This is a genomic window from Cellulosimicrobium sp. NPDC030954 (assembly GCF_055571305.1).
In genome coordinates this window covers 1-115,343 of record NZ_JBVIFN010000001.1, presented here as the reverse complement: position 1 = coordinate 115,343, position 115,343 = coordinate 1, and the positions used below count along the sequence as shown (strand labels likewise).

The 115,343-nt window shown below is 75.0% G+C and carries 97 protein-coding genes (1 of these 97 running past the window's edge); 45 read left to right on the top strand and 52 right to left on the bottom strand.

Features of this window, described 5'->3' with window-relative positions; genetic code table 11:
- Together ACZ402_RS00485 and ACZ402_RS00480 are read right to left on the bottom strand one after the other, a co-directional pair.
- Nucleotides 1–574: the 5' end (the start) of an elongation factor G gene (locus ACZ402_RS00485; protein WP_375823856.1), read on the bottom strand. It extends 1,532 nt beyond the left edge of the window; 574 of the gene's 2,106 nt are visible here — the first part of the coding sequence; its start codon is at nt 572–574; its stop codon lies beyond the left edge, outside the window.
- Nucleotides 575–678: 104 nt separating this feature from the next.
- A complete protein-coding gene (locus ACZ402_RS00480) occupies nt 679–1,503 on the bottom strand; it encodes a MerR family transcriptional regulator (RefSeq protein ID WP_375823857.1) in 825 nt (274 codons plus the stop codon).
- Between the two features lie 194 nt (nt 1,504–1,697).
- On the opposite strand from ACZ402_RS00480, the gene ACZ402_RS00475 reads away from it, so the two are divergent.
- Nucleotides 1,698–2,483, top strand: a complete 786-nt coding sequence (locus ACZ402_RS00475) for an SAM-dependent methyltransferase (protein WP_375823858.1) — start codon at nt 1,698–1,700, stop codon at nt 2,481–2,483.
- A 63-nt stretch (nt 2,484–2,546) separates the two neighbouring features.
- Here the strand turns inward: ACZ402_RS00475 and ACZ402_RS00470 are convergent, their stop codons facing one another.
- The 5 genes from ACZ402_RS00470 to ACZ402_RS00450 form a co-directional block, all read right to left on the bottom strand.
- Nucleotides 2,547–3,224 (bottom strand): HAD hydrolase-like protein, encoded by a 678-nt coding sequence (locus ACZ402_RS00470; RefSeq protein WP_375823859.1) that lies wholly within the window; start codon nt 3,222–3,224, stop codon nt 2,547–2,549.
- The gene (locus ACZ402_RS00465) at nt 3,221–3,637 is read right to left on the bottom strand and encodes a hypothetical protein (protein ID WP_375823860.1); all 417 of its coding nucleotides are present in this window, start codon (nt 3,635–3,637) and stop codon (nt 3,221–3,223) included. The genes ACZ402_RS00470 and ACZ402_RS00465 overlap by 4 nt, the downstream gene beginning before the upstream one ends.
- A gap of 119 nt (nt 3,638–3,756) precedes the next feature.
- Nucleotides 3,757–4,287: a DinB family protein gene (locus tag ACZ402_RS00460; protein ID WP_375823861.1), complete on the bottom strand. Its 531-nt coding sequence runs from the start codon at nt 4,285–4,287 to the stop codon at nt 3,757–3,759.
- A gap of 58 nt (nt 4,288–4,345) precedes the next feature.
- A complete protein-coding gene (locus ACZ402_RS00455; RefSeq protein ID WP_375823862.1) occupies nt 4,346–4,714 on the bottom strand; it encodes a nucleoside triphosphate pyrophosphohydrolase family protein in 369 nt (122 codons plus the stop codon).
- A 101-nt stretch (nt 4,715–4,815) separates the two neighbouring features.
- Nucleotides 4,816–5,589, bottom strand: a complete 774-nt coding sequence (locus tag ACZ402_RS00450) for a YwiC-like family protein (RefSeq protein ID WP_375823863.1) — start codon at nt 5,587–5,589, stop codon at nt 4,816–4,818.
- Between the two features lie 261 nt (nt 5,590–5,850).
- Here ACZ402_RS00450 and nrdD point away from each other — a divergent pair, with 261 nt between their 5' ends.
- Nucleotides 5,851–8,109, top strand: coding sequence for an anaerobic ribonucleoside-triphosphate reductase (nrdD, locus tag ACZ402_RS00445; RefSeq protein ID WP_375823864.1), 2,259 nt, complete (start codon nt 5,851–5,853; stop codon nt 8,107–8,109).
- Between the two features lie 8 nt (nt 8,110–8,117).
- Entirely contained in the window at nt 8,118–8,711 is a 594-nt protein-coding gene (nrdG, locus tag ACZ402_RS00440) for an anaerobic ribonucleoside-triphosphate reductase activating protein (RefSeq protein WP_375823865.1), read from the top strand.
- 256 nt (nt 8,712–8,967) lie between these two features.
- Here nrdG and ACZ402_RS00435 read toward each other — a convergent pair whose 3' ends face one another.
- The 3 genes from ACZ402_RS00435 to ACZ402_RS00425 form a co-directional block, all read right to left on the bottom strand.
- The gene (locus ACZ402_RS00435) at nt 8,968–10,137 is read right to left on the bottom strand and encodes a cytochrome P450 (protein WP_375823866.1); all 1,170 of its coding nucleotides are present in this window, start codon (nt 10,135–10,137) and stop codon (nt 8,968–8,970) included.
- 215 nt (nt 10,138–10,352) lie between these two features.
- Nucleotides 10,353–11,213, bottom strand: a complete 861-nt coding sequence (locus ACZ402_RS00430; RefSeq protein ID WP_375823867.1) for an ABC transporter permease — start codon at nt 11,211–11,213, stop codon at nt 10,353–10,355.
- Nucleotides 11,210–12,232 carry an ABC transporter ATP-binding protein gene (locus ACZ402_RS00425; RefSeq protein WP_375823869.1) on the bottom strand — a complete coding sequence of 341 codons (1,023 nt, stop codon included), beginning with the start codon at nt 12,230–12,232 and terminating at the stop codon, nt 11,210–11,212. Before ACZ402_RS00425 ends, ACZ402_RS00430 begins: the two co-directional genes overlap by 4 nt.
- A gap of 132 nt (nt 12,233–12,364) precedes the next feature.
- Between ACZ402_RS00425 and ACZ402_RS00420 the strand changes: the two genes are divergently transcribed.
- Both ACZ402_RS00420 and pgm read left to right on the top strand, forming a co-directional pair.
- Entirely contained in the window at nt 12,365–13,294 is a 930-nt protein-coding gene (locus ACZ402_RS00420; protein WP_168732147.1) for a TetR/AcrR family transcriptional regulator, read from the top strand.
- A gap of 61 nt (nt 13,295–13,355) precedes the next feature.
- Complete coding sequence (gene pgm / locus ACZ402_RS00415; protein WP_375823870.1) at nt 13,356–15,050, top strand: phosphoglucomutase (alpha-D-glucose-1,6-bisphosphate-dependent); 1,695 nt, start codon at nt 13,356–13,358, stop codon at nt 15,048–15,050.
- A gap of 117 nt (nt 15,051–15,167) precedes the next feature.
- On the opposite strand, the gene ACZ402_RS00410 is transcribed toward pgm, so the two are convergent.
- Entirely contained in the window at nt 15,168–16,583 is a 1,416-nt protein-coding gene (locus ACZ402_RS00410) for an MFS transporter (protein ID WP_375823871.1), read from the bottom strand.
- Between the two features lie 116 nt (nt 16,584–16,699).
- On the opposite strand from ACZ402_RS00410, the gene soxR (ACZ402_RS00405) reads away from it, so the two are divergent.
- Nucleotides 16,700–17,140 (top strand): redox-sensitive transcriptional activator SoxR, encoded by a 441-nt coding sequence (gene soxR, locus ACZ402_RS00405; protein WP_024839797.1) that lies wholly within the window; start codon nt 16,700–16,702, stop codon nt 17,138–17,140.
- A gap of 80 nt (nt 17,141–17,220) precedes the next feature.
- Here soxR (ACZ402_RS00405) and ACZ402_RS00400 read toward each other — a convergent pair whose 3' ends face one another.
- The 3 genes from ACZ402_RS00400 to ACZ402_RS00390 form a co-directional block, all read right to left on the bottom strand.
- Nucleotides 17,221–17,985: an alpha/beta fold hydrolase gene (locus tag ACZ402_RS00400; protein ID WP_253691297.1), complete on the bottom strand. Its 765-nt coding sequence runs from the start codon at nt 17,983–17,985 to the stop codon at nt 17,221–17,223.
- Nucleotides 17,986–18,065: 80 nt separating this feature from the next.
- Complete coding sequence (locus ACZ402_RS00395) at nt 18,066–18,890, bottom strand: 2Fe-2S iron-sulfur cluster-binding protein (RefSeq protein WP_375823872.1); 825 nt, start codon at nt 18,888–18,890, stop codon at nt 18,066–18,068.
- Nucleotides 18,887–20,764, bottom strand: a complete 1,878-nt coding sequence (locus ACZ402_RS00390) for an FAD-binding protein (protein WP_375823873.1) — start codon at nt 20,762–20,764, stop codon at nt 18,887–18,889. The genes ACZ402_RS00395 and ACZ402_RS00390 overlap by 4 nt, the downstream gene beginning before the upstream one ends.
- Before the next feature lie 237 nt (nt 20,765–21,001).
- Between ACZ402_RS00390 and ACZ402_RS00385 the strand changes: the two genes are divergently transcribed.
- Complete coding sequence (locus ACZ402_RS00385) at nt 21,002–21,730, top strand: hypothetical protein (RefSeq protein WP_375823874.1); 729 nt, start codon at nt 21,002–21,004, stop codon at nt 21,728–21,730.
- Nucleotides 21,731–21,839: 109 nt separating this feature from the next.
- Here ACZ402_RS00385 and ACZ402_RS00380 read toward each other — a convergent pair whose 3' ends face one another.
- Nucleotides 21,840–22,145: a GNAT family N-acetyltransferase gene (locus ACZ402_RS00380; protein WP_375823875.1), complete on the bottom strand. Its 306-nt coding sequence runs from the start codon at nt 22,143–22,145 to the stop codon at nt 21,840–21,842.
- A 300-nt stretch (nt 22,146–22,445) separates the two neighbouring features.
- Here ACZ402_RS00380 and ACZ402_RS00375 point away from each other — a divergent pair, with 300 nt between their 5' ends.
- On the top strand, nt 22,446–23,639 hold the full coding sequence (locus ACZ402_RS00375) for an MFS transporter (RefSeq protein WP_375824129.1): 1,194 nt from the start codon (nt 22,446–22,448) through the stop codon (nt 23,637–23,639).
- Nucleotides 23,640–23,743: 104 nt separating this feature from the next.
- Here the strand turns inward: ACZ402_RS00375 and ACZ402_RS00370 are convergent, their stop codons facing one another.
- Nucleotides 23,744–24,319 (bottom strand): helix-turn-helix domain-containing protein, encoded by a 576-nt coding sequence (locus tag ACZ402_RS00370; protein WP_375823876.1) that lies wholly within the window; start codon nt 24,317–24,319, stop codon nt 23,744–23,746.
- A 47-nt stretch (nt 24,320–24,366) separates the two neighbouring features.
- Between ACZ402_RS00370 and ACZ402_RS00365 the strand changes: the two genes are divergently transcribed.
- The 7 genes from ACZ402_RS00365 (at nt 24,367) to ACZ402_RS00335 (ending at nt 33,349) form a co-directional block, all read left to right on the top strand.
- Nucleotides 24,367–25,257: a class I SAM-dependent methyltransferase gene (locus tag ACZ402_RS00365; protein ID WP_375823877.1), complete on the top strand. Its 891-nt coding sequence runs from the start codon at nt 24,367–24,369 to the stop codon at nt 25,255–25,257.
- Between the two features lie 87 nt (nt 25,258–25,344).
- Nucleotides 25,345–26,319, top strand: a complete 975-nt coding sequence (locus ACZ402_RS00360) for an NAD(P)/FAD-dependent oxidoreductase (protein ID WP_375823878.1) — start codon at nt 25,345–25,347, stop codon at nt 26,317–26,319.
- Nucleotides 26,320–26,520: 201 nt separating this feature from the next.
- Nucleotides 26,521–28,317 carry a pyruvate dehydrogenase gene (locus ACZ402_RS00355; RefSeq protein WP_375823879.1) on the top strand — a complete coding sequence of 599 codons (1,797 nt, stop codon included), beginning with the start codon at nt 26,521–26,523 and terminating at the stop codon, nt 28,315–28,317.
- Nucleotides 28,314–29,942 (top strand): RecQ family ATP-dependent DNA helicase, encoded by a 1,629-nt coding sequence (locus tag ACZ402_RS00350; protein ID WP_375823881.1) that lies wholly within the window; start codon nt 28,314–28,316, stop codon nt 29,940–29,942. The genes ACZ402_RS00355 and ACZ402_RS00350 overlap by 4 nt, the downstream gene beginning before the upstream one ends.
- A 40-nt stretch (nt 29,943–29,982) precedes the next feature.
- Nucleotides 29,983–31,038 carry a phosphotransferase family protein gene (locus ACZ402_RS00345; RefSeq protein WP_375823883.1) on the top strand — a complete coding sequence of 352 codons (1,056 nt, stop codon included), beginning with the start codon at nt 29,983–29,985 and terminating at the stop codon, nt 31,036–31,038.
- Between the two features lie 204 nt (nt 31,039–31,242).
- Nucleotides 31,243–31,713: an NfeD family protein gene (locus tag ACZ402_RS00340; RefSeq protein WP_375823884.1), complete on the top strand. Its 471-nt coding sequence runs from the start codon at nt 31,243–31,245 to the stop codon at nt 31,711–31,713.
- Between the two features lie 166 nt (nt 31,714–31,879).
- On the top strand, nt 31,880–33,349 hold the full coding sequence (locus ACZ402_RS00335) for a flotillin family protein (RefSeq protein ID WP_375823885.1): 1,470 nt from the start codon (nt 31,880–31,882) through the stop codon (nt 33,347–33,349).
- Between the two features lie 93 nt (nt 33,350–33,442).
- Here the strand turns inward: ACZ402_RS00335 and ACZ402_RS00330 are convergent, their stop codons facing one another.
- Nucleotides 33,443–34,333 (bottom strand): GAP family protein, encoded by an 891-nt coding sequence (locus ACZ402_RS00330; protein ID WP_375823886.1) that lies wholly within the window; start codon nt 34,331–34,333, stop codon nt 33,443–33,445.
- Nucleotides 34,334–34,483: 150 nt separating this feature from the next.
- Here ACZ402_RS00330 and ACZ402_RS00325 point away from each other — a divergent pair, with 150 nt between their 5' ends.
- Both ACZ402_RS00325 and ACZ402_RS00320 read left to right on the top strand, forming a co-directional pair.
- Nucleotides 34,484–35,866: a sensor histidine kinase gene (locus ACZ402_RS00325; protein ID WP_375823887.1), complete on the top strand. Its 1,383-nt coding sequence runs from the start codon at nt 34,484–34,486 to the stop codon at nt 35,864–35,866.
- Entirely contained in the window at nt 35,863–36,642 is a 780-nt protein-coding gene (locus tag ACZ402_RS00320; RefSeq protein WP_375823888.1) for a response regulator, read from the top strand. The genes ACZ402_RS00325 and ACZ402_RS00320 overlap by 4 nt, the downstream gene beginning before the upstream one ends.
- 119 nt (nt 36,643–36,761) lie before the next feature.
- Here the strand turns inward: ACZ402_RS00320 and ACZ402_RS00315 are convergent, their stop codons facing one another.
- From ACZ402_RS00315 to ACZ402_RS00300, 4 genes are all read right to left on the bottom strand, one after another.
- Nucleotides 36,762–37,658, bottom strand: coding sequence for a carbohydrate kinase family protein (locus tag ACZ402_RS00315; RefSeq protein WP_375823890.1), 897 nt, complete (start codon nt 37,656–37,658; stop codon nt 36,762–36,764).
- 20 nt (nt 37,659–37,678) lie between these two features.
- Nucleotides 37,679–38,344: a pentapeptide repeat-containing protein gene (locus ACZ402_RS00310; RefSeq protein ID WP_375823891.1), complete on the bottom strand. Its 666-nt coding sequence runs from the start codon at nt 38,342–38,344 to the stop codon at nt 37,679–37,681.
- A gap of 63 nt (nt 38,345–38,407) precedes the next feature.
- Nucleotides 38,408–39,727 carry an MFS transporter gene (locus ACZ402_RS00305; RefSeq protein WP_375823893.1) on the bottom strand — a complete coding sequence of 440 codons (1,320 nt, stop codon included), beginning with the start codon at nt 39,725–39,727 and terminating at the stop codon, nt 38,408–38,410.
- A gap of 99 nt (nt 39,728–39,826) precedes the next feature.
- Nucleotides 39,827–40,777, bottom strand: coding sequence for a sugar phosphate isomerase/epimerase family protein (locus tag ACZ402_RS00300; RefSeq protein ID WP_375823895.1), 951 nt, complete (start codon nt 40,775–40,777; stop codon nt 39,827–39,829).
- 87 nt (nt 40,778–40,864) lie between these two features.
- On the opposite strand from ACZ402_RS00300, the gene ACZ402_RS00295 reads away from it, so the two are divergent.
- From ACZ402_RS00295 to ACZ402_RS00285, 3 genes are all read left to right on the top strand, one after another.
- Nucleotides 40,865–41,863, top strand: a complete 999-nt coding sequence (locus ACZ402_RS00295) for a pyruvate, water dikinase regulatory protein (protein ID WP_375823896.1) — start codon at nt 40,865–40,867, stop codon at nt 41,861–41,863.
- The gene (gene ppdK / locus ACZ402_RS00290) at nt 41,860–44,601 is read left to right on the top strand and encodes a pyruvate, phosphate dikinase (RefSeq protein WP_375823897.1); all 2,742 of its coding nucleotides are present in this window, start codon (nt 41,860–41,862) and stop codon (nt 44,599–44,601) included. The genes ACZ402_RS00295 and ppdK overlap by 4 nt, the downstream gene beginning before the upstream one ends.
- A gap of 128 nt (nt 44,602–44,729) precedes the next feature.
- Entirely contained in the window at nt 44,730–44,999 is a 270-nt protein-coding gene (locus ACZ402_RS00285) for an HPr family phosphocarrier protein (RefSeq protein WP_375823898.1), read from the top strand.
- A gap of 141 nt (nt 45,000–45,140) precedes the next feature.
- On the opposite strand, the gene ptsP is transcribed toward ACZ402_RS00285, so the two are convergent.
- Entirely contained in the window at nt 45,141–46,820 is a 1,680-nt protein-coding gene (ptsP, locus tag ACZ402_RS00280) for a phosphoenolpyruvate--protein phosphotransferase (protein ID WP_465272295.1), read from the bottom strand.
- A 50-nt stretch (nt 46,821–46,870) separates the two neighbouring features.
- Nucleotides 46,871–48,268 carry a PTS transporter subunit EIIC gene (locus ACZ402_RS00275; RefSeq protein WP_375823901.1) on the bottom strand — a complete coding sequence of 466 codons (1,398 nt, stop codon included), beginning with the start codon at nt 48,266–48,268 and terminating at the stop codon, nt 46,871–46,873.
- A gap of 376 nt (nt 48,269–48,644) precedes the next feature.
- On the opposite strand from ACZ402_RS00275, the gene ACZ402_RS00270 reads away from it, so the two are divergent.
- From ACZ402_RS00270 to ACZ402_RS00255, 4 genes are all read left to right on the top strand, one after another.
- Nucleotides 48,645–49,517 carry a GntR family transcriptional regulator gene (locus tag ACZ402_RS00270; RefSeq protein WP_375823902.1) on the top strand — a complete coding sequence of 291 codons (873 nt, stop codon included), beginning with the start codon at nt 48,645–48,647 and terminating at the stop codon, nt 49,515–49,517.
- Nucleotides 49,514–49,759 carry a PTS sugar transporter subunit IIB gene (locus ACZ402_RS00265; RefSeq protein WP_024839826.1) on the top strand — a complete coding sequence of 82 codons (246 nt, stop codon included), beginning with the start codon at nt 49,514–49,516 and terminating at the stop codon, nt 49,757–49,759. Before ACZ402_RS00270 ends, ACZ402_RS00265 begins: the two co-directional genes overlap by 4 nt.
- A gap of 148 nt (nt 49,760–49,907) precedes the next feature.
- Nucleotides 49,908–50,138, top strand: coding sequence for a PTS sugar transporter subunit IIB (locus tag ACZ402_RS00260; RefSeq protein WP_053369276.1), 231 nt, complete (start codon nt 49,908–49,910; stop codon nt 50,136–50,138).
- The gene (locus ACZ402_RS00255) at nt 50,138–50,602 is read left to right on the top strand and encodes a PTS sugar transporter subunit IIA (RefSeq protein WP_375823903.1); all 465 of its coding nucleotides are present in this window, start codon (nt 50,138–50,140) and stop codon (nt 50,600–50,602) included. The genes ACZ402_RS00260 and ACZ402_RS00255 overlap by 1 nt, the downstream gene beginning before the upstream one ends.
- Before the next feature lie 45 nt (nt 50,603–50,647).
- Here ACZ402_RS00255 and ACZ402_RS00250 read toward each other — a convergent pair whose 3' ends face one another.
- Complete coding sequence (locus ACZ402_RS00250) at nt 50,648–53,224, bottom strand: DUF6493 family protein (RefSeq protein ID WP_375823905.1); 2,577 nt, start codon at nt 53,222–53,224, stop codon at nt 50,648–50,650.
- A complete protein-coding gene (locus tag ACZ402_RS00245; RefSeq protein WP_375823907.1) occupies nt 53,221–54,609 on the bottom strand; it encodes an SWIM zinc finger family protein in 1,389 nt (462 codons plus the stop codon). The genes ACZ402_RS00250 and ACZ402_RS00245 overlap by 4 nt, the downstream gene beginning before the upstream one ends.
- A 100-nt stretch (nt 54,610–54,709) precedes the next feature.
- Here ACZ402_RS00245 and ACZ402_RS00240 point away from each other — a divergent pair, with 100 nt between their 5' ends.
- Nucleotides 54,710–57,322 carry a DUF6493 family protein gene (locus ACZ402_RS00240; RefSeq protein WP_375823909.1) on the top strand — a complete coding sequence of 871 codons (2,613 nt, stop codon included), beginning with the start codon at nt 54,710–54,712 and terminating at the stop codon, nt 57,320–57,322.
- Here the strand turns inward: ACZ402_RS00240 and ACZ402_RS00235 are convergent.
- The 3 genes from ACZ402_RS00235 to ACZ402_RS00225 all read right to left on the bottom strand — a co-directional run bounded on the left by ACZ402_RS00235 (nt 57,300) and on the right by ACZ402_RS00225 (nt 61,406).
- Complete coding sequence (locus ACZ402_RS00235) at nt 57,300–59,327, bottom strand: NHL domain-containing thioredoxin family protein (protein WP_375823910.1); 2,028 nt, start codon at nt 59,325–59,327, stop codon at nt 57,300–57,302. The genes ACZ402_RS00240 and ACZ402_RS00235 overlap by 23 nt on opposite strands.
- A 184-nt stretch (nt 59,328–59,511) precedes the next feature.
- On the bottom strand, nt 59,512–61,239 hold the full coding sequence (locus ACZ402_RS00230) for a recombinase family protein (protein WP_375823912.1): 1,728 nt from the start codon (nt 61,237–61,239) through the stop codon (nt 59,512–59,514).
- A gap of 32 nt (nt 61,240–61,271) precedes the next feature.
- A complete protein-coding gene (locus ACZ402_RS00225) occupies nt 61,272–61,406 on the bottom strand; it encodes a thioredoxin domain-containing protein (RefSeq protein ID WP_375824135.1) in 135 nt (44 codons plus the stop codon).
- Nucleotides 61,407–61,512: 106 nt separating this feature from the next.
- On the opposite strand from ACZ402_RS00225, the gene ACZ402_RS00220 reads away from it, so the two are divergent.
- Genes ACZ402_RS00220 through ACZ402_RS00210 form a run of 3 tightly spaced genes read left to right on the top strand, consistent with a single transcriptional unit; the run spans nt 61,513 to nt 65,064 of the window.
- Nucleotides 61,513–61,731, top strand: coding sequence for a heavy-metal-associated domain-containing protein (locus ACZ402_RS00220; RefSeq protein WP_375823913.1), 219 nt, complete (start codon nt 61,513–61,515; stop codon nt 61,729–61,731).
- Nucleotides 61,728–62,696, top strand: coding sequence for a heavy-metal-associated domain-containing protein (locus ACZ402_RS00215; protein ID WP_375823915.1), 969 nt, complete (start codon nt 61,728–61,730; stop codon nt 62,694–62,696). The genes ACZ402_RS00220 and ACZ402_RS00215 overlap by 4 nt, the downstream gene beginning before the upstream one ends.
- A 49-nt stretch (nt 62,697–62,745) precedes the next feature.
- Nucleotides 62,746–65,064, top strand: coding sequence for a heavy metal translocating P-type ATPase (locus tag ACZ402_RS00210; RefSeq protein WP_375823916.1), 2,319 nt, complete (start codon nt 62,746–62,748; stop codon nt 65,062–65,064).
- 76 nt (nt 65,065–65,140) lie between these two features.
- Here ACZ402_RS00210 and ACZ402_RS00205 read toward each other — a convergent pair whose 3' ends face one another.
- From ACZ402_RS00205 to ACZ402_RS00190, 4 genes are all read right to left on the bottom strand, one after another.
- A complete protein-coding gene (locus tag ACZ402_RS00205; protein WP_375823917.1) occupies nt 65,141–65,401 on the bottom strand; it encodes a hypothetical protein in 261 nt (86 codons plus the stop codon).
- 76 nt (nt 65,402–65,477) lie between these two features.
- Nucleotides 65,478–66,566 carry a hypothetical protein gene (locus ACZ402_RS00200; RefSeq protein ID WP_375823919.1) on the bottom strand — a complete coding sequence of 363 codons (1,089 nt, stop codon included), beginning with the start codon at nt 66,564–66,566 and terminating at the stop codon, nt 65,478–65,480.
- Between the two features lie 106 nt (nt 66,567–66,672).
- A complete protein-coding gene (locus ACZ402_RS00195) occupies nt 66,673–68,997 on the bottom strand; it encodes a hypothetical protein (RefSeq protein ID WP_375823920.1) in 2,325 nt (774 codons plus the stop codon).
- On the bottom strand, nt 68,994–71,981 hold the full coding sequence (locus ACZ402_RS00190; RefSeq protein WP_375823922.1) for an MMPL family transporter: 2,988 nt from the start codon (nt 71,979–71,981) through the stop codon (nt 68,994–68,996). The genes ACZ402_RS00195 and ACZ402_RS00190 overlap by 4 nt, the downstream gene beginning before the upstream one ends.
- A gap of 128 nt (nt 71,982–72,109) precedes the next feature.
- Here ACZ402_RS00190 and ACZ402_RS00185 point away from each other — a divergent pair, with 128 nt between their 5' ends.
- Both ACZ402_RS00185 and ACZ402_RS00180 read left to right on the top strand, forming a co-directional pair.
- Complete coding sequence (locus ACZ402_RS00185; RefSeq protein ID WP_375823923.1) at nt 72,110–72,814, top strand: TetR/AcrR family transcriptional regulator; 705 nt, start codon at nt 72,110–72,112, stop codon at nt 72,812–72,814.
- A 55-nt stretch (nt 72,815–72,869) separates the two neighbouring features.
- Nucleotides 72,870–73,235, top strand: a complete 366-nt coding sequence (locus ACZ402_RS00180; RefSeq protein ID WP_375823924.1) for a VOC family protein — start codon at nt 72,870–72,872, stop codon at nt 73,233–73,235.
- A 16-nt stretch (nt 73,236–73,251) separates the two neighbouring features.
- Here ACZ402_RS00180 and ACZ402_RS00175 read toward each other — a convergent pair whose 3' ends face one another.
- The 4 genes from ACZ402_RS00175 to ACZ402_RS00160 form a co-directional block, all read right to left on the bottom strand.
- Entirely contained in the window at nt 73,252–74,136 is an 885-nt protein-coding gene (locus ACZ402_RS00175; RefSeq protein WP_375823926.1) for a helix-turn-helix transcriptional regulator, read from the bottom strand.
- A gap of 111 nt (nt 74,137–74,247) precedes the next feature.
- Nucleotides 74,248–75,693 carry an MATE family efflux transporter gene (locus tag ACZ402_RS00170; protein WP_375823927.1) on the bottom strand — a complete coding sequence of 482 codons (1,446 nt, stop codon included), beginning with the start codon at nt 75,691–75,693 and terminating at the stop codon, nt 74,248–74,250.
- The gene (locus ACZ402_RS00165) at nt 75,690–76,337 is read right to left on the bottom strand and encodes an acyltransferase (protein WP_375823928.1); all 648 of its coding nucleotides are present in this window, start codon (nt 76,335–76,337) and stop codon (nt 75,690–75,692) included. Before ACZ402_RS00165 ends, ACZ402_RS00170 begins: the two co-directional genes overlap by 4 nt.
- The gene (locus tag ACZ402_RS00160; RefSeq protein WP_375823929.1) at nt 76,337–77,272 is read right to left on the bottom strand and encodes a glycosyltransferase; all 936 of its coding nucleotides are present in this window, start codon (nt 77,270–77,272) and stop codon (nt 76,337–76,339) included. The genes ACZ402_RS00165 and ACZ402_RS00160 overlap by 1 nt, the downstream gene beginning before the upstream one ends.
- 439 nt (nt 77,273–77,711) lie before the next feature.
- On the opposite strand from ACZ402_RS00160, the gene ACZ402_RS00155 reads away from it, so the two are divergent.
- From ACZ402_RS00155 to ACZ402_RS00140, 4 genes are all read left to right on the top strand, one after another.
- The gene (locus ACZ402_RS00155) at nt 77,712–78,449 is read left to right on the top strand and encodes an alpha/beta fold hydrolase (RefSeq protein ID WP_375823930.1); all 738 of its coding nucleotides are present in this window, start codon (nt 77,712–77,714) and stop codon (nt 78,447–78,449) included.
- Between the two features lie 204 nt (nt 78,450–78,653).
- The gene (locus ACZ402_RS00150; RefSeq protein WP_375823931.1) at nt 78,654–78,860 is read left to right on the top strand and encodes a hypothetical protein; all 207 of its coding nucleotides are present in this window, start codon (nt 78,654–78,656) and stop codon (nt 78,858–78,860) included.
- A gap of 86 nt (nt 78,861–78,946) precedes the next feature.
- Nucleotides 78,947–79,135, top strand: a complete 189-nt coding sequence (locus ACZ402_RS00145; RefSeq protein ID WP_375823932.1) for a hypothetical protein — start codon at nt 78,947–78,949, stop codon at nt 79,133–79,135.
- A 159-nt stretch (nt 79,136–79,294) separates the two neighbouring features.
- Nucleotides 79,295–79,843, top strand: coding sequence for an RNA polymerase sigma factor (locus ACZ402_RS00140; protein WP_375823933.1), 549 nt, complete (start codon nt 79,295–79,297; stop codon nt 79,841–79,843).
- A gap of 313 nt (nt 79,844–80,156) precedes the next feature.
- On the opposite strand, the gene ACZ402_RS00135 is transcribed toward ACZ402_RS00140, so the two are convergent.
- Nucleotides 80,157–82,466 (bottom strand): S9 family peptidase, encoded by a 2,310-nt coding sequence (locus ACZ402_RS00135; RefSeq protein WP_375823934.1) that lies wholly within the window; start codon nt 82,464–82,466, stop codon nt 80,157–80,159.
- Between the two features lie 275 nt (nt 82,467–82,741).
- Here ACZ402_RS00135 and ACZ402_RS00130 point away from each other — a divergent pair, with 275 nt between their 5' ends.
- The gene (locus ACZ402_RS00130) at nt 82,742–83,737 is read left to right on the top strand and encodes a hypothetical protein (protein WP_375823935.1); all 996 of its coding nucleotides are present in this window, start codon (nt 82,742–82,744) and stop codon (nt 83,735–83,737) included.
- Between the two features lie 53 nt (nt 83,738–83,790).
- Here ACZ402_RS00130 and ACZ402_RS00125 read toward each other — a convergent pair whose 3' ends face one another.
- A complete protein-coding gene (locus ACZ402_RS00125) occupies nt 83,791–85,938 on the bottom strand; it encodes a bifunctional copper resistance protein CopD/cytochrome c oxidase assembly protein (protein WP_375823936.1) in 2,148 nt (715 codons plus the stop codon).
- 88 nt (nt 85,939–86,026) lie between these two features.
- Nucleotides 86,027–86,524 carry a PPOX class F420-dependent oxidoreductase gene (locus ACZ402_RS00120; RefSeq protein ID WP_375823937.1) on the bottom strand — a complete coding sequence of 166 codons (498 nt, stop codon included), beginning with the start codon at nt 86,522–86,524 and terminating at the stop codon, nt 86,027–86,029.
- A 247-nt stretch (nt 86,525–86,771) separates the two neighbouring features.
- Here ACZ402_RS00120 and ACZ402_RS00115 point away from each other — a divergent pair, with 247 nt between their 5' ends.
- From ACZ402_RS00115 to ACZ402_RS00080, 8 genes are all read left to right on the top strand, one after another.
- Nucleotides 86,772–87,770 (top strand): AAA family ATPase, encoded by a 999-nt coding sequence (locus ACZ402_RS00115; protein ID WP_253052144.1) that lies wholly within the window; start codon nt 86,772–86,774, stop codon nt 87,768–87,770.
- Between the two features lie 31 nt (nt 87,771–87,801).
- A complete protein-coding gene (locus tag ACZ402_RS00110) occupies nt 87,802–88,704 on the top strand; it encodes a DUF58 domain-containing protein (protein WP_375823939.1) in 903 nt (300 codons plus the stop codon).
- Nucleotides 88,691–89,194 carry a hypothetical protein gene (locus ACZ402_RS00105; RefSeq protein WP_375823940.1) on the top strand — a complete coding sequence of 168 codons (504 nt, stop codon included), beginning with the start codon at nt 88,691–88,693 and terminating at the stop codon, nt 89,192–89,194. The genes ACZ402_RS00110 and ACZ402_RS00105 overlap by 14 nt, the downstream gene beginning before the upstream one ends.
- Nucleotides 89,188–90,282, top strand: coding sequence for a vWA domain-containing protein (locus ACZ402_RS00100; RefSeq protein WP_375823941.1), 1,095 nt, complete (start codon nt 89,188–89,190; stop codon nt 90,280–90,282). Before ACZ402_RS00105 ends, ACZ402_RS00100 begins: the two co-directional genes overlap by 7 nt.
- 4 nt (nt 90,283–90,286) lie before the next feature.
- A complete protein-coding gene (locus ACZ402_RS00095; RefSeq protein WP_375823942.1) occupies nt 90,287–91,480 on the top strand; it encodes a vWA domain-containing protein in 1,194 nt (397 codons plus the stop codon).
- Nucleotides 91,477–92,520 carry a hypothetical protein gene (locus ACZ402_RS00090; protein ID WP_375823943.1) on the top strand — a complete coding sequence of 348 codons (1,044 nt, stop codon included), beginning with the start codon at nt 91,477–91,479 and terminating at the stop codon, nt 92,518–92,520. The genes ACZ402_RS00095 and ACZ402_RS00090 overlap by 4 nt, the downstream gene beginning before the upstream one ends.
- A gap of 156 nt (nt 92,521–92,676) precedes the next feature.
- Entirely contained in the window at nt 92,677–93,312 is a 636-nt protein-coding gene (locus ACZ402_RS00085) for a nitroreductase family protein (protein ID WP_375823944.1), read from the top strand.
- Nucleotides 93,313–93,422: 110 nt separating this feature from the next.
- Nucleotides 93,423–94,148: a GNAT family N-acetyltransferase gene (locus ACZ402_RS00080; protein ID WP_375823945.1), complete on the top strand. Its 726-nt coding sequence runs from the start codon at nt 93,423–93,425 to the stop codon at nt 94,146–94,148.
- A gap of 4 nt (nt 94,149–94,152) precedes the next feature.
- Here ACZ402_RS00080 and soxR (ACZ402_RS00075) read toward each other — a convergent pair whose 3' ends face one another.
- On the bottom strand, nt 94,153–94,623 hold the full coding sequence (soxR, locus tag ACZ402_RS00075) for a redox-sensitive transcriptional activator SoxR (protein ID WP_253052128.1): 471 nt from the start codon (nt 94,621–94,623) through the stop codon (nt 94,153–94,155).
- Between the two features lie 149 nt (nt 94,624–94,772).
- Here soxR (ACZ402_RS00075) and ACZ402_RS00070 point away from each other — a divergent pair, with 149 nt between their 5' ends.
- Together ACZ402_RS00070 and ACZ402_RS00065 are read left to right on the top strand one after the other, a co-directional pair.
- Nucleotides 94,773–95,813 (top strand): alcohol dehydrogenase catalytic domain-containing protein, encoded by a 1,041-nt coding sequence (locus ACZ402_RS00070; RefSeq protein WP_375823946.1) that lies wholly within the window; start codon nt 94,773–94,775, stop codon nt 95,811–95,813.
- A complete protein-coding gene (locus tag ACZ402_RS00065; RefSeq protein ID WP_375823947.1) occupies nt 95,810–97,315 on the top strand; it encodes an MFS transporter in 1,506 nt (501 codons plus the stop codon). Before ACZ402_RS00070 ends, ACZ402_RS00065 begins: the two co-directional genes overlap by 4 nt.
- Nucleotides 97,316–97,452: 137 nt before the next feature.
- On the opposite strand, the gene ACZ402_RS00060 is transcribed toward ACZ402_RS00065, so the two are convergent.
- The 12 genes from ACZ402_RS00060 to pdhA form a co-directional block, all read right to left on the bottom strand.
- Complete coding sequence (locus ACZ402_RS00060; protein WP_375823948.1) at nt 97,453–98,319, bottom strand: sirohydrochlorin chelatase; 867 nt, start codon at nt 98,317–98,319, stop codon at nt 97,453–97,455.
- The gene (locus tag ACZ402_RS00055) at nt 98,316–99,407 is read right to left on the bottom strand and encodes a uroporphyrinogen-III synthase (RefSeq protein WP_375824130.1); all 1,092 of its coding nucleotides are present in this window, start codon (nt 99,405–99,407) and stop codon (nt 98,316–98,318) included. Before ACZ402_RS00055 ends, ACZ402_RS00060 begins: the two co-directional genes overlap by 4 nt.
- A 125-nt stretch (nt 99,408–99,532) precedes the next feature.
- Nucleotides 99,533–100,915 (bottom strand): uroporphyrinogen-III C-methyltransferase, encoded by a 1,383-nt coding sequence (cobA, locus tag ACZ402_RS00050; protein ID WP_375823949.1) that lies wholly within the window; start codon nt 100,913–100,915, stop codon nt 99,533–99,535.
- Entirely contained in the window at nt 100,912–101,367 is a 456-nt protein-coding gene (nirD, locus tag ACZ402_RS00045; RefSeq protein ID WP_375823950.1) for a nitrite reductase small subunit NirD, read from the bottom strand. Before nirD ends, cobA begins: the two co-directional genes overlap by 4 nt.
- Nucleotides 101,364–104,096, bottom strand: a complete 2,733-nt coding sequence (nirB, locus tag ACZ402_RS00040; RefSeq protein WP_375823951.1) for a nitrite reductase large subunit NirB — start codon at nt 104,094–104,096, stop codon at nt 101,364–101,366. The genes nirD and nirB overlap by 4 nt, the downstream gene beginning before the upstream one ends.
- Before the next feature lie 247 nt (nt 104,097–104,343).
- The gene (locus ACZ402_RS00035; protein WP_375823952.1) at nt 104,344–106,179 is read right to left on the bottom strand and encodes an FAD-dependent oxidoreductase; all 1,836 of its coding nucleotides are present in this window, start codon (nt 106,177–106,179) and stop codon (nt 104,344–104,346) included.
- Complete coding sequence (locus tag ACZ402_RS00030; RefSeq protein ID WP_375824131.1) at nt 106,176–108,389, bottom strand: molybdopterin oxidoreductase family protein; 2,214 nt, start codon at nt 108,387–108,389, stop codon at nt 106,176–106,178. Before ACZ402_RS00030 ends, ACZ402_RS00035 begins: the two co-directional genes overlap by 4 nt.
- A gap of 130 nt (nt 108,390–108,519) precedes the next feature.
- Nucleotides 108,520–110,028 (bottom strand): MFS transporter, encoded by a 1,509-nt coding sequence (locus ACZ402_RS00025; RefSeq protein WP_375823953.1) that lies wholly within the window; start codon nt 110,026–110,028, stop codon nt 108,520–108,522.
- Nucleotides 110,029–110,218: 190 nt separating this feature from the next.
- Entirely contained in the window at nt 110,219–110,836 is a 618-nt protein-coding gene (locus ACZ402_RS00020) for a DUF6766 family protein (RefSeq protein WP_375824132.1), read from the bottom strand.
- Between the two features lie 473 nt (nt 110,837–111,309).
- On the bottom strand, nt 111,310–112,776 hold the full coding sequence (locus tag ACZ402_RS00015; protein WP_375823954.1) for a dihydrolipoamide acetyltransferase family protein: 1,467 nt from the start codon (nt 112,774–112,776) through the stop codon (nt 111,310–111,312).
- A gap of 56 nt (nt 112,777–112,832) precedes the next feature.
- Complete coding sequence (locus ACZ402_RS00010) at nt 112,833–113,825, bottom strand: alpha-ketoacid dehydrogenase subunit beta (RefSeq protein ID WP_375823955.1); 993 nt, start codon at nt 113,823–113,825, stop codon at nt 112,833–112,835.
- Nucleotides 113,822–115,027 carry a pyruvate dehydrogenase (acetyl-transferring) E1 component subunit alpha gene (gene pdhA, locus ACZ402_RS00005; RefSeq protein ID WP_375823956.1) on the bottom strand — a complete coding sequence of 402 codons (1,206 nt, stop codon included), beginning with the start codon at nt 115,025–115,027 and terminating at the stop codon, nt 113,822–113,824. Before pdhA ends, ACZ402_RS00010 begins: the two co-directional genes overlap by 4 nt.
- Nucleotides 115,028–115,343 lie beyond the last annotated feature (316 nt).

Sequence of the window (115,343 nt, the reverse complement as noted above, 5' to 3'; positions counted from 1 at the left end):
GGGCGCGCTCGGTGAGGACGTCGGCCACGCCGTGCAGCGACTGCTCCTCGCCGAGCGGGAGCTCGAGCGGCACGAACGGCGCGTCGAGCGCGCCGCGCAGCGCGCCGAGGACGGTGCGGAAGCTCGCCCGCGCGCGGTCCTCCTGGGAGACGACGACGAGGCGGGGGATCCCCGCCTCGTCGCAGCGCCGCCAGACCTCCTCCGTGCCCGACTGGACCCCGTCGACGGCGCTCACCACCACGACCGCGAGGTCGGCCACCGCGAGCGCCGCGTCCACGGAGCCCGCGAAGTCCGGGGATCCCGGGGTGTCGAGCAGGGTGACCTGGTGCGTGACGCCGTCGGGCGCCCGCCAGTCGAGGTGCGCGACGCCGAGGCTCACCGAGATGCCGCGCGCGACCTCCTCGGGCTCGTGGTCGCAGACGGTCGTGCCCTCCGCGACGGACCCCGCCCGCGGGATCGCGCCCGCGCGATGGAGGAACGCCTCCGCGAGCGTGGTCTTGCCGGACCCGCTGTGCCCCACGAGAGCGACGTTGCGGGTCGTGGCCGGGCCGGTGGACGTCGACGTCGTGGCCATGGCTGCCTCCTGGCGGCGGCGGGGCGCCGTGTCCCGCCACGTTCCAGGCTAGTGACGTCGAGCGGTTCGTGCCCGGGCCGGAGGTCCCGGCCCGGGCACGGGCCCTACAGGTGCAGGTCCGCGTAGACGCGCAGGGCGTCGCGCACGAACGTCGCGCCCTCGACCCCGCCGTAGTTCTTCGCGAACCGCTCGTCCGCCACGTACATCTCACCGAGGCCGACGACGTACTCCTTGACCGGTGCCGCACCGGCGCCCGGCGTGCCGGGGATCGCGCCGAGCCACTCGACGTGGCGGCGCGCCAGCGCCTGCGCCTCCTCGGACGCCGGGTCGACGCCCCGCGCGGCCGCCGCGGCCCAGTCCGCGCCGAGCTCGCGGGTGCGGGCCTGCCACGCGGCCCGCTCGTCGTCGGACATCCCGCGCCACCAGGCGTCGCCGCGCGCGTACGCGTCCTTGCCCCAGCGGTCCTCGACCTCGTCCTTGTACTGCGTGTGGTCGAACCCGTCGAACATGTCGTCCGCCATGAGCTCGCCACCTCCTTCCATCGTGGTGATCGTCCGTTCGACCGACGCGATCTGTCGCGCCAGCCGCTGCCGCTCCGCCTGCAGCCCCTCGAGGTGGCCGCGCAGGGCCCGCACCTGGGCGTCCCTGCCCGACGGCGGCCGGTCGCCCCGCGCGCCCGGGTCGCCGTCGAGCGCCTCCTGGATCGCGGGGAGCCCGAGGCCGAGGTCGCGCAGGAGCAGGATCCGCTGGAGCCGCACGAGCGCGTCGGCGTCGTAGTGGCGGTAGCCGTTGGACGCGACCCGGCTCGGGCGCAGCAGACCGACCGCGTCGTAGTGGCGCAGGGTCCGGCTCGTCGTGCCGGCGAGGCGCGCGACCTCCTGGATGGACCAGTCGGCCGTCCGCTCGCTCGTCGTTCCGGCGGGGTGCATCTCCTGTCTCCTCTCACGGTCTCGGTGGCTCGGCGGTCGCCTCGTGCGGCAACGAGAACCACGCTAGAAGTTGACGCTACGTCAAGGTCAACAGGTTGCCTCGGACAGGGCTTCCGGCACGGCAGGGCAGGGTCGACGGGCGTACGGTCGAGGAAGAGCGCCCGCGGGTGGGCGCGACGAGCACGGAGGCCGCCATGGCCACGACGCAGCAGGTACGGCAGCACTACGCCGGCAAGGATCTCGCGGCCCGCCTCCTCGCCGCAGCAGGAGCCGGCGACGGGCCCGTGACGGTCGACGCGCTCGCCCCGTACGACGAGCTCCACGCCGGGGGCGCGTCGTCGACCACCGCCCTCCTCGACCTCCTCGGGCTCGCGCCGGGCACCACGCTGCTCGACGTCGGCAGCGGGCTCGGGGGGCCGGCGCGGCTCGCCGCGCACCGGCACGGCTGCCAGGTCACGGGCGTGGACCTCAGCCCGGACTTCGTCGACGCCGCGCGCGAGCTCACCGCGCGGACGGGGCTCGCCGACCTCGTGACGTTCGCGCTGGGCGACGGCGACCGGCTGCCGTGCGCGGACGCCTCGCACGACCGCGCGATGCTCGTCCACGTCGGCATGAACGTGCCGGACAAGGCGGCGCTCTTCACGGAGGTCCACCGCGTGGTGCGCCCCGGGAGCCCGTTCGGGCTGTTCGAGCAGATGCGGGTCGGGCCGGGCGACCTGCCCTTCCCCATGCCGTGGGCGGTCGACGCCGGGTCGTCGTTCGTCGAGACCCCGGACGACTACAGCCGCGCGCTGACGGCCGCCGGGTTCGACGTCCTGCGCGTCGAGGACCGGCGTGCGGCGCTCGCCGCCGGGGGCGGGCCCCGGCAGGACGGCCTCGTGGTCGTGTTCGGTGCGGAGTTCGTCACGCGGATCAGCAACAACGTCGCCGCGACGAGGGCGGGGCTGCTCGCGCCCGTCCTCGTCGTCGCCCGCGCCTGAGCGGCGACCCACGGTCCGCTCCGGCACGATCGGCCCGCGTCGCCGACGGCCGGCGGTGTCCGGTCAGGCCGCGAGCGGCTCCCGGCGGAGCAGGACGGCCGCGAGCTCGGCGGGCGTCCCGACGACCGCCGTCGCGCCCGCCGCGGCCAGCTCGCCGGGGCGCGCGTAGCCCCACGCGACCCCCACGCACGGGACCCCGTGGGCGGCGGCGCCGAGGACGTCGTGCTCGCGGTCGCCGACCATGACCACGCGCCGCACGGCGTCGAGCGACGCGAGCGCGTGCGCGACGACGTCGGCCTTGGTGCTGCGGGAACCGTCGAGCGTGGCGCCGAACACGTCGTCGAGGCCGCGGTCGAGGTGCGCGTCGAGCCCGAAGTGCTCGACGATCCGCCGCGCCATCGGCTCCGGCTTCGACGTCGCCACGGCGAGGCGCAGCCCGGCGCCGCGCAGCGCCGTCAGGCACGCGGGGATTCCCGGGTAGACCGCGTTGTCGAGGAGGTTCCCGGCCGCGTACACGTCGCGGTAGGCGGCGACGGCGTCGGCCACGCGGTCGCGCGTGACGCCGTGCGCGGCGAACGAGTCCCCGAGCGGCGGGCCGACGAAGCCGCGGAGCACCGCCTCGGTGGGGACCGGGAGCCGCAGGACGGCGTACGCGTGCCGCACCGACGCGAGGATGCCGGGGGCCGAGTCGGTGACCGTGCCGTCGAGGTCGAGCAGGACGAGGTCGTCGCGCGCGCTCATCCGGCGGGCGCCTCGTCGACGCCGGGACCCGAGGTCCCGCCCGAGCCCGCAGCACCGCCGGGACCTGAGGTGACGCCGGGGCCCGAGGTGCCCGGGCCGGTCGTCCCGGAGCCCACCACCGCGGCCGGGCCGCCACGGCGGCCCAGGACGAACCCGACCGCGCCCCCGACGAGCAGCGCGCCCGCGCCGGCGAGGAGCGCCGCGGTCCCCAGCGGGTACGCCCCGCGGAGGACGAACGTGGTGCCGGACAGCGGCGCGTACGCGAACCATCCGGACGACGTCGGGCGGCTCGCGACCCAGGCCGCGGCGGCCAGGAGCGCGACGCCGACCAGGACGAGCGCCGCGAGGACCACGGTCGCGACGCTCGGACGGCGCGCGGGAGGGACGGACGAGGGCTGCTCAGGAGCGGTCACGTCGGCCATGGTCCCGGGCGACGCCGCTCGCGGCAACCGTCGCCCGCACGGCGCCGAGCGCACGAGACGGACGCGGCGACCGCGACTGTCTCCTGCCCTCGACCGGTCGTCGCCGGGCGCTACTCGCCGACGGTTCCGTCGATCGCCTCGCGGAGCAGGTCGGCGTGGCCGTTGTGCCGGGCGTACTCCTCGATCATGTGGACGAGGATCCAGCGCAGGTTCCAGCGCTCGCCCGTGTGGCGGTCCGCTCGCACGCTCAGCCGGTCGAGGCCGCCGTCGGCGAGCGCGTCGTCGAGGATCGCGTCGGACGCCGCGACGGCACGGTCGAAGAGCATGCGCAGCTCCGCCGGGGAGTCGCCCGCCGCCGTCGTCCAGTCCCAGTCGCGGTCCTCGGCCCAGTCGGCGGTGTCGAACGGCGCCATGAGCGGCTCCCCGAGCAGCACCTCGGAGAACCAGTTCGACTCGACGAACGCGAGGTGCTTCAGCAGGCCGCCGAGCGTCATCGACGAGGGACGGAGCCGGTGGGAGAGCTCGGCCGCGTCGAGGCCCGACGTCTTCCAGCGCAGCGTGTCGCGGTGGAAGTCGAGGAAGCCGCGCAGCGTGTCGACCTCGTCGGCGCTGACGGGCGGGTCGGTGCGGTGGTCGGTCACGGCGCCACCCTAGCGGCGCCGGTGCGGCGCGGCCGCGTGCCGCCCGGGCCGTGCCGGGTCACGGCAGCTCCGCCTCCCACGCGAGCCACTTGCGCCGCACGGCCGCGTCGACGTCGACGCCCTGGGAGCGCGCGAGCAGGAGCAGGTGCGCGAGGACGTCGGCGACCTCGTCCGCGAGGGGCGAGGCCCCGCCGTCGTCCCCGGTGGCCCCGTCAGGGGCGGCTCCGGACCGTGGTGCGTCCCCGCGCGGGCGGGTGCGCCCCGTCGCGACGAGGAACGCCTGCGTGAGCTCCCCGACCTCCTCGGCCAGCTTGAGCATGAACCAGTCGGCGTCGCGCTCGACGCCGAACTTCCGCGCGTAGAGCGCCGAGACGGCCTCGACGCGCTCGCCGAGGCCGGAGACCGTCAGGGGCGCGTCGTCGTCCATCGGGCCAGTGAACCACCGCACGCCGTCGACCGTTCGGCACCCGCCGTCGGCGTTCGGCAGCACGAGGTGCCGATCCGCGCGTGACGTGCCGAACCGCGGCCCTACCGCACGACGAGCGCGACGACGAGCAGCAGCACCGTCGCGACGATCTCCCCGATCCCGACGGCCCGCGGGCTCAGGGGCCGGCCCGGCAGCACGGCCGCGCGCACCGTCGCCGCGGCGAGGAACGCCGTCGCCCACCACCACGAGGGGTCGTGCACGACGGCGACGGCGCCCGCCGCGACGGTGACCGCCGCGTGGTACGCGACCGAGGCGACGACGTACGACCGCACGCCGCGCTCGCGGATCATCGTCTTGACGTAGAGCACGGTCCCGAACAGGTAGGCGAGCAGGAGCGCGGCGACGAGCCACACCACCGCGGGGACCGCCAGCACGGACCCGCCCGGGGGCCGGCACGCGGCGTACGCGACGACCGTCATGAGCGACGCCGCGACGGTCATCGCGCCGCCCGCGGCGACGGACCGCTCGGTGCGCTGGGCGGAGGCCCACAGCCCGAGCGCGAGGAACGGGACGAACGTGGGCGCCCAGAGCGCGAGCGCCGGGTCGAGCACGAGCACGAGCAGCCCGAGCGCCGCGGCGGTCGCGCCGTACGTGAGCAGCGGACGCCGGTAGCGAGGCTTGCGGCGCGACTTCAGCCATAGCCCCGCGGCCGAGTAGGCGAGGAAGCCGACGAGCCAGAGGGCCCCGAGCGCGAGGGTCACGGGCCGGAAGCCGGCGTCGTGGACCCCCCGGACCGTCCCGACGACGAACGGCAGGAGCAGCATCGGCCACGCGCCGTGCTGGTTCGGCACCCAGCCGGGAGGACGTCGGGACACGACCCGAGGCTAGCCCCGCGGCGCGCGGTCCCGACCGCGAGAGGTCCCGGCCGCGGCGGGCCGCAGGGCCTGTGTCTGCGGGACCAAGGTCCCGACCTGTCCCGCGCTCCGCGCCACGCCGGGAATCGGCGTCGCACGCGCTCCCCGGACTAGATATGGTGGCGCAGCCGTGATCCAGACCCCACATGTTGGGGTGCGGTCCGTCTCGCAACCCCTGCGGGACGGAGACGAGAACTCGGTGGGCAGAGGGGAACGGGAACGATGAGCACCATCGAGCTCGACCAGGCAGCACCGACCGTCAGCACCACCACGTTGGAGGTCCTCAAGCGCGACGGCCGGCGTCGGCCGTTCGACGACGGCCGCATCCGCGCCGCCGTGACCAAGGCCTTCGCGGAGGTGCACGGCGACCTCACGGCCGCGCACCGGAGCCGCGTCGACGAGGTCGTGGACCGCGTCGACGCGGAGATCGCCGCGCGGTTCGTCGGGGCGGTCAAGATCTACGAGATCCAGGGCGTCGTCGAGCACGTGCTGCTCGGGTCGCACGAGTACGACGTCGCCCGCGCCTACATCGACTACCGCGTGCAGCGGGACTTCGCGCGCAGCCGGGCGACGGACCTCAACCACTCGATCGTGCGGCTGCTGGACAAGGACTCCACGGTCGTCAACGAGAACGCGAACAAGGACAGCGAGGTCTTCAACACTCAGCGCGACCTCACGGCCGGGACGGTGGGCAAGGCGATCGGGCTGCGGATGCTGCCGCCGCACGTCGCGAACGCCCACCAGAAGGGCGACCTCCACTACCACGACCTCGACTACCACCCCTATGCGCCCATGACGAACTGCTGCCTCATCGACTTCCGGTCGATGCTGTCGAGCGGCTTCCGGATCGGGAACGCGCAGGTGGAGCCGCCCCGCTCGATCCAGACCGCGACGGCGCAGATCAGCCAGATCATCGCGAACGTGTCCTCCAGCCAGTACGGCGGGTGCTCGGTCAACCGCATCGACGAGCTCCTCGCTCCCTATGCCGAGCGCAACCTGGAGAAGCACCTCGCGGACGCGCGCCGCTGGATCGCCGACGAGGCCGCGCACGAGGAGTACGCGCGCGAGAAGACGCGCAAGGACATCTACGACGCGATGCAGTCGCTGGAGTACGAGATCAACACCCTGTTCACGTCGAACGGGCAGACGCCGTTCACGTCGGTCGGGTTCGGGCTCGGCACGGGCTGGCTGGAACGCGAGATCCAGCGCGCGATCCTCCAGATCCGCATCCGCGGGCTCGGCAGCGAGGGCCGCACCGCGATCTTCCCCAAGCTCATCTTCACGCTGCGGCGCGGCGTGAACCTCGAGCCCGACGACCCCAACCACGACCTCAAGCAGCTCGCGGTCGAGTGCGCGACGAAGCGGATGTACCCCGACGTGCTGTCGTACGACAAGATCGTCGAGCTCACCGGGTCGTTCAAGGTGCCGATGGGCTGCCGGTCGTTCCTCCAGGGCTGGCAGGACGAGGACGGTCAGGACGTCTCCGAGGGGCGCATGAACCTGGGCGTCGTGACGCTCAACCTCCCGCGCATCGCGCTCGAGGCGGACGGCGACCTCGACACGTTCTGGCGCCTGCTCGACGAGCGCCTGGAGACCGTGCACGACGCGCTCGTCTTCCGCATCGAGCGCTGCAAGGAGGCGACGCCGGGCAACGCGCCGATCCTCTACGTGCACGGCGCGTTCGGGCAGCGCCTCGCCCCGGACGACGACGTCGACCGCCTCTTCCGCGACGGCCGCGCCACGGTCTCGCTCGGGTACATCGGGCTGTACGAGGTCGCCGCCGCGTTCTACGGCGGCGCGTGGGAGCACGACCCGCAGGCCAAGGAGCTCACGCTCGACGTGCTGCGCACCCTGCACGCGCACGCCGCGGGGTGGACGGCGCGGACCGGGTACCGGATCAGCGTCTACGCGACGCCGAGCGAGAGCCTCACCGACCGGTTCTGCCGCCTGGACCGGGAGCGGTTCGGCGCGGTGCCCGACATCACCGACAAGGACTACTACACGAACAGCTTCCACTACGACGTCCGCAAGAGCCCGACGCCGTTCGAGAAGCTCGACTTCGAGGCCGAGTACGCGCGGTACACGTCGGGCGGGTTCATCCACTACTGCGAGTATCCCGTGCTCCAGCAGAACCCCAAGGCCCTGGAGGCGGTCTGGGACTACGCCTACGACCGCGTGGGCTACCTCGGCACCAACACGCCCATCGACCGCTGCTACGCGTGCGGGTTCACGGGCGACTTCGACCCGACGGCGCGCGGCTTCGCGTGCCCGTCGTGCGGCAACGCCGACCCGCGCACGTGCGACGTCGTCAAGCGCACGTGCGGGTACCTCGGCAACCCGCAGCAGCGCCCCATGGTGCACGGCCGCCACGCGGAGATCTCCGCGCGGGTCAAGCACCTTGCGGGACCGACGTCGTCCACCACGGACGACGGCGCGCCGACCACCCCGGGGGGCGGGGCTGCGCCGTCGGACACCGCGTAGGAGGGACGGTGGCACGCACCCCGGACCCCGGCTGGCGCTCGGACCGCGTCAGCCGGGGGTACGTCGCAGACTACAAGCCGTTCGTCATGGTCGACGGCGAGGGCGTGCGCTGCTCGCTGTACGTGAGCGGCTGCCTGTTCGCGTGCGAGGGCTGCTTCAACGAGGCGGCGTGGAGCTTTCGCTACGGACGCCCCTACGACGACGCGCTGGAGGCGCGGGTCCTCGCCGACCTCGCGCACCCCGCCGTGCAGGGCCTGTCCCTGCTCGGCGGGGAGCCGTTCCTCAACACGGAGGTGTGCCTGCGGCTCGTGCGCCGGCTGCGCGCGGAGCACGGCGACCGCAAGGACGTGTGGTGCTGGACGGGCTACACGTTCGAGGAGCTGCGCACCGGCTCCCCCGACAAGCGCGCGCTGCTCGCCGAGGTCGACGTGCTCGTCGACGGCCGGTTCGAGCTCGCGCGCCGCGACCTCACCCTCGCGTTCCGCGGCAGCACCAACCAGCGCGTCCTCGACGCGCGCGCGTCCCTCGCGGCGGGCGGCGCCGTCCCGTGGCCGCGCGTGCCCGACGCCGGGCGCGTCGCGGGAGCGGACCTCGCCTCGTAGCGACCGACGAGACGGGAGAAGTGGGGCCGCCCGGCCCGGTGGGTGGGGGGCCCAAAGACCGCGAGGCGCGGTTGGGGGCCGGCCCGGGGCCGCGCGGGACGGGGGGGGGGCGCACCCGCCCGCCGCGGGGCGCGGGCGGCGCCCCCCCCCCCCCCGGCCCCCACCCCCGCCCGGGCTTCCGGGCCCCCCCCGGGGGGGGGGGGCGCCCCCACTTCTCCCGTCTCGGCGGGTTCGGGCGCCGTCGGGGCTCCGAGGGTCAGGGGGCGGCGACGACGCGCACCGGGACGGTGCGGAAGCCCGCGACGGGCGCGGTCTCGCGCTCGGCCGGCCGCGCGGCGTCGTGCACGACCGTGCCCGCGCGCAGGAGTCGGCGGACGAGGACGCGCAGCTCGAGCGTCGCGAGCGGGCGCCCCGGGCACACGTGCGGTCCCGTCCCGTAGACGAGGTTGCGGTCGGCGTGGCCCTCCGGGTCGTACGCGCCGGGGTCGTCGAACGCCTCCGGGTCGCGGTTGGCCTCCCGCCAGTCGAGCACGACCTGCTCGCCCGCGGCGACGGGGCACCCGGCCACGACGGTGTCGCACGTCGCGACGCGCCGGTTGGAGACGAACGGGTCGTCGAGGCGCAGGATCTCGTCGACCGCCGCGTCGAGCGCGGGGTCCGGGGCGTCGCGCAGGTGGTGCTGGTGGCCGGGGTGCTCGGCCAGCCAGTGCACGACGACGCCCGCGCACAGGGCGAGCGAGGACAGGTCTCCCCCGGTCCAGTTGCGCAGGATCGAGACGAGCTCCTCGTCCGTCCAGGCCGGGCGGCCGTCGTCGTGCTGGGCGAGAAGCCGGGCGGTGACGTCGGGACCGGAGCCGCCGTCGGAGCCGGCCGCCGCGGGTCCGGGCACGGCGCCGACCGTCGAGCCGGCCTCCGGTGCGCCCGGTACCGGGCCGGCCGTCGCGCCGCCGCGGCGCGCGTCGAGCAGGTCGCGGACGATGCGGTCGAACCGTGCGGCGACGCGGCCCGTCCAGGCACGGTCGCCGGAGCGGGTCGCGGCACGGTTCTCCGCGACCCAGTCGAGCAGCTCGGGCTCGAGGTCGGCGGGCCAGCCGAGCCACGCCGACTGGGCGCGCACGGCGTACCGCGCGCCGAGCTCGACGGCGTCGAACGGGCCGCCCGCGACGTCGTCGACCAGCCCGGCGGCGAGGTCGTCGAGCACCGGGGCGAGCCACGCGAGCTCGTCCGGGGCGAAGAACGGGTCGAGGAGCCGGCGCGCCCGCGCGTGCTCCGCGCCGTCGAGCCCGTTGGGCACCTGCAGGTGGGCCGACGCCGCGCTGGAGAAGAGGGCGGGGTCCTGCGCGGCCGCGACCACCTCGGCGTGCCGCCGCACGACCACCCGCCCCGCGCGGTCCCGCGTCCCCTGCACCGTCTCGGTCTCGCTCACCCTCGCCCCTCCCGTCCCGTCGTCCGCCCGGCTCACCGGGCCGATGCGAGCGTACGACCACCCCCGGCCCACTCCGGGACGAACGCTGCCGGACGGGCCCGACGTCCACCCGACCCGGGACAAACGTCCCACCCCCCGCTGTGGGCATGAATTGGGCCGGGTTCTGCGGCGAGAACCGGGCCCAATTCATGCCCACAGCGGGGGCGGGTGTCCGGTCAGACGGTCTTGCGGGTGCGGCGGATGCCGATCCAGAGGCCGACGACGCACGTCACCGCCGCGGCGACGAAGCCCCACAGCACGTCGGGGTCCGCGAACCTCCCGGCGAGCAGCGCACGCTCCGCGTCGACGATGTAGGTCAGCGGGTTGAACAGCGCCGCCGTGCGCATCCACGCCGGGCCGGCTTCGAGCGGCAGCATCATGCCGGACAGGATGAGCAGCGGGAAGAGCAGCGACTGCTGCACGCCCCAGAACAGCCACTCGCGGTTCTTCGCGGCGAGCGCGAGCGCGATCGACAGCGCGCCCACGCCGATGCCGAACAGGCCGAGCAGCAGCAGCCCGACGAGCAGGTGCAGCGGGTAGAGCGTGAACCCGAACGGGACGCAGACGAGCGCGATGAGCAGGCCCTGCACGACGAGCGGGGCGAACTCCTTGAGCGAGCGGCCCACGAGGATCGCGGACCGGTCGAGCGGGGTGGCGAGGACGCGCTCGTAGGAGCCGGTCATCATCTCGTAGAGCAGGTTCGACCCGCTCATCGAGGTACCGAAGAGCGAGATCATGACGATCACGCCGGGCACGAACCACTGCAGCGTCTCCGCGGTCGACCCGCCGCCGCCGGGCGCACCGCCCCCGAACCCGCCGACCGCGCCCGTGAGCAGCGGGCCGAACAGCCCGAGGAAGATCAGCGGCTGCAGCAGCGAGAAGATCAGCGTGAACGGGTCGCGCAGGACGAGCAGGATCTCGCGCGTGAAGACGGCCCAGGTGTCGGCGAGGAACTTCGCGACCCCGGTCCGCAGGAACGCGTCGGTGCCGGGCGTCGTCCGGCTGGCCGGGGACGAGAGGTCGGTGCGCGTGCTCATGCGGCCTCCTCTCGCAGGCTGCGCCCGGTGAGGTTGAGGAACACGTCGTCGAGGCTCGCCTGCTGGAGCTCGGCCGAGCGGACGGCGAGGCCGCCGACGCGCAGCGCCTCGATGGCCTCGGGCAGCCGGTCGGCGCCGTGGGTCGTGGAGATCCGGACGGACACGACGCCGTCGGCGCCGCTCGTGGTCTCGACCTGCCCCACGTCCTCGGCGAGCGACGCGCGGACGCGGCCGACGACGTCGGGCACCGCGCCCGACCCCTCGCCCGGGGCTCCGCCCGAGAGGCTGCCACCGCCCGCCGCGGGGACCACCGCGAGCGTGATGACGTCGTCGGCGTGGCTGTGCTTGAGCGCGTCCGGCGTGGCGTCGGCGATGATCTCGCCGTGGTCGATGACGACGACGCGCTCGGCCATGCTGTCGGCCTCGTCGAGGTAGTGCGTGGTGAGCACGATCGTCATGCCGTACCGCTCGCGCATCGCGGCGATGTGCTCCCACAGGTTGGCGCGGGCGTGGGGGTCGAGGCCGGTCGTCGGCTCGTCGAGGAACAGCAGCGGCGGGTGGTTCATGAGCCCGAGCGCGACGTCGAGCCGACGCCGCTGCCCGCCCGAGAGCGACTGGACCGTGCGCTTCTCGAGCCCGCCGAGGTCGAGCGCGGCGAGCAGGTCGGCGGCGCGCCGCGCGTACTCGGCGGGCGGCAGGCCGTAGAAGCGGCCCTGGTTGTGCAGCTCGTCGAGCACGCGGTAGGAGTACCCGCCCCCGTTGCCCTGGCCGATGAAGCCGATGCGGGAGCGGACCCGGGCCGGGTCGCGGGAGACGTCGTAGCCAGCGACCTCGGCGGTCCCGGCGGTCGGTTCGAGGAGGCTCGTCAGCATCCTCAGGGTCGTGGACTTGCCGGCCCCGTTGGGACCGAGGAAGGCGACGAGCTCGCCCTCCCGGACGTCGACGTCGATTCCCTTGACGGCCTCGACGGTCTCTTTCTTGCGGTGGAAGGTCTTGGTCAGGCCACGGGCTCGGATCACCGGAGCCACCCTTTCGTACGCCGTACCGAAATTGACGATCTACGTTAGCATACGGTGTACGGGAACAGGCAAGCCTTGGCCCCGCCAGGCTCCTCCGGGCGGGACGCGACCGAAGTCGGGGAGGATACGCACGTGACGACCGACCGCACCGACGAGCGCGACGGCGACCTCGCGCCGTCGGGCACCCCGCAGACCTCGCCCGCACCCCCGGAGCCGGAGGAGCCGGAGCGACCGCGCGGCGTCGTCGCGGCCGCGGACGCCGGGGTCGCCTCCGCCGTGCAGGCCGCGGAGCACGCACGGGCCCAGTTCACCGAGGTCGTCCGCACGCCCGAGATCACGCGCCGCCTCGCGCTCCTGTGGGACCCGCCCGCGCCCGCGACGCGCGGGCGCAAGCCGCGCCTCACGCTCGACGACGTCGTCAAGGCCGGGACCGCCGTCGCGCAGGAGGGCGGGCTCGACGCGCTGTCCATGCGCCGCGTCGCGACCGAGCTCGGTGTCGGCGCGATGTCGCTCTACACCTACGTGCCCGGTCGCACCGAGCTCGTCGACCTCATGATCGACCGCGCGTACGCCGAGCTCGACCTGCCCGCGGCGGGCGCGCCGTGGCGGGCCGCGCTCGCGCAGTACGCGCACGAGCTGTGGAACCTCTACCTGCGCCACCCGTGGATCCTGCAGACCAACATGTGGCGCGCCCCGCTCGCGCCCCACGTGCTCGACGCCCAGGAGGCGGGGCTGCGCACGATCGTCGACACCGGCCTCTCCGAGCTCCAGGTCGTCGACACGCTCGGCCTCGTCGACAACTACGTCCAGGGCCTCGCGCGCGCCACCGTCGCCGAGCGGACCGAGCGGGACGCGACCGGCGTCGGCAACGACGAGTACTGGACGACGCTCGGCAGCTTCTGGGAGGACTGGTTCGACGTCGAGCGCTACCCCGTCATGACCCGCGTCTACGTCGCGGGCGGGTTCGACGCGCCGCAGGGCCCGTTCGACGCGAGCCTCGACCGCCTGCTCGACGCCGTCGAGATGGCGATCGACCGCGCGAACACCCCCGGGCCGAGGTAGAGCCCTGGTCGGACGGCGGTAGCGGCTGACGCGCGGGCGCCACCCCTGGCAGGATCGACCCATGGACCCCCGCGCCGGCACGCCCGCCCAGCCCAGCGACCTCATCGACGTCGACGCCGTGGTCGGCGCCTACTACGACCTCGCCCCCGACGTGGACGACCCGGCGCAGAAGGTCGTCTTCGGCACGTCGGGCCACCGCGGGTCGAGCCTCGACCACGCGTTCAACGAGGCGCACATCGTCGCGATCACCGCGGCGATCGTCGAGTACCGGCGCTCGCAGGGCACCGACGGCCCCCTGTTCATCGGCCGCGACACCCACGCGCTGTCGCTCCCGGCCTGGCAGACCGCGCTCGAGGTCCTCGTCGCCGCGGGCGTGCAGACGTACGTCGACGCGCGCGACTCGTTCACCCCGACGCCCGCCGTCTCCCAGTCGATCCTCCTGCACAACGAGGCGACGACGGTCGACGGCGTCCGCACCACCGGCCCGGGCCTCGCCGACGGCATCGTCGTGACGCCGTCGCACAACCCGCCGCGCGACGGCGGCTTCAAGTACAACCCGCCGCACGGCGGCCCCGCCGGGTCCGAGGCGACCGGCTGGATCGCGGACCGCGCCAACGAGATCCTCCGGGACGGCGTCGCGAGCGTGCGCCGCGTGCCGCTCACCCAGGCGCTCACCTCCGAGCACGTGCACAAGCACGACTTCCTCACCACGTACGTCGACGACCTCGTGAACGTCCTCGACATCGACGCGATCCGCGAGTCGGGCGTGCGCATCGGCGCCGACCCGCTGGGCGGCGCGTCGGTCGAGTACTGGGGCGAGATCGGCGAGCGGTACGGGCTCGACCTCACGGTCGTCAACCCGCAGGTCGACCCGCGCTGGGCGTTCATGACGCTCGACTGGGACGGCAAGATCCGCATGGACTGCTCGTCCCCGTACGCGATGGCGTCCCTCGTCTCCGGCATGACCGGGGAGTCCGGGGACGCCGAGGGCGGCGCGCCGTTCGACGTGGCCACCGGGAACGACGCCGACTCCGACCGCCACGGGATCGTCACGCCCGACGCCGGGCTCATGAACCCCAACCACTACCTCGCCGTCGCGATCCAGTACCTCTACGGCGGCGCGCGCGAGGGCTGGCGCGACGACGCGGCGATCGGCAAGACCCTCGTCTCGTCCGCGCTCATCGACCGGGTCGCGGGCGGCCTCGGGCGGCGCCTCGTCGAGGTGCCGGTCGGGTTCAAGTGGTTCGTGCCCGGCCTGCTCGACGGGACCGTCGGGTTCGGCGGCGAGGAGTCCGCCGGGGCGTCGTTCCTGCGCAAGGACGGCCGCGTCTGGTCGACCGACAAGGACGGCCTGCTGCTCGCGCTCCTCGCGTCGGAGATCATCGCGACCACCGGCCGCACGCCGTCCGAGCACCACCGCGACCTCGTGGAGCGCTACGGCGAGTCCTGGTACGCGCGCGTCGACGCGCCCGCGACGCTCGAGGAGAAGGCGACGCTCGGCAAGCTCTCGCCCGAGCAGGTCACCGCGACCGAGCTGGCGGGCGAGCCGATCACCGCGAAGCTCACCAATGCTCCCGGAAACGACGCCCCGATCGGCGGGCTCAAGGTCACGACCGAGAACGCGTGGTTCGCGGCCCGGCCGTCGGGCACGGAGAACGTCTACAAGATCTACGCCGAGTCGTTCGTCTCCGCCGAGCACCTGACCCAGGTCCAGACCGAGGCGAAGGACGTCGTCTCCGCCGCCCTCGGAGGCTGACCTCCCTGCCGAGGGAGAACCCACGCGCTGACCAGGGTTCTCCCTCGGCGAACCGCGGTTCTCTCTCGGCAGGACCAGGGTTCTCCCTCGGCGCGGTGGGCCGGCTGACCCACCGCCTCACGCGACCGCCCTGACTCCCGCCGCGGCGCGGCGCGCGACGATCGTCCCGACGAGGGAGACGCCGGCGAACGTGAGCATGAGCAGCTGGGCGGACCGGACGAGGTCGGGTGTCCCGAGGTTCACGAGGACGCCGGCGAGGGCGGCGCTCAGCGCCGTCGCGATGAGGAAGACGGTGTTGACCGCGGCCGCGGCCTTGGCACCCTCCTCCTCGCCGACCGTGCTCCCCAGCGCGGCGACCGTCAGGTGCGGGAACCCGAGCCCGATGCCGGCTCCCGCGAGGAAGAGCGTCACGAACCACAGCGCGACGACCGCCCCGGACGGCCCGTCGTGGTGGAGCAGCCCGTACGCGGTGAGCCCCACGGCGACGACGAGCGGGCCGATCGTGATGAGCCCGCGCCGCGCCCGGACTCCCGAGACGTTCGCCGTGACCATCTGGGTCACCGACCATCCCAGCGAGAGGGCGGCGCCGAGCAGTCCTGCGACGAGCGGGCCGAGACCACCGATCTCCTGGCCGAAGAGCGGGATGAAGGCTTCGGTGCCGATCCCGAACGCGAGGACCGCGACGGTGAGGTAGACCCAGCGGAGCGACGACCCGCGCGCGAACGTGACCTGGGGCAGGATGCCGCCGCGCCCGGTCCGGTCGTGGCGCACGAACCACACGCCGAGCGCGACCCCGACGACCAGGCTCACCGCGGTGGCCACGCCGGAGGGCACGATGCTCGCGACGCCCACCGCTCCGACGGCGATCGCGAGCAGCACGAGCGACGCCCACGGGACCGACTCGCTGGAGCGCCTCCGGGCCGTCCGCGGCATCGAGCGGACGACGAGCACGCAGACGAGCGTCGCCACGACCGCAAGACTGACGAACGCGGCCCGCCAGGCTCCGAGCTGCCCGAACCCGCCGCCGACGACGGGACCGACGATGTTCCCGACGCCCCACATCGCCGACACGAGAGCCGCAGCCCGGGCCCAGAGCCGCTCGGGCAGCGCCCGCTGGATCAGGGCGTACCCGAGGCCGGCGAGCAGTCCTCCACCGAGTCCTTGGACCGTACGGCCGAGCAGCAGGACGAGCATCGACGGGCTGGCCGCGCACAGCAGCGACCCCAGCGCGAACAGCCCGAGCGCGAGCAGGTACGCCCGGACGGCGCCCTGCTGCGTGAGGACCCTGCTGACGAGCATGGAGGTGACGACGGACGCCAGCAGGAAGGTCGTCATCGTCCAGGCGTAGAACTCGGCTCCTCCGATCTCCCCGACGATGGTCGGGAGCAGGCTCGTCGTGAGGTAGACGTTGCTCGCCTCCAGCAGGACGCCGCCCGCGAGCACGGCCGCGACGGGGGCGTGGCGCCCGCCCAGCAGCTCGCGCCACGTGCCTGCCGTCCCCGTGTCCTGCCGTTCCTGCTCGGTCTGGGTCATCTCGGGCCGTCCTCTCGCCACGTCCGGTCGGGGCGTACGCCCCCTGCGGGCGCCCCGGTGGACGACCCGCCGCGACGCTAATACCTCGAGTAAACTTGAGGTCAAGGGAGGTGTCGATGTCGCTGGAACCCGACGATCTCCTCGCCGTCGGCGAGGTCGCGCACCGTACGGGCGTCGCCGTGTCGGCGCTGCACTACTACGAGCAGCTCGGCCTCATCGCCTCGACGCGCACGGCCGGCAACCAGCGCCGCTACCCCCGGCACATGCTCCGGCGCATCTCGCTCATCGTCGTCGCGAAGCGGCTCGGCATCCCCCTCGCCGACGTCCAGGAGGTCTTCACCAGCCTCCCGCTGGACCACCCGCCCTCGCAGCGCGACTGGAGGCGCGTGGCCAAGCTCTGGAACGACGAGCTCGAGCTGCGCCGCACCCAGATCGACCACCTGCAGCGCGAGCTGACCGGCTGCATCGGCTGCGGCTGCCTCTCGCTCAAGGCGTGCCGGCTGCTCAACCCCGAGGACGCCCTCGGGTCGGACGGCCCCGGTCCCCGGCGCATCTGAGCGGCGCGAGCGCACCCTCCGGCGTCCCCGCCGCTACGCTCCGCCGACATGGGCGGCCGTCGCTGCGACCGACACGCCGTCTACGCGCCCAGCAGGTCCCGGAGCCTCGCTGCCAGCCACTCGGGTCGGCGCAACGGGATGTCGTGCCCGGCGCCCTCGACGACCTCGTGGCTGCTGCCCGGGATCGCCTCGGTCCATGCTCGCGCGGACGCCGTGACGACCGCCTTCTCCCGGCTGCCCGTGAGCACCAGGGCCCGGCCCGGGAACGTGCGCAGCCCGGCGGGCACGGTGAAGCGGATGTTCTCCCCGACGGCGTCGAGGAGCGTCCGCCTCGAGAGGGTTGCCGACGTGCGCAGGTAGTCGTCGAGGAGGTGGTCCGGGACGGAGAGCTCCTTGGCCTGCAGCCGGGCGAACCCCTCCCGCCGCGCGAGCCCGGCGGTCGACGCGAGGAGCGCGAGGGTGAGCCGCGGCGCCGGTGTCGGCGTGGCCTGGCCGCTGACCAGGACGAGCCGGTCGACCAGGTCCGGCCGTCGCGCCGCGAGCAGCGCCCCGAGCTGGGCGCCGAGCGAGAACCCGACGACCGTGATCGGCCCCGCGCCCGCCCGCTCCTCGACCAGGGAATCCAGCTCGTCGACGACGTGGTCGTGCGACCCGTACGGCTCGTCGGCGCTGTGGTCGTGACCGGGCAGGTCGGGGACGAGGAGCCGCAGCTCACCGTCGAGCTCCGCCCGCAGCGGCTCCCACATCCAGCCCGCGACCCCGCCCCCGTGCAGCAGCAGGACGGTGGGGGCGGCAGCGGCGTCGACGTCCAGCACGTACACGAGGGCCTCGCTCTCAGCAGTCACGGTCAGACACCAGTCGCGGTCGAACACCCGATATGACCGGTTTCGCCGTCATCGCCTCAACGTACCCGACGTACCCGCCCTCACCCGCGCCGGCTGCGAGCCTCCCACGTCTCGGTCGCGACGCGCTGGGCGTCGCGGAGCGCACGCGCCGGGTCGACCCCCTTGGGGCAGACCTGGGTGCACGCCCCGACCTGGATGCACGGCCAGGCGCCGAACTCGGTGTCCAGGACGTCGGCCCGGTCCAGCTCGCCCGCGTCGCGCGAGTCCTCGTCCCACCGGCGCGCGGTCGCGACGACGGCCGGGCCGAGGAAGTCCGGTGCCGGATCGAGCTGAGGGCACGCCGCGTAGCAGAGCATGCAGTCGATGCACTCGGCGAAGCCCTTGAACGCGGCGAGCTCGCCGGGCGTCTGCAGGCTGCCCGACGACGGCCCGTGCGCCCGCAGCGCGTCCTCGCCCCGGTCCGGGGCCGGGTCCTCCGCAGGCGCGTCGACGAGCGGGAGCCGCGTCGCGCCGTCGGGCACGAGCCAGGGCTGCACGGCGGCGAGCTTGCCGAGGAACGTGTCGGTGTCGACGACGAGGTCGCGCAGCACCTCGGCGTGCGCGAGCGGCTCGACGACGAGGCCGGACGTGCGGTAGCCGCGCACGAACGTCTCGCACCCGAGCACCGGGCGGCCGTTGACCATGACGCCGCAGCTCCCGCAGACGGCCATCTTGCACGACCACCGGAACGTCAGCGTGGGGTCGGCGTGGTCCTTGACCCACTGGAGCGCGTCGAGCACCGAGGTGCGGTCGTCGTAGGGGACGTCGAACACGTCGCGCCGCCCGGCGTCCGCGCCGTCGGGCGAGGTCCGCGCGACCTCCACCCGCACCGTCGGTACCTCCACCAACAGCTCTTCCTCGCTCACAACCCCGCCCCCTCGTCCGCCGAGAACGACATGGGGGTCGTTATCGGTCTCTTTCCGACCCTTATGTCGTGCTCGGCGCCCACGGGGACGTGCGCCACCTCGATCGTTCCGCCCGCGTCCAGCCGGACCTCCGAGTGGCGCGGCACGTCGTCGACGTCCGGGAAGTCGAGGCGCTGGTGCGCTCCGCGGGACTCCTCGCGCGCGAGCGCGGCGGCGACGGTCGCGTGCGCGACGAGCAGGGTCGCGCCGAGCTCGACGGTCGTCGCCCAGTCGGTGTTGAGCACGGCGCTCGTGTCGGCGACGCGCACGTCGGCGTACCGCGCGCGCAGGTCCTCGACCGTCGCGAGCGCCCGTCGCAGCCCGTCGGCGTCGCGGTAGATCCCGGCGTCGGCGTCGAGCACGCGCCCGAGCTCGGCCCGGATCGCGGCGGACGGCTCGGTGCCGCGGCCGCGCATCGCGAGGTACCGGTCGGCGATCTCGGCGGCGCGGTCGACGACCTCGCCGTCCGCCGACGCGGGACCGACGCCGGCCCCCGCGCCCGCCGCGCCGCCGTCCGCCCCGGGGTGCCCGGCCGCGCGCGACCACGCGAGCGCCGCCTCGCCCGCCGCACGCCCGACGACGAGGGTCTCGACGAGCGAGTTGGACCCGAGCCGGTTGGCGCCGTGCAGCCCGGTGGAGGCGCACTCCCCCGCGGCGAACAGCCCCGCGACGCCGGTCGCGCCGCGAGCGTCGGTGCGGATGCCGCCCATCGTGTAGTGCGCCGTCGGGCGGACGGGCACGGGCTCGGTCGCGGGGTCGACGCCAGCAAACTGCTTGGCGAGGCCGGTGACGAGCGGCAGCCGCTCGGCGAGGCGCTCCTTGCCGAGGTGGCGCAGGTCGAGCAGGACGACGCCGCCGTCGGGCGTCGGGATCGTGCGCCCGTCGCGGTCGGCGTGCCAGAACGCCTGCGAGAGCCGGTCGCGCGGCCCGAGCTCCATGGTGCGCGGCACGGGCGCCCCGACCGGCGTCTCCGGGCCGAGGCCGTAGTCGGCGAGGTAGCGCCGGCCGTCGGCGTCGAGCAGCACGCCACCCTCGCCCCGGGCGGCCTCGGTGAGCAGGATGCCGCTCCCCGGCAGACCGGTCGGGTGGAACTGGAGGAACTCCATGTCCCGCAGCGGCACGCCCGCGCGCAGCGCCATCGCGGTCCCGTCGCCCGTGCAGATGCCCGCGTTCGTGCTGGTCCCCCACGCGCGCGCCGAGCCGCCCGTCGCGAGGACCACCGCGGGCGCCTCGATCAGCAGCGGCTCCCCGCGGTGCTGGTCGTGCACGACGACGCCGCGCACCCGCGCGTCCGGCCCGCCCGCGTCGTCGACCACCAGGTCGAGCACGTGGTGCTCGTCGTACCGGCGGACGGGACCGTCCACGCCCGAGTACCGCAGCGACGTCTGGAACAGGGTGTGGAGCAGGTGGAAGCCGGTCTTGTCGGCCGCGAACCACGTGCGCGCGCGGCTCATGCCGCCGAACCGGCGCACGGCCACGTCGCCGTCGTCCGTGCGCGACCACGGCAGGCCCCACCGCTCCAGCCGGTACAGCTCACCCGCGGCGCGCTCGACGACGAACCGGACGGCGTCGTCCTCGCACAGTCCCGCGCCCCCGGCGAGGGTGTCGGCGACGTGCTGCTCGAGCGAGTCGTCGTCGCCCACCACGCCCGCGGCCCCGCCCTCCGCGGCGACGGTGTGCGAGCGCATCGGGTACACCTTGGAGACGAGCGCGACGACGGGCGCGCGACGGTCCTCCCGGGCCGCGGCCTCCGCGACCGCGAGCGCCGCACTGAGACCTGCACCACCGCCGCCCACGACGACGACGTCGGCGCGCTCGACGCGCAGGGCGGTCACGCGCGCCCCCACGGGGCGGCCGTCGCGGGGCGAACACGCAGGTCCGCGCACGCGGGACGGGTCGGGGAGAGGAAGCGCCGAGGCATAGGGGAAGGGTCCTCGCGCTCCGGCCCTGGCGCAACAGGCGAAGGTCCCGGACGTCCGCGCCGTCTCATGGGCACCGCTCCCCATCGAGGCGGGCGTTCGTCTGTGGGTAAGGTCCGTCCGGCACCTCTCCCCGAACACCCGGAGCTCACCATGCGTCCCGTCCGTTCCGCCGCACGACTGACCGTCGCCGCCGCGCTCGCGCTCGGCCTCACCGCGTGCACCATCAACGTCGGCGGCGGCACGCCCGAGACGCCGACGCCGGACGAGACGTCCGCCGAGGAGACCGCGCCCGTCGAGGACGCGGAGGAGGTCGACGACGCCGCGGCCGAGGAGACCGGCACGAGCGGCGAGCTGCCCGACTGGGCGAACCCCGTCACGAACCCGGGCGAGCAGATCTCGACCTTCACCATCGGCGACGTGCGCGTCGACGTCTACCAGGTGGGCGTCACGCAGGCGACGAAGGACGGCCTGTTCGTCGACCCGGAGAACAACCTGCCGATCATCGCCGAGGGCGACGACATCGTCTTCGTCAACTACGTCATCACGAACGAGGGCGCGCCGATCGACCTCGGCTCGAGCCTCGTGAGCATCGACGAGCGCTACGACGACTGGCCCTACATGCAGGGCATGGACACCATCGTCGACGACGACCTGTACGAGGCGCAGGGCGTGAACGACGACGGCATGGCGCCGGGCGCGTACCGCGAGCCGACCGTGTACACGTTCGGCACCGGCCAGTCCTACTCGTACGCGACGAACTTCCGCTACCAGTCGGGCTCGCCCATCACGTTCGACGGCACGATCGTCCCGGTCGACGCCGAGGGCGAGCTGCTGCACGACGAGCGCATGGAGGGCGAGGGCACCGGCACCATCTCCTGACCTTCGCCGGGCCTCGCGGCCCGCGGCCGCGCGCGAGCGCCCCGGTCCCTCGGGACCGGGGCGCTCCGTCGTCTCACCGGCGAGCATCGCACCGCCGCCGAGCGTCGCCTCACCGCCGCGTGAGGTCCGCGTAGCCCGGATGGCGCTCGATGTAGGCGCGGATGAACGGGCACAGCGGGACGACGCGCTCCCCCGACGCGCGGACCTGGTCGAGCGCGCCGACGGCGAGCGCGGAGCCGACGCCCTGGCCCTCGAACGCCGGGTCGACCTCGGTGTGCGTGAAGATCACCTTCCCGGGCTCGCGGACGTACGCGGCGAACCCGGCGACGACGCCGTCGTCGGTGCGGGCCTCGAAGCGGTCGCCCTCGTCGGTGACGGTGACGGTCGTGGTGCGGGGTGCGGGGCTGTCGGTCATGGCGACCATCGTCGCCGCCGCACGGTCGTCGGACAACCGGCGGCGGGCGGCCGTCGGACGACCGGCGACCCGCGCGCCGGACGCCGAGCGAGACCGTCGTCACGCGCCTCACAGCGCCAATTCACTACCGGGCGGACGGCTTCCGGGTGCGACACTGAGACGGTGGTCCAGGACTCCCCGTCGCGCGCTGACGATCCCGAGCACCCCGAGCACCGGCGGGACGACCTGACGACCGACGAGACGGCGTCGTGCACCCCGCCCGAGGCGCCCGCACGCGCCCCGCGCAACCCCTACCGCGCCGTGCTCGCGCTGCCCGGCGCGTGGCGGTTCTCCGCCGCGGCGCTCGTCGCGCGCCTGCCGATGTCGATGGTCGGCATCGGCACGATCCTCATGATCCAGGGCATCTACGGCGAGTACGCGCTCGCCGGCCGCGTCGCGGCGGCGCTCGTCGTCGCGCAGGCGATCGTGTCGCCGCAGATCGCGCGGCTGGTCGACCGGACCGGCCAGCGCGTCGTCATGCTGCCGATGCTCGCGACCGCGACGGTCGGACTCGGCGGGCTCGTCCTGTGCGCGGTGCTGCGCGCGCCCGAGTGGACGCTCTACGCGTTCGCGGCGCTCGCGGGCGCGACGCAGGGGTCGTACGGGTCGATGGTCCGCGCGCGCTGGACCCACACGGTGCCCGACGCGCGGCGCCTGCACACCGCCTACTCGCTCGAGTCGGCGCTCGACGAGCTCGTGTTCGTCGTCGGCCCGGTGCTCGCGACCGTGCTCGCGACGAGCGTGTCGCCGTCCGCGGGGCTGCTCGTGCCGCTCGTCGCGGCCGTCGCCGGCGGGCTCTGGTTCCTGTCGCAGCGCGCGACCGAGCCGCCGGTCGTGGTCCCGGAGCCCGGCGTGAAGCAGCGCTCCGCGATGCGGTCGGCCGGGATGATCGTGCTCGCCGTGATCTTCGTCGCGATGGGCATCGTGTTCGGCGCGACCGACGTGTCGACCATCGCGTTCGCCGAGGAGCAGGGGCAGAAGGGCGCCGCCGGGCTGATCCTCGCCGTCTTCGCCATGGGCTCGCTCATCTCCGGCCTCGTGTACGGCGCGCGCCACTGGGTGTCGCCGCTGTGGCGCCGGTTCGTCATCGGGATCGTCGCGCTCGCCGCGGGCGTCTCCCTGTTCTTCTTCGTCACCTCGATCCCGGTGCTCGCGGCGGTGATGTTCGTGACCGGGTTCGCCATCGCGCCGACGCTCATCAACGGCAACAACCTCGTCCAGAACCTCGTCGCGCCGAACCAGCTCACCGAGGGCCTCGCGTGGGTCGGCACGTCGCTCGGCGTGGGCGTGTCGATCGGGTCGTCCGTCGCCGGGTCGCGCATCGACGCGGGCGGCGCGCACGCCGGGTTCGAGGTCGTCGTCGCGGCCGCGGCGCTCGCCGTCGTGCTCGTGCTCGCCGCGCTCCGGTCGCTGCGCCGCAGCGCGGACCGCGAGGACGTCGCGCCGGCCCACTGACGCCCCGGCGCACCGTCCCCAAGCGGTCGAGTGCCGCCGAACCCGGGGTTCCGCGGCACCCGACCGCTCCGGTGACACGCGATCCCGGGTTCGGCGGGGTGTCGTCAGGCCCGGTCCGTGTCCGAGAGGTGGGCGCGCTCGCCCTCCTGGTCGAAGATCGTGAGGATCTCGACCGGGCCGTCGTGCGCGCCGAACGAGTGCGGCACCATCGTCGAGAACTCGGCCGCCTGGCCCTCCTGCACGAGGATCCTGCGGTCGGCGAGGTAGACGACGGCCGTCCCGGACAGGACCGTGAACCACTCGTGACCCGGGTGGACGCGCTGGTGCTCCGGGCCGACGGCACGCTCGGGCGTCAGGCGCATCTTCGCGACCATCGTCCCCGGCCGGTCGCGGGAGAGCAGCCACGTGGTCTCCCCCGGGCGGCGCTGCGGCTCGGGCCGGATGACCACGTCCTCGTCGTCGACCGGCTCGACGAGCTGGTCGAGCGTCGTGCCGAGCGCGCGGGCGATCGGCACGAGCTGGTCGAGCGCGATGCGCCGGTGCCCGGTCTCGATCCGGCTGAGCGTCGACGGGCTGAGGAAGCACCGCGCCGCGAGCGCGTCCAGGGTCCAGCCGCGCGCGAGGCGCAGCCCGCGGATGCGCTGGCGGACGACGGCGTCGAGGTCGACTTCTTGCGTCATGAGCAAGACCCTATGCCTCCGGCGCAGACCCGTCCTACCGTGGAGTCATGGACTCCCCCGAGCGCGACCACCGTCACGGCCACGGCCACGGGCCACATCGTGGGCACGACCACGCGCACGACCACGCCCCGCACGGGCACGACGCCGACGGGTTGGCCGAGCTGCTCGAGCTCGACGCGTCCGTGTTCGGCGGGCTCCTCGACCAGGCCGTCGCGGTCGCCGTCTCGCACGCGCCGGACCCCACGCGCACCGTCGTCGACCTCGGCGCCGGGACCGGCACCGGGACGCGCGCCCTCGCCCGCGCGTTCCCCGACGCGGAGGTCGTCTCCGTGGACGCGGACCCCGCGATGCTCGGACGGCTGCGCGACGGCCTCGCCGGCACCGGGCTCGAGGCACGCGTGCGCACCGTCGAGGCCGACCTCGACACCGGGTGGCCGGACGTCGGCACCGCCGACGTCGTGTGGGCGTCCGCGTCGCTGCACCACGTCGCGGACCCGGCGCGCGTCCTGCGCGACGCCCACGACGCGCTCGCGCCCGGGGGTCTGCTCGTCGTCGTCGAGATGACGGCGACGTCGCCCGTCCTGCCCGACGACCCGGCGCACGCCGACCTCGCCGCGCACCTCGAGAGCGCCGTGGCGCAGGCCGGCTGGAACCGCTACCCCGACTGGACGCCCTACCTGACCGACGCCGGGCTGGAGGTCGTCGACCGGCGCGAGCCGACCGCCGTCGTGCCGCCGGGACCGGACGCGTCCCGCTGGGCGCACGCGACCGCGGCGCGCCAGCGCGAGCACCTCGCGGAGCACCTCGATCCCGCCGACCTCGCCGCGCTCGACGCGGTGCTCGCGGCGACGGCGCCCGACGAGACCGACCCCGCGCCCACGCACACCGTCGGCGCCCGCGGCGGCCGCATCGTCTGGGCGGCCCGCCGTCCCCGCTGAGCGCACGAGAACGTCGCCGCCCGGGCCGATGCTCGCGACGATCTCACGCACCCAGCAGTGATACCCGTCCCTGTGCTGAGGAGAGCCATGACCACCACCACCCAGAACACCGTCCACGACGTCGCGATCGTCGGCGGCGGGCCTGCCGGACTGAGCGCCGCGGTGACGCTCGCGCGGTCGCTGCGCTCCGTCGTCGTGCTCGACGCCGGCGAGCCGCGCAACGCGCCCGCGGAGGGCGCGCACAACCTGCTCGGGCGCGAGGGCGTCCCCCCGCGCGAGCTGCTCGCCGCGGGTCGCGCCGAGGCCGAGGGCTACGGCGCCGAGGTCCGCGCCGCGCGCGTCGCCCACGCGAGCGGCGACGTCGAGTCCGGCTTCACGCTCACGCTCGACGACGGCGGGACGGTCCGCGCGCGCCGCGTGCTGCTCGCGACCGGCCTCGTCGACGAGCTGCCCGACGTGCCGGGCGTGCGGGAGGGCTGGGGCGCGACCGTGCTGCACTGCCCGTTCTGCCACGGCTGGGAGGTGCGCGGGCAGCGGATCGCGGTCCTCGCGACGGGCCCGGCGGCGGCCCACCAGGTGCTGCTGTTCCGCCAGCTCACGCCGCACGTCACGCTCTTCCAGCACACCGCCCCCGAGCCCGACGACGCCACGTGGGAGCAGCTCTCGGCGCTCGGCGTGCGCGTGGTCGAGGGCGAGGTCGAGCGGCTCGACGTCGAGGGTCGGGCCGTGCGGTCGGTCGTCCTCGCGGACGGGACGTCGTTCGCGGTGGACGCGGTCGTCGTCGGGCCGCGGTTCGTCGCGCGCGGCGAGCTGTTCGAGCAGCTCGGCGGGACGCTCGAGGACCACCCGGCGGGCCGGTTCGTGCCCGCGGACCCGCGGGGCATGACCGCCGTCCCCGGCGTCTGGGCGGCCGGGAACTCGAGCGACCTCATGGCCCAGGTCGGCGCGTCGGCGGCGGCCGGCGTCATGGCGGGCGCGGGAATCCACGGCGAGCTCGCCGTCGCCGACGCCGCGTCGGCGGTCGCACGCCGCCGCACCCCGTCCGTGGCGGCCCGCCCCTGACACCGAGCCCGTGCTTCCCGTTCACCACAGCACGCCGAACCCGGGGTCGCGCGTCACCTGGCGCCGCCGGTGACGCGCAACCCCGGGTTCGGGACACGTCGTGGCGTGCACCGTGACGCACGAGACGTCGGCTCGCGCTGCGGCCCGCGCGGGCCCGGCGCACGATGGGAGACGACCCCAGCCCAGCCGTGGAGGTACGTCATGCCGTTCGGAATCGGTCGCTCCCCCGTCGACAAGCGCAGCCGGACTGTCGCGGACCTGCTCGTCGCACAGCTCATCGAGGCGGGGGTGCGGCGGATCTACGGCATCGTCGGCGACAGCCTCAACCCCGTGGTCGACGCGGTGCACCGGTCCAACACGGGCGAGAACGCGGGCAAGGGCATCGAGTGGATCCACGTGCGCCACGAGGAGGCGGCGGCGTTCGCGGCGGCCGCCGAGGCCGAGGTCACGGGCAGCCTCGCGGTGTGCGCGGGGTCGTGCGGGCCGGGCAACCTGCACCTCATCAACGGCCTGTACGACGCCAACCGGTCGCGCGTGCCCGTGCTCGCCATCGCGAGCCACATCCCGAGCAAGCAGATCGGCACCGGGTTCTTCCAGGAGACCCACCCGGACCGCCTGTTCACCGAGTGCTCCGTCTACTCGGAGATGATCTCGAGCGCCGACCAGGCCCCGCGCGTCATCAACTCCGCGATCCACCACGCCTACGGCGCGCGCGGCGTCTCCGTCCTCACGCTCCCCGGCGACGTCGCCGACCTCGACGCTCCCGCCGCCGTGCCCGACGTCGCGTGCCGGCCCGCGCCCCCGCGCGTCGTCCCGGACGCGGGCGCCGTCCAGCAGCTCGCGGACGCGATCGGTGCCGCGAAGAAGGTGACGATCTTCGCCGGCGCGGGCGTGCGCGGCGCGCACGACGACGTCATCGCGCTCGCGGACAAGATCGCCGCGCCCGTGGGCCACTCGCTGCGCGGCAAGGAGTTCATCCAGTACGACAACCCGTTCGACGTCGGCATGTCCGGCCTGCTCGGCTACGGCGCCGCGTTCGACGCGATGCACGACTGCGACCTGCTGATCCTGCTCGGCACGGACTTCCCGTACGACCAGTTCCTGCCCGAGTCGGTCCGCACGGCCCAGGTCGACGTCGACCCGACGCACCTCGGACGCCGCACCCGCCTGGACCTCGCGGTCGTGGGCGACGTCGGCGAGACGGTGCGCGCGCTCCTGCCGCTCGTGAAGAAGGCGCGGTCCCGGAAGTTCCTGGACTCGATGGTCGCCAAGCACGAGAAGGCGATGACCGGCGTCGTCGGGGCGTACACGAAGAAGGTCGAGCGCACGACGCCGATCCACCCCGAGTTCGTCGCGGACACGCTCGACCAGGTGGCCTCCGACGACGCCGTGTTCACCGTCGACACGGGCATGTGCAACGTCTGGGCCGCCCGGTACATCACGCCCAACGGGAGGCGGCGCGTCATCGGGTCGTTCATCCACGGGTCGATGGCGAACGCGCTCCCCCACGCGATCGGTGTCGCGGCTTCGCAGCCCGGCCGGCAGGTCGTCGCCATGGCCGGCGACGGCGGGCTCTCGATGCTGCTCGGCGAGCTCGTGACGCTCAAGCACTACGACCTGCCGGTCAAGGTCGTCCTGTTCGACAACGCGAGCCTGGGCATGGTGCGCCTCGAGATGCTCGTCGACGGGCTGCCGATGTTCGGCACCGAGTCGCCCCAGGTCGACTACGCCGCCGTCGCGAACGCGATCGGCATCCCGGCGGTGCGCGTCGAGAAGCCGAAGGACCTGCGCCGCGCGCTCCAGGAGGCGCTGCACCGGCCGGGACCGGCGCTCGTCGACGTCGTCACGGACCCGCGTGCGCTCTCGATCCCGCCGAACATCACCGCGGGCCAGGTGCGCGGGTTCGCGGTCGCGATGAGCAAGGAGATCCTCGGCGGCGGCATGGGCGAGGTCGTGTCGATGGCGCGCGCGAACCTGCGCAACGTGCCGCGCCCGTGACGGACGAGCCGACCCTCGCCGACGTCCGCGTCACCGCCCGGGAGGTCTTCGGCTACCGCGACCTGCGCCCCGGGCAGCGCGAGGCGATCGCCGCCCTCCTCGACGGCCGCGACGTCCTGCTCGTCCTGCCGACCGGTGCCGGCAAGTCGGCGGTCTACCAGGTCCCTGGGCTCGAGCTGCCCGGGCCCACGCTCGTCGTCTCGCCGCTCATCGCGCTCCAGCAGGACCAGGTGCGGTCGCTGCTCGAGCTCGGCGACGACGACGCCCGGGCCGCGGCCGTGAGCTCCGCCGTGCCCGCCGCCGAGCGCCGCGCCGCGCTCGAGGCCGCCGCCGCGGGCGAGCTCGAGTTCCTGTTCCTCTCGCCCGAGCAGCTCGCCAACGACGAGGTCCTCGACGCGGTCCGCGCGGCCCGACCGAGCCTCGTCGCCGTCGACGAGGCGCACTGCGTCTCGACCTGGGGGCACGACTTCCGGCCCGAGTACCTCCGGGTGGGCGAGCGCCTCGACACCCTGGACCCCAGGCCGCCCGTGCTCGCGCTCACCGCGACGGCGTCCCCGCCCGTGCGCGAGGACGTGGCCGAGCGCCTGCACCTGCGCGACGCCGCGGTGATCGTCCGCGGGTTCGCCCGCCCGGGGATCGCGCTCGAGGTCGTGCGGGCCGTCGAGGCGGACGACAAGGACCGCGCTGTCGTCGAGCGCGTGCGTGCCGAGGCCGAGCACGGCGTCGGGATCGTCTACGTCGCCACGCGGCGCCGCACCACCGAGGTCGCCGACGCGCTCGCGCGGGCGGGCCTGCGCACCGCCGCGTACCACGGCGGCCTGCGGCGGGCCGAGCGCGACGAGGCCCAGCGGCGCTTCACCGAGGACGAGGTGGACGTCGTCGTCGCGACGTCCGCGTTCGGCATGGGCATCGACAAGCCCGACGTGCGGTTCGTCGTGCACGCGGACGTCCCCGGCTCCCCGGACTCCTACTACCAGGAGGTGGGTCGTGCCGGCCGCGACGGCGACCCCGCCGTCGCGGTGCTGTTCTACCGCCCGGAGGACCTGGGCCTCCAGCGCTACTTCGCGGTGAGCGTGCCCGACCGCGACGACCTGCGCGAGGTCGCTCGGGCCCTGGGCCGAGCCGGTGCGGAGGCCCCCGCGTCGGGGCCCGCGGGCGGCGGCCGGGCGCGGCTCCCCCGGCGCCTCGCGCGCCTGCGGGCGCTCGTCGAGGACGCGCGGGCGCTCGCCGGTGACGACGCGCGCCCGGCCGCGGTGGCCGACACCGCGCGGAACCTCGCCGAGGCCCGGCGCCGGGTCGACGACTCGCGCCTGCAGATGATGCGCGCGTACGCCGAGACGACGCAGTGCCGCCGCCAGTTCCTGCTCGCCTACCTCGGGGAGGACCTGCCCGAGCCGTGCGGCCGCTGCGACGCCTGCTGGTCCGGCACCGCCGCCGAGCGGTCGGCCGACGACCACGCCGCACCCTGGTCGACCGGCACGACGGTGCAGCACCCGGAGTTCGGCGCCGGGACGGTCATGGGGTACGAGGGCGACGACCGGGTCACGGTCCTGTTCGAGACCCACGGGTACCGGACGCTGAGCCTCGACGCCGTGGCCGAGCAGGATCTCCTCACCCCGTCCTGACCGCCCCGGGACGGGGCGTCCGCACCGGTAGCATCGCCGCGTGCTCACCAAGGCGTCGGTCACGCAGGACCAGGTCGCGGCCGTCGTGGCGCCGCTCGGCGAGGCCGTCCGCGTCGAGCCGCTGAGCGGCGGGATGTTCGCCAGCGTGCTCGCGGTGGACCTCGCCCCGCACCCGGACGGGGGCGGGCCCGACGGCGTCCCCGCGCGCGTCGTCGTCAAGGTCACCGGGGCGGACACGTCGCGGCTGCTGCGCTACGAGCACGGGATCCTCACCACGGAGGACGCCGCCTACCGGGCCGCGCACGCGGCCGGGCTGCCCGTCCCGCGCGTGCTGCACGCCGACCTCACGCGCGCGCACGTGGACGGCGACGCGCTCGTCGTCACGTTCCTCGACGGCACCCTGTGGAGCGGTCGCGAGCTCGATGCCGCGGCGACCGCCGTCGTGCGCCGGGGGCTCGGGTCGTTCATGTCGCGCCTGCACCGGATCACGGGCGACCGGTTCGGCTATCCGGCCCGGGTCTCGGACCTCGCCGCGGCCATCTGGCCCGACGCCTTCGCCCGCATGGTCGGGGCCGCGCTCGACGACGCGCGTCGGTGGGGCGTGGACCTCCCCGAGGCCCGGGTGCTCGACGCCGTCGCGCGCCACCGCGACCTGCTCGCCCGCGTGACGGTCCCCCGGCTCGTGCACGCGGACCTCTGGCCCGGGAACGTGCTGCTCGGGCGCGCCGACGACGGTCCGCAGAACGCCGACGACACCGACGACCTCGCGATCGTCGGGGTGCTCGACGCGGAGCGGTCGCTGTGGGGCGACCCGCTCTTCGAGCTCGCGGGGGCGGACCAGCTCGGCGCCGGGGCCGTCGACCCCGACCTCCTCGCGGGCTACGCCGCCGCGGGCGGCGACCTCGGCCTGGGCGACGGCACCCCGGGGTCGGGCGACGCCGACGCGTGGACGCGGCTGCGCCTGTACCGGGCGTACCTCGCGTGCCTGCTCGTCGTCGAGGTCGTGCCGCGCGGCTACGAGGGCGACTGGGTCGAGGGGTACGCCGGCACGGCGCGCGCGAACCTGCTGCGGATGCTGGACGAGCTCGGCTCCTGACCGCGTCCGTCGTACCTGGGGAGTGCTCCCCATGCCCGGACGCCTCGGGCGGGCTCTCGGCACGGTCGGGTCACGATAGGGTGTGCGTACGTTCACGACAACTCCACACGCCACGTCAACACGACGGTCCGCACGGCCGTCCGCACGGCCGTCCGCACGGCACCGACACACGCACGGCCGCCCGCCGCAGCAAGGGGACCTCGCATGATCGCGTTCATCGTCATCGGCATCGCCGGACTCGCCCTCCTGCTCCTCTCGCTGCTCGTCGGCGAGATCGTCGACCTGGGTGACGGCGCGGTGTCCGGGACGACGCTCGGCGTGGGTGGCGTGGTCTTCGGCGCCGTCGGCGTGATCGTGGCCTCCAACGACCTGCCGACGTGGCTCGCGTACGTGGGGTCGCTCGTCGTGGCGCTGGTCGTCATGGTGCTCGTGCAGGCCCTGGTCAAGCACCTGCGGGAGTCGGAGGACGGCGTGCCCACGTCCCTCGTCGGCGTGCAGGGGACCGCGACGACCGCGATCGACCCGTCCCGCGGCGAGGTCTCGCTGGACGCCGTGCACGAGCTCGAGCGCCGCCTCGCCTGGGCGGACGAGCCCATCCCGGAGGGCGCGCGCGTCGTCGTGCTCGAGCAGTCCGGGAGCCGCGTGCGCGTCCAGCGCCACTACCCCAACGACTGACCGCACGGCCGACCCGACCGGCGACGCCGCCCCGCGCCGTCGGCGGGTGCCGCGCACCGCACCACCGGCCGGACCGGCCGGGCTCGACCCCGACCGGCCCGTCCCGCACCGCCGCACGCCCTGACCTGCACGCACCCACGGAAGGAGACGCGCCCCGGCGCGGACCATGTTCGACGACACGAACCTCATCACGACCCTGGCGATCGTCGCCCTGGTCATCGCGTTCTTCGCGGTGGTCATCTTCATCAGCAAGCGCATCCGCCGCGTCCCGCCGAACGAGGCCCTGGTCATCGTCGGCCGCGGCGCGGGGCGCAGGGAGGCGGCGGGCAGCGGGCAGAAGGTCGTCGTCGGCGGCCGCACGTTCGTCTGGCCGATCCTCCAGCAGGGCTTCTCCATCTCGCTCGAGCAGCGCCAGATCGGCATCACGGTCGAGGGTGTGGACAAGAACCGCATCAAGATCGCCATCAAGGCGTCCATCAACTTCAAGGTCCGCGGTGACGAGGAGGGCGTGCGCCGCGCGGCCCAGCGCTTCCTCTCCCAGCAGGGCACGCTGACGGAGATCATCAAGGAGTCCCTCGAGGGCTCGCTGCGCTCCATCGTGGGCGACATGACGATCGAGCAGATCATCTCCGACCGCAAGGGCCTGTCCGACCGCGTCGTCGAGTCCACCAAGGCCGACCTCTCGGAGCAGGGCCTCCAGGTCGACCTGCTCAACATCTCCGACATCTCGACGCCGGGCTCGGACTACCTCTCGAACCTGGGTCGCGCCGAGTCGGCCCGTGCCCGCCAGGTCGCCGAGGTCTCCGAGGCCGAGGCGCAGCGTGCCTCGGAGTTCGCCGTCATCGACGCGGCCGAGCAGATCGCCGAGCGCCAGAAGGCGCTCGACCTCAAGCGCGCCGCGATCAAGGCGGACACCGACCGCGCGAACGCCGAGGCCGAGGCCGCGGGCCAGCTCGCGCGCGCCGAGCAGGACCGCCTCGTCGCGCAGCAGGAGCGCGAGGCGCTCGCCGAGCAGGCCCGCGTGACGCAGGAGCGCCTCGACATCGAGATCCGCAAGCCCGCCGAGGCCAAGGCGTACGCCGAGGTCCAGGAGGCGAACGCGCGCCGTGACGCCGCGAACGCCGCGACCGAGGCCGACGCGTACAAGCGCACCGTCATCGCCGAGGCGAACAAGACGGCGGCCATCCAGGACGCCGAGGCGTCCGCGCAGGCCGTGCGCCGCGCCGGTGAGGCCGAGCGCGACCGCCAGGTCGCCCTCGCGGCCGGTATCAAGGCCGAGGGTGAGGCCCGCGCCGCGGCGATCGAGGCCGAGGGTCGCGCCGAGGCCGTGGCGACCGACGCGAAGGCCGACGCGCTCCAGAAGTACGGCGAGGCGGCCCTGGTGCAGGAGCTCATCGAGCGCCTGCCGGAGATCGTGCGCGCCGCGGCCGAGCCGATCGGCAACATCCAGGGCATGACCGTCGTCTCGACCGACGGCGCGTCCGCGGTCACCAAGAACGTCGCGTCGGTCCTGGGCGAGGGCCAGGGCGTCATCAAGCAGCTCACCGGCGTCGACATCAACCAGCTCATCGCGAACCTCGCGGGCACGCAGCTCACGGGCTCGGGCGAGAAGGCGACGAACGGCACCTCGCACTGACCCTGACCGGCTCCCGCCGGTGCAGGACGACGGCCCGTCCGGACCTCCGGGCGGGCCGCCGTCGTGCGGGGGTGCGGCACGGCCGCGGCCCGCTCAGGTCCAGCCGAGGCGGCCGAACGCGTTCAGCGCGAGCAGGACGCCGAGGATCCCCAGCACCCAGCCGGTCATGTCGGTCGCGTTCCGCGTCAACCACGCGTCGAGCCGGCGCAGCAGCGGGTCGACCGCGCGCGCCGCGACGAGCCGCCCGAGCAGCAGCAGGAGCGCGGGCGCGACCATCACGACGCAGTAGGCCGCGAGGATGCCGCCGGTCGCAGGCCAGCCGACGTCCGACGTCGTGAGGAGCCCGATCGCGGCCAGGTACGGGAGCATCGTCCCGACCTCGAGGGCGACGGCGCCGAGCGCGAGCCCCATGAGCGGCAGCACGGAGGGACGGGTCCGTACCGCACCGGCACCGACCGCGTCCGCCTCGATCCCCAGCGCGCGCTCGCGCCAGCGGGACAGCCGCCCCGGGCGCCCGCCCGACGTCGTCCCGGACGTCACGCCGGGCGCGTCACCCGGGATCTCGCCGTGGACGGTGGGCCGGGCGCCGACCGTCGCCGGCGCCGCGGCGGCCGCGCGCGCGTCCCGCCGGGCCGTGCGCTTGCTGTCGAAGCGGAAGCTCAGCGCGAACAGCCCGATGCCGAGGAGGAGCTGCACGATCGCGGCGGCGCGCGTGTCCAGGGCGTCGCCGAACCGTTCGAGGAAGGCCCCGGCGCCCAGCAGCACGACGATCCCGACGGCCAGGTAGAACGCGGCGACCGTGCCGAGGTAGACGAGCACGCGCCCCGCACGGAGCCGACCCGGCGCGAGCAGCAGCCAGACCGGGATGAGGAGCGTGCCGAAGCTCGTGGAGTCGATGAGCGCCAGCACGACGAGCACGCCCGCCATGGCCGCGAGGCCCAGGCCCGGCCCGCCGACGGCGTCGAGGTCGAAGGGGATGTCCATGTCGTCGAGCCTCGCCTCCGGGGCGCGGTCCCGTCGTCGGGCGAACGACCGACCCGGAGCGCCCGGCGAGCCACCGGCGCGGACCGGGACGCCGACGTCGTACACCGTTCGACCGATCCGCGGGACGCCGCGCTGTGCTGGGATGGGTGCGTGAGGACGGAGGAGGACGACGCGGACGAGGCGCAGCGCGTCGCGCCCGGACACACCGGATGGCGGGCCGCTGCCCGGTCGCTCACGCAGGTGTGGCGCATCGAGGACCGTCGGAACGACCTCTTCTCCGCCGTCACGACGTTCGTCCTCGGGTGGGTCCTCCTCGAGGTGGGCCTGGTCGGGCTCGTCCGGGCCCCGTTCGTCGTCGAGCCGGCCGAGCCGTGGTGGCGCGTCGCGCTGCTCGGGGTCGGCTGCCTCCTCATCCTGGTCAAGCGCGCGCACCCGATCCTCGCGCTGCTCGGCGGCGTGGCCGTCATGGTCGTCGACCTGCGGTGGGGCGGCAGCCTCGCGGTCACGCTCGTCCTGTGGGACCTGCTCTACGCCGCCGCGCTCTGGTCGAGGCCGCGGGCGCGGGCGTGGCTCTGGGGCGTCGCGGTGACGGTCGCCGTGGCCGGGTCGGTCGCGGCGGGCGAGGCGGCCCGGGACGTGCGCGAGTTCGTGTACATGGGGCTGCAGCTCGGCGCCGTCCTCCTCGTGCCGATGTGGTGGGCGACCAACGTGCGCACCAAGAGCGAGCTCGCCGAGCTGGCCGGCGAGCGCGCCGACCTCGCGGCGCGCGAGGCCGAGACCGCGGCCCGCACGGCGGACCTGGAACGGCAGCGCGCGAGCGACCTCGAACGCATCGCCGAGCTCGACCGGCACGAGGCGGTCCGGGCCGAGCGTGCCGCGATGGCGCGCGACCTGCACGACGTCATCGCGTCGCACCTGTCGACCATCGCGATCCACTCGGGCGCCGCGCTCGCGCTCCCGCCCGACGCCGCGAAGGACCGGGCCGCGCTCGAGCAGGTGCGGGCCAGCGCCGTGGCGTCCCTCGACGAGATGCGGTCCATGATCCTGCTGCTCCGGTCCGAGGGGCGCCGCGACGACGGCGCGGGCGCCGCCCTCGACACCGTCGCCGCGCCCGGTCGGCTCGCGGGGCTCGACGCGCTCCTCGCCGCCGCGCGCGCGACCACGACGGTCGTGCTCGACGACCCCGACGGGGTCGCGACCGGCCCGCTGCCCGCCGCGGCGGACCAGGCGCTGTTCCGGATCGTGCAGGAGGCCGTGACGAACGCGGTCAAGCACGCGCCGGGGTCGCGCGTCACGGTGCGGCTCTCCCGGGACGGGGCCACCGTGGCGCTCGAGGTTCGCGACGACGGCCCTCCCGGAGCCGCACCGCCGGTCGACGGCCCGCTCAGCGCGGGTACCGGCCTGCTGACCATGCGGGAGCGCGCCGACGGCCTCGGCGGGACGTTCGCGGCCGGGCCGACGGCGGCCGGCGGGTGGACCGTGCGCGCGTCCGTCCCGGTCGCGGCCCGTCCGAGCGAGAGGGAGAGCGCGTGACACGCCGACCGGTCCGGGTGCTGCTGGCCGACGACCACGCGGCGATCCGCGCGGGCCTGCGTCTTCTGCTCGACGCCGCGGACGACGTCGAGGTCGTCGGCGAGGCGTCGGACGGCACCGCGGCGATCACGAACGCCCGGGCGCTGCGACCCGACGTCGTGCTCATGGACCTGCGCATGCCCGGGGTGGACGGCATCGAGGCCACCCGCGCCATCACCGCCGAGGGTCTCGCCGAGGTGCTCGTGCTCACGACGTTCGACCTCGACGAGTACGTCGACGGCGCGCTCCGCGGCGGCGCGGCGGGGTTCCTCCTCAAGTCGGCCGAGCCTGCGGCGCTGCTCGACGCGGTCCGTCGCGTCGCCGCCGGCGACGGCGTCCTCGCGCCCGAGGTCACCCGCCGCCTCCTCGCCGCGTTCGCCCGCGGCCCGGTGCCCGACGGCGCCCCGCACCCGGGACCGCCCGCCCACCCGGGCGAGCCGGGCCGCTCGGCCGCAGGGCCGACGTCGGGCACGGCCGGTGGCCCTCCGGCACCCGCCGCCGGGCCGCACGCCGGCGCGAACGGCTCGGCACAGGACCCACGGCTCGTCGACCTCACGCCCCGCGAGGTCGACGTGCTCGCGGCGCTCGGCCGCGGCCTCTCCAACCAGGGCATCGCGACCGACCTCTACATCACCGAGGCCACGGCCAAGACGCACGTCTCGCGCGTCCTCGCCAAGCTCGGCGTCGCGACCCGTATGCAGGCGGCCATCGTCGCCCGCGACACCGGCCTCGCCTGACCGCCGACCCCGCGGTACGACCCCGGCCCGCAGCGACGACCTCGGCCTCGACGGGCTGCACGGGCTGCCGCTCGTCGGCCACGTCCGCGGCCGGGGCGGTCGGCGCCGTGCGTCGCGGGTCAGGCCGGGACGAGGTCCGGGCTCTGCACGACGCGCGCCGCGTGCCGGGCACCCGCCGCCATCGCCTCCTCGACGCCCGCCCCGCGCAGGTGCGCATCGAGGAAGCCCGCGAAGAAGCCGTCGCCCGCGCCGTTCGTGTCGACGACGTGCGGCACGCGCTCCGCCGGCACCTCGACGAACCCGTCGTCGGCGGTGAGCGCGACGGCGCCGCGCGACCCGTGCGTGCACACCACGAGCCGCGCGCCCGCGTCGACCCGCGCGGCCATGAAGCCGCGCCAGTCCCCCAGCCGGTCCCCGCTGAGGAACACGTGCGTCCCCGCCTCGACCCACGGCCGGTGGAACGCGGACTCGCCGTCGTAGTCGTGCAGGTCGACCCAGACGTCACGACCGCGGGACACGGCGAGGTCGAGCACGGGCAGCGCGGGGACCGCGAGATCGACGACGACGGCCCGCGCCGCGTCGAGCGCCGCGACCGCGGCCTCCCACGACGCGCCCTGCGCGGGCACCTCGCCCGGTGCGCGCAGGTAGACCGAGACGCGCCCGCCGTCGTCGTCCATGAGGTTGAGGTGGCTCTCGGTGCGCCCGTCGGGCGAGGGCTCCGCGAGCACCCGGACGCCCGCGCCCTCGAGAACGGACCGGACGCGCGCGCCGTCGTCGTCCGCCCCGAGGACGGTGCGCAGCAGCACCGACCGGCCGAGCCGCGCGAGGTTGAGCGCCTTGCCCGCCGACGTCCCGCCCACGGTGGCGCGGTGCGACCGGGCGAAGACCGTGTGCGGGGTGGGCGCGGGCAGCTCGTCGAGCTGGACGAGGAGGTTCCACGACGCCGGCCCGGCGACGAGGACCTCGGTCCGGGCGGGGTCGGGCAGCGCGGTGGACGGGTGCGTGGCGGCGGTCACGTCGCGCACTCTATCCCGCGTCAGTCCGTGACCGTGATGCCGAGGCTGTGCGCGAACGTCGCGGCGAGGCGCGCGAGCTGCGTGGAGTCGATCGTCGAGCCGCGCAGGGACTCGATCCCGCTCAGTTCGTCGATCTCCGCACCGCGCAGGTCCACGTGCGCCAGCGTCGAGGCCTGCACGTCGAGACGGCGGACGCGCGTGCCCTCGAACGCCACGCGCAGCGCGTCCGCGGCGACGAGGTCGAGCTCGTCGATCGTGCAGTCGGTGAACATCACGTCGCGCAGCGTCGCGCCGCGCAGGTTGACGAAGCCGAGCTTGCAGCCGACGAACCGGACCCCGGCCCAGGACGACTCGTAGAGCTCGGCCGACCCGAGGCGCGCGCCGCGCACCTCGACCTCGCGCCACCGGCCGCGCGTCCCGCGCAGCACGGGCACGTCGAGACGGTCGAGCAGCACCTCCGTGAGCGTCACCGCCCCGAGGTCCGCCTCGTCGGCCCGCACCTGGTCGAGCCGCGTGGAGAACACGCTCGCACCGTGCAGGTCGAGGCGGTCGAGGCGGAGGTCGACGAGCTCGAACCCCTCGAGGTCGGCCTCCGCCTCGAGGTCGTAGGCGTCGCCGCGCTGGAGGTCGTCCAGCACGACGGGGTCGATCACGGGCGGCTCGGTCGTCGGCTTCTTCGGTGGCACGCCCCGAGCCTAGGGCGCCCTACCGACGCGCCGCCCGTGAGCGCTCCGGCCGGCCCGCGCCGCTCAGGGCTCGGGGTGGAGGGCGTCGTAGTGCCAGAACTTGCGCTGCGACCGCACCACGATCCACAGCACGACGACGCACGCCACGCCCCCGGCGACGGCGGCCCAGGCCTCGCCCACCCACGTCGCCTGGGCGCCGAGCACGAGCTCGCCGAGCCGCGGCCCGCCCGCGACGACGACGATGAACACGCCCTGGAGCCTGCCGCGCATGTCGTCGGGCGTCGCGGTCTGCAGGATCGTCTGCCGGAAGACGGAGCTCACGGCGTCCGACGCGCCCGCGAGCGCCAGCGCGACGCTCGCCGCGACGACCCCGCCCCCGAGGACGGTCGTCGGGCTCGTCGCCCCGACCCCCACCAGGACGAGGCCGAACAGCACGATCGAGAGCCCGTAGCCCGTGATCGCCCACACGATCACGCGACCCTGCCAGCGCACGCGCGACAGCCCGCCCGAGAACACCCCCGCGAGCACCGCCCCCACGGCGAACGCCGCGGCGAGCACCCCCGTCGTCGCCTCACCCCCGCCGAGGAACACGACGCCCGCGGCGGGCAGGAGCACGCGCGGCGACGCGAGCACCATCGCCGCGAGGTCGGCGAGGAAGGTGGTGCGGACGTTCGGCTGCGTCGCGAGGTACCGCAGGCCGTCCACGACCGACCGCCACCCCGCGACCCGGCGTCGCCGCCCCGCCTCCGCGGGCCGCGGGGTGTCGTCGCCGGTCAGGGGCGGGATGTCGGGGAGCCGCCACACCGCCCACAGCGCCGCGGTGAAGAGCACGGCGTCGATCGTGTACGCGACCTGGTAGCCCCAGAGCGCGACGAGGAACGCCCCGCCCAGCGGGCCGACGGTGAGCGCGACGTTCCACGCGATCGTCTGGAGCGCGTTCGCGGCGGGCAGGAGCCGGGGCTCGACGAGGCGCGGGATGATCGCCGACCGCGCCGGGTTGTTGATGGCGAACGCCGCGGACTGCGCGGCGACGAGGCCGTAGAGCACGCCCACCGAGTTCAGGTGCAGCCACGCCTGGACCGCGATGAGCGCGGTGATGACCCACAGCGCGGTCGACGCCGCGAGCGCGACCTTGCGACGGTCGTACGCGTCGACGAGCGCGCCGCCGTACAGGCCCAGCACGACGAGGGGCACGAGGGCGCAGATGCCGAGCACCCCGACCGCGAGCGACGAGCCCGTGAGCGCGTAGACCTGGAGACCGACGGCGACGACCGTGAGCTGCGAGCCGAGGTTGGAGATGCCGAGGCCCCACCACAGCCGGCGGAACGGCGGCGAGATGCGCAACGGCGTCGTGTCGGCGAGGAGACCGTTGACGCGAGCCACGATCGCCGAGCCTACGTCAGCGCTGCCACTCCCGTGGACGGCGGGCGGCGGGGCCGCGACGCTACGTGGTCCCTCTGCTCGTCGCGGTCCCGACGGGCGTCAGGCCGTCCCCACGTCGCCCGGGGTGCTCTCCGCCGCGCCCTCGCGCGCATCGGCCTCGCCCCACGCGTCCGCGTGGCGGTGCGGCTGCCCGGGCGGCGGCTCGTAGCCCGGGTGCGGTCCGGGCGTGAGGTACGTGCGCGCGAAGAACAGCGACGCGGCGAGGTCCTCGCGACGCTCGGCCGCGGTCCGGGCGCGGCGCGTCGAGATCTCGACGACGACGTCGCCGGCCCACCCGCGCCGCACGAGCTCGGCGAGGACCCGGTCGCACGGCTGGTCGCCGCGGCCGGGGACGAGGTGCTCGTCCGTGATCGACGACGACCCGTCGGCGAGGTGGACGTGCGCGAGGCGGCCGTCGAACACGTCGAGCAGCGCGAGCGCGTCCTGCTGCGCGACGGCGGCGTGCGACAGGTCGAGCGTCACGTGCTCGTACCCGTGCTCGGACGGGTCCCAGCCCGGCAGGTACGCCTGCATCTCGCGCTTGCGGCTGCGCCAGGGGTACATGTTCTCGACCGCGATGGTCACGCCCTCGGTCTCGTCGAGCTCGCCGACGAGGTCCTCGAACTCCCGCGCGTACCGGTACTGCCACCGGAACGGCGGGTGCACGACGACGGTGCTCGCCCCGACCTCCTGCGCGAGCCGGACGCTGCGCCGGAGCTTGGGACCGGGCGAGCGCCCCCACACGCGCTGGCTCACCAGCAGCGTCGGCGCGTGGATGCTGCGGATGGGGACGTCGTGCTCGGCGGCCAGCCGCCGGAGCGTCGCGGCGTCCTGGGTCGTCTCGTCGGACCACACCATGACCTCGACGCCGTCGTACCCGAGGTCGGCCGCGGCCTCGAAGGCGTACGGGGCCTTGCGCGGGTAGACGCTGGCCGTCGAGAGCGTGACGTGGATGCGCTGCGCCTCTCCCGCGGACGGGGAGGACGCGCGCGGTGTCGTCGCGTCGGACATGCCGGTCACCCTAGACCCGTCGGCTGTGCCCCACACCCAGCAGACCTTCCGCTGGGGAGAACCCGCGCCCCGACCTAGCCTGGGGTCATGGCGGCGACGGCGCGCGTCATCGACATCCACGTGGTCGCGGACTCGACGGGAGACACCGGGACCCGCGTCGCGCGCGCCACGCAGGCGCAGTTCCCCGGGCAGCCGGTCCGGGTCGTGCGCCACCCGCGGCTGCACAGCGCGCGAGGCGTGGACGACGTCGTGGCCCAGCTCCGCGCCGACCCGGCCGCGGCCGTGGTGTTCTGCACCGTCGTCGACGACGCGCTGCGCACGCGCGTGCTGGAGGCGTGCGCGGCGCTCGACGTCCCGTGCGCCGACCTGCTGGCCCCCGCCCTCGACGCGTTCACCGCGCGCACGGGCGCGCAGCCGGCGCGTGTCGTGCAGCCCGTCGGGCTCGCCGCGGACTACTTCGACCGCATCCACGCGATGGAGTTCGCGGTCGCGAACGACGACGGCCACCTCACCGACGGGCTCGACGAGGCGCAGGTCGTGCTCGTCGGGGCGTCGCGGACGGGCAAGACCCCGCTGTCGATGTACCTGGGCTACCTCGGCTACCCCACCGCCAACATCCCTCTCGTCCCGGGCGTCGCGCCCCCGCGCGAGCTGTTCGAGGCCGAGCGCTGGAAGGTCGTGGGCCTGACGATCGACCCCGAGCGCCTGCTCGAGATCCGGCAGCGCCGCGTGCACGCCATGGGTGCCACCGGGCTCGGCGGACCCGCGGGCCACGGGGACCACAGGGGCACGGCACTCGGCGGGTACGCCGACCTCGCCCGCATCCACGACGAGCTCGCCGAGGTCGCCCTGCTCCAGCGGCGCCTCGGCTGCCCCGTCCTCGACACCACGACCCTCGCGCTCGAGGAGGCCGCGGGGCGCGTCGTCGAGCTCGTCACCGCGCGCCGTCGCGCCCTCGCGCCCGACGACGCACCGCAGCCCCCGGGCGACGACCTCGCCCGCGCGACCCCGCAGACCCGCCCGGCGGACCGCCGTCGGGCAGGAGACAGCGCGGCCACCGCCGCCGACCACGAGGAGCAGCCATGAGCGACCGGTACGTCTACGACCTCGCGGAGGGGCGTGCGGACATGCGCGCCCTGCTGGGCGGCAAGGGCGCGGGGGTCGCGGAGATGCGCCGCATCGGCGTGCCCGTGCCGGACGGCTTCACCGTGACGACGGCGGCGTGCGTCGCGGCCATGGAGCGTGGCGGGTCGTGGCCGGACGGCCTGTGGGACGAGGTCGTCGCGCACCTCGACGCGCTCGAGGCGCGCACGGGGCGACGCCTCGGCGCGCGCGAGCGCCCGCTGCTCGTGTCGGTGCGCTCGGGAGCCGTGTTCTCGATGCCCGGGATGATGGACACGATCCTCAACCTCGGGATCTCGGACGACTCGGTCGAGGGGCTCGCGGCCGAGTCCGGCAACGCGCGCTTCGCGTGGGACTCCTACCGACGGTTCGTGCAGATGTACGGCGAGGTCGTCGAGGGCGTGCCCGCCCACGCGTTCGCCGACGAGCTCGACGCGCTCAAGGCGCGCCGCGGCGTCGCGCAGGACACGGACCTGGACGCGGACGACCTGCGCGGGCTCGTCGCGACGTTCCGCTCGGTCGCACGGCAGCACACGGGCGAGGACCTGCCGACGGACCCGCGCGAGCAGCTCCGGCGGTCGGTCGACGCGGTGTTCGCGTCGTGGGGCAACCCGCGCGCCGCGGTGTACCGGAGGGCGAACGGCATCCCGGACGACCTCGGCACCGCGGTCAACGTCATGCAGATGGTGTTCGGCAACAAGGGCGCGACGTCGGCGACCGGCGTGTGCTTCACGCGCAACCCCGCCACGGGGGCCAAGGAGCTCTACGGCGAGTTCCTCGTGGACGCGCAGGGCGAGGACGTCGTCGCCGGCATCCGCACGCCCCGGCCCCTCGCGGAGATGGAGACCGTGCTGCCCGACGCGTTCCGCGAGCTGCGCGCGACCATGGACCGGCTCGAGCAGCACTACGGCGACCTGCAGGACATCGAGTTCACCGTGGACGACGGCGCGCTCTACCTCCTGCAGACCCGGACCGGGAAGCGCACCGCGCAGGCGGCGCTGCGGGTCGCCCGCGAGCTCGTCGACGAGGGCGTGATCGACCGGGACACCGCGCTGCGCCGCCTCGATCCGGCACAGCTCGACCAACTCCTGCACCCGGCGCTCGACCCCGGCCACGGCGCGACCCCGCTCACGCGCGGGCTCAACGCGTCGCCCGGGGCGGCCGTCGGGCGCGTCGTGCTCGACGCCGAGACCGCGGCCGAGCGAGGCAAGGCCGGCGAGGCCGTCGTGCTCGTGCGGTGGGAGACGAACCCGGACGACATCGCGGGCGTCATCGCCGCGCAGGGCGTGCTCACCGCGCACGGCGGCATGACGTCGCACGCGGCGGTCGTCGCGCGCGGCATGGGCAAGCCGTGCGTCGCGGGTGCCGGCGCGCTGCGGATCGACGTGGAGGGGCGCCGCGTCCACGTCGGGGACCACGTGCTCACCGAGGGCGACACGATCACCCTCGACGGCACGACCGGCGACGTCTACGCGGGCGCGCTGCGGCTCGTGCCGCCCCAGGTCACCGACGACTTCCGCGCCGTGCTCGGCTGGGCCGACGACGTGCGGCGCCTCGGCGTGCGCGCGAACGCCGACACCGGCGAGGACGCCGCGAAGGCCCGCGAGCTCGGGGCCGAGGGCATCGGCCTGTGCCGCACGGAGCACATGTTCATGGCGCCCGACCGGCTGCCCGTGGTGCGCGAGATGATCCTCGCGGAGACCGACGCCGCGCGCGCCGCCGCGCTCGACCGCCTGCTGCCCATGCAGCAGGGCGACTTCGAGGAGATCCTCACGGCGATGTCCGGGCTGCCCGTGACCATCCGGCTCCTCGACCCGCCGCTGCACGAGTTCCTGCCGGACCTCGTCGAGCAGTCGCTGCTGGTGCAGCGGCTCGAGGACGAGGTCGGGGACCCGGGCGCGCCCCTGCACGGGACGGACGCCGTCGCGGAGGGCTGGGCCGCGGCGGCCGGCGGCGGGGAGACGACGGCGCGGCTCGCCCGCGCGCGCCGCCTCCTCGCGCAGGTGCGCCGGCTGAGCGAGATGAACCCCATGCTCGGCACGCGGGGTGTGCGGCTCGCGCTGCTGCACCCGCAGATCGCGGCGATGCAGGTACGGGCGGTCGCGCGCGCGGCGCTCGCGGTGCGCGCGGCCGGGCACGACCCGCGCGTGGAGATCATGGTGCCGCTCGTCGGGTTCTCCGAGGAGCTGCGGCGGATGCGCGAGGTCGTCGACGCGACGATGGCGGAGGAGCTGGCGGGCGCGGACGCCCCGCTGCCATACGCCGTCGGGACGATGATCGAGCTGCCCCGCGCGGCGCTCGTCGCGGACCGCATCGCCGAGCACGCGGAGTTCTTCTCGTTCGGCACGAACGACCTCACGCAGACGACGCTCGGCATCTCACGCGACGACGCGGAGGGGTCGTTCCTCACCGCGTACCTGGAGGCGGGAGTGGTGGGCACGAACCCGTTCGCGACGATCGACCGGGACGGGGTCGGGGAGCTCGTGCACGTCGGGCTCGAGCGCGGGCGCCGCGCGCGGCCGGGGCTGCACGCCGGGGTGTGCGGCGAGCACGGGGGCGACCCGGCGTCCGTCGCGCTGTTCGACGAGATCGGGCTGGACTACGTGTCGTGCTCGCCGTACCGGGTGCCCGTCGCGCGGCTCGCTGCCGCGCGCTCGACGCTCGACCGGCGCGACGGGGTGCGCACGGCACGCGACGTGTGACCCGGGTGGTGCGCCCGCGGCGCCGTCGGCAGCAGCGCTCGGACCGGAGGTCCTCGGGCCCTCGCCTTGTGGGCGGCGATCCCCTAGGATGCACTGGTCCAGACCACTTGTCTGCCGGAGGAAACACCATGGACCGTGCCGTCGTCGTCGCGATCACCGAAGGCCTTCACGCCCGCCCCGCCGCCCTGTTCGTCAAGGCCGCCGCCGCCCAGCCCGCCCCCGTGCGCATCGCCAAGGCGGGCGGCGACCCCGTCGAGGCGGCGAGCATCCTCAGCGTCATGACGCTCGGCGTGACCGCCGGGGACGAGGTCGTGCTGTCGACCGACGCCGACGGCGACGACGCGAGCGCCTCCATCGACGCGCTCGCGTCGTTCCTGGAGCAGACCGAGGTCGCCTGACCTCTCTCTACTCTCTCTACTCTCTCTACTCCCCCGGCGTAGCATCGTCGACCACGACCTCACGCCCCGTCGAGAACGACATGGGGGTCGTTATCCAGCGGATAACGGCCCCCATGTCGTTGTCGGCGCCCGTGAGGTCGACTACAGACCCAGGTCGTCCAGGATCGGGAGGCGGGACCGGACGGCCGCGCGGGCGGCGTCGGGCGTGGGCTGCTGGAGCGCGAGGAACGCGAGCTCCTCGCACTGGTCGGACGTCGTGGCGGCCAGCACCGCCGCGACGTCGGCGAGCGCGCGCGGCGTCATGGACAGCGAGGTCACGCCGAGCCCCACCAGCACCGGCGCGAGCACCGGGTCCGCCGCGGCCTCGCCGCAGACGCCGAGCGGGCGCCCGTTGAGCGCCGCCCCCGAGCCCGTCGCCCCGACGAGCGCGAGGACCGTCGGCTGCCACGCCGTCGACAGGCGGGCGAGGTCGGAGACCTCGCGGTCCGCGGCCATCGTGTACTGCGTGAGGTCGTTCGTGCCGATGCTCGCGAACGACGCCTTGGCGAGCACCCAGCGCGCCCCGAGGGCCGCGGCGGGCACCTCGATCATCACGCCCGCGGTGCCGAGGCCGTGGTCCGCGCACAGCGCGACGAACGACTCCGCCTCGTCGGGCGTCGCGATCATGGGCGCCATGACCCACACGTCGGCCGACTCCGCCGCCGCGGCGCGCGCGATCGCCGTGAGCTGGCGGTCGAGCACCTCGGGGTGGCGCCGCGCGGTGCGCAGGCCGCGTACGCCGAGCGCCGGGTTGGGCTCGGCCTCGGGCGTGACGAACGGGAGCGGCTTGTCCGCGCCCGCGTCGAGCGTGCGCACGACGACCTTGCGGCCGCCGAACGCGGCGAGCACCTCGCGGTAGGCCGCGACCTGCTCGTCGATCGTCGGCTCGACCGTGCGACCCAGGAAGCACACCTCGGTGCGGAAGAGCCCCACGCCCTCCGCGCCCGCCTCGGCGGCCGCCCGTGCGTCCTCCCCGTTCGCGACGTTGGCGAGGAGCTCCACCCGGCGGCCGTCCGCCGTCCGGCCCTCGCCGTCGAACCGGCGGCGCTCGCCGCGCGCCCCGCGCGCCGCGACGACGGCGGCCACGTCCTCGGCGGACGGGTCGCGCTCGACCGTGCCGAGCCCGCCGTCCACGAGCACCGTCGCGCCGTCGTGCAGCGTCAGCGCGTCCTCGACCGCCACCACGGCCGGGATGCCGAGCGCCCGGGCCAGGATCGCGGTGTGCGACGTCGGCCCGCCGCCCCGCGTCACGACCGCGAGGACGCGCTCGGGGTCGAGCTGCGCGGTGTCCGCGGGAGCGAGGTCGTCCGCGACGAGCACGAACGCGAACCCCGGGTCGGGCACTCCCGGGGCGGGCAGGCCGAGCAGCGTCGCGACGATCCGGTCGCGCACGTCGCGCACGTCGCGCGCCCGCTCGGCCATGAGCCCGCCGAGCGCCTCGAGCTGCCCGACGACGACGCCCGCCGCGTCCCACACGGCGCGCGCCGGCGTGGTGCGCTGCTCGCGCACCCGCCCGACGGCGTCGCGCGCCAGGGCGGGGTCCGCCGCCATCGCGGCGGTCACGCCCAGCACCTCCGCCGCGGTGCCCTCGGCCCGCGCGGCGCGGGCCGTGAGGTCCTCCTGGACGGTCGTCACCGCCGCGAGGACCTGCGTCACCGCGAGGTCCACGTCGGCGTCCGTGCTGTCCGCGGCGAGCGGGGCCGCAGCGGGCTCGGGGACCGGGTCGGGCATGCGCACGACCGTCCCCGCCCCCCGCCCGGGGCTGACCGGTACGCCGGTCAGCCCCGGGTCGGAGACCCGCGCGGGTGCGCGCGTCGCGTCGTCGGAGACGGTCACGCCGCGCCTCCGCCGCCCGAACCGGTGCGGCTCGGGACGTCGGCCTCGGTGCCGCCGGCGGCGCGGTCGTCGCGCCCCGTCGCCCGGACGTCGGACGCCGGGGCGTCGGCCACCGGGGCGTCGGTCGCCCCCGTGGCTCCCGTCGCCTCGACGGCGCCGTCGGTGTCGTCCTCGCGCCCCGGGGTCCGCAGGTTCCAGCGGGTGATGACGAAGCGGAAGAGGAAGTAGTAGATCAGCGCGTACCCGAGCCCGACGGGGATGAGCAGGAGCGGCATCTCCGCGATCCGGAAGTTCAGCAGGTAGTCGATCGCGCCTGCCGAGAATCCGAAGCCGTCGCGGATGCCGAGCGCGTTGACGAGGGCGAGCGACGTCCCGGTGAGGACCGCGTGGATGACGTACAGGGGGTAGGCGACGAACACGAACGCGAACTCGAGCGGCTCGGTCACGCCCGTGACGAACGAGACGAGCGCGGCCGAACCCATGATGCCCGCGACGACCTTGCGCTGGGCCGGCTTGGCGGTGTGGACGATCGCGAGCGCCGCGGCCGGGAGGGCGAACATCATGATGGGGAAGAAGCCGGTGAGGAACGTGCCCGCCGTGGGGTCGCCCGCGAGGAAGCGGAAGATGTCTCCCTGCGCGACCGTGCCGTCGGCCGAGGTGTACTCGCCGAACTGGAACCACGGCAGCGAGTTGAGCAGGTGGTGCAGACCGATCGGGACGAGCAGGCGGTTGAGCGTGCCGAAGATGAACGCCCCGAGGATCGTCGACCCCGTGACGAACCCGCCGATCGTGTCGTTGATCAGCCAGTCGAAGGCGGGGTAGATCAGGGCACCGACGACGGCGATGAGGACCGACACACCCGCGGTGACGATCGGGACGAAGCGTCGCCCGCCGAAGAACGCGAGGTAGGGGGGCAGCTTGATCCGGTAGTACTTCTGGTAGAGCAGCGCCGCCGTGAGACCGATGACGATGCCACCGAGCACGCCGTAGTTGATGAGTTCCTGCGCGTCGCCCTCGGCGGGCTTGCCGAGCACGTACGGCGAGAGCGAGTCGCTGACGCCCTTGAAGACGAGGTATCCGATGAGGGCCGCGAGGCCGGTCGTCCCGTCGGACTTCTTCGCGTACCCGACCGCGACACCGAGGGCGAAGATGATCGGCAGGTTGGCGAACAGCGCGTTGCCGGCCGCGCCGAGCACGTCGGCGACGGGCTGCATCCACGCGAAGGTGCCGGCGACCCCGTCGGCGCCGAGCATGTCGGGCTGCCCGAGCCGCAGCAGCAGCGCGGCGGCGGGCAGGGACGCGATGGGCAGCATGAGGGAGCGCCCGACGCGCTGGAGCTGCGCGAAGCCGGGCACCCCCTTCTTCGTCCTCGTCGGTTCGGCGACGGTGGTCATGTGTCGATCTCCTCCTGGGTGGGCCTGGGGCGCAGGCCGAGGTGCGTCGTGCGGCAGCGGTGGCGCGACGTCGTACGGGCGTCGTTGCCGGTCTCCGGGCACGCCGAGGACGACTGGGGTCGTTCCTGGCTCGTCGTGCCGGACATCCGGTCCAGGTTGTCTGGACCACTTGCAGGAAGAGTGGTCTAGACCTCATGATGTGTCAACCCCCGGAGGTGACCCGGGACACACGGACAGGTCCAGGACCCGCGTCGCCGCAGGTCGCAGGACGGACAATGCACCCGTGGAGATCGAGGCACCGACGCAGGGTCGTCCGTCCGTCCAGGGCACGGACGCGGACGAAGGACCAGGACGAGGACGAGGACGCGGCACGACGATGAGCAGGTCACGATCGCAGGCGAGCGAGCACAAGTACCTCACGGTGCGCGCCTACCTCGCCGACCTCGTGGCGAGCGAGCTCTCCGTCGGCGACGCGGTGCCGTCCGAGCGCAGCCTCACCGAGAAGTTCGGTGTCTCGCGCATGACCGTGCGCCAGGCGATCGACGCGCTCGTCACCGAGGGCGTGCTCGAGCGCTCGCAGGGCCGCGGGACGTTCGTCGCCCCGCCGCGCGCGGACTTCGAGATGCGCCTCACGACGTTCGGGGAGGAGGCGCGCCGTCGCGGCATGGAGCCGGGCACCGACGTGCTCGAGGTCGGCACGGCGCCCGCGCCGGCGTCGGTCGCCGAGTCGCTCGGGCGCGCGACGGGCGACCCCATGCACCACGTGGTGCGCCTGCGCTCCGCCGACGGCTCGCCCATGAGCGTCGAGGAGGCGTGGATCCCCGTCGACCTCGCCCCGGACCTGCTCGACGACGGCGTCCCCGAGAGCCTGTACGGCGCCCTGCGCGAGCGCGGCCTGGCCCCCACGTGGGGCGAGGACACGATCACCGCCTCCGACGCGACCGTCCAGGAGCAGAAGCTCCTCGGGCTGCGCGCGTCGCGGGCCGTCATGCGCACCGTCCGTCGCACGTTCGCGGGCGACGCGCCGCTCATGTACTCGCGGTCCAGCTACCGCGGCGACCGGTACAGCGTGTTCGTCCCGCTGCGCGAGGCGCGCCCGACGCTCGTGCCGCGCACCGGCGGCTCCCCGGCGTCGACCAACGCCCCCGCGGACCCGGCCGCCACGGCGGACACCACCGACCCGACGCCCACCGACCACCTCGACCCCGTGCCAGTGCCGGCCCGGGCGACCGAAGGGAACGACCGATGACACAGTCCGACGCGGAGCGCGCCGCGACGATCCTCGCCGGCCTCGGCGGGGTGGCCAACATCGACGAGATCGACCCGTGCACCACTCGGCTGAGATCGCTCGTCAAGGACCCCGCGCTCGTCGACGCCGCGCTCCTGCGGCGCGCCGGAGCGTTCGGCGTCATGGTGAACGGCCGGGTCGTCCAGGTCGTCGTCGGCCCGCAGGTCGACACGATCGCGTCCGACCTCGCCGACCTCATGTGAGGACCCGGCACCACCACAGCACCACCGCCGTCGCACCACCCCGACGACGGCGCCCCGACCCCGCGCGCCCCGCGCACCCCGACCAGCACGGCAGCCGGCCGGGACACCTGACCCGGCCCCGGCCGGAACACGACCACGAGGAGCACCCGTGAGCAAGGCAGAGCAGATTCTCCGAGGCCTCGGCGGCGACGCGAACGTCGTCGACCTGGAGGCGTGCATCACGCGCCTGCGCGTCGAGGTCGAGGACCCGGCGCTCGTCGACGACGCCACGCTGACCGCCGCCGGGGCGATCGCCGTCGTGCGCTCGGGTGCCGCGATCCAGGTCATCGTCGGCCCCGAGGCCGACAACATCGCCTCCGACATCGAGGACCTGCGCTGATGGCCGCGCCGCTCACGGTGCTCGTGCCCGTCACGGGCACGGTCATCGACGTCTCCGACGTCGACGACCCCGTCTTCTCGGCCGGCCTCGTCGGGCCGGGGCTCGCCGTCGAGCCCGACGACGCGCAGGGCGGCGAGGCCGTCGCCCCCATCACGGGCACCGTCGTCAAGCTGCACCCGCACGCGTTCGTCGTCCAGCACGACGACGGCCGCGCCGTCCTCGTCCACCTCGGCATCAACACCGTCCAGCTGGGCGGCGAGGGCTTCACGACGCACGTCGCGCAGGGCGACCACGTCGAGCGCGGCACCGTCCTCGTCTCGTGGGACCCGAAGGCCGTCCGCGCCGGGGGCCGGTCGGCCGTGTGCCCGGTCGTCGCGCTCGAGGCCGCCCCCGACGACGTGACCTCGCTCGCGGAGGTCGGCGCGTGGGCCGCCCACGGCGAGGAGCTCCTCACCTGGGGCTGAGGACGCCGCGCCGAACCCGGGGTCGTTCCCCACGAGTGGCCCTCGCTAGGGAGCAGTCCCGGGTTCGACGGCGTCACGAGCCACAGAGCGGGGTGTGGGGCCTGAGCGGTTCTGCCGCTGCACGGAGGCCTCGTCTCGGGGCACTCTCCGGCATTCCTGGGCAAGGACGCTCCGCGAACGCCCGACGGCAAGTGCGGCCAGTTCCTCGGGCAACGAGGCCGTGCGAGCGGTCGCCAGCGCCGAGTCGGCCAGCGCCGCGACGAACCGATGGGTGTCCGGGCGCCGATCGAGCTCTGGCAGGACGGTCTCGGCCGCGTCGACCACGGCGTCGGCCGCTCGCGCGTGGCTGCGGCCGACGTCCTGGAGCGCCCGCCCCACCCGGCCCGCGACGACGATGCCTGAGGTCACGTGCCGTCCGATCTCGCGCCCCAGCTCGACACCGTCCAGCCCGCCCGTCGCCGCGAGGTCGGCCACGGCGTCGACGGCGGCGAGACGTCCCGCCGGGTCCTTCGCCGACATGCCCAGCACGAGCGCGGAGGTGACGACCGGGCACGTGCGCGACGCCCTCCCGAGCCCCGCGAGCACCGGCGCGGGGAACCGTGCGGACCGCACGGCCCGGAGCAGCGGTGCGTGGCCGTGCGCCGCGAGGAGGTCGGAGTGGTGGGGAAACATGAACGGCCACGCGTGGGTGCACAGGGCCGGGGTCTCGGCCGGGTACTGCTGCGGGTGCTCGCGGCCCACGAGAAGCGCGTCGAGGGCGTCCGTCCCTCGTCGCCGGGCGTCCGGTCCGGAGGCGTCCCACCACGAGACGATCGTGGCCCGCGGGCCGTCGCGGTCGTCGACCGGCACCTCGATCTCCGCGCACTCCCACCGGGGGACGTGTGCACGCAGGCGCGCGACGTCGTGCGCGAGCGCCGCGCCAGACGGATGCTGCGGCAGGGCGGCGAGGTCACCCGGATCCGGGAGCCGGAACGCCGCCAGCGCGGTGTCGAACGGCAACGGTTTCGCGTCCCCCGAGGTCCGCGCGAGGCGGTCCAGCACCGAAGCGACGTCGACGGCCCCGTCCTCCGTCGCCGGGAGAGCGAGGAGCGGTCGGCCCGGCGTACCACGCGCGGCATGGTCCGCGACCTCGCGGACTCGGGTCGACCACCACACGCCGAGCGAGTCCCCGGGCCGCACCCTCGGCAGCACGAAAGACGGCCCGGGGCGCCACGGGTACGGCACCGCGAGCCAGTTCCGGTAGCGCGGCTGTTCCGGCGGTCGTGCCCCACGGAGCCAGGCGAGGACGAGCGCAGCGACGTCGGCACCGGGGGCGCATCCCTGCCACGGCCCGGGCCAGGACTCTTCCAGGATCGACTCGGCGCGGGCGGCGAGAGCGTCCGCGCCGGCGGGTCGCTCGGCACCGGCCAGGCGCGCGACGCCGTCGAGCACGCGCTCCAGAGTGACGATCTCGCACGGCTCCTCGAGCGCACGCGCTGCCGCCTCCACCAGCTCTTCGGGGTCCTCGACCGGGGACACGCGCCGAGCGACCGGCAGCGGCATCTCCCCGAGCGGCTGCTCGAGCACCTGCACCCGTACCGGCTCCGCGGTGCCGCCCTCGAGCAGCCCCCGGACCCGGTCGCCGTACTCCGGGCGCGCTCGCGCGACCTTCGACAAGAACGTGCGCTGCGCCTGGACGACGCCCTTCGTCCGGTGCTCCAGCGCGACGTGGCTCACCTCCAGCAGCGCGTCGACGTCGAGACCGGCGTCGACGAGGCGGCCGAGCTCGCGCTGTGCCAGCCTCACCACCGCGGCCACCTCGCTCGCGAGTCCCCGAAGGTAGCGTGCCTGCTGCGCGGTGACCTCGGCGTCGGTCACGGAGAGGGCGTCGTGCAGCCCCACGAACCACCGCACGTCCACGGCTGCACGGTCAGAGAGAAACGCGTCGAGCACGGCGTCCAGCAGCCGCGTGCGGTCGACCGACGGTGACCCGTCGGGCTCCCCGTCGGGCTCCTGGAGCACGACGAGCGCGTGCTGCCACGTGCGCTCGCGATGCGTGGTGGAGGAGTCGGCCCAGGCGAGCCGGCGCCCGAGGGATTCCTCCTGGAGCACGTCCCACAGCTCACGGTCGAGGAGCGCCGGATCGTCGCGGAGCAGTCCGAGCACGCCACCGCGCAGGTCCCCACCGGCCGTCACCAGGGTCTCCAGGTACCCGGTGCCGGAGGGTCGGTCGCACGATCCAGCGCGGACGAGGGCGCGGGTCAGCGCCCAGAGGTCGTGCGCAGTGTCCGAGTCCGTCGCGGCATGCGCGAACGAGCCGAGCCACGACGGCGAGCGGTCCGTCAGCACCCGGACGGCGAGGGCGACGTCGGCCTGCTCGGCGCGGAGCCGCCAGACGTTCGTCATGACCTGCCGCACGCTCGTCGCACAACCCAGGAGGGCGAGGAACGTCGCGCGGTGCTCCAGCGTCGCGCGCTCCACCTCGTTCCGGTCGAGATCGGCCAGCAGACCCCGACCCAGCCGCGCACGGTCCTGCTCGGTCAGCGGAGCGAGGAAGGCCACCACGTCCTCCGCGGGCACCCGCCCGGTGATCCGGGCGCGCAGGTCCTCGTACTCGACAGACGCGACCGTGTGACTGGTCATGAGGCCTCCGCCGTCCGGGCCGCGAGCACGTGCTTGCACGGACCGCGCGAGTCGCGGTGCTTCGCGAACCACGGGCACGTGCACCGATCGCCCGCAGGACCGAGCCGTACGACGTACTCGACGTCGCCGCTGCGCACGTTCGCCGTGCGCTCGCCAGCGCCAGAGCGCGTGGTGCCGCTCTCGACCCACCGGACCGCCCCGTCCGCGACCAGCGCCCGGGCGCCGAGAAGACGAGGGTGCATCCGGTCGATCGCGTCCCGGTCGTAGGGGAGCTCGCGGTGGAAGTACGCGCCCTCGGCCGCGTCGAACCCGACCCGGCCGGCCGCACCCAGCCGCGACAGTGCGCGGCGGACCCGATCGACGTCCACGTCGGCCTCGCGCGCCAGCCGGTCGACGTCGACGACCGGCTCGAACGCGAGCAGCGCGGCGACGAGGTCCGCGTCGTCGACGGCCGCGTCGTCCGCGAGGTCCACGAGCACACCGCCTTCTCCGGAGAACCCCCGAGACCGGTCGGGGCTCAGGGCGAGCACGAAGCGTGCGTCCTTCAGCTCCACCTCCCACAGGCTCGCGGTGGGTTCCGGACCGCCGCGGGCGCCTGCGTACACGCGCAGCCCGCGGGAGAACCGCAGCAACGGCTCGATCGACCGCAACCGCTCGACACCGGAGATCCCCACGCTCGGCCCCGACGGTCGGCTCGCGAGGCGGAGCCCCGACGCGGCCCTCGTCACCCACAGCGCCCCGCGCGTCGGCGTGCGCGGGAGCGCGCGCAGGAATCGGCGGGCCTCTGCCGCGGGCACGTCTATCGCGAGCCTCATGTCGGCTGCCGCCACCTGCGCCTCCGCGAACCCGCGCAGCCACCGCTCCGGGAGCGGCACCTTCTTCTCCGTCACGGTCCGGTCGAGCGTCGAGACGACGACGTCCTCCCCGACCGCGAGGTGCAGCGGGTCGCGGGCACCGACACGCGCGAGCATCTCCCGGACGGGTGGGTTGAAGTCCACGTTCGTGGTTCCCGTCGCGAGCGCCGGGCCGTCCAGGCTGCCCGGGAGCAGGTCGAGCCGCGCGGACACGCCGCAGCACGCCGAGAAGCTCTCGAACCGCAGCCGGTCGCCGTTGCTCGTGACGACGGGGTCAGCGGCCCGGATCGCGGCGGCCACCATGCCGGGCGGGGTGTAGTAGCGCGTGCGGGCCACGCGCGCGACCGCGAGCAGCGCGACCGCGTTCTGCTCGGGGTGCCCGAGGAAGCCGTCGAAGAAGACCGGGTGCTCGGTCCACCCGGACGACGAGACGCCCCCGCTCGTCGACAGCAGGAGCTCGTTGCCGAGCGGTCCCGGGCACAGCAGCGACGGCCGCGGGTACGTCAGCGTCTGCTCCGTCGCGTTGGGCATGGCGGCAGCGTAGGCGCACCGGCCGACACGGTCGTCGCGACGGTCAGCAGGGCATCCGGACGGCACGACGTCGTCCACCGACGACGGGTGTCGACGATGGGTGTCAGCGCGCCGTGCGATCCTCCTCACCATGTACGCCGCCGTGCCCTACTCGCGCCTCGACGGCGTCGCTCGCGCCGACGTGCTCGGGCTCCTCCGCGAGCGCGGCGACTCGGTGCGCGCCGACCCGACGGACCGTGACTGGGAGCGCGATCAGGCGACCTGGCGCACCGTGGGCGACGTGCTCGAGCGACTCGCAGACGGTGAGCGCCCGGGTGCCCCGTCCGACAGCGCACCTCGATGGCTTGCCGGCGCGGCACGCCGACGGGTCGGCGAGATGGCACAGACGCTCGTCTTCCGTCCCGAGTTCCTCACGATCCGCACGCTGGAGCGCCTCGGCGCCGTCGAGCTCGAGCCGGACCGCGACTACGTCCTCGCCTTCGTGAGCGGGATGAGCGCCCGGCTCCGCGACGACGCGAGTCCCGCCTATGCGCTCCGAGAGGATCCCGAGCTGCTCGACCGCTGCTTCTGGCCGATGTTCGCCGTCGAGGGTGGTGGGCAGGTCAGTCTGACGAACGCCGACAAGTACGGCGGCGGGTCGTGGTGCGCCACGGTCGTCGAGCTCGTCGACGACGGCACGGTCGACCGAGGAAGGGTGCTCGACTCGTGCCTCGACGCGCTCGTGAGCGACCTCGGCGCCTACCAGGCCGGGTGGTTCTCGCGCACGTTCACCGCCCTCCGCCCCACGCCGGACGAGCTCGCGGCCCGGCAGGCTGCGCTGCTCGCGGTCGCCCGGTCGACCGTTCCGGCATCGGTGACGTTCGCTGTCGACCGGCTACGTGACGTCGAGAAGGCGGGGATTCTCGACGACCGGAGCGTCGCCGCCGGGCTCGGCGCAGTGTTCGCGACGGCCGGCAAGGGCGCCGCGACGAAGGCCGTCCGGCTCCTCGAGACCGTCGCCACGCGCCTCCCCGGGGACCCGGCCGTCGTCGACACGGCGGTCCGCGCGCTGGACCAGCCGCACGCGGACGTGCAGGCGCGTGCGCTCGACGTCCTGGAACGAGCCGGGGCGCTCGACCGCGCGCTCGGCGCATCGGTCCATCCGACCCTCGCCGCCCGCGTATCACCACCGCCCGCGGCCCTCGACCCGTCCGCGCCCGCCGATCCACCGGAGTGGTCGCCGCCGTCCCTCCTCCTGCCCGGCCCGGTCTCCGCCGACGAGCTGCTGGTGCGCACTGCAGCCCTGCTCGAGGACGCGTCGGACCCGCTCGAGGTGGAGCAGGTCCTCGCGGCTCTTGCCACCGTCGGTGATGCGTCGGTCCTCACACCCGTCGCGCGGCGGGCGCGCACGGTGGCCGAACGCGACCGGCAGGGTGGCGAGTGGGGATCTCCGGTCGCCGCGGCCGTCGCGGAGCTGGTTCTCACGGCGTGCGGAACCCCGCTCCCGCCGGACCCGTACGGCGTCGCGCCTCCCGTGGAGACCGGGTTCCTCCGCGCTCGACTCGCCGAGATCGGCTCGACGATGACCGGCGGCACTCCGAGGTCCCAGTTGCTCGCCACGCCGACCTCGGGTCCGTGGGTCGCTCCGGGCGTCCTCGTCGCCCGGCTGCTCGCCACGCTGCGCGCACCGGCATCACCGAGGCACCACGACCTGGTGGGCGCCCTCCTGCGCCTCCACGTCGACGGGCGTCCGTCGGCGCTCGGCACCTGGCGGGCGGCAGAGTTCCCCGCCGACTCGGCACTCTCCCGGGTCGTCGTGCACGCGCTCGGCGGGCCGCCGCCGTCGAGCGACGACGTCCGACGCGACGTCGAGGACGGTCTCGCCGCGTGGTGGGTCGCGGCGGCGCGAGCGAGGGACCCGCTCGGCGTCGATCCCGTGCTGGTCGAGGCCGGCCTGGGAACGACCGGTCGCGGCCTGCCGATCACCGCGAGCGTCCGACCGCGCGCGGAGCACTCGCACGGACAGACGCACTGGCGGTTCACCGTCGCCGTCCCCCGCGAGTCGCCGCACACGACGACGTACACCGAGCCGCCGGCGGTGACGAGCCGCACGATCCGGCACTACGAGACCGACCATCTCGCAGACTGGCACGCGTGGACGGCGACGACGTTCCCGCACGACGCCGAGCACTTCCTGGTGGCCGGCGTGCGCTCGGTGCTCGACGCGTCACTCACCTGGTCCACCCGCGAGCCGGACGTCCCGATCGTCCTCGACGCCCTGCTCACCCATCCGGGACGCACCGGCGCCCTTGCCGCATCGACGGTCGCGGCCGGTCTCGCGGCGCGCGAGCAGACCGACCGTATCCGCGCGGCGGACGTGTTCGCCGCCCTCGTCGTGCCAGGACGCGTCGGCACGACAGAGATCGCCGACGCGATGGCCCTGCTCGCCCCGGCCGCGACCGTGACGCGCTGGGGAGCCGCGCTCGGCGACGCGGCCGAGGCGGCCCCCGGGGCGCGCGAGGCGGTCGTCGACGTGCTCGTAGGGCTGCTCCCCGAGCTCGACCGCGGCACGCGCGGCCTCTCCGCCCTCCTCGACCGGCTGGAGGAGGAGTCAGCGCGCGTCGGCCGCGCCGTCGTCGACGGCACGTTCCGCGACTGGGCGGCAGGGTTCACCGGGTCGTCACGGGCCGCGCGGACGGCGCGGCGCCTCGTCAGCCGCGCAGCGGGAGCGTGAGCTCCGGGACGTCGCCCGGCTCGCCGCGGTCCACGACCCGCACCGGGACGCCCCAGTCCTGCTGAGCGAGGTGGCACGCGGGGAACACGTCCGGGTCGGGCTCGCCGTCCGGGCCGAGCGGGACGACGTCGCACGACGCCGCCCGCGCGGTCACGTGCAGCACGCCCTCGCGGACCTCCGGGTTGATGACGAGGTCGCGCCCGAGCTCGACGCCGGTCCCGTCCCCGGACAGCAGCAGCTCGGGCGGTGTCGCGCTCACCCGCAGCTCGGTCGACGGGCCGAACCGATCGTCGAGCTTCTGCCCCGGGGCCGGGACGAACGGGACGTCGAGCCAGAGCGGCCCGGCCCCGATGTCGGTGACGGGGCGCTGCGTGCGGTGGGCGCCGCCGTCGAGCACCTCGCCCGCGAGCGAGGCGGGCAGCGCGACGCGCGTGAGCCGGTGCGCCGCGGACTCGACCACGAGGAGGTGGACCTGCGGCTCGCCGTCCGGCCCCTCGCCCACCTGCACGACGACGCCGCTCGGCTCGGCGAGGCCCGTCGCCAGGGTCGTGACCTCGCCGGCGAGCCGCGTCTCTTCCACGTCGTCCCCGACGCTCCCCGCGTCACCGGCCGCGGGCGCGAACCGGCGCAGCGCGCCGTCGTAGGTGTCGGCGACGACGACGCTCCCGTCGGGCAGCGTCGCGACCCCGAGCGGGTGCTGCATCAGCGCCTGCTCGGCCGGGCCGTCCCGATGGCCGAAGTCGAACAGCCCCTGCCCCACGGCGGTCCGCACCTCGACGACCCCGCCGGGCGCCGGGGTCACCCGGCGCAGCGCGGACGTCTCCGAGTCCGCGACCCAGATCGCCCGGTCCGCGCCGACGGCCAGCCCGGACGGCTGGGCGAACCAGGCCGACGCACCGGGCCCGTCCTCCAGACCCTCGTTCATGGTCCCGGCGAGGTGCGTCATCGAGCCCTGCTCTCCGTCGAACGCCCACAGCGTGTGGTTCCCCGCCATCGCCACGACGAACGCCGCGAGATCCTGCGACCAGGCCACGTCCCAGGGCGACGAGAGGCGCACGTCGAGCGGCGCGTACTGCCCGCCCGCCTCGGCAGGTCCGTGGCCCGTGACATCAGCGCCCCGTCGGCCCTCCCGCAGCACGACGTTCTCGACCCCGCCGACCATGAACTGCTCGCCGGTGCCCGCGACGGTCGTCACGTGGCCGTTGGCGAGGCGCACGCCGCGCAGGACGTGGTTCGCCGTGTCTGCGACGACGACGTCGTACCCGAGCCACGGCCGCAGCTCCTCGGGGACGAGGCACAGCCCGTTGGGTTCGGCGAACCGTGCGTCGTCGGGGCCGCCATCGACGAGACCGCGCTCGCCGGACCCGATGCGCCGGACGAGCGTCTCGCCGTCGGGCAGGAGCTCGGCGAGCGAGTGGTGCCCGGCGTCCGCGACGAGGAGGTTGCCGCCGGGCAGCTCGATCGCCTTCGCAGGGAAGCGCAGCGTGCCCGACGACGGCGCGGGCGGCACGTACGGGCCGTCGCCGCGGTGCAGCGTGCCCTTGGCGTCGTGCTCGGCGACGAGCTCGTCGACGAGGGCGGCGATCGCGGACGCGTGACCCTCCCCCGCCATCTGCGCGACGACGTAGCCCTCGGGGTCGACGACGACGAGCGTCGGCCAGGCGCGCGCGGCGTACGCGGACCAGGTAACGAGCTCGGGGTCGTCGAGGACGGGGTGGTGCACCTCGTACCGCTCGACCGCGGCCGCGAGCGCCGCCGGGTCCGCCTCGTGCTCGAACTTGGGCGAGTGCACCCCCACGATGACCAGCACGTCGCGGTGCGCCTCCTCGAGCTCGCGCAGCTCGTCGAGGACGTGAAGGCAGTTGACGCAGCAGAACGTCCAGAAGTCCAAGATGGTTACACAACCTCGCAGATCCGCGAGGGTCAGGTTCCTCCCGCCAGTGTTCAGCCAGCCACGACCGACTAGTTCGGAGGCTCGGACGCGAGGGGTGCGGGAGGTGCTCACAGCCCCATTCTGCGGGACGCCACCGCCCTAGACGTGAGCGACCCCGCGACCGCGCGGCCGAGCTCAGCGAGGCACACCCTGTCGCGGCGAACCGCGCCCTTGCCCTGGCCGGGCACGACCCCCGCCGCCTCTCCGTCGATGATGACGGCACGGTCACCGTGCACAACGAGGCGGCCTGGTAGGGCTACTCCTCAGCGGTCAGGGCCGCCGCCTCCCGTTCCTTCCGCGCGAGCCTGCGCATCGTGTCGGGCGCCCGCCCCGGGTGCGGAACGCGCTCGCCGTCGCGCGGCCAGGTGGAGCTGTCGACGAACGTGATGATTGCCCGCTGCGGGCCTGAGAACCGCGCGCCGCGGTAGGGCGCCTGGGCGACGCTCACGTCCTTCACGGTCGCCTCGATCACCCTGCGCTGCGCCGCGTCGTCGAGCTCGTCCCAGGTCTCGGCGAGGTACTGGAGATCCCGGAGCGCCTCGACGGGGATGGCCTCGTCGCCCACCTGCTCGGCCAGCTCTCGCTCTGCGGTCGCGACGACGTCGCGCAGGCGCGGCAGCTCGGCTGCCGCCTCCTCCTCGGTGAGCACGCCGGTCACCGCGAGGCGCCGGACTCGAGCGAGATCAGCCCTGGCCGCCTCGAGGGTGAGCTCCTTCGCCTTGCGCCCGGCCCTGACCGCGGGGTCCGTCTCCCCCACCCAGCCAGCGAACGCCTCGCGCGTGGTCTCGTCGTTGGGGTCGAGCTGGGACAGGAAGACCAGGGCTCGGCCGATGACGTAGTCGTCCATGCCCTCGACGGGGCAGGTGTAGCCGGGGCAGCGTCCGGCCCCCTGCGCGGCGTTCCCGCAGCGGTAGTAGACGTATCCCTTCCTGGGCATGGTCAGGGCGGGCAGGGCGCCGCACTGGGCACAGCGCAACCGGGTGCCGAGGAGGGACTTGCGCTGCCGCGTCGACGACCGGACGCCCTCCTGCATCGGCGGTCGCCGGTCGTCTAGCCGGGCCAGGATGACCGCACGCTCCTCCGGCGTGATGACTCCCTCGCCCACGCTGACCGTCTCGCCCGTCTCGGCGGAGCGGTAGACCTCAGCCCGGAAGGGCCACCCGCCGAGGCTGCCATCCTCCCGGACCGCGCGACGGCGGATGCTCTGGAGCCCTGCCCACCCCGGCGAGTGCACGATGGTGGAGAGGGTGGGCACGCGCCACTTCTGCGGCTGGCTCTCGACGTCGACATCCTCGCCGCGGGCCTTCCGCGTGACGACGGTGCCCCAGGGCTTCCCCGTCGAGAGCGCAACCTGCCGTTCGTTCAGGTCGGCGACCACGCTGTAGAGGGTCGCGCCGTCGAGCAGGGCCTCCGCCGCCCGTCGTGCTTCGGGGTACGTCGCCGGGTCGTGCTCCAGCTTCCCGTCGGTGCCCTTCCGCAGCCCCCACGGCGGCTTGCCCCCGAGCCAGAGGCCGCCCTCTCGGCGATAGCGCTTCGTGCGCGCGACGTTGTCCCCGAGCTTCTCGCTGTACTCGCGCGCGATCTCGCCGCGGATGATCGTCGCGAGGCGCTGCTGAGGGTCGGAGGTGTCGGTCCCGTCGACGCCGAGGATCCGCCGCCCGGTGGCGGCGTGCTTCGAGAGCATGGCTCCGAGGGTGTCCGACCCTCGGCGGTCCGCACGGTCGAGCGCCCACACGATGACCGTGCGGAAGGAGTCCCCTCGGTCGAGCGCGGCCAGGGCTGCCTCCCACTGCGGACGGGCCTTGCCACTTCGCGCGCTCGCGCCCGTGCCCTCTCGCTCCCGGTAGACCTGGACGACCTCGAGCCCCTCGCGCTGGGCCAGCGCCCTTGCCTCGCCCTCCTGCTCGTCGAGGGTTCGGTTGGTACCGACCCTTCCGCTCGAGCGTCGGACGTAGATCGCGGCGGCAGACTTCGGGGTCGTCATGCCGCCCATCGTACGACAGTTGGTGCTTACGTTCAGACCGTCCCAAAGTCGAGCACCACGACCTTCCCGCGCAGGTCGGCGAGAGTCACGTCCCGGCCGCCGGTGTTGAGCCAGCCGCGCCCGCCGAGCTCGGACGCGCGGACGCGGGGAAGTCGCTCGGTGGTCACGCCCTCCATTGTCGCGCGACCTCCGACTCTTGACCCACATACCCCTGGTGGGTATATTCGCCATCGTTCGATACCCCGCCGGGGTATCCGGGAGAGGAGGAACGCGATGAGCATCGTCGAGATCGAGTACCAGGTGACCGGGATGACCTGCGGCCACTGCGAGCTGTCGGTGCGCGAGGAGGTCGAGCAGGTGCCCGGCGTCACCGCGATCGACGTCAGCGCGACCACCGGCCGGCTCGTCGTCACGGCCGACCAGCCCCTCGACGACGCCGCGGTCGTGGCCGCCGTCGACGAGGCCGGGTACCAGGCGGTGCGGGTGCCATGAGAGCCCCCGCCCGGATCGGGCTGTATGCCGCGGGGCTCGGCGTCGTGTTCGTCGCCTCCGCCGCGATCGCGGGAGCCGTGGTCCCCGAGGGAGCAGCCCCGGCACCGGCCGCCTCGCACGCCCCCGAGCAGCATGTCGCCCCGGGCGAGACCCCCGAGCAGAAGAGCGCGAGAGGAACCGACATGACCCGCGGACTGTCCCTGGAGGAGGACGGGTACACGCTGGGCGAGGTCACGGCTCCCGCGACCGTGGGCGAGGCCGGAGAGCTGGCGTTCACCGTCACCGACCCCGCGGGCGAGCCCGTCACGACGTTCGACGTCGCGCACGAGCAGCGGCTCCACCTGATCGTCGTACGCTCCGACGGCGCGCACTTCCGCCACGTCCACCCCGTGATGGACACGGACGGGCGCTGGTCGATCCCCTGGGCCTGGGACGCCGCCGGGACCTACCGCGTGTACGCCGACGCCGCGCCCAGCGCGGGCGCCGCCGTCACCCTGACCCGCACGGTCGACGTCGCGGGCGACCTCGCCCCCGTCCGCGCCACCGAGGTCTCCACCACCGCGTCGGTCGACGGCTACGACGTCGCGCTCGACGGACAGCTTCAGGCCGGGACCGTCTCCCGGCTGACCGTCGAGGTCACCCGCGGCGGGGAGCCCGTCACGACGCTCGAGCCCTACCTCGGCGCCTACGGACACCTCGTCGCGCTGCGCGACGGCGACCTCGCCTACCTGCACGCGCACCCCGAGGGCGACGAGCCGGAGGCGGGCCAGGTCTCGGGCCCGACCGTGTCGTTCGGCGTCGAGGCGCCCACGCCGGGCCGCTACCTGCTGTACCTCGACTTCCAGGTGGAGGGCCAGGTACGCACGGCGGCGTTCGTCGTCGAGGCGACGGCCGACAGCGCCCCCGCCCTCGCGCCGGACGACCCGCCCGCGACCGGTCACGACCCGGCGACGCACGACCACTGACCTGCACCCCATGCCCGGCAGCACCCTGCCGGGTCGGAAGGAGGACCTCATGACGGCACCGGCCGCCCCGCCACCGGGGACGTTCGTCGAGCTCGAGATCGGCGGGATGACGTGCGCGTCGTGCGCCATGCGGATCGAGAAGAAGCTCAACCGCCTCGAGGGCGTCACCGCGACCGTGAACTACGCGACGGAGAAGGCGAAGGTCACCGTCCCGGACGGCGTCGACACCGCCACGCTCATCGCCGAGGTCGAGAAGACGGGGTACACCGCGCAGCTCCCGCGCGTCGAGGACCCCGAGGTCGCGGTGCCGGACGAGGCGGACGACGCCGACCCCGAGCTCACGTCGCTGCGGCAGCGCCTGGTCGGGGCCGTCGTGCTCTCCGTCCCGGTCATCGCGATGGCGATGGTCCCCGCGCTCCAGTTCACGTACTGGCAGTGGGCGAGCCTCGCGCTCGCGGCCCCCGTGGTCGTGTGGGCGGCCTGGCCGTTCCACCGAGCCGCGTGGACCAACCTGCGCCACGGCGCGGCGACGATGGACACCCTCATCTCGGTGGGGACCAGCGCCGCGTTCCTGTGGTCGCTCTACGCGCTGTTCCTCGGCACTGCCGGGGAGCCGGGCATGACGCACCCGTTCACGCTGTCCGTCGAGCCCACCGACGGCGCCGGGAACATCTACCTGGAGGTCGCGGCCGGGGTCACGACCTTCATCCTCGCGGGCCGCTACTTCGAGAAGCGGTCCAAGCGGCAGGCGGGCGCCGCGCTGCGAGCCCTGCTCGAGCTCGGGGCCAAGGACGTGGCGGTGCTGCGCGACGGCGCCGAGACCCGCATCCCGATCTCCGAGCTCGCCGTGGGCGACGAGTTCGTCGTGCGCCCCGGCGAGAAGATCGCGACCGACGGCACGGTCGTGGCCGGCACGTCCGCCGTCGACGCCTCGATGCTCACGGGCGAGTCCGTGCCCGTCGAGGTGGGCGAGGGCGACGCCGTCACCGGCGCGACCGTCAACGCGGGCGGGCGGCTGGTCGTGCGCGCGACGCGCGTCGGCGGCGACACGCAGCTCGCGCAGATGGCCCGGCTCGTTGAGGACGCACAGTCCGGCAAGGCCCAGGTCCAGCGGCTGGCCGACCGCGTCTCGGCCGTCTTCGTCCCCGTCGCCATCGCGATCGCCGTCGGCACCCTCGGCGCGTGGCTCGGCGCGGGCGCGCCCGCCTCGGCCGCGTTCACCGCCGCCGTCGCGGTGCTCATCATCGCGTGCCCGTGCGCGCTCGGCCTCGCCACCCCGACGGCGCTGCTCGTCGGGACGGGGCGCGGCGCCCAGATGGGCGTCCTCATCAAGGGACCCGAGGTGCTGGAGTCCACCCGGACCGTGGACACCGTGGTGCTCGACAAGACGGGGACCGTGACGACGGGCGTCATGACGCTGACCGACGTCGTCACCGGCACCGGGGTCGACCGCGCCGAGCTCCTGCGCCTCGCCGGAGCGCTGGAGGACGCGTCCGAGCACCCGGTCGCCCGGGCGATCGCGCGGGGCGCCACCCAGGAGGTCGGCACGCTGCCCGCGCCCGCGGAGTTCACCAACGTCGAGGGCCGGGGCGTGCAGGGCGTCGTGGACGGGCACGCCGTCCTCGTCGGCCGCGAGTCGCTCCTCGCCGAGTGGGCGCAGCACCTCCCGCGCGACCTCGCCGACGCCAAGGCCCGCGCCGAGGAGCAGGGCGGCACGGCCGTCGTCGTCGGCTGGGACGGGCGCGCCCGCGGCGTCCTCGTGGTGGCCGACGCGGTCAAGCCGACGAGCGCTGAGGCGATCCGCCAGCTCCGCGCGCTCGGCCTCACCCCGGTGCTCCTCACCGGGGACAACGCGACCGTCGCGCGCCGGATCGCGGCCGAGGTCGGCATCGACGAGGTCATCGCCGAGGTCATGCCGCGCGACAAGGTCGACGTCGTCAGCCGGTTCCAGGGCGAGGGCAAGGTCGTCGCGATGGTCGGCGACGGCGTGAACGACGCCGCGGCCCTCGCCCAGGCGGACCTGGGCCTCGCCATGGGGACGGGCACGGACGTCGCGATCGAGGCCGCCGATATCACGCTCGTGCGGGGCGACCTGCGCTCGGCTGCCGACGCGATCCGCCTCGCGCGGCGGACGCTCGGCACGATCAAGGTGAACCTGTTCTGGGCCTTCGCCTACAACGTCGCCGCGATCCCGCTGGCCGCGCTGGGCCTGCTCAACCCCATGCTCGCGGGCGCTGCGATGGCGTTCTCCAGCGTGTTCGTCGTGGGCAACAGCCTGCGCCTGCGGTCGTTCCGGAGCCAGGCCACGAGCCCTGACCCGACGGCCACCACCCCGACCGCGCCGGCCCCGCAGCCCGCCGCTGTCTGACCAGACCGACCCTCAGGAGGAGCTGCGCTCGTGGAGCTGTCCCGGCGCCTGGGCGATCGTCCGGGCGCCGGGAGCGTCACACGCGCGACGCCGTGACGTCCCCGACGACGCGGACCTCGACCTCCACGCCGTCGACGGTCTCGGGGACGTCGACGGCGTCGGACGTCACGTTCACGCGCAGCAGCCAGTCGTCGACGACGTCCTGCGCCCGCGGACCGCGCACGGGCGCGCCCGACGCGTCGGCGCGGGCGATGCCGACGCCGGTCACTCCGTCGAGGCCTGCCAGCTCGTCGCGGAGCGCGGCCTTGGCCTCGCGGGCTCGTTCGAGGGTCGCCACGGCGAACCACCTCCCGACCTCATTGTGCGCCCGTCGGGGCGTTCGCGGCAGGGCCAGGAGTCCTTCGCCGGCCACGTCACCCGAGCAGCGTCGCGCCCAGCCGCTCGAGCACGGTCCCGATCGGGTTGCAGTACGTGAGGCCCGTGCCGTTCGCGCCGCCCGTCTCCGACCCCGCGAACAGCAGCCCCAGCGCGACGCCGTCCTCGCGGTACACGAGCGACCCGGAGTCGCCGCCGCGCGAGAACGGCCCGGTGCCCGTGGACTCGACCTCGATCTGGTCGTCGAAGCGCAACGCGCCGAGGCCGTCGCCGTAGCCCACCACGACGTCGTCGAGCTCGATGGCCGTGACGCGACCCGTCGTGACGCCCGTGGTCCGACCGGACTTGCCGACCACCTCGCCGCCCAGCGCGACCGCCGTCTCCGTGACGCGCCCGACGGGGTACTCCGTGTCCACCGCCGGGTCGTCGAGGAGCGCGACGGCGGCGTCGACGGTCTGCGTGACGCCCGCCTCCAGCGGGACGAGCGCGGCGAGGGTCCCGACGCGGTCGTCGGGCGCGCTGCCGCCGTCGGCGGGACCGGGCTGCACGACGACGTCCCCGACCCGGGCGGACGGCGACCCCGCGAGCACGTGCCAGTTCGAGAGCGCGTAGACCGACGCGGCGTCCGCGCCCGCCACGGGCGGCTCGGCGACGCGCACGAACGCGCCGAGCGTCCCCGCGGTGACGTCCACGTTCGCGATCGAGACGCCCGGACGCAGCGGCCGCACCCGGCCGGTCTCGCCGGTCGCGTACGCGGTGACGACGGGCGGGCGCAGGCCCGGGCCGTGGCCGGCCGCACGCCCCGCGCCTGACGCCGCGGCGAGGGGCCGGATCCGCCCCGTGCGACGCACGTCGACCGTGTCCCCCGCCTCCGAGGCGACCTTGCGCGCGATGCTGCGCGCGGTGGGCACCCCGAGCCGGTACCGGACCGCGATGGCGTACCCGCCGTCGTCGTGCGGGGCGAGGCCGATCGCGAGGGTGGGCGCGCGCACGACCTCCGCGGCGTCGGGCACGTCGCGCGCCTCGATCGCCGTGTCCGACCGGCGGGCCAACCCCGACCGCTCCGCGAGCTCGCGCGCGTAGTCCGCGAGCTGCGACTTGATCTCCCGTGCCTTCTGCTGGTCCATCGGTGCACCGTCCCCTCGCCCGACGGACGGCTCCCGCCGTCCGCGTCCTGCCGAGCGAGTCTGACGGCAGCCGCCCACACCCGCACCGCGCCACGCCGACGACTCGTCAGGCGCGCAGGAGCTGCTCCACGCGGACCGAGCGGCGGCGCGCGACGACGAGCGTCGTCACCGCGACCGACGCGAGACCCCAGAGCACGAGCGCGACGGCGTCGCCCGCGCCCCCCGCCGCGCCCGGGTCGACGATCGACGTGAGGAGGCGGAGCGCCGAGCCCACGGGCAGCAGGTCGCGCAGCCCGGTGAGCGCGGCCGGGACCGTCGCGACGATGCCGGTCGCGACGAGCAGCACCGCGACGAGCAGGCTGATCGCCCGCCCCACGTTCCCGAGCAGCGCGGCGAGCGCCTGGTTGAGCGCGACGAACACCACCGACGCCAGCGCCCCGACCGCGAGCAGGCCGACCCAGCCACCCGCGCTCGCCCCCTCGACCGCGGCGAGGACACCGCCGACGACGAGGCCGGTCGCGGCTGCGATCCCCGCCGGGAGCGCGAGCGCCGCGAGCGCGAGCCGTCCCGCGGTCCGCGTCGACCCGAGCAGCTTGGCGGGCACGGGCGGGAACGCGACGAAGACCGCGAGCGCGCCGAGCCACAGGGCGAGGACGGCGAACAGCGGGCCGGTCGACCCGGTGCCGAGGTCCTCGACGCCGGGCGCGGCCACCGGGTCCGCGACGACCGCCGAGAGGTTCTCGCGCTCCGCGTCCGTGTAGGAGGGGATCTGGTCGGTCGCGTCGCCGAGGCCCTGGGCGAGCTCGCTCGTCCCGTCCGCGAGCTGCCCGACGCCGCCCGCGAGGTCGCCCGCGCCCGTCGCCAGGTCCTGGGTCCCGGTGGCGAGCTGGTCGGCCCCCGTCCCGAGCGCCCCGACCCCGGTCGCGAGGCCGTCCGCCCCCGACGACAGCGCGCCCGCGCCCCCGGCGAGCTGGGCGGCGCCGTCGGCCACCTGGTCCGCACCGCCGGCGAGCTGCCCGAGCCCGGCCGCGAGGTCGCGCGCGCCCCCGGCGACTCCCGACGCGCCGGTGGCGGCCTGCGCCGCCCCGGTCGCGAGCCGGTCCGCGCCCTGCGCGGCCTGGTCGACCCCGGCCGCGAGCGCGTAGAGCCCGGTGGGCCCGGTCGCACCCGACGGCGCCCCGGCGAGGGCGGCGTTCCCCGCCGCGACCTCCGCCGCGCCCACCGCGAGCGGTCGCAGCGCGGCGAGCTGCTGGTCGAGCGCGACGCACGCGGGCGACGTCGGGTCCGCCGCGCACCCCGCCTGGACCTTCTGCTGCTCGATCCCGGCGACGACCTGCGCGAGCCCGCCGGCGACGTCCCGCGACCCCGTCGCGAGGCTGGTCCCGAGCGCGGGGAGCGACGTCGACCCTCCGCCGGGGAGGGGGACGGCCGCGATCGAAGAGTCGAGCGTGCCGAGCCCGGTCGCGAGGTCGGACGCGCCGGTCGAGACCCCGGCGACGCCGTCGGCGAGCCCCTGCGCGCCGGTGGCGAGCGAGCCAGCGCCCGTGGACGACTGCGCGACGCCGTCCGCGACCTGGCGCGATCCCGTCGCGACGCCCTGCGCCCCGCTCGCCAGGTCACCGGCGCCCGACGCGAGCTCGTCGGCGCCCGAGCCGAGCTCGCCGACCCCGGACGCGAGCGCCCCGGCACCGGTCGCGAGCTCGCCCGCTCCGGACGCGAGCTGCGTCGCGCCGTCGTCCGCCTGGGACGCGCCGTCGGCGAGCTGGTCGGCACCGTCCGCGGCCTCGCCGAGCTGCTCGTTCAGGGTCGTGAAGCCGACGAGCACGCCGTCGACGTAGTTCTCGGTCAGCGTGGTGCCGAGCACCGAGGTCGCGGTGGTCGTGACGATGCGCGCGAGCGCCTCGTCCACGACCCGCCCGCCCGGCGCCGTCTCGACGGTGAGCGTGGCCTGCGTCGCGTCGGACGCGTCGCCGCTGAACGACGTGGCCGCGGCGGAGAAGTCCTCCGGGATCGTCACGACGGCGGAGTACGTGCCGTCGGCCAGCCCGGACGCGGCGTCGTCGGCGTCGGTGATGACCCAGTCGTAGTTCGTCGTGCCGGGGTCGGGCTGGACGGCGACCGGCCCGGTGTCCGTCGAGGCGGCACCGCCGCTCACCAGCCCGGCCGTGAGCTGGCGCCCGAGCGGGACCGTCTGGCCGTCGACCTCGACGGGCTCGTCGAGGTTGACGACCGCGGCCTGCACCGTGTCGAGCCGCTCCTGCGGGTTCCACAGCGCCCACAGCAGCAGGCCGAGCACGGCGAGCGGCAGCGCGACGGCGGCGGCCACGGTCCACGCGCGCCGCGCGTCGACCCGGGTCCGGGCGCGGGCGGGCGCCGGCGCGTCCGGGGTGGTCGGGTCGGTCTGCGCCGTGTCGGGCGGGAAGACGCTCATGCGGGCACCTCCTCGGTGCGCGGGCCGACGGCGGACGCCGGGCCGGTGGGGGCGGGCACCGTGCGGACAGGGTCGGGGGCGTGCAGGTCGAGCACCTGCGTCCCGGGTGGCGCGAGGTCGGTGGGCGCGGGCCCGACGGCGCCCAGGACGACCGCCGTGCCGCGCGCGGTGGCCTGCGCGAGCACCTCGGCCAGCGCCGCCCGCTCCGCGGGAGACGTGACGGCGTCCGTCCCGACGAGGGCGAGCAGCCGCGGGTCCTCGCGCAGCAGCGCGGCGACGCTCGCCGCCGCGGGCACCCGGTGCGCGGCGGGCGCGGGGGCGTCGCCGGGCAGGGCCGCGACGTCGGCGGCGAGGTCGACGAGCGCGACCCGGCGGCGCACGCTCAGCGCACGCTCGGGCAGGACCAGGCCCGTCACCTTGAGCGCGCCCGCGGCCGGCCGGAGCCGCCCCGCGAGAGCCAGCACGACCCCGGACACCGCGGCGGGCGACGTCCCGTGCACGACGAGCGACCCGCCGTCGGGCACGCGGACCGTGACCGGCTCCGCGAGGGGGCCGTGCGCCCCGGCGACCACGAGGTCGTGCGCGACGACGGCGTCCGTGCTGCCCGGCTCCGGCCAGTCCGCGAGCGCGAGCTCCTTGGACAGCCCCTCGCCCTCGACGTCGAACGAGGGGAGCACGCGGTCGAGCCAGCGCGGCATCCACCACGCCTTGTCGCCGAGCATCGCGAGCACGGCCGGCACGAGCGTCATGCGCACGACGAACGCGTCGACGAGGACGCCGACCGCGAGCCCGAGCGCGATGGGCTTGAGGCTCATGTCGCCCTCGGGCACGAACGCCACGAACACCGCGAACATGATGACCGCCGCCGCGGTGACGACCTTCGCCGACGCCTGGAAGCCCGTGAAGATCGACCGCCGCGCCTTCCCGGAGTGGACGTAGTCCTCCCGGATGCGCGCCACGAGGAACACCTCGTAGTCCATCGCGAGGCCGAACAGCACGCCCATGAGCACGATCGGCATGAACGAGATGACCGGGCCCAGGCGCGTCACGTTCAGCGCGTCCGCGAGGAACCCGTGCTCGAACACGAGCGTCACCACGCCGAACGCCGCGCCGACCGAGAACAGGTACCCGAGCGTCGCCTTGATCGGCACGGCGATCGACCGGAACACCATCGTCAGCAGCACGAGCGACAGGCCCACGACGACGAACGCGAACGGCAGCAGCGCCGCCCCGAGCTTCGCGGACACGTCGATCCCGACCGCCGTGAAGCCCGTGACCGCGAGGTCCACGCCGTACTCGTCGAGGAAGTGGTCGTGCTGCGAACGGATCTCGGTGACGAGGTCCTTGGTCTCCGCCGAGTCCGGCGCGCCCGTCGGCACGACCTGCACGATGCCCGTGTCCGCGGTGAGGTTGGGCGTCGCGAGCGGGACGTCCGCCACGCCCGGCAGGCTCGCGATCTCGTCGCCCAGGTCGTCCATCAGCCCGACCGGGTCCGTCGACGTGACGATCGTGCCCGTGACGATGAGCGGCCCGTTGAAGCCGGGCCCGAAGTGCTCCGACACCAGGTCGTACGTCACGCGCGCCTGGTTGTCCTCGGGCAGCGTCCCCGCGTCGGGCAGCGCGAGCTGCAGGTCCCGCGCCGGCAGCGTCAGCAGCACGATCGCCGCGACGACGAGCCCGATCGTCAGCAGCGGGACCCGCGTCACGGTCCGCACCCACCCGGCGAAGAACCGGTTGCGGTGCTCGACGGTCGGCTGGACGCTCGTCGTCGGGTCCGCGGCACGTGGCCTCGTCGTCTCGTCGAGGCCCGACGACGCGGCATCGGTCCGCCCGTCCTCCCACCCGGGCGAGTCGGTCGCCCCGGCCGAACCCGCGCCGTCCGGCTCCGGGCTGGTCACCGTACGCGTGCGCGGTCCGGACGCTCCTGCACGCCGCCGTCCCCGACGGCGGCGCCGAGGGGCCTTCGGGCGCAACCGCTCGCCCGCGAACCCCAGCATGGCGGGCAGCAGCGTGATCGAGACGAGGACTGCCAGCCCGACGCCGACGGCTGCCGCCACGCCCATGACGGTGAGGAACGGGATGCCGGCGACGCCGAGGCCGACGAGCGCGATCATCACGGTGAGGCCGGCGAAGATGACGGCGGAGCCGGCGGTCGCGACGGAGCGGGCGGCGGCCTCCTCGACGCTCAGACCGCTCGCGAGCTCGTCGCGGTGCCGGGACACGATAAAGAGCGCGTAGTCGATGCCGACGGCGAGGCCGAGCATGACGGCGAGCATCGGGGTCGTGGAGTTGATCTGCGCGACGGCGGTCGCGGCGAACAGCAGGCCCATGCTCACGCCGACCCCGACGACGGCGTTGAGGAGCGGCAGCCCGGCCGCGACGAACGAGCCGAAGGTGAGGACGAGCACGACGAGCGCGACGAGGAGACCGAGGGCCTCGGTGACGGTGAGCGTGGGGAACTCCGTGCTGAAGAGCTGCCCGCCGAGGGCGGCCTGCGCGCCGTCGGGCAGGGCCGCCGCCAGGTCGTCGACGACGTCGCCGAGCGCGTCCTTCGTCGCGTCCGTGACCTCGCTCTGGCCCTCGTCGAGCTGGATGGTCATGAGCGTCGCGACCTCGTCGTCGCTGATCGACGCGGTCATGGTGTCGTCGTAGGGCGAGGTGACGGCGGCGACGCCGTCCACGTCGCCGAGCGCGGTGACGGCGTCCTCGACGGGTCCGCGGACGGCGTCGTCCTCGATGGTGGAGCCGTCGGGCGCCACCACGATGACCTGGGCGGACGCCCCGCTCACCTGGGGGAACGTGGCGGCGAGGCGGTCGAGCGCCGCCTGGGACTCGGTGCCGGGGATGGTCACCTCGTCGTCGAGACCCTGACCGACGAGGCCGGCGAGCGCGCCCGCGAGGACGAGGATCCCGATCCACGCGGCGAGGACGAGCCGGCGCGCCCCGACCGCCCAGCGGCCGAGCGAGTACAGCGCTGAGGACACGAGCGGCCTCCCGAGGAGAGTGCAGACGGATTTCAGGATACGCCGCTGTATCCGATGCGCGACCGTATCGGATACACTCGTGTATCGCAAGGCCGCCCGGTGCGGACGGCCCGTCCGACAGTGGGAGCATGTCCGGCGTGACCACCGACCTCGACCCGACCCGAGTCGACCGCGGCGCGGAGAGCGAGACCACGCTCTCCCCCCGCCGCGAGCGCACCCGCGAGCGCCTGCTGGACGCCGCCTACGGACTGTTCGCCGAGCACGGCATCAACGGCACGTCGATCGAGGCCGTCTGCGAGGCGGCGGGCTTCACGCGGGGCGCGTTCTACTCGAACTTCGACACCAAGGAGTCGCTGTTCCTCGCCCTCACCGAGCGCGAGATCCGGATGCGGATGCGGAGCCTCGAGGCCGCGGTCGAGCACCTGCCGGACGACCCGGTGCGGGACGGGGTCATCGCCCCCGAGGCCATCGCGACGATCGTCGCGGCCGTCATGGCGGACCCCCGCGACGAGCGCCGGTGGTGCCTCATGAGCGCGGAGCTCGAGCTGCTCGCGCTGCGCGACCCGCAGGTCGCGGAGCGGTTCGCCGACCAGGAGGAGTCGTTCCGCACGGAGCTCGCGGACATCCTCGGGCGCGTGCTCACGAGCGTCGGGATGCGTTTCGCGATCGACGCCGCCGCGGCCACGCGCGTGCTCATCAGCGCCTACACGTCCGCGGCCAGGGACGCGTTCCTCGCCCCCGACGGCGACGACGCCGTGCGGCGCGCGCAGGCCGCGGACTGGCTGCCCGCGCTCGTCGGCCGGCTCGTCGAGCCGGACCCCGACGCGGCCTGACGCCGCACCCTCGGCGGGCCGCGACCCTGCGGGTGGCGCACGTCACACTGGCGGTATGACACTCACCTTCAGCGGCGCCGTGGTCGACTGCGCCGACCCCGCCGTCGTGGCGGACTTCTGGCAGGCCGCGCTCGGCTGGACGGGGCGCGAGACCGGACCGCACGGCGAGGCCGTGCTCTACCCGCGCGACGGCGAGACGGTCCTCGGGCCGCCGAGCCTCGTCTTCCAGCGGGTCCCCGAGGGCAAGACGGTCAAGAACCGCGTGCACCTGGACTTCTCGTCGTCCACCCAGGCGGCCGACGTCGCGCGGCTGGAAGGGCTCGGCGCGCACCGCGTCGACGTCGGCCAGGGTGGGCAGGAGACGTTCGTCGTCATGGCCGACGTCGAGGGCAACGAGTTCTGCGTGCTGCGCGGGGACTGACGGTCCGCCGGCGCCGTCACGGCGGGTCGGGGTCGTAGACCGCCGCCGCACCGGCAGGCGGCTCGCCGACGTCCTCGACCGGGCGGGGCGCGTACGTCTGGGCCGTGAGGTCGGCGCGCTCGACGCGCGAGAGCCGGAACCAGCGGATCGCCTCGCGCGTCCGGCACCACGCGACGAGGTACCAGCGCCCGTCGGCGTGCGCGAGCAGCACGGGCTCGACCCGGCGCGCCGAGGTCGCGCCCCGGCCGTCCCGGTAGCGGATCGCGAGCACGCGCGACCCGGCCAGCGCCTGCTCAACGGCGCGCAGCACCCCGAGGTGCGAGCGGGCGCGACCGACGACGTCCCCGCCGCCGTCCGCGCCGTGCGACGCGGCGTCGTCACCGGCCCGGGAGACGCTGCCCGGCGACGCACCGGCTCTCGGTCCGGCGACGGCGTCGGGCGGGAGCGCCGTCGTCCCGGAGCCTCCGCGCACGGCAGGTGCGGACGGCCCGGGCGACGCGGAGCCCGCGTCGTGCCGCACCCACACGCGCGCGGCGAGCGCCTCGGCCCGCGCCCGGTCGCCGGCCGCGAGCGCGTCCCACACCTTGCCGCGCGCGGCGAGCGCGTCGACCGCGAACGGGCTGCCCGGCGGGAGCGTCGCGAGCGCGACCGCGACCGCGACGGCCTGGCCGGGCGTGAAGTTCACCGGGGGCAGGGACGCGCTCGGGTCGAGCACGTAGCCGCCGCCGGGTCCCGCCTGCGCCCAGATCGTCAGCCCGGCCTGCTGCAGCGCGGCGACGTCGCGCTTGATCGTCCGCTCGCTCACCTCGAGCGCTGCCGCGAGGCGCGGGCCCGTGGTGCCCGTCCGCCCCGCGCGGCGCAGCTCCTCGGCGAGCGCGTAGAGCCGCTCGGTCCTGTTCATGCCGTTCCTCCCCCGCTCGATCCTGCCCGCCACCTGCCGCGTCACCTGGTCCGCCGTCGGACGGCCGGGCGCTCCCGACCGGCCCGCCCCGCGCCCTCCGGCACCGGCGGCTCATGCCGCCGGCACGAGCGACGCGACCCACCGCCGGGACCGCACGCGGCGCGCCGCGACGACGATCCGGAACGTCTCCTCGACCAGGAGGAGCGCGAACACGTGGACGGGCTCCGCGCCCACGACGAACCGCAGGAGCGCGGCGAGCGGGAGGAGCAGCACCCACTGCGCCACGACGTCCAGGAGGAGGCAGAACCGCGCCTCGCCGCCCGACCGCAGGACGCCCATGACGAGCGTCATCGCGACGCTCTTGAGGACGAACCCGACGACCATGACGTCGAAGAGCTCGCCCGTGAGCGCCAGGCTCTCCGGCGATACCCCCGGGAAGAGGCCGAGGACCGGGCGTTCGAGCAGCCACACCACGAGTCCCGTGACCGCTCCGGCGACCGCGCTCACGAGGACCAGCGACCGGGCGAGCGCGTACGCCTCGTCGAACGCGCCGGCCCCGAGGCGCGCGCCCAGCAGGACCGCCGTCCCGTTCGCGAGGCCTACGGAGAACGCCAGCGACAGGGACTCGACGGGCGAGAGGATCGCGAGCGCCGTCGCGCTGTGGACGCTCGCGCCCCCGACGATCGCGTAGAACGCGAAGGTGCCCAGCGCCCACAGCGTGCTGTTGACCGCGGCGGGCACCGCGAGGCGCACGAGGGCGAGCAGGTCGTCGCGGCGGATCCCGGCGAGGTCGGCGCGCGGGAACGACCCCAGGAGCCGGCGACCCCAGCGCAGGTGCAGCGCGAGCAGCAGGGTCTCGACGCACGCGCTGACGAGCGTCCCGTACGCGGCCCCGGTGATGCCGAGCGCGGGGAACCCCCAGAGCCCGGTGATGAGGAGCGCGTTGAGGCCCACGTTCAGCAGCACCCCGAGGCCCGCGTACAGCATCCCGACCGACGCCCGGCCCATGACGCGCAGCCCGGCGCTGATGCTCGTGGTGTAGGCGAGGAGCACGTACGTCACGCTCACGAGGCGCAGGAACCCCGCGCCCCGCTCGACCACCTCCGGGGAGTCCGTCCCGAGCGCGACGACCTCGCGGGGGAACACCAGGAAGAGGACGAGCACCACCACCCCCGCCGCGGTCGACACGACCCAGCCGAGCCACACGGTCCGGCGGAGCGCCGCGTCCCGGCCCGGCCCGTCGCCGCCCCAGATCTGCGCGCCGAGCTGGGCGGCGCCGACCGACAGGCCCACGACGAACATCGAGGCGACGAACATGGCCCGCGCGGCGAGACCGATCGCCGCGACGTCCACCTCGGACTGTGACCCGAGCATCGCCGCGTCGACGATGCCCTTGCTGGAGAAGAAGAGCGTCTGCGCGGTCACCGGGACCGCGACGCCCAGCACCTGGCGCACCGCCGCGCCGGCGAGCGCACGGCGCGCACGCCCGACGAGCCGGCCCGGCCTCCCGGACCGCGCGGTCGTCGCGCCGCCGCCCGCGCGGCGGCCGTCCGTCACAGCTGCTTGACGACGCGCGCCGGGTTGCCCACGACGACGGCACCGGCGGGGACGGACTCGTAGACCACGCTCTGGGCGCCGACGACGCCCCCCTCGCCGATCTCGACGCCCTTGAGGATCGTCGCCCCCGTCCCGACCCACGCGCCGGCCCCGACGCGCACGGGTGCCGACGTGATCCGGGCCGCCTCGCGCGCGCCGCCCCGGTCGCGCAACGGGTGCCCGCTGCTGTCCATGATCGTGACGAGGGGACCGAACATCACCCTGTCGCCGATCTCCACGTGCTCGTACGCGACGATCGCGACGCCCTGGAGGACGACGTCGTCGCCGATCTCGATGCGCCCGGCCTCCCGGTCCGCGACCTTGATCGAGCTCAGCTTCACGGGCTGGCTGTGGAACGCCGGGTTGACGCTCGACTCGACGTAGCAGCGGGCACCGATCCGGATCGACCCCCGGAAGTCGTCCCGGCGCAGCCGACGGGGCCCGTCCTCCGAGTCGGCGACCTGGGTGAACGCGACACGCGGGACGCCGACGAAGCTCGTGCCGTCCCCGACGTCGACCCCGTGCGCCAGGAGCGCCTCGGTGACCGTGCCGGTCAGGGGCCAGTCCGGCCGGCAGGGGTACTCGTTGTCGTAGAGCGCGCCCATCAGAGCACCCCCGCGTTCCCGCGGGTCGCGCCGGCCGGGCCGGTCGACGACCTGGCCCCCTGGGCGCCGTTGCCGGTGAAGATCCGGATGACCTTGTTGAGCGAGTACTTCTCGTCCTGGAGGTCCTTGCCGTAGAAGCTCGTGACCCAGAGGCCGTACTTCTCGTGGATCCGGTCGGCGGCGTTCGCGGACGACTCCCGCAGGTCCTCGACCTCCTTCTCGTGCGGCCAGTGGAACGAGCGCGCGGTGCGCTCCATGACGAAGAGGTTGTTGCGCTGGAACAGGCGCACCCCGAGGTCGACGTCCTCACCGCCCCAGCTCGTGAACGACTCGTCGAACATCCCCGCGGCGAGGACCTCCTCGCGCTCCGCCGAGGCGTGGCAGGTCCAGAAGATGTCGAACGGGGCGGGCCAGCCCGCGATGATCTCGCCGAGCTCCTGGTACTGCTTCTCGCGCACGTCGTACGCGCCGCGCGCGTCGAGGAGGTCGATCGTCGCGTCCGCGTCCCGGGGGTCGATGCCGTCGGCGAGCGTGCCGAGCGTCGCCGCGTCGGACTCGAACCCGTACACGTAGCCGACGACGACGGTCGGGTAGGTCGCGCGGCCGTGGATCTCCAGGTGCGTCTCGAGCGTGCGGGACCCGAGCAGGACGCCCGTGTCGACGTAGACGACGTACTTTCCCGAGGCGATGGCGGTACCGATGTTCCGCGCCTTCCCGGCACGGAACCCGGTGTCCTCCTGCCAGTAGTACTTGACGTCGAGGTCCCCGGCGAACGAGCGGACGACGTCCTCCGCGTCGTCGCTCCCGCCGTCGTCGACGACCACGACCTCGAACCGGTCGGCGTCGAGCGTCTGGCGTCGGAGCGCGTCGAGCGTGTGGTGGAGCAGGCGTGCGCGGTTGTAGGTAGGGATGACGACACTGATCTCGATGGTCATGGCGGAATCTCCAGCCTGTGCGTCGGACGAAACGCGAACATGGCCGGGGTTGTCGCACGTCGCTCGTGGCACGGTGGCGACCGAGAACATCGGGATGAGCGTCTTTCCCGGCACCTGTACGTCCAACGACCCGACCAGCCCATCCTTGGGTGGGGCACAACGAACATACCGGGACGAACAGGGCGGGCGCCAGCGGAATTCACCAGGCGAAACAAACGGGATGAATACCGGGAGAATTGCCATTTCCCGGCACGTCGAGAAAGGGCCTGAATTTCCCCCGGGGAACGACGGCACGCAGGGTCGAGGCTGCCGATGGCATCGTTCGAAAGGGAGACTAACAAACCTGCTCACGGGTGGCGAGGGTCGTCCGCGACTCTCCGCCTCTCGCCGCGAGATCGGTGACAGGCGGCTGTCACCGACGTGCTGCGAGGGTGGGGGCATGAGCATCCACGACACGTCAGCGCCGCCCCTCCACGTCGTCCTCGTCCCCGGCTTCTGGCTGGGCGCCTGGGCGTGGGACGACGTCCTCCCCCACCTCGAGGCCGCCGGCCTCGTCCCGCACGCCGTGACCCTCCCGGGGCTGGACCCCGCTGCGACCGCGCAGGACCGCGCCCGCGTCACGCGCGACGACCACGTGGACGCCGTCGCTCGGCTCGTCGCCGGGCTCGACGGACGGGTCGTGCTCGTCGGCCACAGCGGCGGCGGACCCGTCGTGCAGCAGGTCGCCGACCGCGACCCCGCCCGGATCGAGCGGATCGTGTACGTCGACACCGGCCCCCTCGTCGACGGCGCCGCGCTCTCGCCGGACCTCCCGGCGGACGCGGCGGAGGTCCCGCTGCCGGGCTGGGAGGTGCTGGGCGAGGACGGGTCGAGCCTCGACGGCCTGGACGACGACGCGCTCGCACGGTTCCGCGAGCGCGCGGTGCCGACGCCCGGCCCGGTCGCGCGCGGCCCGGTGCACGTGACGAACCCGGCGCGCCTGCACGTCCCCACGACCGTGATCTGCTCCTCGATCCCGTCGGCCGTGCTCGCCGAGCTCGCCCACCCCGGCCCTCCCCTGCACACCGAGCTGGGCGAGCTCACGGACCTCACCTACGTCGACCTGCCGACCGGGCACTGGCCGATGTTCTCGCGCCCGCAGGACCTCGCGGCCGCGCTGGTCGACGCGGTCTCCTGACCCGGCGCAGCACGCCCGCCGGCCACGATCGGCCGCGCGGCCGGTCCACGCGGACCGGCCGCGCGGACCGGTTCGTGCGATGGGCATCACACCTTCTCCCGAGAAAAGTCACCGAACTCGCGTCACAGACGACGACTTGTGCCGTCTTGTCGGGTGGAAGCGGTCATCAGACCGCCGGAAGCCCGCACGACGACGAGACGGACCATGCACGACACCCTGCCTTCCGCCCCCTCGCGCACCGAGGTGCGCACGGCCCTGCTCTGGGCCCTCGAGCACGACCGCGACGCCCTGCTGGAGCACCGCGAGACGACCCAGCACTGCGCGTGGGCCGCGGCCCGGGGTGCGGCCGACCGGCGCCTCGTGCGCCGCTGGCGCGCGGCGTTCGCCCCGCTCCCGACCACCGTCGCCTGACGCGACGCTCCCGAGCGCATCCGTCCGGGGGCCCGCGGGCGAACCCCGGACGAGAGGGTGCGTCCGCCCCTCGGGAGGAGGTCGCCATGTTCGCGTCGCTCGCTGCCGGCTCCGGCGGGACGATCGGCATCTCGGGGATCGGGAACGGCATGTCGCAGTGGTTCCTGATCTTCGGCGCGCTCGTCATCGCCGGCATCCTCGTCGGCTCGATCTACGAGCTCGGCAAGGCCGTGCACGACCGGCACGTCCACCAGCGCCGTCCGGTGCACCGCTGACGCCCGCCTGAGCCCGGCCGTCCGCGCGCGTCACCAGCCTCCGCACCGCTCTCCGCACAGCCCTGCCCCCGCACCCGCGCACGCGGCCTCGCGTCCCGCGCCGCGGCGTCGGACACTGGGAGAAGGACGACGAGGACCGGTGACGCGATGGTCGGGGCCGTGGCACGTGTCCCCCGCGCCCCGCAGGGCGCGAGGCCGGGCGAGCGTGCGCCCGGAGCCCGCGACCGCGTGCTCGACGTCCCCGCCGCGTACACGCGCTGGGCCCCGCTGGTCCGCGCCGTCGTCGCGCGACGCCTGGGCGACCCGGCCGACGCCGACGACGCGACCCAGCTCGTGTTCCTCGCCGCGTGGCGCTCGCGCGACCGGTTCGACCCCGCGCGCGGCGACCTGCCCGTGTGGCTGCTGGGCATCGCACGCCACGTCACCGCGGACGTCCTGAGGGACCGCGCCCGGGAAGCGCGCCGCCGCGAGGCCGTCTCGCGCAGCCGCCTCGTGACGACCGTGCCCGACCCGGCCGACGACGCCGCCGCCCGGGTCGACCTCGAGGGCGCGCTGCGCCGTCTGGCCCCCGAGCGGCGCCGGGTGGTGCGCCTCGTGTACGCGCAGGGGCACACCCACGCGCAGGTCGCGGCCGAGACCGGGCTCCCCCTCGGCACGGTGAAGAGCCACGCCCGCCGCGGCCTGGCCCAGCTCCGCGCCCACCCCTGACCGCCGACCACGACGTCGCTGTCGGGATGCGGCCGATGACGACAGCAACGTCGTGGTCGACTGCGCGCGGCGTCGTGGTCGCCGGAGCGGGTCCTCGCGCTGTACTCGGTGCTGGAGCGCCTCGACCCGAGCCCGCACGTCACGCTCAACCGGGACACCGAGCCCCGCGGAGCGCGACTACCTCACGCTCCGCGCGGCCCGCCTCCGCGCCCTCCCCTGACACGTCCTCCCCAGGGCGTCGAGCACGAGGTTGCTGTCGTCATCGAGCCGAGAACGACAGCAACCTCGTGATCGGGAGCGCGTCACCGCGTGCTCAGCCGAGCGTCGTCGGCAGCTCCGCGTCGCCCTCGCCCGGCGTCGCGCCGAGCACGTGCTCGGCGAGGAACGCGAGCACCACCTGGTACCAGACCTTCGCGTGCTGCGGCTGCAGGACCCAGTGGTTCTCGTCCGGGTAGAACAGGAACCGGTGCACCGTCTCGCCGTCGGCCCCGGCGGGCAGGCCCGACGACCGGAGCAGCTCGTACCAGAGCCGCAGGCCCTCGCCGATCGGCACGCGGTAGTCCTTGTCGCCGTGGATCACGAGCATCGGGGTGACGATGTCGGCCACGAACCGGTGCGGGCTGTTCTCGAGCGCCATCTCCGGCGTCATCTCGCGCGCCCAGTAGTAGGCGTGGTCCGTGGTCGGGCCGAACTGGTCCAGCGCCCACAGGCTCGCGTGCGTGACGATCGCGCGGAAGCGGTCCGTGTGGCCCGCGACCCAGTTCGCCATGTACCCGCCGAACGACCCGCCCATCGCGGCCGTGCGCGTCGCGTCGACCTCGGGGCGGCCCTCGACCGCGTCGGTGATCGCGAGCAGGTCGGTGTACGGGGCCTTGCCCCACGAACCCCAGCCGCGCTGCACGAAGTCCTGGCCGTACCCGGTCGACAGCGCCGGATCCGGCAGCAGCACCGCGTACCCGCGCGCGACCATCAGCCACGGGTTCCAGCGCCAGCTCCACGCGTTCCACGACCCCAGCGGGCCGCCGTGGATCCACAGCAGCAGCGGGGCCGGGTTCTCCGCGGACGCACCGTGCGGCAGCGCGAGCCAGCCGCGCACACGCACGTCGTCGGCCGCGGCGGTCTCGACGTCGACGAGCGTGCCCGGGAGGTCGGGCGTCGCGACCGGGCCGCGCAGCGGCGTCGCGGGCACCGCGGTGCGGCCGCCCGCCGCACCGGAGTCGAGGAACGCCCCGACGTCGATGCGCACCGGGTGCGACGGCTCGAGGTAGCTCGTGCGCAGCGCGTACGCCGTGCGGCCGTCGGGCGCGACCTGCACGTCCGTGAAGACCGCGTCGTCGCTCGTCACGCGCTCGGCGGTGCCGTTCTCCGTCGCGCCGTCCGGGGAGAAGGCGACGAGGAAGACCGGGCCGCGGCCGTCGTCGTCGGCCGTGACGAGCAGGCCCGAGCCGTCGGGGAGCCAGCGCAGCGACGTCGGCCAGCGGTCCCAGTGCGGAACGAGCGTGCGCGGGGTCGCGTGGTTCTCGGCGCGCGTCGTCGCGGAGTCGTCGTGCACGGCGGGGACGTCCGCGACCGAGACCCCGGCGGGCCCGTCCGGCGCGTGCAGCGGCACGACGGCGAGGCTCTCCTCCGGCGCCTGGTGCGGCGTCGAGATCGTCTCGCGCACGAACGCGACCCACGCGCCGTCGGGCGAGATGCGCGGCCAGTGCGCCTCCGCGCTCGGCTCGTCGACGAGCGTGCGCCGTGCGCCCGTCGCGGTGTCGATCGCGACGAGCGTGTTGCGCACCTGCGGCCCGGGACCGGCGACCTGCCAGGTCGTGACGAGGGTCGTGCCGTCGGCGGACAGGTCCGCGGAGTGGTCGTGCAGCGCACGCCCCGGCGCGGCACCCTGCCCGACGCCGCGGGTCACGTCGCGCAGGTCGAGGAGCCGGGGGTCGCGGGGCTGGTCGGTGCTGTCGCCGGCCTTCTCGTCGGAGGACCCGGCCGGGAGCGGGTGGGCGGGCTCGTCCACGAGGGTCGTGAGGTCGCCGACGAACCGGTGCGCCTCGTCCGGGCCGCGGTCGTGGTCCCACTGGCGCACCGGGTACGCGCTGTGCAGGATCGCCGCGACCTTGGCGTCCTTGCGCGCGGACCGGAGCTCGCCGTCGTGCGCGAGGTCGCGCGCGCTCGGCAGCACCGGCGCCGCGACCGAGACGACCGGCGCGTCCGTCGCGGCGAGCGGGCCGCTCACGCCCGCGGGCGCCGTCGCGACGACGCGCGCCTCGCCGCCGGACGCGGGCAGCAGCCACAGCGCCGCCTTCGGGTCGTCGTCGGAGCCGCCGTCCGGGTCGGGCCGCGCCGACGTGAAGAGCACGTCGCCCGTACCCGTGAACGTCGCGCTCGACTCCCCCTTGGTGCTGCGCGTGAGCCGACGCGCCGGGGCGTGACCCGCGGGGTCGACCTCCCACAGTGCCGTCCGGTACCCCGTGCGCTGCGAGTCGAGGGTCTGGACGGTCGTGACCAGGCGCGCCCCGTCGGGCGAGAGCGCGAGCCCCCCGACGCGCGGGATCGCGAGGTACTGATCGAGATCGTGGAACGGGTTCTCGGAGGGGTAGGAGTTTCCGGGCGAGGCGGCGTCGTTACTCACCCGTACGTCCTATCACGGCCACCGCCCCCGCTCGCCCCCCACCCCAGCGCGCCGAACACGACATGAGGGTCGTTATGCAGTCCATAGCGGCCCTCATGTCGTGCTCGACGGCGCGTGGTGTCGTGTTCGACGACGCCAGGCCGGTCAGGCGGGGCCGCGCGCCGGGGTGCTCGCCGCGCATCCTGGCCGTCCACAGGCCGCTGTACCCCCGGTCCCGTCCACAGGTGTCGCAACGGCCGCGGCGGCCGACCCGCCCGACCTGCTCCGATCGGCGCATGCGCACCGTGACCGACGTCCCGCCCGAGCTCCTCACCCTCGCCGGCGCCCAGGAGGGCCTGCTCTCCGCGCGGCAGTGCGCCGAGCACGGTGTCGGCCCGCACCGCCGCTCCCGCCTCGTGAGCCAGGGCCGCTGGCACCGGGTCACCCACGCCGTCCTCGACACGATCCCTACCCCGCTCCATGATCGAGACGGCGCGCGCCGCCACGACCACCTGCGGCGACGGGCCGCCTGGCTCGGGCTGCTCGCCCACGGCCCGGACGCGATCGCCGTCGGGCCGTGCGCGTTGGTGCTCCTCGGGGTGGAAGGCGTGCGCACGGACGTCGTGCCCGAGGTGACGCTCCCCGGGGCGCGTGCCGGTCGCTCTCGCGACGGCATCGTGCTGAGGCAGTTCGACGACGGCATGACCGTGACGCTCGTCGAGGGCCGGTGGGTCGCGACGTCGGACTGGGCCTTGGCGCAGGCCGTGCCGGAGATGGGCAGGATGCGCGCGGTCGCAGCGATGGACAGCGCGCGGTACCGCGGGCTCCTGACCGCTGACGGGCTCGCGCACGCGCACGACCTTGCGCGTGGCCGGCGGGGCGTCGCGCGTACGCACGCCTGGTGGGCGCAGTCGGACGGCCGCGCCGAGTCGCCGCTCGAGACGTTCGCGCGGCTCGACTGCACGGAGTCCGGCATCGCGCCCGACGACCTGCAGGTGGAGGTGTTCGACGGCGACCGACTCCTCGGGCGCGGCGACCTCGGATGGCGACTGCCCGGGGGCCGGTGGCTGATCGCGGAGCTGGACGGCGTCGACGTCCACAGCGTGCCGGCGGCGCTCCTGCGGGACCGGGCTCGACAGAACGACCTCGTCGCGTGCGGTGCCGTGGACCTGTTGCGCTTCACCGGACGCGACGTCACGCCCCCAGGGTCGCCACGACCAGGCCGGCTGGTCACCGACGTGCGTCGGCACCTTGCCCGAGCACGACACCACGCGCCGTCGAGCACGACATGAGGGTCGTTATGGAGCCCATAACGACCTCCATGTCGTGTTCGGCGGGGAGGGGGTCAGTCGTCGCGCTTCGACATCTCGGCGAGCATGGCGTTGTACTCCTGGAGCTCGGCGTCGCCGTCGCGGTCGGCCTGGCGGTCGCTGCGCCGGGCCTCGCGCTCGTCGGATCGCGTCCACATGACGGCGACGACGATCGCCAGGATCAGCGTCGGGAGCTCACCGATGCCCCAGGCCACGCCGCCGCCGCGCTGCTGGTCGGCGATCGCGCTCGGGCCCCACTCGCGGCCGAGCAGGCCGAACCACTCGGGGACGAGCAGCACCTCGCCCGTCGTCAGCGCGACGCCGAAGAACGCGTGGAACGCCATGGTCGCGAAGAGCAGGAGCAGGCGCTGCGGGTAGGGCGGCCGGTGCGGGCCCGGGTCGATCCCGACGAGCGCATTGGCGAACAGGTACCCCGCGAGCGTGAAGTGCGCGAGCATCGCGAGGTGCCCGGCGTACGTCGTCAGGGCGTACTCGAACGCGGGTGTGTAGTAGAAGACGATCATCGAACCGGCGAAGTTCACCGCGGCGACGATCGGGTTGGCGAAGAACTGGCCCACGCGCGACGTCACGATCGCGAGCACCCACTCCCGCGGACCGCGGGACCCGTCCTTGCGCGGCGGCACCGCACGCAGGAGCAGCGTCACGGGCGCGGCGAGCACCAGGAAGATCGGCACGACCATGGCCAGGATCATGTGCTGCACCATGTGCGCGCTGAACAGCACGTGGCCGTACATGGCCGGCCCGCCCGAGGTCACCCAGAACAGGATGAGGATGCCGAGGCACCACGAGATCGTGCGTCCCACCGACCACGAGTCGCCGCGCTTCGCGAGGCGGCGCACCCAGCGCAGGTAGACGACGAGCGCCGCGACGCACGCGAACGCGGGCAGCAGGTCCCAGCGCCACTCGGTGAACCAGCGCGCGAGCGTCGGCTCCGGCGGCAGCGCGTGCCCCGTCACCTGGTACGCGGCGGAGGTGTCGAGCGGCTCCTCCTGCGGCACCGGCGGCGCGGTCGACCCGAGCGCGACGGCGACGCCGGACACGGCGCCCATGATCGCGAGCTCGACCGCGACGAGGCGCCAGAACAGCCAGCGCGTGCCCTCCGCGGCGGCGCCCTTCGCGCCCGTGGACGACGACGTCGCCGGCTTGCTCGACGAGCCGTTCGACGAGGCCTTCGCCGCGGGCTTCGAGGAAACCTTCGACGAGGTGCGGTCGGCGCCCGGCCGCGCGACCGCCGTCGGGCCGGAGAGCCGCCGCACGACGAGCTCGCGGTGCGCGAAGCCCACGACGCCGAGGACCAGCAGCAGCGCGAGCTTGGTGAGCAGGAGGATGCCGTAGTCGGTGGTGAGGCCCGCGAGCGTGTCGACGCGGATGCTCGCGTTCGCGATCCCCGAGACGGCGACGGCGACGTAGCACCACAGCGCGATCGCGGAGTACCGCGCGACGGACGCCGCGAAGTCCGCGCGTCCCAGCCCGCCGCGGACGCGCACGACGGCGAGCGTGCCCAGGCCACCGACCCACAGCGCGGCGCCGGCCAGGTGGAGGAACATCGAGGAGACCGCGAGCTCGTGGCTCACCGCGCCCGCGGCGTGACCCGTGTTGGCCTGCATCGCGATCGCGACGAGCGCGAGCACGGCGGTCCACATGGCGCCCGTGGCGCCGCGCACGGCGAGCGCGGCGGCGGACGTCAGCGCCGCGACGACGATGATCGCGAGGTAGTTGCGGCCCAGGCTGACCTGCGAGACGAAGAGGCCGAGCTGGTCGCCGAACGTCGGGCCCGTGATCGGCGTGCTGGAGATCGAGGAGTAGCGCAGCATGACCTGCACGACCGCCAGCACGGCCCACGTCGCGGCCGACGCGCCCGCGACGCCGAGCGCCTTGCGCACGGACGTCCCGGCGGGCAGCACGCACGCCGCGAGGACGAGCGAGCCGAGCGTCAGCGCGACGGCGAGCTCGGTGAGGACCGTGACGACCGGGGTCCCGAGGCGCGCGAGCGCACCCGGGTCGGGGAAGCCGGCGGGGACGGTGAACGCGGCCGAGAACGCACCGGCGGCGAGCACCGCGACGACGGCGACGACGACGGCGAACGGTCCGGCGAGGACGAGCCACCACGGGTTCGCTGGTCGGGCGTCCGACGGCGCGCGGCGCAGGGCAGTCGTGGTCACCGCACCAGGGTATCGAGCGCGCGGCCCCTCCGGTCATCGCCTGTGGACGCTCTCACGGCGCTTCTCGCGGCGGCTCGCACGGCCGTCCTCACGGTCGCGGCAGCCGCGCCATCCCGTAGACCCGCGTCGCGCAGACGCGCAGCACCTGACGGCGGTCGGCGACCATCGCGCGCCGGAACTCCTCCCAGTCGGGGTGCTCGCTGCCGGAGGCCGCGCGGAACGTCTCGACGAGCTCGTCGGCGGCGGCGTCGTGCGGGTCCAGCGCGACGGCGCTCAGCTCCGCGTCGCCCTCGACGACGGCGTAGCTCCAGAAGTCCTCGGCGCTCACCTGGAGCGAGACGCGCGGGTCGCGCGCGGCGTTGCGGGTCTTGGCGCGGTCGGCGGTGACGGAGACGCGCGCGACGCCGGCGTCGGGGTCCCACGCGTAGAGGACGTTGGAGAGCTGGGGGCGGCCGTCCTTCTTGACCGTCGCGAGCACGCCCTGGCGGCGTGCGGCGACGAGGGCGAGCAGCGCGGGCTCGCCCAGGTGGCCGGGGACGGCGGCGGTGGCGGTGGCGTCGGTCGTCCCGACGGCGTCGTGGCTCATGCCGGCCCAACCCCGCGACGCTCGCCCGGCATTCCCGGCGGCCGCGCGGACGGTCCCCGGGGCGGGCACCATCCCACCCCGGTGGGGACCTCTCCCCACCCGGACCTGTGGACGACGCCCGGTCCGGCGGAGGTCGCGCTGGCATACTGGGCCGGGTTCGCCGGGGGCTCGCGACGCACCGTCCACACCCCTCCGGCCGCGCACGGGACCACACCCGCACGACCACGCACGACCCGGAGGACGATCGATGGCCGCAGGGCACGGCAGCATCTCGACGCAGGACCTCGACCGCGCGAGCCACCTGCTCAAGCGCGTCGGCCAGGTCTTCGACCAGCGCGTCGTCGGCCAGGACGCGCTGCGCACGGCGCTGGTCAGCTCCCTCCTCGCGGGCGGCCACATCCTGCTCGAGTCGGTGCCGGGGCTCGCCAAGACGACGGCGGCGCAGACGCTCGCGGCCGCGGTCGACGGCTCGTTCCACCGCATCCAGTGCACGCCGGACCTCATGCCGAACGACATCGTCGGCACGCAGATCTTCAACTACGCGACCGGCGAGTTCACGACCCAGCTCGGCCCGGTGCACGCCAACGTCGTGCTGCTCGACGAGATCAACCGCTCCTCGGCCAAGACGCAGTCGGCGATGCTCGAGGCGATGCAGGAGAAGCAGACGTCCATCGGCGGCGAGAACTTCTCGCTGCCCGACCCGTTCATGGTGCTCGCGACGCAGAACCCCATCGAGGAGGAGGGCACGTACGTGCTGCCCGAGGCCCAGATGGACCGCTTCCTCATGAAGGAGGTGCTCACCTACCCGACGCCGCCGCAGGAGCTCGAGATCCTCCAGCGCATCGCGACCGGGCAGATGACGCAGCCCCTCACGGCGCAGCCGATCTCGCTCGACGACGTCCGCTTCCTCCGCGGCCTCGTCGACGACGTGTACGTGGACGACTCGATCAAGCGCTACGTCGTCGACCTCATCAACACGACGCGGCTCTCCGGCCCGCGCCCGATCCCGGGCCTCGACCGCCACGTGCGCGTGGGCGCGTCGCCGCGCGGCGGCATCGCGCTCATGCGCGTGGGCCAGGCGCTCGCGATCCTCGCGGGCCGCGCGTACGTCATCCCGGACGACATCAAGGCCGTGCGCTACTCGGTGCTGCGGCACCGCCTCGTGCGCACGTTCGACGCGCTCGCCAACAACGTGCCGCCGGAGCAGCTCGTGGACGCCGTGTTCGACGCCGTCCCCACGCCCTGAGCGACCCCTCACCTTCTCGAGAGAGCACCACGTGCCCGACGTCTCCCGTCTCGCCCAGGTCCGGGCCCGGCTCGACCTCCCGGTCGCGCGCCGGGCGTCCGGCCTGCTCGAGGGACGGCACCGGTCGGTCTTCAAGGGGCACGGGCAGGACTTCGACGACCTGCACCTGTACGCGCCGGGCGAGGACGTCGGCGACATCGACTGGAAGTCCTCGGCGCGCGCCGGGCTGCCGATCATCCGCCGGTTCGTGCGCGAGTCGAACCTCAACCTCGTGCTCGTGGTCGACACCGGGCGCACGATGGGCGCGACCGCCCCGAGCGGCGAGACCAAGGCGGAGATCGCGAGCTTCTGCTGCGCGCTCGTCGCGTACCTCGCGCGCGACCGGGGCGACCGGGTCGCGCTCGTCGCGGGCGACGCCCGGCGCCTGGTCCAGCTCCCGCCCCGCGCGAGCACGCAGGACCTCGAGGTGCTGCTGCGCACGGTGGAGGACCTGTGGCGGCCCGACGCCCCCGCGAGCGACCTCGCGCGCCCGCTCGACCGCGCCCGGTCCGCGTTCCGGCGCCGCTCGCTGATCGTGGTCGTGACGGACGAGGCGCGGCCCGAGGCCGAGCACGAGCAGCTCCTGCGGTCGTTGCGCGTGCGTCACGAGGTCATGGTCGTCCAGGTCGCTGACCTCTCCCCCGTGACCGCGGGCGTCGGGCCGCACGCCACGGGCGAGGTCGCGGACGTCGACGGGACGCTGCGCCTGCCGGCGTTCCTGCGCGGCCGGGCGTCGCTCGCCGCGTCCGCCGCCCAGGCCCTCGCCGCGCGGCGGGCCGAGGTCGCGGAGCGTCTGCGCACCCTCCAGGTCGAGGGCGTGCTCGTCGAGGGGTCGGACGACGTCGTGCAGCGTTTCGTCGAGCTCCTGGGGAGGCAGAAGCGTGCCCGTCGATGAGCTCGTCGACCCCGTGGGCTACTCGGGGTGGTGGACCGTCCTGGGGATCGTGGCGATCCTCGCGGCGGCCGCCGTCGTGTTCCTCGTGATCTGGCTGACGCGCGCGAACGCGGCGGAGAAGGCCGTGCCGCCCGCCGCGCCCCTGCTCCCCACCGGCCCCTACGACCCGTACGCGGCCCTCCGCGCCGAGTACGAGCGACGCCTCGACGCCGTCGCGGAACGCTTCCGCGCGGGTGAGCTCGACGAGCGCGCGCTGCACCTCGCGCTCTCGGCCGAGATGCGCGGCTTCGCGACCGGTCGGCTCGGGCAGGACGCGTCGTCCATGACGCTCTCCGAGATCCAGCAGATCGGCGAGGCGGGGCGCCTCACCCAGGTCATCGCGCGCTACTACCGGCCGTCGTTCGCGGACCACGACAACGACCCCGCGGCGCGCGCGACCGACGCGGAGGACTCGATCGACCGCGCCCGATCGGTGGTGCGCGGATGGTGACGCCCGCGCTCGCGACGAGCACCGCCGTCGTGCCGGGGCCGCAGGGCGCCTCGATCCTGTGGCCGTGGCTGTGGGGCGTGCTCGTCGCCGCCGTCCTCGCCGCGGGCGCGGTCGCCTGGTGGCTCGCCCGGCACCGCCGGAGGCGTGACGCCGACGCCGACGTGCTCTGGGTCGCGAACTCCGAGTACTTGGCGCGCGTGCCCGCGTTCGCCGCGTGGGTGCGGCGCTACCGCGTGCTGCAGGGGCTCACGGCGGCGGGGCTGCTCGTCGCCGTCGTCGGGGCCGGTGCCGTCGCGGCGCGCCCGGTCGAGACGGACGTCGTCGTGGACCGCCTGGGTACGCGCGACATCGTGCTGTGCCTGGACGTGTCGGGCTCGATGATCGAGTACGACGGCGCCGTGCTCAAGGTGTTCCAGGAGCTCGTGGACAACTTCGAGGGCGAGCGGATCGCGCTGTCGATCTTCAACTCGTCGTCGCGCACGGTCTTCCCGCTCACGGACGACTACACGCTCGTCCAGGAGGAGCTCCAGGGCGGCATCGACGCGCTCGACAAGGACCCGTCGACGTTCGACTACACCGGCGGGTCGGACGACGCGGAGATCCTCGAGTACGCGCAGTTCACCGCCGGGACGACGGCGAACCTCTCCGGCGCGAGCCTCATCGGCGACGGGCTCGCGAGCTGCGCGCTCCAGTTCGACGCGGAGGACACCCAGCGTTCGCGCTCGATCATCCTCGCGACCGACAACTACGTCTCCGGCGAGCCGATCTACACGCTCCCCCAGGCCGCCGACCTCGTCGCGTCGCGCGACATCACGCTGCACGGGATCTTCGGCGGCTCGCAGCGCTACGAGGGCACCCCGGAGGAGAGCGAGTACCGCAGCACGGTCGAGGACGGCGGCGGGCTCTACTTCCTCGCCGACGACCCGGCCGCGGTGCAGGGCATGGTCGACGACGTCGTCGCGCAGCAGGCGGTCGAGCTCGACGCGTCGCCCGAGGTGATCGTCACGGACCGGCCCGCGGGCTGGTTCCTCGTCGCGGTCCTCGGTGTCGCGCTGCTGCTCGTCGTCGCGTGGCGGGTGAAGGAGTGACGCGATGACTCTCGGAGGAGTGACGCTGCAGCCGCTCGTACCCGTGTGGGCGCTCGCGCTGCTCGTCCTGCCCCTGCTCGGCCTCACGGTGTGGCAGGCGGTCGTGGCCGGGCGCCCCGGGCCCGACGGCGTCCCGCGCCCGGGTGCCCCGCGCGCGGCCTGGCTGCGCCGCGCCGGAGCGGTGGTCCTGCTCGGGATCGTCGGGCTCGCGCCGTCGGTCGCGTCGACGGACCGCGACACGTCGGTCGCGAACGTCGACATGTTCTTCGTCGTCGACCGCACCGGGTCCATGGCGGCCGAGGACTACGGGCCCGAGGGCGGCCAGGAGCGGCTCGACGGCGTGCGGCACGACATCACGAGCCTCACCGAGGCGATCCCCGGCGCCCGGTACTCGATCATCTCGTTCGACTCGCAGGCGTCGCGACAGCTCCCGCTGACGACCGACGCGCGCGCGATCACGTCGTGGGCGGACACGTTCCACCGCGAGATCACACGGTACTCGCAGGGCTCGCTCACGGACCGGCCCCTCGACGAGCTGCGCTCCGCGCTCCAGGGGTCCGCCGAGCAGCACCCGGCGAACGTGCGCCTCGTCTTCTTCCTCACCGACGGCGAGCAGACGACGGAGGGCGAGCCACGGTCGTTCGCCGACCTGGCGCCGCTCGTCGACGGCGGCGCGGTGCTCGGCTACGGCACCGCCGAGGGCGGCCCGATGAAGGAGTACGACCCCGACGTGGAGCCCGAGGAGGCGGAGTACATCATCGACTGGTCGCAGCCGAGCCAGGACGGCGAGCCCGTCGAGGCGCTGTCCGTCCTCGACGAGGAGTCGCTCACCACGCTCGCGGACCAGCTCGGTGTCCCGTACGTGCACCGGCAGGAGCCGTCGGAGACGGCGTCGCTCGTCGCGGGCGTGGACCCGCAGCAGGTCGCGGCCGACGGTCGGCGCGACGTCACGGCGTACCGCCCGGTCGTCTGGCCGTTCGCGCTCGCGCTCGTCGCGCTGCTGGGCGTCGAGGCGTGGTTCTGGTCGCGCTCGGCCAGCCGCTCGCTCGTTCGACCGACGGCCTCCCGGCCCTCTGCACCGGCCCGGTCCGGGGACGTCCCGCGCGGCCCCCGCACACGCGAGCCGGACGGGCCGAGCCACGGCGACCGGCCGGCGTCGGGCACGCCCGCGACGGACCGGGCGGAGGTGCGACGATGACCTGGACCCCGCCCCCGACGCCGCCGACCGGCACGCGCAAGCCCCGTCCCACGGGGGTCGCCGCGCTCCGCGCCGCGCGCCTGCGCCGACGCACGTGGTGGCTCGTCGGGACGTTGCCCGTCGTGCTCGCGCTCGTCGTGCTCGGGGTCAAGCTGGCGCTCCTCGCGCCGATCGCGGCGACGGCCAAGGACCGCTACCAGGCGGGCGAGGCCACGACCGCGGCGGACTACTACGGGATCCAGCGGACCTTCAACATCGTCGAGCCGTGGAAGGCGCACTTCAACCACGGGACCGCGCTCGCGCGCTCCGAGGACTCGTGGGCGCTGTACGACGCGATCACGTCCCTCGACCGCGCGTACGACCTCGCGGAGCACGAGTCGCCCGAGGAACGCTGCATGATCCAGACGAACCTGTCGCTCGCGTACGAGATCCAGGGCGACGGCGACATGGCGTACGCGGACGGCAAGGCGGCGGAGCTCGCGCTCGTCGAGGAGGCCATCGCCGCCCGCGACGCGGGCCTGCCGTACGACGAGGAGGTCCTCAACCCGTACGGCGACGGGAGCGAGGAGCCCGACCCGGAGGAGCTGCGCGAGGACGTCCAGGACTGGTACGAGTACGCCGAGCAGGAGTACGCGACGGCCGAGCAGATCCGCGGCTGGCCCGACTGCGGGGAGTCCGAGCAGACGCCCGAGCAGGAGGAGCAGGACGAGGCCGCGCAGCAGCGCCTCCAGGACAAGCAGCAGCAGGCGCAGGACTCGCAGCCGGAGAACGAGGGTGGCGGGGACACGCAGGAGGGCGAGGGCTCCGAGGGCGACGAGCAGTCGGAGGCGTCGGGAGGCGACGGGTCGGAGGGCGAGGACCAGCAGAGCCAGGCCGAGCGCGAGGAGCAGCAGCGCCAGGAGGAGCTCCAGCAGCAGGGCTCGGAGGCGCGCGAGGAGCAGGAGCGCCTCGAGCAGGAGTACCGCGACCTCTACGGCGACCAGCCCGGGACCGGCACCGACCCGGGCGACGGCAGCGGGAGCGGCACCAAGAACTGGTGAGCGACCCCGGCCCTCGCGGGTGGGCCGCCGTTCCGTGACCACCCGCTCCCCGGTCCGAGGCCCGTGGGCCAGGACGTGCCATAGGTGTGACCACCCTGCGAGACGACGGCCGGGACCCGCGAACGCGCCGGACGGTGGCCCGTACCCTCGGCGACCGTGACCACACCCGAGGATCTGTCCGTCCTTCGAGCGCTCCACTCGAAGCCGTCGCGCCGCTACCTCTCGCCAGAGGCCGTGCCGGACGACGTGCTCGACGCGATCCTCGACGCCGCGGTCCGCGGGCCCAACGGCGGGAACCGCCAGCAGTGGGCGTGGGTCGTGGTGACGGACGCGGCGACCAAGGCGCAGATCGCCGAGTGGTACCGCGAAGGATGGCGGCCCGCGTACGGGGATCGCCGCGACGCCGTCCTCGGTGCCGCGACCGACGACGCGGGCGTGAGCGACGCGGGCTTCCGCGCCGTCGAGCACCTGGCCCTGCACCTGGAGGAGGCGCCGGTATGGGTCGTGCCGGTGCTGCGGAACGCGGCGGGCTCGACGGACCCCCGGCTCGGCGCCTCGATCTACGGCGCGGTGCAGAACCTCGTGCTCGCCGCCCGTGCCTACGGGCTGGGGACGACGCTGACGACCTTCCACACGATCCGCGAGGGCGACGTCGCCGCGCTGCTCGGCCTGCCCGACGACGCGCTGACGATGGGCTTGGTCCCGCTCGGCTACCCGGCGCGCGGACGCTGGTCGGAGCCGCGCCGGCGCCCGCTCGCGGCGGTCGTGCACCAGGACCGCTGGCAGGGCTGAGCACACCTGGAAGAGGCGTGCGCCCGCGCGCGTTCGCCCTGGAGGACACGCACGGCCGGACGACCGTGGCGACGGCACGGCACCCGGGCGACCGGGCGAGGAGGAGCAGCATGACCAGCACCACGAGCACCCAGCCCGACGCCACCGACCTGGACGACGCCGTCCTGGACAACCCGTCGTGGAGCGCCCTCACCGGCGCTCACGCGCACCTCGCCGAGGGCGACGACCTCGCGCGGCGCTACCCGGCCGACGTCTCGCCCATCACGGGCGTGCGCTCGTGGGGCGCGCCCGGGGTGTGGGACGCGATCGCCACGCTCGTCGGGCCGGGCGGCCGCTTCTCCGCGCCGCCCGTCGGCGTCGAGCCGCCGGCGGGCTGGACGCTCGAGGCGCGGGTCGAGGGGGTCCAGCTCGTCGAGACCGAGCGCCTGGTCACCCGCCCCGACCCGGAGGCGGTCGTGCTCGGCGCGGCCGACGTGCCGGACATGCTCGCGCTCGTCGAGCGCAGCCGGCCGGGGCCGTTCGAGGCGCGCACCTACCTGCTCGGGCGCTACGTCGGGTTCCGGGACGACGCCGGCCGGCTCGTCGCGATGGCGGGCGAGCGCCTGCACCCCGCAGGCTGGACGGAGATCAGCGCCGTGACGACCGACGCCGCGCACCGGGGACGCGGCCTCGCGTCACGCCTCGTCCGCGACGTCGCGTTCCACGTGCAGGAGCGGGGCGACCGCGCGTTCCTGCACGCCGCGGCCGAGAACACCGGCGCGATCGCCGTGTACGAGCGGCTCGGGTTCGCGCTGCGCCGCCGCACGAGCTTCGGGTCCCTGCTCGCGCCGGCCTGACGCCTCAGTCCTCGATCCCGTCCACGAGCAGGGTCCGCGGGCCGGGGCCCTCGTCGGCGAGCGCGTCGTGCGGGTTGACGAGGACGCACTTGCGCAGCGACAGGCACCCGCAGCCGATGCAGTCCGTGAGGTGGTCGCGCAGCCGCGTGAGCTGCTCGATGCGTGCGTCGAGGTCGGCGTGCCATCCCGCCGAGAGGCGGTGCCAGTCCTTGGCCGTCGGCGTGCGGTCGCCGGGCAGCGTCGCGAGCGCGGCGCGGATGCGCGCGAGCGGGATGCCGACACGCTGGGACGCGCGCACGAACGCGACCCGGCGCAGCGTCTCGCGCGCGAAGCGCCGCTGGTTGCCGGGGGTCCGGCGGCTCGTGATGAGCCCCTCGCGCTCGTAGAAGTGCAGCGCGGACACGGCGACGCCGCTGCGCGCGGCGAGCTGGCCGACGGTGAGCTCGTCGCTCGGGGACGGGACGTCGTCGGGCACGCGGGCTCCTCGCCGGACGGCCGCCGCGCGGCTCGCGGCGGACTGCTTGACCTCAACATTTGTTGAGGTTCGAGACTAGCAGGGCGCGCCCGGACCGGGTCGCGTGCCGCCGCTCCGGCGCGGCCCGTCGCCACTGAGGGAGCACACCCGTGGACGCCATCCGCCTGCACGCGTTCGGACCGCCCGAGAACCTCGTCCTCGACCAGGTCCCCGACCCCGTCCCCGGACCCGGCGAGGTCCTCGTCGCCGTCCGGGCGCACGGCGTCCACCTGCTCGACACCACCCTGCGTCGGGGCGAGGCGGCGGGCGGCCCGCTCCCGCTGCCCGCCCTGCCCACGATCCCGGGACGCGAGGTCGCCGGGGTCGTGGAGGCGGTCGGGCCGGGGGTCGACGCCGCCTGGCGCGGGCGGCGGGTCGCCGCCCACCTCGGCGCCACGCCCGACGGCGGCGGGTACGCGCGGCTCGCCGCCGTCCCCGTCGAGCTGCTGCACCGCATCCCCGACCACGTCACGGCGCCCGACGCGATCGCGATGATCGGGACCGGCCGCACCGCCGTCGGCATCCTCGACCTCGCCGAGCTCGGCGCGACCGACACCGTGCTCGTCACGGCCGCGGCCGGCGGGCTCGGCACGCTCCTCGTGCAGAGCGCGCTCGCGATCGGCGCACGGGTCGTCGCGCTCGCCGGCGGCCCGGAGAAGGTCGCGCTCGTCCGCGGGCTCGGTCGGGAGCCGCACGCCGAGCGGCTCGTCGTGATCGACTACCGGGCCGAGGGCTGGCTCGACGAGGCGCGGGCCGCCGTCGGGCAGCACTCCCCCGACGGGGCGACCGTCCTGCTCGACGGCGTGGGCGGGGACGCAGGCACGGAGGCCGCGACGCTCCTCGCCCCCGACGCGCGTCTCGTGCTCTTCGGGTGGTCCTCGGGCGCACCGAACCGCGCCGGTGACGTCGACCACGGCGCCGGGAACGTCCCGAATCCCGGTGCGGGAGCGGTCGCGCGGGACGTACGGTGGGCCGTGGGACCCCAGGCCCGACCCTGGGGAGACCTGTTCGACCTGCAGGAGCGCGCGCTCGCGCTCGCGGCGGACGGGACGTGGCACGTCGTCACGCACCAGGTACCCCTCGCGGAGGCAGCGCGCGCCCACCGCGAGCTCGAAGCGCGCGCCACCACCGGAAAGGTCGTTCTCGTATGACGGCGGAGCCCCGCACCGACGCCGACGCGCCGACGTACGGCACCCCCGACGCCCCCGCCGTGCCCGCGGCCGGCGCGGCGCTCGCCCCCGGGACCCAGCGCACCGTCCTGTTCGGCATGGTCGCGTTCGTGTTCCTCGGCGCGTTCGAGGCGCTCGCCGTCGCGACCGCCACGCCGACCGTCGCCGTCGAGCTCGACGGCCTCACGCTCTACACGCTCGCGTTCGCCGCGTCGCTCGCGTCGAGCGTCGTCGGGATGGTCGCGTCGGGCCGCTGGAGCGACCGCGCCGGCCCGACGACGCCCCTGTGGACGGGCATCGGGCTCTTCCTCGCCGGCCTGCTGGTGGCGGGCCTCGCGCAGGACATGCTCGTCCTCGTCGCGGGCCGCGTGCTCCAGGGCGTCGGGACGGGCCTGTACATCGTCGCGCTCTACGTGCTCGTCGCGCGCGTGTTCCCCACCGACCGGCGGCCGAAGGTCTTCGCCGCGTTCGCCGCGGCCTGGGTGATCCCGTCCATCGTCGGCCCCGCCATCGCCGGGCTCGTCGTGGAGCACGTCGGCTGGCGCTGGGTCTTCCTCGCGGTCCCGGTGCTCGCCGTCCCGGCGCTGGTCCTCATGCGCCCGGGGATGCGCGCCGCCCGCGGCTCGGCCCCCGACGACGCCGCGTCCCCGGCGTCCAACGACGTCTCCGCCCCGTCGGAGGACGTCCCTCCGTACGGGACCGACGACGCCGAGTCGCCGCTCGACCGGACCGCGCGCCAGGCCTCGCTCGCCTGGGCGGTCGTGGCCGCCGTCGGGATCGGGGCGCTCAACTACGCGGGCCAGCTCCGCGGCCTCGGGCTCGCCGTCCTGCTCGTCGCCGCGCTGGCCGCCGTCGCGCTCGCCGTCCCCCGCCTCCTGCCGCCGGGCACGACCCGTGCCGCGCGCGGCCTGCCGAGCGTCATCGCGATCCGCGGGCTCGTCGCCGCCGCGTTCACCGGCGCCGAGGTGCTGCTCCCGCTCCTGCTCTCCCACGAGCGCGGGCTCGCCCCGTCGCTCGCCGGCGCGGTGCTCACGTTCGGCGCCGTCGGCTGGTCGACGGGCTCCTGGCTGCGCGGTCGCGCGACGTGGGGACTCCAGCACGCCGGCTACGTGCGCCTCGGAGGGACGCTCGTCGCGCTCGGCATCGGCGGCGCGGCGCTGCTCGCGTGGACCGCCGTGCCGCCCGTCGTCGGCATGGTCGCGTGGACCCTCGCCGGCCTCGGCATGGGCATGACCCACCCGACGCTGTCGGTGCTGACGCTCGAGCTCTCGCCCGTGGCGGAGCAGGGCGCCAACTCCTCCTCGCTCCAGGTCTCCGACGCCGTCGCCGCCGCCACCGCGCTCGCCGTCACCGGCTCGCTCCTGTGGGCCCTGCACCCGACGCTCGGCCTCGCGTCGTACGTCGTCTGCTTCGGCGTCACCGTGCTGCTCGCGGCGGGCGTCGCCCTCCTCGCCCCCCGCACCCGCCCGACCCTCGCGAGGTAGGACCCCGGTCGGCTCGAGGGAGAGCAGTGGTCCGGCGAGGTAGAGCCCTGGTCCGTTCAAGTAGAGACCTGGTTCCGCGAGGTAGAGCCCTGGTTCTCCCTCGACCGACCAAGGCTCTACCTCGCCGGACCGGGGGTCTAGGTGGGCGGGGCGAGGGACGCCGCGGCGGTGGCGTAGCGGTCGAGGACGATCTCGGTGAGCCGGGGGTCGGGGGCCAGCGGGGCGGTGACGACGTCGCCGCCCGCCTCGAGGACGCGGTCGTAGAAGAAGCCCGGCGCGAGCAGGTAGGCCGCGACGACGACGCGCGCGCCCGGGGCGAGGTCGGCGCGGGCGGCGGCGACGGCGTCGGGCACGGACGGCGTGGCCATGGCGCCGTAGCCCACCGTGACGGGGTGGGGGACACGCTCGCGGAGCCGCGCGGCGAGCTCCTCGACGTCGCGCGCGGCGCCGGGCCGGCTGGACCCCGCGGCGGCGATCACGACGGCGTCGCCCGGGCGCAGCCCGGCCTCGGCCAGCCGCTCGGCGAGGAGGTCGGCGAGGCGCGGGTCGGGGCCGAGCGGGGTGCCCGCCGCGGCCCGACCGCTCCCGGGGCCGCGGTCCTCGACCGCCGCCGCGACGTCGACGCTCGCGTGGAACCCGCCGGAGAGCAGCAGCGGCACGACGACCGCGTCGCCCGGCCGCGCGTCGTCCGCCACGGAGCCGGACGGGTCGTCCGTCGCCGCGGACGGGGCGACGACCGACGTCACGACGTCCGCGACCTCGGGCTGCTGCACGTCGACGAACGCCTCGCGGACGTCGAGGTCGGGGCGCGCGGCGCGCACGTCGTCGAGGAGCGCACGGATCACGTCGCGGCCGGTGAGGTCGCTCGTGCCGTGCGAGCAGCCGACCAGCACGGGCGCGGCGCAGGGCAGCCCGGCGTCGGCGGCCTCCGGCCCGGGGCCGGACGACGCCCCCGAGGGGTCGGACGACGCCCCCGAGGGGAACGCCAGGATCTCCGCGCTCATGCGAGCTCCAATCGGTATCCGCGCTTGACGACGGTCTTGACGAGGTCGCGCCGGCCGGTCGCCTCGCGCAGGCGGGCGACGGCGACCTCGGCGGCGTGGGGGTCGCGCGAGTCGCCGGGCAGGACGTCGAGCACGTCGTCGCGCGTGACGACCTCGCCGCGGCGCGCGGCGAGGAGGCGCAGCACCTCGAGGCTGCTGGGCGAGAGGGGCAGCACCTCGCCGTCGAGCACGGCGACGCGCGAGCGGATCTGCAGCACCCCGGCGACGGTCGCGAGCGCGACGGTCTCGGCCTGCTCGTAGTGCGCGACGAGCGTGCGCACGAGCGCACCCAACCGCCCGCGCTCGGGCTGGAGCGGCGTGACCCCGCGGTGCTCGAGCGGCTTCGCGGTGATCGGTCCGACGGCCGCCGCGACCATGGACCCGTCCTGGAACCGCGACACGACGAGGCGGCCCACGCCGTGCTCCTCGGCAGCGGCGAGCCACGCCTCGGCGCCGGGCGCGGAGGTGAACACGACGGCGTCGATCTCCCCGACGGCGGCGGCCTCGACGGACGCGCGCAGCGCCTCGGGGTCCGGCGGCGGCCCCCAGCGGTAGACGACGAGGCTCGCGACCTCGGCGCCGGCCTCGGCGAACACGACGTCGAGGCCGTCGGCACCGGCGCCGTGGTGCTGGACGGCGATGCGCAGCCCGGCGACGCCCTCGCCGAGCAGCACGTCGGCGATCTCAGCCGAGGTCTCGGACTCGGCGACCCAGTCGGCGGTGAGCCCGGCGGCCTGGATCGCGCCGCGCGCCTTGGGCCCGCGCGCGACGATCCGCGCATCGGCGAGCACCTCGAGCAGGCGGTCGGCGAGGCCGTGCGCGTCGGCGGCCTCGACCCAGGACCGGAAGCCGATCCCGGTCGTCACGACGACGACGTCCGGCGGGTGCTCGACGAGGTCGCGCGTCCCGGCGAGGAGCTGCTCGTCGTCGGCGTGCGGGATCATGCTCAGCGCGGGTGCGTGGCGGACCTCGGCACCCCGGCGCTGGAGGGCGGCGGCGAGCTCGCTCTTGCGGCGGTCGGCCGTCACGAGCACGGTGCAGCCGGCCATGACCTGGCCGAGGGCGGGGCGATCGACGCCGGGGTCGGACGCGAGATCGACCCGAGCGTCCGAGATCGACCCTCCGTGGGTCGACGTCGCGACGGGCGGGTCGATCTCGGTGCGGTCGGTGCCGGTCACGCGACCGTCGCCGGGTCGAGCCGTCCCTCGGCGGCGACGTCCCCCATGACGATGATCGCCGGGGGGCGGACACCTGCCTGGGCGGCGTGCGCGACGATCCCGCCGAGCGGGGCCCGCGTGACGCGCTGGCGCGGCGTCGAGCCGCTCTCCACGATCGCGACGGGCAGCGCGGGGTCGGCCCCGGCGCCGAGGGCCTGGGCCGTGATGCGCGCGAGCTGCGAGACACCCATGAGGACCACCAGCGTAGCCGTGCGGTCGCGCACCCCGGCGAGCGCGGCGGCATCGAGCCCGTCGTGCCCGCTGATCACGTGGAACGCCGCGACCGTCCCCCGGTGCGTGAGCGGGATGCCCGCGAGCGCCGGGACGCTCAGCGCGCTGGACACGCCCGGCACGACGTCGACCGGAACGCCCGCCGCGCGGCACGCGATCACCTCCTCGCCGCCGCGCCCGTAGACGAACGGGTCGCCGCCCTTGAGCCGCACGACGCGCCGGCCGCGCTGCGCCTGCTCCACGAGGATCGCGTTGATCTCGTGCTGCGGCACGGGGTGGTTCCCGGGCGTCTTGCCGACGTCGATCACCTCGACGCCGGGCGCGAGCTCGTCGAGCACGTCGACCGGTCCGAGCCGGTCCGCGACGACGACGTCCGCCTCCGCGAGCGCCCGTCGCCCCCGGACGGTGAGCAGGTCGACGGCGCCCGGTCCCCCACCGACGAGCGTCACGCTCCCGAGCCCGCCGGTGACGGGCCGGTGGCGACGCTGGTCGGCGCCACCGGAGCGCAGGTGCTCGGCGATCGCGTCGCGGACGGCGCGGGCCCGCCGCGGGTCCGCACCGCCGTCGCGCCGCCGCTCCGCCAGGTTGTCAGCGGCTCGTCGCGCCCGAGCGCGACGGTCCGCTGACAGGTGAGTCGGGGGGACGTCCGTGACGACCCCGACGAGCACGTCACCGCTGCGGGTCGTCGCGGGCGTGCGCGCGGTGCCCTCGTGCGCGGCCCCGGCGTTGACGCACCACGTGCGGCGAGCCGCGGCCCACGCGGTGACGTCGCGGTTGGTCCCCGTGTCGTCGGTGGCGGCGAGCACGAGCCACGCGTCCTCGACGTCGGACTCGCGGACCTCGCGCGGCACCCAGGTGACGCGGCCGCCCGGGCCGACGCCGCCGTCGGGCAGCCGCTGGGCCGACGCCGGGGCCGGGCCCGGCCCGAGGAGCGGGGCGTGCAGCGAGGCCGCGACGAGGTCGCGCAGGTCCTCGCACACCTGGGGCGCGACGACGCGGACGTGGGCGCCGTCGTCGGCCATCGCCCGCGCGCGGCGCGCCGCGACGGGACCGCCGCCGGCGACGAGGACCGTGCGCCCGGCGAGGTCGAGGCCCAGGAGCGTGGTCACGGCGCACCGTCCTGGGCCCCGGATCCGGCACCGGCCTCGGCCACGACGCGCGGCCGCGCGCCCACGTGCACGACGCCGTCGCGCACCTCGACGGGCCACGTCGCCAGGTCCGGGGCGAGGCCCTGGACGGGCACGTACCCGGCGGCCTCGAGGCAGCGGCCCGTCGCGAGGTCGAAGACCTGCTTGTACATGGGCCCGGCGACGGTGGGCACGCCGCCGCGCGTGCCGACGATGCCGCGTGACATGACGTTCGCGCCCGAGTACGGGTCGCGCTGCTGCACGACGCGCACCGTGTCGTCCGGGAGGCGGAAGAGCGCGACCTGCACCCCGCCGACGAGCGCGGCGGCGCCGCGCTCGACGAGGAGGTCGCGCAGGAGGCACACGCGCTCCCACCCCACGGCGTCCGGCGTCTCCCCCGAGTGCGCAACCTGCTCTGCTGACACGACGCTCATCGACGGACCTCCAGGGTCGCGCCGGCGATCACCACGGGGCCGGCGGGGACGGTGGCGAGGCCCGCGGCGCGGGCCTCCTCCAGGGTGGCGCGCTCGTCCGTCGTCGCGGGCCGGATCTGGCCGCGCTCGGTGACGTACGCGAGGTCGGGGTCGGGCTCGGCGGGCGCGTTGACGAAGGAGCCGAAGCGGCGCAGCTTCTCCGGGTCCTCCAGGACCGCGCGCCACTCGTCCTCGTAGTCGCCGACGTGGCGGGCCATCGCGGCGTCGAGGTCGGCGCCGAGGCCGAGCGAGTCCTCGAGGATCACCTCGCGGATCGCGTCGAGCCCACCCTCGTAGTCCTCGACCCACGCGGCCGTGCGCTGCAGGCGGTCGGCCGTGCGGATGTAGTACATGAGGAAGCGGTCGATGGTGCGGACGAGCGCCTCGTCGTCCAGGTCCTCGGCGAGGAGCTGTGCGTGCCGCGGCGTGAACCCGCCGTTGCCGCCGACGTACACGTTCCAGCCCTTGTCCGTCGCGATGACGCCGACGTCCTTGCCGCGCGCCTCCGCGCACTCGCGCGCGCACCCGGAGACCCCGAGCTTGATCTTGTGCGGCGAGCGCAGGCCGCGGTACCGGAGCTCGAGCTCGACGGCCATGCCCACCGAGTCCTGCACCCCGAACCGGCACCACGTGGACCCGACGCACGACTTCACGGTGCGCAGCGACTTGCCGTACGCGTGCCCGGACTCGAACCCGTGCTCGACGAGCCGGCGCCAGATGTGCGGGAGCTGCTCGATGCGCGCGCCGAACATGTCGATGCGCTGGCCGCCCGTGATCTTCGTGTACAGCCCGAAGTCCTTGGCGACCTGCCCGATGACGAGCAGCCCGTCGGGCGTGATCTCCCCGCCGGGGATGCGCGGGACGACGGAGTACGTACCGTCCTTCTGCATGTTCGCCATGACGTGATCGTTGGTGTCCTGCAGCGTCGCCTGCTCGCCGTCGAGGATGTGGCCGTTGCCGAGCGACGCGAGGATCGACGCGATCGTGGGCTTGCAGATGTCGCAGCCGCGGCCGGCGTCGCGGACGAGCACGGCCCCCTGGGTATCGGTCACGGGATCCGGCGCGCGCCCGAACCGCCCGATGATCTCGCTGAACGTGTGCAGGTCGGCGACACGGACGGCGTCGAAGAGCTGCGCGCGCGACAAGTCGAAGTGCTCGCACAGCGCGTTCGAGACCTCGACGCCCGTCCGAGCGAGCTCGGTCGTCGTGATCTTCTTGACGAGCGGCAGGCACGACCCGCAGCTCGTCCCCGCCCGCGTGCACGCCTTGACGCCCGCGAGGTCGGTGCACCCGTGCTCGGTCACCGCCCCGCGGATCGTGCCGGCGCTGACGTTGTTGCACGAGCAGACCGTGGCGTCGTCGGGGAGCTCGAGGCTCGGCGCCCCGCCCCCGGACCCCTCGGGCAGCAGGAACAGCCCCGGGTCGCCCGGGAGCTCCGTGCCGAGCATCGGTCGCAGCGACGCGTACGGCGCCGCATCCCCGACGAACACGCCGCCCAGGAGCGTGCGCGCGTCGTCGGACAGCACGAGCTTCTTGTAGACGCCCGCGACCGGGTCGGCCCACACGAGCTCCATCGCGCCCTCGGTACGGCCGAACGCGTCGCCGAAGCTCGCGACGTCGACCCCCTGGAGCTTGAGCTTGGTCGCCGTGTCCGCGCCGGGGAACGTCGCCTCGCCGCCGAGCAGGCGGTCCGCGACGACCTCCGCCATCGCGTAGCCCGGCGCGACGAGGCCGATGCACCGACCCTCGATGCACGCGACCTCGCCGACCGCCCACACGTGCTCGTCCTCCGTGCGGCACGCCAGGTCGACGACGGCGCCGCCGCGCTCCCCGATCGCGAGCCCCGCCGCGCGCGCGAGCTCGTCGCGCGGCCGCACGCCCGTCGCGACGACGACGACGTCCACGTCGAGCCGGCCGCCGTCGGCGAAGTCGAGCCGGCCCACGTGGCCGGTCTTGCGCGAGACCTTCATCTCCTGGGTCCCGGTGCTGCAGCGGACCGCGATGCCCATGCCGTTGATGAGGCGCTTGAGCGCCTCGCCGCCGCCCAGGTCGATCTGCGCGTCCATCAGATGCGTGCCGAACTGGATGACCGTGGCCTGCGCGCCGAGCGCCTTGAGCGCCCCGGCGGCCTCCAGGCCCAGGAGCCCGCCGCCGATCACGGCGCCGCGGACGGGGCGCTCCCAGCCGCCCTCCGTCGTGGCGTTCCGGCGCTTCTCCTCGACCCACCCGCGCAGGGCCGCGACGTCGTCGATCGTGCGGTAGACGAACACGCCCGGGAGGTCGTTGCCCGGGATGGGCGGCATCGCGGCGCTCGACCCCGTCGCGAGGACCAGCTCGTCGTACTCGTGCACCCGCCCCAGGCGGTCGGTGACGGTCTGCGCGTCGCGATCGATCGACGTCACCGCGCAGTCGCGGTGCAGCGTGACGAGCGGGTCGTCCCACAGGGCCGGGTCGCCGAGCGTGAGCTCCTCGGCGTCGCGAGCCGAGAAGTAGCTCGTCAGGGCGACGCGGTCGTACGGCTTGCGCGGCTCCTCGGCGAAGAGCGAGACGCGCCACGCGCCGTCGGTGTCGCGCGCACGCAGCGCCTCGACGAGCCGCTGCGCGACCATGCCGCCGCCGACGACGACGAGGTGCCGTGGGGCAGCGGGAGCGCTGTGCGCGGGGGCGGGATCGGTCTGAGGTCCGGTCACGGCGGGCTCCTGGGGGCGTCGGGGCAGGTCGGTCACCTTCCGCAGGGGTACGAGGAGAGCCCCCGGGAAGGTGCTGACGACGCTACGGACGGGCGGTTTCGCGACCGTGCCCCGTCCGTTGCCCGTCCGTAACGGTGTTCTCACCGGGAGCCGTACCGCCGTGTGAGGTCGGCGGCGCGGTGCGAGATCGGCAGGTCGTGCCGAGATCGGCGGTCGTGACTGCCGATCTCGGCACGGCCCGCCGATCTCACGTGCCGAGGCCGGCGCGCGCCGGAGTCGCCTCGTCCTGCGGCTGGTCAGGGTCCGCCTTCGCGAGCCAGTCGACCAGACCGCACACGACGTCCTTGCAGCCCCCGCAGCCCGTCGTCGCGCGCGTGGCCCGCGCGACGTCGTCGACGCTGCGGGCGCCGTCGTGCCAGCATCCGACGACGTCGCCCTTGGTCACGCCGTTGCACGTACAGACGGTCGTGCGGTCGGTCATGTGGGTCGGGGACGACGCCGGCGCGGGGGCCTGCGCGACCGGGCGCAGCAGCAGGTGGGCCGGGTCCGCGGGGACCGGGACCCGGCGCGTGTACGTCGCGGTGAGGTCGGCACCCACCTCGGGCGCGCCGACGCACGTCGCGCCGACGAGCAGCCCGTCCGCGACGACGACCTCGACGTGCCGTCCCGACACGGGGTCGCTGAGCGTCACGGAGCGGTGCGCGGGATCGGGCGCGCGGCGCTCGCCGCACACGCCCATCGTCACGATCTCCAGCCCCGCCGCCTTCACGCGCACGACGTCGGTCCCGGCCCGTGGGCGCTCGTCCGCACCGGGGTTCCCGGGCGCAGCAGGGCGCGGACGACCCGCGGACCCGGGTCCCGCACGGCGGGCGGCGACCCCGGGACGGCCCTGCGCCGACGGCGCGGGCGCCTCCCCGACCGGGCGCGCGACGACGTTCATGGCGAGCCGCAGCGCCATGCTCGGTCGGTCGGCGTCGACCCCCAGGCGGAGCCGTGGGCGCCCCGACGCCGCCCCCTGCGCGGCGCCCGGGCTCCCCGCGTCGTCCCGGTCGGTCGTGCTCGCGCACCGCTCCGCGAGGTGCTCCGCGAGGCGGCGCGACTGGTCCCACCCCTGCGCGATCAGCCCGGTCCCGCCCTCGGGCGGCTGCGCGCAGTCGCCGATCGCGAACACGCGCGGGTCGTCGGGGCTCGCCAGGTCCGGCCCGACGACGACGCCCCGGTCGACCGCGAGGCCCGCCGCGCGCGCGAGCCCGGCCTCGGGCACGGTGCCGCACGCGAGCACGAGCAGGTCGGCCTCGAGGTCGACGAGCCGCGTCGCGTGGTCGCCCGCTCCCTCGGCGCCATCATCCGGGCGGGCCGACGGCCCGGCGGGAGCCCCGCCGTCGGGCACCCGGAGCGTCACGCCGCGCACGGAGCCCGACTCCACGACGACGCGCTCGGTGCGGGCACGGGTCCAGGTCCGCACGCCGAGCCCCGCGAGGCTGCGCGCGACGACGTCGCCCGCGGCGCGGTCGAGCTGGCGGTCCATGACGCTCCCGCCCCCGTGCACGAGGCTCACGGCGACGCCGCGGCGCGCGAGCCCGCACGCGACCTCGAGCCCGAGCACGCCCGCCCCGACGACCACGGCGTGCCGGGCGTTGACCGACGCCGCGACGATCTCGCGCGCGTCGTCGAGCGTGCGCAGCGCGTGCGCGCCGCGGCGCAGGCCGCCCGGCAGGTCCGTCAGACCCGGCAGGCCGGGGATCCGGGCGGCTGCGCCCGTGGCGAGCACGACGACGTCGTACGGGTACGCCCCCTCCCCCGTGACGACGCGGCGCGCGGCGCGGTCGATCGCGATGGCCTCGGTGCCGCGCCGGACGGTCACGCGGGCGTCGTCCGCGCCGGGCAGCCCGATCGCCGCGACGTCGACCTTGCCCGCGACGACCTCGCTGAGCAGCACGCGGTTGTACGGCTCGTACTCCTCGGCCCCCAGCACGGTGACCTCGACGGCCGTCGGCCCCGCGGAGGTCCCGCACCGCGCCACGAGGTCGCTCGCGAACCGTGACCCGACCATGCCGTTGCCGACCACGACGACGCGCGTCATGCGCCCACCTCCTGGGTGCCGGGTGCACGCCGCACGTCCACGGCGCACACCTTGAACTCGGGCATGCCCGAGATCGGGTCGGTCGCGTCCGTCGTGACGCGGTTGACGCTGCCCTCCCCGCTCCAGTGGAAGGGCATGAAGACGGTGTCCGGTCGGATCCGGTCGCTCCACCGGGCGACGGCCTCGATCTCGCCGCGACGCGTCGTGAGGCGGGCGCGGTCGCCGTCGCCGACCCCGAGCCGCAGGCCGAGGACCGGGTGCAGCTCGACGAACGGCTCCGGCACGAGGCGGTCGAGCTCCGCCACGCGGCGCGTCTGCGCGCCCGACTGGTAGTGCTGGAGCACGCGCCCGGTGACGAGGTACAGCGGGGCGTCGGGGCGCACGTCGTCGGTCGGCCCGACGTGGTCGACGGCGACCATCCGCGCGCGGCCGTCCGGCGTGGCAAAACGGTCGAGGAACGTCCGCGGCGTGCCGGGGTGCGCCGCGCTCGGGACGGGCCAGTACAGCCCCGGGCCGCCGTCGCGCTCGTCCGCGTCGAGGCGCGCGTGGCTCAGGCCCGAGTAGTCGGCCACGCCGCCCGCGGACGCGCGCGCGAGCTCGTCGAAGACGACGGCGGGATCCGTCGGGATGGAGACCGACGAGCCCAGGCGACGCGCGAGCTCCGCGAGGATCCACAGCTCCGAGCGCGCCTCGCCGGGCGCGTCGACCGCGCGACGGCGCCGGATGACGCGCCCCTCGAGCGACGTCATGGTGCCCTCCTCCTCCGCCCACTGCGTCACGGGCAGCACGACGTCCGCGAGGAGCGCCGTCTCCGACGGCACCAGGTCGCACACCACGAGCAGGTCGAGGGCGCGCAGGTTCGCGGTCACCCGGTCCGCGTCCGGTGCGCTGACCACGACGTTCGACCCGTGCACGAGCAGCGCCCGCGGACCTGCTCCGGTCCCGTCCGGTCCGGCCGGCCGGCCCAGCGAGCGCAGCAGCTCGACGGCGGGCATCCCCGGGCCGGGGATCGTCGCCGGGTCCACGCCCCAGACGCCCGCGACGTGCGCGCGGGCCGACGGGTCGTCGATCGTGCGGTAGCCCGGGAGCTGGTCCGCCTTCTGCCCGTGCTCACGCCCGCCCTGGCCGTTCCCCTGGCCGGTGATCGCGCCGTAGCCAGAGCCGATGCGGCCCGGCAGCCCGAGCGCGAGCGCGAGGTTGATCGCCGCCGTCACCGTCGCGGTGCCCTGCGAGGACTGCTCGACGCCGCGGCCCGTGAGCACGTACGCACCCGAACCACCGCGGGCGGGCGACGCCGCGGCGAGCAGCCGGGCCACGTACCGCAGCCGGTCGGCCGGGACGCCGCACACGGTCTCGGCCCGCTCGGGCCACCACGCCATGACGGAGCGCCGGACGTCGTCGAACCCCGTCGTCCGCCCGTCCAGGTACTGGGCGTCCGCGAGCCCCTCCGTGACCACGACGTGCAGCAGCGCGAGCAGCACCACCAGGTCCGTGCCGGGCACGGGCTGGAGGTGCACGCCCTGGTCGCCCACCGGCCCCGCGCCCGGAGGCGGGACCAGGCGCCCGGGAGAGCGCCCGCCGTCGGGCACGCCCACCTGCCCGACGACGTCCCCGGGCTCCCCCGTGAGCGCTGCCGTCGCGCTGCGGCGCGGGTCCACGACGACGAGCCCGCCCCGCGAGCGCACACCCGCGAGGTGCTGGACCGAGGGTGGCATCGTCTCGGCGAGGTTCGAGCCGAGCAGGAGCACGGCGTCCGCTCCGCCGAGGTCGGCGAGGGGGAACGGGAGCCCGCGGTCGGCGCCGAACGCGCGGTTCGCTCCCGCCGCGGCCGAGGCCATGCAGAAACGCCCGTTGTAGTCGATGTTCGCGGTGCGCAGCACCGTGCGGGCGAACTTGCCGAGCGCGTACGCCTTCTCGTTCGTCAGGCCGCCGCCGCCGAAGACCGCGACCGCGTCCCGGCCGTGCTCCGCCTGCACGCGCGCGATCCCGGCCGCCACGACGTCCAGCGCCTCGTCCCACGACGCCGGGTGCAGCTCGCCGTCGCTCCCGCGCAGCAGCGGGGTCGTGATCCGGTCCGTCGCGCGGAGGACCGTCGCGCTCGTCCAGCCCTTCTGGCACAGACCGCCGCGGTTGGTCGGGAAGTCGCGCGGGGCGACCGTCACCGGGAGCGGTGTCGACGGACCCGGTTCGTCCGACGGGGACAACCGCATGCCGCACTGGAGCGCGCAGTACGGGCAGTGCGTGTCGGCGGCTCGCGCGGCTGCGGCCGGCACCGCACCGGGGGCCTCGGAGACCCCCGGCGCGGCGGACGTGGGAGCGGACGGCACTCGTGGCCTCCGCTCAGATCCCGGCCGACGCGAGCGCCGACCCCTTGCGCAGGTACACGGCCCAGGCGACGACCGCCATGACCGCGTACATCCCGATGAACGCCCACAGCGCCGGGACGAGCGAGCCGGCGAGGCTCGTCGAGGCGGCGAACCCGCGCGGGATGAGGAACCCGCCGAACGCCCCGATCGCCCCCGCGATGCCGATGCACCCGGCCGCGGCCTTGCGGGCGCGGGCCCGGGCCTCGTCGAGCGCCGCCGCATCGACCGCCGTCGGCCCGTCGAGCGCGCCGCCCGGGACGGCGCTCGCCTGGAAGACGGCCGGGATCATGCGGTAGGTCGAGCCGTTGCCGATGCCCGTCGCGACGAACAGGACGAGGAACGACGCGAAGAACAGGCCGAAGCTGTGCGACTGGAGCGCCTGGATCGCGCCGAACGCCCCGAGCGCCATCACGCCGTACGACGCGATGGTGACGCGCGTGCCGCCCACCCGGTCCGCGATGACGCCGCCGAGCGGCCGCGTGACCGAGCCGACGAGCGCGCCGAGGAACGCGATCGAGAGCGTCACCTCGGGGAACTGGCCCTTGAGCAGCAGGGGGAACGCCCCGGCGTACCCGATGAACGACCCGAACGTCCCGATGTAGAGGAACGAGATGATCCACGTGTGCTTGTTCCGCGTCGCGGCGGCGAACGACCTCGGGTCGGCCTTCGCCGTGGACAGGTTGTCCATGAACCGCCACGCGAGGAACGCCGCGAGCAGGACGAACGGGATCATCATGAGCCCCGCACGCTCCAGCGCGACGCCCGCGCCACCGACGACGACGAGCGGCACCGCGAGCTGCACGACCGCCGTCCCCAGGTTGCCGCCCGCGGCGTTGAGGCCCAGGGCCTTGCCCTTCTCCCGTTCCGGGTAGAAGAACGAGATGTTCGCCATCGACGACGCGAAGTTCCCGCCGCCGAAGCCCGCGAGCGCCGCGACCGCGAGCATGACGCCGAACGGCGTCCCCGGGTCCTGCACCGCGACCGCGAGCGCGCCCGTCGGGAGCAGGAGCAGGAGCGCGGAGACCACGGTCCAGTTGCGGCCGCCGAACAGCGGCACCGCGAACGTGTACGGGATGCGCAGCGTCGCACCGACGAGGCTCGGCACGGCGATGAGCCAGAACTGCTGGTCGACCGTGAACGTGAACCCGGCGGCGGGGAGCTGCGGCACGACGATCGACCACAGCGCCCACACCGCGAAGCCGAGGAACTCCGCGAAGACCGAGATCCACAGGTTGCGCGTCGCGACCTTCCGGCCGCCGTCGCGCCAGAACGTCGGGTCCTCCGGGTCCCAGCGGTCGATCCACCGCCCCGAGCGGTGGGTGGGGACGGTCGCCGTGCGGCCGGCGGCCGGGGCGGTCGTCGGCCCGACGGCGGTCGTGGCCCCGGGCGCGGGGGCCGCGGCGGTCGTGGTGGCCGGCGTGCCGGAGGGGTGGTCTGCGGACTGCTCACCCTCGTGGGTGGTGGGGCTCGTGGGCGCGGACATGGCGGCTCCTTCAGCAGGTCCCGGTCAGTACCGAGGACGCTAGGAACGCCGTGTTTCCCCCGCGCGCGGCCGTCGTTAAGCCCGTGTGAGGTCTTCCGCACACCCGGTGCGGCACCGTTGTGAGCGCCCCGCGACCCGGGGCGAGGGACGGTCACGCGGCACGAGGACGTGCGGCGGGAGCCGTCCGGGGTCAGCCCTCGACGCCCGTCGCCTCGTGCGACGAGCCGACGGGCTTCGACTCGGGCGACCCGCGCTCGCGCAGGTAGATCGCGAGCACGACCATGCTCAGGACCGCCAGCATCTCGGACTGCCAGTTCTGGAACGTCCGGCTCCAGAAGTCGGGCATCGAGAGGTACTCGGTCCACGGCACCGGGTCCTCGAGGTCGCGGAGCCGCTCCTCGCTGAACGCGACGGCGCCCGCCGCCGACTGCGCCGCCCACGAGCCGAGGAAGATCGTGCCCATGACGAGCGAGAGCGAGCGCGAGTAGACCGCGAGCCGCCAGCCTCCGGCCCGCGACCAGGCAGGGGAGTCGGGGGTCGCGTGCTCGCCCACCTTCTGGTCCTCGTCGGACTCGCGGCCCGCCTCGTCGAGCTTCTTCGACTCGGGCGAGGCACGCTGCACGAACCACACGGTCGCGGTGATGAAGAGCAGGAACTGCAGGTACTCGGACTGCCAGTTCTCGGTGACGTCGACCCAGAACGCCGACGACGCCACGTACTGGCCGAACGTCACCGGGTCGAGGCCCGCCGCGGTGACGACCCAGCCGTCGCCCGACACGGCGAGGAAGAGCGTGTCGGTCGCCGTCACGACCTGCGCCTGCCGGCCGGCCACGTGGACGTCCTCGACGACGAGGTCGTCCCCGGCCGCGGCGAGCGCGGCGAGCGGCCCGTCCGGTGCGATGACGACGTCCGCGCACGGCTCGCCCTCGTCCGCGGCGAGCGCGTCCACGGCGTCGGGCAGGATCAGCGCGCACGCGGCGGCGCCGTCACCCCCGGCGACCGCGGCGGCGAGCTCCTTCGACGACGGCCCGGGCGTCCGCGCTCCCCGGCCCGGCGCACGCGGCGAGGCCGAGCGCCGCGAGACCGACGTGCGCGCCCGCGGGGATCGCTGCCCGAGCCCGGCGCCGGTCCCCCGGCCCGGCTCCCGCCGTCGGCCGGACCGCCCTGCCCCGAGCGCTGCGCACCCGACCTCCCTCGAACGACACCGGTGAGGTTCACCGGGCCCTCCGAGGCCCTTGCTCGCCGTTCCCCGGGTGCCCGCAAGCGGAGCACCGCGCGGGCTCAGCCCCAGACGAGGCCGCGCGCCGGGTCCTCGAGCACCTTCGCGACGTCGGCCAGCACGCGCGCGCCGAGCTCGCCGTCGACGAGGCGGTGGTCGAAGCTCAGGGCGAGCTGCGTGACCCAGCGCTTCTTGATCTTGCCCTTGTGGACCCACGGCTGCTCGCGGATCGCGCCGAACGCGAGGATCGCGGCCTCGCCCGGGTTGAGGATCGGCGTCCCCGTGTCGATGCCGAACACGCCGACGTTCGTGATCGTGATGGTGCCGTCGGACATGTCGGTGGGCGACGTGCGGCCCGCCCGCGCGGTCGACGTGAGGTCCGCGATCTCGCCCGCGAGGCCGTGCAGGTCGAGGCGGTGCGCGTCCTTGATGTTCGGCACCACGAGCCCGCGCGGCGTCGCGGCCGCGATCCCCAGGTTCACGTAGTGCTTGTAGACGATCTCCTGCGCGGCGTCGTCCCAGCTCGCGTTGATCTCCGGGTGGCGGCGCACGGCGAGGAGCAGCGCCTTGGCGGTGACGAGCAGCGGCGTGACGCGCACGTCGGCGAACTCCCGGTCCTCGCGCAGCGTGTGCACGAGCCGCATGGTCTTGGTGACGTCGACCGTGTGGAAGACGGTGACGTGGGGGGCGGTGAACGCGCTCGTCACCATCGCCTCGGCGGTGCGCTTGCGCACCGACTTCACGGGCACGCGCGTCTGGCGGCCGTCCGGGGTGACGGCGCCGGACGCGAGCCACGGCTGGTCGTCGTCGGCGTACGTCGCGAGCGGCTGCGCCTTCGCCTGCTCGTGGTACGCCTGCACGTCCTCGCGCGTGACGATCCCGCCCGGCCCGGTGCCCGCGACGCTCGCGAGGTCGACGCCGAGGTCCTTGGCGAGCTTGCGCACCGGCGGCTTCGCCAGCACCGGCAGGTGCACGTGAGCGACGGCGGCGGACGCGGGGGTCGGCTTGCTCGCCGCGGGCACGGGGGCGGCTGCCGGGGCAGGCGCCGGGACGGCTGCCGCCGGCGCGGCGGCCGGGGCCGTGTCCGGAGCGCGGCGGCGGCGACGGGCCGTGCCCGGCTCCACCGTGCCGTACCCCACGAGCACCGAGCCGGAGCCACCGGCCGCGGCGGACGGCGTCGCGCCCTCCGACCCGGCGCCCGCGGGCGAGGCGGGCGACGGGACCGCGTCCGCGCCGTCGGGCACGACGCCGGCGGGCGCGCTCGGCGCCGGCGCGGCACCGGACGGGTCCGTGTCCACGACGATGATCGGCACGCCGACCTCGACCGTCGTCCCCTCGGGCGCGAGGATCTCCGTGACGACGCCCGTGTACGGCGACGGGAGCTCCACGAGGGACTTGGCCGTCTCGATCTCGACGATCGTCTGGTTGACCGTCACGGCGTCGCCGACGGCGACGTGCCACTGCACGATCTCGGCCTCGGTGAGGCCCTCGCCCGCGTCGGGGAGGTTGAACTTCTCGAAGGTGGGCACTGCGTGGTCCTCCTGGTGGTCCCGGTCGGCGCTGTCGAGGTCGCGGCGGACGCGCGTCAGAACGCGAACGCGCGGTCGACGGCGTCGAGCACGCGGTCGAGGCTCGGCAGGTAGTCGTGCTCGATCTTGGCGACGGGGTACGGGGTGTGGAAGCCGCCGACGCGCAGCACGGGCGCCTCGAGCGAGTAGAAGCACTCCTCCGTCACGCGGGCCGCGACCTCGGCGCCCGAGCCCAGGTAGGTCGGGGCCTCGTGCACGACGACGCAGCGCCCGGTCCGGCGCACGGACTCCACGACGGTCGCGGTGTCGAGGGGGGAGATGCTGCGCAGGTCCACGACCTCGACGCTGCGCCCCTCCTGCTCGGCCGCCGCGGCGGCGCGGAGCGCGGTCGCGACGGTCGGGCCGTACGCGACGAGCGTGAGGTCGGTGCCGGGACGGACGACGCGCGCGCGGTCGAGCACGGTCGCGCCCTCGCCGCGGCCCGCGACGTCGACCGGCCCCTTCTCCCAGTAGCGGCCCTTGGGCTCGAAGAAGAGCACCGGGTCCGGCGAGGCGACGGCCTCCTGGATCATCGTGTACGCGTCCTGCGGCGTGGACGGCGACACGACGCGCAGACCGGCCGTGTGCGCGAACAGCGCCTCGGGGCTCTCGCTGTGGTGCTCGACCGCACCGATCCCGCCGCCGTACGGCACGCGGATCACGACGGGCACCTGGAGCTTCCCGCCCGAGCGGTAGCCCATCTTCGCGAGCTGCGTCGTGATCTGGTCGTACGCGGGGAAGATGAACCCGTCGAACTGGATCTCGCACACCGGCCGGTAGCCGCGCAGCGCGAGGCCGATCGCGGTGCCGAGGATGCCCGACTCCGCGAGCGGCGTGTCGACCACCCGGTCCTCGCCGAAGTCCTTCTGGAGCCCGTCCGTCACGCGGAACACGCCGCCGAGCGCACCGATGTCCTCGCCCATGAGCAGGACCTTGGGGTCGGTCTCGAGCGACCGGCGCAGGCCCTCGTTGATCGCGCGGGCGAGGGTCAGGGTCTTGTTCTCGCTCATCGGGCCACCTCCGCGGCCGGCTCCTCGAAGGACTGCTGGTAGTCGGCGAACCACGCCTGCTCGCGCTCGACCACGGCGTTCGGGGTCGCGTAGACGTGGTCGAACATGGTCGACGGGTCGGGCGCGGCCAGCGCGCGCACCTCGTCGCGCAGCCGCTCGCCCAGCGCATCGGCCTCGGCCGCGAGGTCGGCGGCGAACGCGTCGTCCCACGCGTCCTCGGCGCGGAGCAGGTTCTCGAGCCGGTCGATCGGGTCGCGACGGCGCCAGTACTCCTCCTGGGCCCGCGAGCGGTACTTGGTCGGGTCGTCCGACGTCGTGTGCGCGCCCATGCGGTACGTGAACGCCTCGACGAACGTCGGGCCGCCGCCGGCGCGCGCCCGTTCGAGCGCCTCGGCGGTCACCGCGTAGCACGCGAGGACGTCGTTGCCGTCGACGCGCACGCTGGGGACGCCGAACCCGCCGCCGCGGCGGTAGAGCGGCACGCGGGACTGCTTGGTCGTCGGCTCGGAGATCGCCCACTGGTTGTTCTGGCAGAAGAAGACGACGGGCGCGTTGTTCACCGCGGCGAACACGAGCGCCTCGTTGACGTCGCCCTGCGACGTCGCGCCGTCGCCGAAGTACGTGACGACGGCCGCGTCGCGCTCCGGGTCGCCCGACCCGACGAGGCCGTCGCGCTGGACGCCCATCGCGTACCCGGTCGCGTGCAGGGTGTGCGACCCGATGACGAGCGTGTACAGGTGCACGTTGTGCTCCGTCGGGTCCCACCCGCCGTGGTCGACGCCGCGGAAGAGGCGCAGGCGCGCCGTCGGGTCGATGCCGCGCACGTGCGAGACGCCGTGCTCGCGGTAGGACGGGAAGACGTAGTCCTGCGGGGCGAGCGCGCGCCCGGAGCCGATCTGCGCCGCCTCCTGGCCCTTCGCCTGCGCGTACAGGCCGAGCTCGCCCTGCCGCTGGAGCGACGTCGCCTCGTCGTCGAAGCGGCGCGTGAGCACCATGTCGCGGTAGAGACCGCGCAGGGCGGCGGCGTCGAGGTGGGCGACGCGCTCGCGGTAGCCGTCCGTCTCGGGGGTCGTGACGCGGGCTCCGGCCGGCGTCACGAGCTGGAGCAGGGGGGCGTCGTCGGGACCGCCGGCGACGTCGGGGAGGTCGGGGGGCGTGCTCGCGCCGTCCCGCGCGGCGGTTCTCGCGTCGTTCTCGGTCACGCGACTCTCCTTCGGTGCGGCTCGGCCGTGCGGCCGGCCCGCTCGGGGGCAGGAGGCGCCCGGTCGGGGCGCCGTCGGAACCTACGTCTCCGTAGCCTACGCAAGCGTAGGCTACGACACCGTAGGTTCGGCTGCCGACGTGTCGCCCAAGATCCGCCGGGACGGGCTGTAGGGATCCTCCAATCCCCACCGGGCGGCCCCCGCGCCGACGGGGGCCCGCCCTAGGGCGTGTCCGGTGAATCGCGGAGCCAGAGGATGATCGCGGCGATGGTGAGTTCGGAGCGGTAGTAGGCGGCGCGTTTGGTGAAGCGGGTGG

What these genes read in the sequence shown, in the direction of transcription:
- ACZ402_RS00285 (WP_375823898.1), top strand. Translation starts at nt 44,730, where the DNA reads ATGGACCGTGCCGTCGTCGTCGCGATCACCGAAGGCCTTCACGCCCGC.
- ACZ402_RS00200 (WP_375823919.1), bottom strand. Translation starts at nt 66,566, where the DNA reads ATGGACCAGCAGAAGGCACGGGAGATCAAGTCGCAGCTCGCGGACTAC.
- ACZ402_RS00115 (WP_253052144.1), top strand. Translation starts at nt 86,772, where the DNA reads ATGGCCGCAGGGCACGGCAGCATCTCGACGCAGGACCTCGACCGCGCG.
- ACZ402_RS00165 (WP_375823928.1), bottom strand. Translation starts at nt 76,337, where the DNA reads ATGGGCGCGCTCTACGACAACGAGTACCCCTGCCGGCCGGACTGGCCC.
- ACZ402_RS00210 (WP_375823916.1), top strand. Translation starts at nt 62,746, where the DNA reads ATGACGGCACCGGCCGCCCCGCCACCGGGGACGTTCGTCGAGCTCGAG.
- ACZ402_RS00095 (WP_375823942.1), top strand. Translation starts at nt 90,287, where the DNA reads ATGACTCTCGGAGGAGTGACGCTGCAGCCGCTCGTACCCGTGTGGGCG.
- ACZ402_RS00130 (WP_375823935.1), top strand. Translation starts at nt 82,742, where the DNA reads ATGCGCACCGTGACCGACGTCCCGCCCGAGCTCCTCACCCTCGCCGGC.
- nrdD (WP_375823864.1), top strand. Translation starts at nt 5,851, where the DNA reads ATGAGCACCATCGAGCTCGACCAGGCAGCACCGACCGTCAGCACCACC.
- ACZ402_RS00265 (WP_024839826.1), top strand. Translation starts at nt 49,514, where the DNA reads ATGACACAGTCCGACGCGGAGCGCGCCGCGACGATCCTCGCCGGCCTC.
- ACZ402_RS00065 (WP_375823947.1), top strand. Translation starts at nt 95,810, where the DNA reads ATGACGGCGGAGCCCCGCACCGACGCCGACGCGCCGACGTACGGCACC.
- ACZ402_RS00275 (WP_375823901.1), bottom strand. Translation starts at nt 48,268, where the DNA reads ATGACCACCGTCGCCGAACCGACGAGGACGAAGAAGGGGGTGCCCGGC.
- ACZ402_RS00480 (WP_375823857.1), bottom strand. Translation starts at nt 1,503, where the DNA reads ATGCACCCCGCCGGAACGACGAGCGAGCGGACGGCCGACTGGTCCATC.
- ppdK (WP_375823897.1), top strand. Translation starts at nt 41,860, where the DNA reads ATGAGCGACCGGTACGTCTACGACCTCGCGGAGGGGCGTGCGGACATG.
- ACZ402_RS00330 (WP_375823886.1), bottom strand. Translation starts at nt 34,333, where the DNA reads ATGGACATCCCCTTCGACCTCGACGCCGTCGGCGGGCCGGGCCTGGGC.
- pgm (WP_375823870.1), top strand. Translation starts at nt 13,356, where the DNA reads ATGGACCCCCGCGCCGGCACGCCCGCCCAGCCCAGCGACCTCATCGAC.
- ACZ402_RS00360 (WP_375823878.1), top strand. Translation starts at nt 25,345, where the DNA reads ATGACCACCACCACCCAGAACACCGTCCACGACGTCGCGATCGTCGGC.
- ACZ402_RS00335 (WP_375823885.1), top strand. Translation starts at nt 31,880, where the DNA reads ATGTTCGACGACACGAACCTCATCACGACCCTGGCGATCGTCGCCCTG.
- ACZ402_RS00100 (WP_375823941.1), top strand. Translation starts at nt 89,188, where the DNA reads ATGGTGACGCCCGCGCTCGCGACGAGCACCGCCGTCGTGCCGGGGCCG.
- ACZ402_RS00255 (WP_375823903.1), top strand. Translation starts at nt 50,138, where the DNA reads ATGGCCGCGCCGCTCACGGTGCTCGTGCCCGTCACGGGCACGGTCATC.
- ACZ402_RS00300 (WP_375823895.1), bottom strand. Translation starts at nt 40,777, where the DNA reads ATGTCCGACGCGACGACACCGCGCGCGTCCTCCCCGTCCGCGGGAGAG.
- ACZ402_RS00220 (WP_375823913.1), top strand. Translation starts at nt 61,513, where the DNA reads ATGAGCATCGTCGAGATCGAGTACCAGGTGACCGGGATGACCTGCGGC.
- ACZ402_RS00180 (WP_375823924.1), top strand. Translation starts at nt 72,870, where the DNA reads ATGACACTCACCTTCAGCGGCGCCGTGGTCGACTGCGCCGACCCCGCC.
- ACZ402_RS00295 (WP_375823896.1), top strand. Translation starts at nt 40,865, where the DNA reads ATGGCGGCGACGGCGCGCGTCATCGACATCCACGTGGTCGCGGACTCG.
- ACZ402_RS00145 (WP_375823932.1), top strand. Translation starts at nt 78,947, where the DNA reads ATGTTCGCGTCGCTCGCTGCCGGCTCCGGCGGGACGATCGGCATCTCG.
- ACZ402_RS00455 (WP_375823862.1), bottom strand. Translation starts at nt 4,714, where the DNA reads ATGGACGACGACGCGCCCCTGACGGTCTCCGGCCTCGGCGAGCGCGTC.
- ACZ402_RS00175 (WP_375823926.1), bottom strand. Translation starts at nt 74,136, where the DNA reads ATGAACAGGACCGAGCGGCTCTACGCGCTCGCCGAGGAGCTGCGCCGC.
- ACZ402_RS00055 (WP_375824130.1), bottom strand. Translation starts at nt 99,407, where the DNA reads ATGGCCGGCTGCACCGTGCTCGTGACGGCCGACCGCCGCAAGAGCGAG.
- ACZ402_RS00030 (WP_375824131.1), bottom strand. Translation starts at nt 108,389, where the DNA reads ATGCGGTTGTCCCCGTCGGACGAACCGGGTCCGTCGACACCGCTCCCG.
- ACZ402_RS00380 (WP_375823875.1), bottom strand. Translation starts at nt 22,145, where the DNA reads ATGACCGACAGCCCCGCACCCCGCACCACGACCGTCACCGTCACCGAC.
- ACZ402_RS00160 (WP_375823929.1), bottom strand. Translation starts at nt 77,272, where the DNA reads ATGACCATCGAGATCAGTGTCGTCATCCCTACCTACAACCGCGCACGC.
- ACZ402_RS00385 (WP_375823874.1), top strand. Translation starts at nt 21,002, where the DNA reads ATGCGTCCCGTCCGTTCCGCCGCACGACTGACCGTCGCCGCCGCGCTC.
- ACZ402_RS00025 (WP_375823953.1), bottom strand. Translation starts at nt 110,028, where the DNA reads ATGTCCGCGCCCACGAGCCCCACCACCCACGAGGGTGAGCAGTCCGCA.
- ACZ402_RS00195 (WP_375823920.1), bottom strand. Translation starts at nt 68,997, where the DNA reads ATGAGCGTCTTCCCGCCCGACACGGCGCAGACCGACCCGACCACCCCG.
- ACZ402_RS00080 (WP_375823945.1), top strand. Translation starts at nt 93,423, where the DNA reads ATGACCAGCACCACGAGCACCCAGCCCGACGCCACCGACCTGGACGAC.
- ACZ402_RS00470 (WP_375823859.1), bottom strand. Translation starts at nt 3,224, where the DNA reads ATGAGCGCGCGCGACGACCTCGTCCTGCTCGACCTCGACGGCACGGTC.
- ACZ402_RS00155 (WP_375823930.1), top strand. Translation starts at nt 77,712, where the DNA reads ATGAGCATCCACGACACGTCAGCGCCGCCCCTCCACGTCGTCCTCGTC.
- nirD (WP_375823950.1), bottom strand. Translation starts at nt 101,367, where the DNA reads ATGAGCGTCGTGTCAGCAGAGCAGGTTGCGCACTCGGGGGAGACGCCG.
- soxR (WP_024839797.1), top strand. Translation starts at nt 16,700, where the DNA reads ATGTCGCTGGAACCCGACGATCTCCTCGCCGTCGGCGAGGTCGCGCAC.
- ACZ402_RS00120 (WP_375823937.1), bottom strand. Translation starts at nt 86,524, where the DNA reads ATGAGCCACGACGCCGTCGGGACGACCGACGCCACCGCCACCGCCGCC.
- ACZ402_RS00475 (WP_375823858.1), top strand. Translation starts at nt 1,698, where the DNA reads ATGGCCACGACGCAGCAGGTACGGCAGCACTACGCCGGCAAGGATCTC.
- ACZ402_RS00250 (WP_375823905.1), bottom strand. Translation starts at nt 53,224, where the DNA reads ATGACCAGTCACACGGTCGCGTCTGTCGAGTACGAGGACCTGCGCGCC.
- ACZ402_RS00270 (WP_375823902.1), top strand. Translation starts at nt 48,645, where the DNA reads ATGAGCAGGTCACGATCGCAGGCGAGCGAGCACAAGTACCTCACGGTG.
- ACZ402_RS00035 (WP_375823952.1), bottom strand. Translation starts at nt 106,179, where the DNA reads ATGACGCGCGTCGTCGTGGTCGGCAACGGCATGGTCGGGTCACGGTTC.
- ACZ402_RS00245 (WP_375823907.1), bottom strand. Translation starts at nt 54,609, where the DNA reads ATGCCCAACGCGACGGAGCAGACGCTGACGTACCCGCGGCCGTCGCTG.
- ACZ402_RS00150 (WP_375823931.1), top strand. Translation starts at nt 78,654, where the DNA reads ATGCACGACACCCTGCCTTCCGCCCCCTCGCGCACCGAGGTGCGCACG.
- ACZ402_RS00010 (WP_375823955.1), bottom strand. Translation starts at nt 113,825, where the DNA reads ATGAGCGAGAACAAGACCCTGACCCTCGCCCGCGCGATCAACGAGGGC.
- ACZ402_RS00185 (WP_375823923.1), top strand. Translation starts at nt 72,110, where the DNA reads ATGTCCGGCGTGACCACCGACCTCGACCCGACCCGAGTCGACCGCGGC.
- ACZ402_RS00365 (WP_375823877.1), top strand. Translation starts at nt 24,367, where the DNA reads ATGGACTCCCCCGAGCGCGACCACCGTCACGGCCACGGCCACGGGCCA.
- ACZ402_RS00370 (WP_375823876.1), bottom strand. Translation starts at nt 24,319, where the DNA reads ATGACGCAAGAAGTCGACCTCGACGCCGTCGTCCGCCAGCGCATCCGC.
- ACZ402_RS00090 (WP_375823943.1), top strand. Translation starts at nt 91,477, where the DNA reads ATGACCTGGACCCCGCCCCCGACGCCGCCGACCGGCACGCGCAAGCCC.
- ACZ402_RS00230 (WP_375823912.1), bottom strand. Translation starts at nt 61,239, where the DNA reads ATGACGACCCCGAAGTCTGCCGCCGCGATCTACGTCCGACGCTCGAGC.
- ACZ402_RS00355 (WP_375823879.1), top strand. Translation starts at nt 26,521, where the DNA reads ATGCCGTTCGGAATCGGTCGCTCCCCCGTCGACAAGCGCAGCCGGACT.
- ACZ402_RS00060 (WP_375823948.1), bottom strand. Translation starts at nt 98,319, where the DNA reads ATGAGCGCGGAGATCCTGGCGTTCCCCTCGGGGGCGTCGTCCGACCCC.
- ACZ402_RS00215 (WP_375823915.1), top strand. Translation starts at nt 61,728, where the DNA reads ATGAGAGCCCCCGCCCGGATCGGGCTGTATGCCGCGGGGCTCGGCGTC.
- ACZ402_RS00340 (WP_375823884.1), top strand. Translation starts at nt 31,243, where the DNA reads ATGATCGCGTTCATCGTCATCGGCATCGCCGGACTCGCCCTCCTGCTC.
- ACZ402_RS00410 (WP_375823871.1), bottom strand. Translation starts at nt 16,583, where the DNA reads ATGACCCAGACCGAGCAGGAACGGCAGGACACGGGGACGGCAGGCACG.
- ACZ402_RS00430 (WP_375823867.1), bottom strand. Translation starts at nt 11,213, where the DNA reads ATGAGCACGCGCACCGACCTCTCGTCCCCGGCCAGCCGGACGACGCCC.